The following is a 115,343-nucleotide window of genomic DNA, read 5'->3' on the forward strand; positions in this document are numbered from 1 at the left end:
CGACGTGTCGGAAAGCTATTCGGGCAGCATCAAGGCCGGTGACAAGGCCGTAGTTGCCATTCCCGATTTGGGCAACCAAGAGTTCCCAGCTACCGTGCGTGTAGTGAGCAGTTCCATCAACCCTACGAGCCGCACTTTCACCACGGAGCTGCGCCTCGATAGCAAGTCGAAGCTACAGCTGCGCCCTAACATGGTAGCTACTGTGCGCATCCTGAACTACAACCGCCCCAACGCCACGGTAATTCCAGTGGATTTGGTGCAACGTGACGAGCAAAATAGTTATGTATATGTGGTGGAGCAAAAGGGCAGCCAGCCAGTGGCTCGCAAGCGCGTCATCAAGACCGGTGCCACTTATAATGGCGAAGTAGAAGTAACCAGCGGCCTGAGCGCCAATGATAAAGTTATTTCAGCGGGCTATCAGAATATCAACGAAGGACAGGTTGTAAGCCTGTAAGAAGTTAGGAGTTAAGCCATGCAGGACATCGAAAAAGAATTCAAGCCCACCAGTTGGTCTATTGATAATAAGACCAGCATTTATATTATCACGCTGCTGCTGTGCGTGGCTGGGGTGTTTGCCTATATCAAGCTAGGCAAGGAGAAGTTTCCGGATATCGTGATTCCGCGCATTATTGTAGCTACGGTATATCCCGGCACTTCCCCCACCGACATCGAGAACCTGGTAACGCGCCAGCTCGAGAAGGAAATCAAGTCGGTGAATGGAGTGAAGAAAATCAACTCTACTTCCAACCAGGACTACGCCATCGTAGACGTGGAGTTCAGCTCCGACGTGGACGTGCAGTACGCCAAGCAGCTCATCAAGGACGCCGTCGATAAGGCGTCTTCGGAACTGCCCAGTGACCTGCCCACGCCCCCCACGGTGCAGGAGGTTAACCTCTCCGAACTACCCATCATGAACATCAACCTGGCAGGTAATCTGTCAGTGATTCAGTTGAAGAAGTTCGCCGATGACTTCCAGGACAAGATTGAGGCGCTGCCCGAAATCACTCGTGTAGACATCGTTGGTGCCTTGGAGCAGCAGGTAAACGTAGACGTAGACCTGAACAAGCTCCGCGCTTCACGTCTGGGCTTTACAGACATTCAGCGGGCTATTGCCGGCGAGAACATCACTATATCAGGTGGTTCTATCGATGTAGGTAACCAGAAACGCGCGGTGCGTGTGGCTGGCCAATATGTGCGTGCCGCCGACATTGCCGACATTCAGATCAAAAACCTGAATGGTGCCGCTGTTCGCCTTGGCGACATCGCAACGGTAGAAGATGCCTTCAAGGAGCGCGAAAGCTACGCTCGCCTCGATGGCAAGCCTGCTATTACCTTGAACGTGGTAAAGCGCCAAGGCGAAAACCTGATTGATGCGTCCGACAAGATCAAGCAGATCATCGACGACTCGAAGAAGACGCTGCCCAAGGAACTGGACATCACCGTAACCGGCGACACGTCCAACGACACCCGCGTAACCCTACACGACCTGATCAACACCATCATTATCGGCTTCCTTTTGGTAACGCTGATTCTGATGTTCTTCATGGGAACCACCAACGCCTTATTCGTAGGCTTGTCGGTGCCGCTTTCCATGTTCCTGGCCTTCGTGCTGCTGCCGACCTTCGACTTCTCGCTGAACATGATTGTGCTGTTCGCCTTCCTGCTCGCGCTGGGCATTGTGGTGGACGACGCGATTGTGGTTATTGAAAACACGCACCGCCTGCTGCACGAGCACCCCGAGATGACCACCAAGCAGGCGGCCAAATACGCGGCTGGGGAGGTATTCGTGCCTGTGCTGGCTGGTACGCTGACCACGGTAGCGCCCTTCGTGCCGCTGCTGTTCTGGCCGGGCATCGTGGGTAGCTTTATGTTTTACCTGCCCGTTACGCTTATTCTGACGCTGATGGCCTCTCTTATCGTGGCCTTCATCATGAACCCGGTGTTTGCCGTGTCGTTCATGAAGCGCGAAGACCATCACAATGCCGAGCGGCCGAAGTTGGATAAGAACTTCCTGATAGGAATGGGTGTGTTGCTGCTCATCGCGATGATTGGTTACCTGATGGGCTCGCCTTTCGTGGGCAACCTGGTGATCACTGTTATCGTGCTCTGCTTCCTGAACAAGTTCGTGTTCGTACACATGATTGCGGGCTTCCAGACCAAGATTCTGCCCCGCTTCCAGAATGGCTACGCGAGCATTGTAACGTGGGCACTTCGCCATCCAGCGCTGGTAATGGGTAGTATGGTGGTGCTGTTTGTAGGCTCGTTCTTCGCTGTTGCCGCCCGCCAGCCTAAAGTTGACTTCTTCCCTAAAGGTGATCCTAAGTTCGTGTACACCTACCTGAAAATGCCAGTAGGCACGCGGGTAGAAGTTACTGACTCAGTGGCCCGCGAGCTGGAGAAGCGTATCTACGGTGTCATCGGTCGCAATAACCCCGACGTGGAATCGGTTATCTCAAACGTCGCTATAGGTGCCGGTGACCCCGGCGAAGCTACGGCTACGGGCGTATCGCAGTCGCACTTGGCTAAAGTAGGCGTGGCGTTCAAGGAGCTAAGCGAGCGCACGGGTCCGGCCACCTCTACTTACATGGACAAGATCCGGGAAGTGGTAAAAGGCATTCCCGGCACCGAGATTTCAGTTGACCAAGAAGCCAGCGGTCCGCCCACGGGCAAACCGATTGCCATTGAAGTGTCCGGCGATGACTATCCGGAGCTTGCTAAGCTTTCCAAGAAGGTGATCAGCTACCTCGACTCAGCCAACATTGGCGGTATCGAAGATTTACGCTCCAACCTGGAAGACCGCAACCCTGAAATTGCTGTGAACATCGACCGGGTGCGGGCCAACCGCGAAGGCATCAGCACCGCCCAGATCGGTATGGAAGTGCGGACGGCCATCTACGGCTACGAAGCCAGCAAATTCAAAACCGCTGACGACGATTACCCGATTCAGGTGCGCTACGCCAAGCCTTACCGCGAAGATGTGAACGCCATCCTGAACTCGCCGCTCACGTTCCGCGATGCTACTGGTCAGATCCGTCAGGTGCCGATTTCGTCGGTGGCTGAGGTGAAGTACGGCACTACCTATGGTGGAATTAAGCGCAAAGACGTGAAGCGTGTAATCACTATTTCGTCGAACGTACTCAACGGCTTCACCGGCCCCGACGTGGTGCGCGAGATTGAGACGGCGCTGAAAGCTTTCCCAACTCCCGCCGGCTATACCATTAAGATGGGTGGTGCGCAGGAAGATCAAAAAGAGACCAGCGACTTCCTCGGCATAGCTGCGGTGGGTGCTTTGGCCCTGATCTTTATTATTCTGGTAACGCAGTTCAACTCGGTGAGCAAGCCGATCATTATCCTGACGGAGGTAATCTTCTCCATCATCGGAGTAATGCTGGGCCTGGCTATTACGGGTATGAATGTGAGTATTGTAATGACTGGTGTAGGAATTATTGCCTTGGCTGGTATCGTGGTGAAAAACGGTATTCTACTGGTCGAATTCACGGATATGCTTCGTTCTCAGGGCATGCCGCTACGCGAAGCCATCGTTTTGGCAGGCCGCACGCGTCTGAATCCGGTAGTGCTGACGGCTACTGCGGCTATTCTAGGACTTATCCCACTTGCAATTGGCTTGAATATTGATTTCTATGAGATGTTCAACTCATTTGAGCCACACTTCTTCATCGGAGGCGAGTCGGTGGTGTTCTGGGGACCACTAGCCTGGACCATAATTTTCGGTCTTAGCTTTGCAACCATTATCACCCTGGTGGTAGTCCCTGTGATGTATTTGATCAACGAACGACTCCGGGCTAAGATTACCGGAAACGACCCTGATGCCCCAGTAACGCCCCCCGCCGACGCGGAAGAAATTCGCGCCACTCGCCCACCTGTTTTAGCTGAAGCTTAAACTTTGAGACACGAGAACTGAGAAGTGAGACGTTAGAGCAGCCGCCCTGGTAAACTAAATCTCACTTCTCAGGTCTTACAGTCTTCTTTCTGTATACCTCCCCTTTTTATGATTTCCTCATCTACCTCTGTCCCTTCTACCATTGAGCAGCAAGTGCTGCGCATCATCAGCAAGCGTAAGGCTATTAAGCCCACGCGCCTGCGTATCGGCAGCAACCTGAGTCGTGAGCTTGGCTTCGACACGGTTGATGTAGTAGATATTATCCTTGAACTCGAGCGCAGCTTCAAAATCACTATTCCCGATGAAGTGCCCCTAAGCACCGTAGGCGATTTTGTAAGCTACGTAGCCTCCCACACGCCCGAAATTCGGCAGGTAGCGTAGGTTGATAGTTTTACTAATGGCATAAAAAAGCCCCCCAGCCTGAGCTGGGGGGCTTTTTTATGTGCTCTAACATTGACCGTCATGCAGAGCGGAGCGAAGCATCTCGCTTGCTGATGTGAGGTTAGTAATCAGACTAAACACGCGAGATGCTTCGCTTTGCTCTGCATGACGTGCTAGCGCACATTGCCGCCCGTATCGTTCGAGCTATCGTTGCGCGTGCGGCTGCCGTCGGTGTTGTAGGTATCATCGGCGTGAGGCCGCACATTGGTTTTTGGCTCGGTGTCGTTCGGACCCGTCAGGCTGGGATTGGGGTTGCTACTATCGGGCGAAGAAATGCCTGAATCAGTGTTCGATTGGTGGTGGCTGGAACCAGCCGCTGGATGGTTTAAATCAACGGTGCCCATACGCTTCGCCGACTCTGGCGCTTCCACACCGTGATCCAGAGTATGGTCGGGTGAGGTCTGGGGGGCATTTTGCGGCTTCGGGCCCGATTCGGCTGTGGTGCCATCCGTAGACGTCAGGGACACGGCAGCGCCGGAAGGGCTATCTACCGGACCGTTGGTACTGGCCATTGCGCCGCTGGTGTGGACCACCGTCGGCCGCGAGTGCTCCCACGCTACGAAGTGGTCCATTTCTTCTTTCAATTTGGTAGTAAACCAAGCCAGCAGGGCCACGTCATCGAGCAAGCCAATCACGGGTATAAAGTCCGGAATCAGGTCGATAGGGCTCAGGAAGTAGATGAGCACTGCCACCGCCGCCACGATAGTAGGTGTAGGTACGCCTGTGTACTCGCCCGATACGGAGGTACGCACCAACCGGAACAGCACCTGCAAGCTTTCCCAGGCCTCGTGAGCAAGCGTACCTAAGTCGTTTTTCTCGCTGGCTTTCTGGTAGGCATCATTCAGAAGCTGTTTGATGCGCAGGGGCTTTTTCAGGTATTCTTCGGCCTTGCCGAGGAAGGTTTTGAAGAGGGGAGAAGAGGCGATATTCTCGCCTTTGGGGTTCGGAGTATTCATAGGAAAGCGAAGTTGAGAGTAAACTGCTGCCAATCCGCATTGGGTTGGCGCTTGCCTGTTCTATACTGTAACTGCTCAAAATGGTTTTGGCTCAGCACCTCAACAGTAATCCACAAAAAAAGCCCCGTTCCGAAGAGCAGGGCTTAATGTCTGGAAAACGGTTGGCGGCCAGTTAATTGGTTTCAACGCGACCAGCGGCGTAGAAGTTTCGATTATAATAGCCTTGTTGTAAGGAACTTATAGTTACGCCTTTACTGGTAGCGGAGTGGGCAAATTTGCCATCTTTCAGATAAATACCAACGTGATAGATAGGCTGGCCGGGCCCGCGACGGAAGAATACCAAGTCACCTTCCTCCATCTCCGTCTTGCTGATGCGCTTCACGTTCTGAAACATGGAGCGCGAGCTGCGCTGAAGGGTAATGCCGTAAACTTCTTGAAAAACACGGCTTACAAAGCCGGAGCAATCGGTGCCGCGGCGGGTACTGCTGCCGTAGCGGTAAGGGGTACCGAGCCAATCGGTGACGGTGCGGAGCAGGGCTTTATTCTCGTCGAAATCAAGCTTCAGCCCGAGGGTCTGGGCGTAATAGTTATAAGCCAGCGAGTCGCGGGAATTAGCTGTGGTGTGGTCGTCGGCATAAGGAGCCGGCATATCCGGTGTCCAGGAGGGGAAAAGGGAGGCTTCGGCTATGACTGGGGCCGAAGCAGCACTGTTTTCAGCAGGTGTGCGGTCGTAGAAGAAGGAAAGCGTGAGTGAGGCAGCGGCGAGGCAATAGAGAAGGCTATGTTTCATTGTCCGTCGTAAGGGAGCAAAATCGATTTTCGGGCGTAGCCGCAAGCGGCCAAAAGGTGGGTCGTATGAGCAAAAAACCGGACTATTTATCCAAGAAAAAAAGTGATAAAAAAGCGGTGGTATGGGGGCTAAAACCGACCGTTTGTAGCGAGCCCCATAGGTTAAAGCTAAGCCATAAAAATTTGGGCATCCAAGTTTTACCCCTTAATTGGGCAAATAAACTTATTATAGTATAAATTTATAATAGTAAAATTATAGCTTAACCATGGCTATAACCTCAACGTTTGGCGTATACTACGCCGCCCAAATCATCCCCCATGAAGCCGCCCCGAATTATTGAGAATTCGCCCTTCGCTCGCATTGCCCGCATCGTTCTGCAATCGCGGAGTGTGGCTATGGTTTTGGGCAACAGTATTCACCTCAGTGGAGCTACCCGCGAGCAGTTTTTGCAGGATCCTTATTGGGTAGCGCACGAGATGTGCCACATCCGCCAGTTTCGGGAGCACGGCCCCGCCAAGTTCCTGTGGAAGTACCTGGTCGAATCGGCACGGGTAGGGTACTTCAACAATAAGTTTGAGGCCGAAGCCCGCCTTGCTGGTCGCCTCGATGCCCACCTTTACGCCGGCAACCGCCCCCTGCCCGACCCTGAGCAGATGCACAAAGGTGCCCGCGGATAGGCAGCCGCTTTATACTAGTGAGAGGGTGGGGGCTTTTTTCTGGATTTGGAGAGCCTCAGCGCCATGCAGCACTACTGCACGCTATAGTGCGGCAAGTCGGCCACCGTCCGCAACTAAGGTGGTGCCGTTGATAAAGCTGGAATCGGCGGCAGCCAGAAAGCAGATGGCGGCGGCCAGCTCTTCGGGGCTGCCTACCTGGCCGGTTATCTTCTCACGGCCGCTTTTCACGTTGGGGTTTTCCCAGAGCATAGGCGTATCGACGGCGCCGGGCGCCACGGCATTGATACGGGTTTGGGTATGCGCAATTTCCTGGCTGAGGCCGCGCACAAAGGCTTCCATAGCGCCCTTGCTGGTAGCGTAAGGCACCACGTTGGCCGTGGTTTGGTGGGCATGCACGGAGCTGACCGTCACAATGCTGCCGTGCTTCATATGTGGCAAGCAGAGCTGGCAGAGTCGAAACAGGGCCCGCATATTCACGTTCATGAGTGTATCCCACTCCTTGGGGGGCAAATCTACCAAGGGCACGTAGGTCATGGCGGCGGCATTGTTGATCAGCACATCTACTCGGTTCCAGCGCGCCAGGGTTTTGCGAACCGCAGCTTGCAGATGAGCATCTTTGCCCACGTCGGTCCGCACAAAAAGCGCCTCGCCCCCGTCCGCTTTTATTTGGCGTACCACCTCGCGGCCCTCCTCGGCATTGCGGCCCAGCACCGCCACGCAGCCGCCCTCACGCCCAAGCTGCACGGCCACCGCGCGTCCGATACCGGATGTGGCTCCCGTCACAATGCAAACTTTATTCTCGAACCGTTTTGACATATACGCTGAGCTGGGGGGCTTTTTTGACAGGAGAAAATAAAAAAGAGGTAGCTGCCTTTCGCGAAGGAAAAGCGACAACCTCTCCTAATTGTTCAGCTTAGATGCGCTCTAACTTACTGACGACTACGAAAGAAAGTTGGGAACGGGCCGCCGGAAAAAGTATGGCTTATTCGCAACCCGGCTCCAAGGAAATACGATATAGACCTAGTGTAACCTGCCGGTTACATGTAATTATTCGTTCTATTACCCTCACCACTACTATGGAAAACAAGCCAAATCAACCCAACCCCGGATCTACTCCTTCTTCTACTGGCGCAAACGCTGGTGCTTCTTCCCAGAAATCTACTTCGACTCCAGGCTCAGCTACCAAAGCATCGGGCGCTGCGGGCTCAGCCAGCACTGCAAGCGGCAGCTCGAATGAGCAAAATCGTCAGAACGACAGCAGCAATCAGGACCAAAACCGCGAGCAAGGCGGAGCCGGTGGCGCTGTAAAAAACTGGGTGGATCAGCTGGGCTTAAATGACACGCTCAACCAGCTTCCCCAGTCGGTAAAAGACCTCAGCAGCAAGGCTACCAGCCAGTTTGGCAAGCTGACTACTACCCAGCAAATTGTAGGTGGTGCGCTGCTTATTGGTGGCTTAAGCTGGCTGGCGTTGCGCTCTAAGAGCAGCGACAAAGGCTACAAGTCTTACAAAGGCAAGAGCGGCAAAAAAGACAAATCTGGTTACCGCGGCAACGTAAGTTCAGAGTCGGGTAAATACGGCTCTACTGGTAGCTATGGCTCCAGCAGCTACGGCGCAGGCGGCAGCTATGGCTCGGGCAGCAGCTACGGCTCCTCCGACTCCGACAAATCGAAGTCGGGTTACCGTCCGGCCCCAAGCAGCGGCAGCAGCTACCGTTCAGGCAGCAGCAGTGGCAGCGACTACGGCTCCTCTTCGGGCAGCCAGTCAGGCTACCGCGGTGGCATGGGCAGCAGCTCATCCAGTTCCTCCGACTACGATAGCAGCCTGTAAGCTGTAAGTAAAAAGCCCCTAGGGGACAAAAAAAGCCAGACGTTCTCACGTCTGGCTTTTTTTGTCCCCTAGGGGCTTTTTCAAAAAGTCTCGAAGCAACAAACCACTCGTTTTTCATTGAAAGGAAAGGCTGAAAAGGTTGATTAGTAGGTGATTAAAACAAATTAATCTCAACCATTCAGCTGTTGCGCGGTTGTAGAATCTCACCGCATTTAACTTCCCACATTCATCTATGAAAAAGAAACAGATCATCCTTCACGCAATTGCTCTCCTTGGTTTAGCTGGCGTTGCCTCGGCCCAAACGATGACTCCAGCTCCGGCGGCTACAGCCACCTCCACTGCTGCCTCCACTAATAAGGACCTGGCCGGCAGTGCGGCTCTCTCAACCGAGCATACGACTTTGTTAACGGCCCTAAAAGCGGCAGGCTTAGCCGAGCAGGCCAAAGCAAAGGGCCCATTTACCGTATTTGCCCCCGATAATGCAGCTTTCGCCAAGCTGCCAGCCGGTACGGTAGATAATCTGCTTAAGCCAGCCAATAAAAAGCAACTCAGCAAAATCCTGACGTATCATGTGGTGCCCGGCAACGTGATGGCGGCTGATCTGAAGGATGGCCAAACCATCAAAACGGTGCAGGGCGAGTCGCTGACCGTGAGCCTGGAGGGCGGCACCGTCACGATTCGCGATGCCAAAGGCGGTTCGGCTACAGTAACCACGCCCGATATCAAAGCCACCAACGGTACCGTACATTCCATCGATGCCGTCTTGATGCCCGCTAAGTAGGCGCTCTATATAGAAAGTAAAAGGGGTCTGCTTCATGGAAGCAGACCCCTTTTTAGTAATGCTGGCGCACGATTAGCCGTTGTGCAATCTGGGAGAAAGGCTTTGGAACGCCGGTTGGTTGTATTTTTACAATTCACTAGCCGAACGAATCTGCCGGTATTAGTGCTTATTCGTTTACGTTTTCGAATCCTTATGTCCGCTGCCGATTCTGCTACTGCCCTGCTTGCCCAACACGGACTGCGCCAAACGCCCGTGCGTCAGGCTGTGTTGCGGGCGTTCCTGGCAAAAACATACGCCCAGTCCAGCCATGATCTGGAGCAAAGCCTGGATTCCAACACCGATCGTATCACCTTATATAGAACCCTTAAAACCTTTGAGGAAAAAGGGCTGATTCATCGCGTTATCGACAACACCGATATTCTGCGCTATGCACTTTGCTCGCGCGAATGTGCCCGCCACGCGCACACCGATGATCATGTGCACTTTAAGTGCTCTGCCTGTCAGCATACCTATTGCCTCAACCAGGTAGCTATTCCGGCTGTAGCGCTGCCGGGGGGCTTTCAGGCAGCATCGCGGGAGTATCTGATGACGGGCGTTTGTCAGCAGTGTCAGCCAATGAGCGCTGCATCTGCTTGCTGATAAGTGAAAAAAGCCCCCCGCAGCCCAAATGCTATCTTGGTAAAAGCTTTCCTACAGCGTTTGTTATTTAACTCATCTGAGGTGATGCATCCCGCCGTATTACCTGATCAGTTTTACATAGTATCGCTATTTATAAGGTCAGCTTAACCCTCCCTGCATTTGCTATGCCCTATTTGCCTGTGCCGTTACCCGCCTTATCTGACCCAAGCGACCTGCTTCACACGCTTCTGGACATATCCCTTACGGCTGTCAATGTGCTTTCCCCGGTGTATAAAGCGGGCAGCAATGAAATAATAGATTTTACTATTGACTATATCAATCCGGCCGGACAGCGCATGGTGGGGCCGCTCGAACGGCCCTATGGTACCGTTGGGGAACGCTTCCCCGCTTCGCTACCTACTGGGGTTCTTGCTTTCTACCAACAGGTATTTGCAAGTGGCAAACCCGACCAGTATAAGTTGAACTACCAAGCCGACGGGCTTGATAACTACTTTCATCTGGCCGCCCAGCGCAGTGGTGAGCTGTTGGTAGTAAGCTTCACCGATACCGCCGATCAGGACCGGAGCACCGTAGAGCTTTCCCTACGCGCGAGTCAGCTAAGGGAGCGGGAAGGGCTGGCCCACGTCGAAATGCATCGCCAGCAACTGGACACGTTGTTTAGCCAAGCCCCGGCCTGTATTGCCCGACTCTCAGGTCCGACTCACATTTTTACCATCGCCAATCCGCTCTACCACCAACTTTTTGGTGGGCGACAACTGCTGGGTAAAACCATACGAGAGGCATTGCCAGAACTGGAAAGCGAGCCATTCTTTGGCTTTCTCGACGAAGTTTATCGTACCGGCGAGACTTTCTACGGTAGTGAAATACCTTTCTATTTCTCCCAATCTGCTAGCGAACAGGTTAATCCACGTTATTTCAACTTTATCAACCAAGCTACCCGCGATGCCACGGGTACCATTGATGGCATTCTGGTTTTTGCCTACGAGGTGAGCGAGCTGGTGCAGACGCGCCGGCAAATGGAACAGGATGAAGCGAAGTTGCAGGAGCTAAATCAGCAGCTGGCAGCTACAAATCTGGAGTTAGTGGCCGCTAAGCATCAATCGGAAGTTGCCCAAGCCGAAACCGATCTTGAGCGCCAGCAACTACACAATATTTTTATGCAGGCACCGGCCATGATCTGCATATTTGAGGGGCCTGAGCATCGGTTTCGGCTCGTTAATCCTCATTACCAGAAACTTGTTGGCGAGCGTCCATTGCTAGGGCGGGTTATCCGCGAGGCTATGCCAGAACTAGCCGGGCAAGCAATCTTTGGCTTGCTCGATAAGGTTTATCGTACCGGGGAAACATTCTACGCGCATGAAATGCTGGTACAGCTCGACCATGCCAACACGGGCACCTATGACCTGGGAGAGAATTACTACAACTTTATTTATCAGGCTACCCGCAATCTGGCTGGCCAGATCAATGGCATCCTTGTGTTTGCTTACGAGGTTACAGCGCAAGTAAAAGCCCGCCAACAGGTGGAACGGAGCCGCCAGCTAGTGCAGAATCTGAATGAGGAGCTAGCAGCTGCGAACGAAGAACTGCAGGCCGCAAATGAGGAATTCTTGACTAACAACGCCGAGCTATCCCGTACGCAACACCAGCTCGAACAGCTTAATACGGAGTTGGAAGGGCGGGTAAAAAGGCGCACAAACGAATTGCAGCGTGCCCAAGCCGAAACGGAACGGCAGCGTCTGCGCTTGGAGCGGCTGTTTATGCAGGCTCCCGCCGCTATTTGCATCCTCAGCGGCCCTGATCTGGTTTTTGAATTGGTTAACCCTAGTTACCAGCAGCTATTTCCTAACCGTCGGCTTTTAGGCCGGTCCATTTATGAAGCATTATCAGAAATAAAGAATAATCGGGTGGCCGAAACGTTTCGTCGCATATACGAATTGGGAGGCACACACGAGGAGCAAGCCTTGCTCATTCCTTTCGCACGGACTGATGATGGCATATTGGAGGACCGTTATTTCAACTTTATCCAACAAGCCCGCTACAATGAGCGCGGCGAGGTGGATGGCGTGCTGGTATTTGCCTTTGAGGTAACAGAGCAGGTGGAAGCCCGCAAAGCCAGTGAGGCCAGCACTGAGAAGCTGCGCCTCGTTACCGATTCTCTTCCTGTACTTATTGGCTATTTAGATCGGGAAGAGAAATACCAGTTTACCAATGAGGCTTATAAAGCCTGGTTTAATCAACCCCCCGAAGCTTTATTAGGCCGGGCCGTTCGCGATATAATAGGAGAAAATGCCTACAGAGGTGTAAAAGGATATATCGAGCGGGCACTGGCTGGGGAACGCCTGGATTTTGAGGCCAAAATGCCGTACCGGGAGAATTTTGTCAAGCATATTCGGACTAGCTACGTGCCTGATATTCAATCGGGTAAGGTGGTCGGATTCTACACCATGGTCACCGACATCACAGAGTCGGTGGAGGCGCGACAAGTGATAGAAGACGGCAGACAGCAGGCGCAGGCAATGGCGCAAGAATTGGCTACAACCAACTCGGAGCTGAGCAGCATCAACGACCAGCTCCGGCGCACAAACGTGGATCTGGACAACTTCATTTATACTGCCTCGCACGACCTGAAAGCTCCTATTACCAATATCGAGGGGCTGCTACATGCGCTGCAACAACAATTGCCCTCCAGCAGTCAGGAGGGCGACGTGAACTTTATTCTGTCGATGATGCATGGTGCAGTGGACCGTTTCAAAACCACCATCGACCACCTGACTGATGTTTCGAAGCTGCAAAAGGAGCACGACCAGCCCACTATAACCGTTAATTTATCTGAAGTTATTGAAGGTGTACGCCTCGATCTGATACCTCTGATGGAGCAAGCGCAGGCGCAGCTGGAAGTGGATGTGGAGACGTGCCCCACACTTTCCTTCTCAAAGAAAAATCTACGCTCGATAGTGTATAATCTGTTGAGTAATGCCTTTAAATACCGCCACCCCGACCGTCCGGCCCTCGTGCGGATTAACTGCCATACGGAGGCCGAGTATGATGTTTTAGAGGTGCAAGACAATGGTCTGGGCCTCGACCTGACGCGGGAGCGCCAACTGTTTACCATGTTTCAGCGCTACCACACCCACGTAGAGGGCTCAGGCATTGGGCTGTACATGGTCAAGAAAATAATTGAGAACGCGGGGGGCAAAATTGAGGTAGAAAGCCAGCTTGGCGTAGGCTCTACCTTCCGCGTTTACTTCCGGCTCTGATTTCCAGACTCGTTATAGCGCAACTAAAAAAGTGTTGTAAGAAAAAAGGCCCCAAAAGAGCATCTGCGACTTCTGGGGCCTTTTTCAATGAAGAGCCTCTTATTGGACTCGAACCAACGACCTGCTCATTACGAATGAGCTGCTCTACCAACTGAGCTAAAGAGGCGTCTGCTGAACACTAACTGCTCAGGCCAACAAAGATAGGCAGGCGCCGGAAACTAGTGCAAGGCTGGGGGCCTTTTTTCTAACCTTAACCGCTAACTAGAGCCAGGCAACGTGCCGTAGCGCTTATGCGTTTGGGAGAAAGCGTCCGGCCCAAATAGCCGGATTTAGCTTCAATTTGAACCACCTGCCAAATGAAATCTGCTACTGTATTGCGCGCCTTGGGTAATGGCTTCGCGGGCGCGGTTGTGCTAACCGCCGTACACGAAACCGTCCGTCATATTATACCCGAAACTGCTCCGCGCATGGATGTGCTGGGGATGCGCGGCCTGCGAAAGCTGCTAGGCAAAGCAAATGCCCCCCAGCCCGACCATGACACCTTATTTAACCTAACCATGGCTGGCGACTTGCTTTCCAACGGTCTGTACTACAGCTTGGTAGGTGCTGGCAAAAACGCCTGGCAACGCGGTATTGTGCTTGGCTTGACGGCTGGTATAGGTGGGGTAGTGCTTCCCGGCCCGATGGGCCTGGGCGAGGCTCCCAGCAACCGCACCCCGCAAACCAAGCTGATGACGGTAGCCTGGTACCTGATCGGAGGACTGGCCGCGGCGGGCGCGGCGCGAGCAACACGCAAGCGCCGAAAGTAGCCGTTGGGCCTAGCAATGCTCAGGGTAGTGCGTCCACGTAATCGGACGTGCTACCTTTGCCGCTGCTATGGTAAAACAGCTTCGCAAATTATTGGTCCAGGCTCTCGGCTTCGAGCGCTACATCCGCTTCGTGAGCCGCGTGTATCTGGGGTTGGTGAGCGCGGGCTGGGGCCGGGCGAAATATCCTGAGCTGTTTTTTCTGGAGAAGATTATTCGCCCTGGTTTCGTGTGCCTAGACATTGGCGCTAACCTGGGCTATTACTCCGTGGCGTTGTCGCGCTTGGTAGGAGCGGAGGGGCAGGTGTTAGCCGTAGAGCCCATCCCGGATTTTCAAAAAATCTGGCGAGATAATGTGCGCCTGAGTGGCCACAACAACCTGACGTTGCTGCCCTACGCACTTGGGGGGCAAAATACCACCGTGCAAATGGGTACGCCCGAGCGCGACGGTCTGCTTCACCACGGCATGACCAAGGTAGCAGCCTCCAACCCCAACGAAACCTACGCCCGCACCTACGAGGTGCCCATGCGCGTGCCCGACGAGCTACTAGCCGATTTGCCTCGCCTGGATTTTGTCAAATGCGACGTGGAAGGCTTCGAGCACGAAGTGTTTCGTCATCTACAAGCCACCTTGCGCCGCTTTAGGCCACTTATCCAAACAGAGTTGAATGGTCTGGAGAACCGGCAGGCGGTCGTTATTTTGCTGGCGGAGTTGGGCTATAAACCATTTATGCTTTCGCCGCGTTCTGAACTTGTACCCTGCTCGGCTGAACAACTTACCAGCGCCGTCACGGCCGATTTTTACTTTCAACCCGTTTCCCCGCCTTCCCGCCCATGACCAAGTTCCTCCTAACCCTGCTCATCATTTCGCTGCTCGTGCGCTTCGTGCTGCCCGTGGTGCTGCGTTTGGTGGTAGGAATGTTCATCAAAAAGCAAGTTCGTCGCTATGGTCAGCAGTTTGGCCAAGCGCCTCCTTTCGGACAAGATTCGCCCTTTGGCCCGCCGCCCGGCCCTGCTCCGGCTCCCGGCCAAGTGCGCGTAGAGTATGTGCCACCCCAGCCCAAAGCCCGCGCAGATACCAAGTTCAATGGCGGTGACTACGTGGAATACGAGGAAGTAAAATAAGCTCTCATCAGAAATGCCCCCCAAGCGCATGGTTTAGAAACCGGGCGGCTGGGGGGCATTTCTGTGCCCGCTAAAATCGTTAGGCTATAACAGCGTACTTCCTGGAATAAAATAAACGGCCTACCTTCGGCGTGCTTTACCGGGCCCTGGGGGGCTTTTTGGCCGTTAATCGACTCTTCTTTTTGCTGATGACTACTGTTTCTCCCGTTGCCGTGCCCTTGTGGCGGCGGATGTTGCCTCACCTGCTGGCCGTGTTGTTTTTCCTGGCGCTGGTTTTCGTTTACTTCTCGCCCTTAGTGCTGGATGATCAAACGCTTTCTCAGCACGACATCGTGCAGTTCAGAGGCGGCTCGCAGGAAGCGGCCACTTATCGGGCCGAAACCGGTGAGGAAGCCCTCTGGACCAACTCTATGTTCTCCGGGATGCCTACTTACCTCATCAGCACCCGCTTCCCCGGCGATTTATCGGTGTATATACACCAGATTTTTACCCTGAATATGCCGGCGGTGGTAGCCAACTTGTTTCTGGCGCTGCTTTGTGGCTATATCCTGTTTATAACGTTGGGAGTGCGGCCTTTAGTGGCGGTAGTGGGCGCTATTGCGTTGGGCTTTACCAGCTACAACCTCGTTATTCTGGCTGCTGGGCACAATACCAAGTCGTTGTCTATTGCGTACGCGCCGCTGGTGCTGGCGGGGCTGCTAGTCACATTTCGACGCAACCGCTGGCTCGGTGCGGCTTTGTTTGCCCTGGGCCTAACCATGAATGTGCGCTCCAATCACCTCCAAATCACGTATTATCTGCTGTTGCTGGTGTTGGTGTTCGGCATTGTTGAGCTGATTTATGCCTTCCGCGAAAAGCGCTTACCGGACTTCCTCGGTCGGACGGCGCTCTTAGGTGCCGCCGCCTTATTAGCCGTTGGGGTCAGCTTCGGGCGCCTCTACGTAACGGCCGAATACGGCAAATACTCCATCCGCGGCCGCTCCGAACTCACCACGCCTTCACCCGGCGCGCCAGCCGCGGCCGCTTCTGATGATGTTCCCGGCGGCTCCGGCCTCGACCGCGACTATGCTTTTAATTGGAGCTACGGGGTGGGCGAGACTATTACCTTGCTCATTCCCAATTACTTCGGCGGCGCCAGCCAAGGGGCGCTAAGCGAAAGCTCGGCTACCGGCAAAGCCCTCACCCAACTCGGTGTACCCCCCGTCCAACTCCGCGATTATTTAAGCCAACTTCCCCTTTATTGGGGCGACCAGCCCAGCACCAGCGGCCCCGTGTATGTGGGCGCGGTGGTCTGCCTGCTGTTTGTGCTGGGTCTGTTTGTGGCCGACCGTCGCCTACGCACCTGGCTATTGATCGGTACGATTTTGTCCATTGTGCTGGCCTGGGGCAAGAACTTCGAGACCTTCAACAACCTCATGTTCGACTACTTCCCCGGCTACAACAAGTTCCGGTCGGTGTCGATGGCATTGGTAATTGCCCAGCTCACCATGCCTTTGCTGGCCATATTGGCCTTGGCCCGCGTGCTGCGCGCTCACCGCACGGCTTCGGCGCCAGTAGCTGGCCACCCAGCTCTCACGCTTCCAGCCGCCGACTCCGCCGAAACCACCGGCCTCAAGCGCAAGCTGCTGTATGCCGTTGCTGGTACCGCTGGTTTGTGCATCCTGGCTTGGCTGCTCAGCTTAGGCGCTGATTATGCGTCTCCTATCGATGCGCAATTGCAGCAAAGCGGCTTTCCGCTCGATGCCATTCGCGAAGACCGCGCTAGCCTGCTCCGCGCCGATGTGCTACGCTCGTTGTTCTTTATTCTGGCTGCGGGGGGCGTTTTGTACTTCTTTTTGCAACGCAAGCTTTCCGCTACAGCCGCGGCCGCAGTTATGGCTGGGCTCACCCTCGTCGACCTGTGGGCGGTTGATAAGCGTTACCTCAACGACTCCAACTTTCAGCGTGAAACCGTGACGCAGCAGTTTGTGCCAACGCCTCAGGACCAGCAAATTCTGCAGGATAAGGACCTGAGCTACCGTGTACTGAATCTGAACAACCCATTCAACGAAGCCAACACTTCTTACTTTCACAAGAGCATCGGTGGCTATCACGGCGCTAAGCTGCGCCGCTACCAGGATCTGATTGAGCGCCAGATTTCGCAGAATAACACGCAGGTGCTCAATATGCTGAACACCCGTTACCTAATTACGCCCCCCAACCCGCAAGCCAATCAGCCCTCACAGGTACAGCGCAATCCGGCGGCGCTGGGCAATGCCTGGTTTGTCAGCGAAATTCAGAAAGTACAGAGCCCCGACCAGGAAATTGCGGCACTCAGCAACTTCAATCCGGCCACCACGGCCGTCGTGGATGCCTCCAAGTTTCCGCTCCCAAAAACCACCTACAACGCCGCTGGCTCCACCATCCGCCTCACCAACTATTCGCCGGATGCGCTAAAGTATCAGGCCAATGCTGCTCAGGACGGCTTCGTCGTGTTCTCCGAAATCTATTATAAGGACGGCTGGAACGCCTACATCGACGGCAAGCTGGTGCCGCACCTGCGGGCCAACTACGTGCTGCGCGCCCTGCCCGTGCCCGCCGGTCAGCATACCATTGAGTTCAAATTTGAGCCCCAGTCCTACACTATCGGCAACACCGTGTCGCTGGTGTCGTCCATCATCCTGATTCTGGGGTTGATAGGTGTGGCTTTTTATATCTGGAAAAAGCGGCCGGTGCTGGCTGATCAGGATTTGGTGACGGCGTAATACTTGCCAAAGAATCTCGCAGCTAAGCTCAGCTGGGTGTAATTGCCGCATGACAACACCAATTCCGCTGGTTCTGCAGGAGCTAAACGAGCCCGCCGCACACCGCTGTGGCATTCGCTTAATCTTGCTGCGCGATGATTTAACGCACGCCGAGCTGCCGGGAAATAAGTGGCGTAAGCTCAATTACAACTTGCTGGAAGCCCGCGCCCAGGGCCACCACACGTTGCTTACCTTCGGGGGGGCTTTTTCCAATCATCTGGCGGCCGTGGCGGCTGCGGGTCGGTTATATGGCTTCCGCACCATCGGCATAGTGCGGGGCGAGCCCACGATTCCTCTGAATCCGACGCTCGCCCAGGCCGCAGCCGATGGCATGAGCTTGCGCTACCTCGACCGTGACACGTACCGTCAGAAGCAGGAAGCGGCATTTCAGGCTGAGCTACTCCAGCAGACAGGTCCGGCTTATATACTGCCCGAGGGCGGCACGAATGAGCTGGCTCTGCGCGGTTGCGCTGAATTGGTGACGGAGCTGAGCGCCCAAACTTCCTTCGACACGCTGTGCGTAGCCTGTGGCACCGGCGGCACGCTGGGGGGCTTTTTAACAGCGCTGAAGCCCCAGCAGCAAGCCGTAGGTGTGGCCGCCCTCAAGAATGGCGGTTTTCTGCAAGATGATATCCACGCGTTAATAACGGCCGCCGGGCAAATAATCACGGCTCCATGGTCGGTCCAAACGCAGTATCATTTTGGGGGTTACGCCAGGTTTTCACCCGAGCTGATGACATTTATCCAGCAGTTTCAACAGCGCCACAAGGTATTGCTCGACCCAATCTACACGGGTAAGCTGCTGTACGGCATCCTGGATTTGCTGCGGCAAGATTATTTCGCGCCTGGTAGCACCGTAGTGGCCGTGCATACGGGCGGCCTGCAAGCCTGGGCTGGGTTTCGGGCCCGATTTGAAAGGCGCAGTGTATGGTGGCCGAAAGTTGTCCGGCCAGGGGGAGCAGCTTCCGGTGCGGTGAATTAAAAGCAAGCAAATATTTGTTGTAACTCAACAGTGCTACATAGAAGCTGGGAACGTATTCAGACCAGCTGTTATCCTTGTCTTCTGCCCACCGTTTTCCCTTCCTGAATGATTCGCTTGCTCCGCCGCTTATTACCGTTATTGTTTTTGGTGGGGTTAGGCTGGTTTTTGTGGGAAAAAGTGCAGCCCACGCTGGCCGAGCTGCAAAACCCGTTGCGGCCCACTCCCCAAATCACCGTGACTCATAACACGGTGCTAACCAAGGTAGAAAGCCTGGGCCGCATGGAGCTGGTGCGCTTTCGCTTCAAGGATGTGGTGGAATACCGCAAAAGCACTTATCGTTTCCTGCCTGATTCCAAAGTAGCTATTATCGTAGCTGGTGAGGCAGTTGGCTGCCTCGACATGACCAAAGTGCGCGCCCAGGATGTGGTGTTTGAGGGCGACTCCATTATAAGAGTGGCATTGCCCGCGCCTGAGCTGTGCACCTGGCGCGTCGACCATAGCCAAAGCAAAGTATACAGCACCGAAAACTCGTTTTTTCAGGATGCCGAGCTTATCGATGAAGGTTACCGCTACGCCGAGCGCAACGTGCGCCAAACTGCTTTGCAATCGGGTATTCTGCCCCAGACCACTCGGAATGCAGAGAAAATATTGCGGCCCATGCTCGAAACCATGACGGGCCGCCGCGTAATACTGACCCAGCAAATGGCCCCGCCGCAGCGGCCGGCCAAGAGGTGAAGTGGTAAAATGGTGAGTTCGAAGTTTTGTTTGGCTGCACCATTAACGCAGAGTGCGCCTTAAGTGCCTCAAAATCACCACTTAACCACTTCTCCTCTTTTCTGCATAACCCGACCCGCGTGCAGCCGCTCAGGCACCTGCTCCAGAATCAGCTGACGCAAATTGCTGAGCAGTTGGGTGCGCACGAAGCCATGATGCACTACTAGGCTTACTTCGCGCACCGGTTCCGGAGCCTCGAAGCGCTTTACCATGGGGTTCTCCTCGGCCTCTTCCAGCACCGACAGCTCGGGAACCAATGTATAGCCATTGTTGCGACGAACTAACTCTTTTAACGTCTCGATGGAGCCGCTTTCGTAGCTGTAAGTGTGCACGCCAGCCGGCGGCGCGCAGATAGTGAGTACCTGGTTGCGAAAGCAATGTCCTTGCTGCAGTAGCCACAAACCGGCCCCCGAAAGATCGGTGGGGCGCAGGGTGGCGTGCGCATACAGCGGGTGCGATGCCGATACATAACCCAAAAAAGGCTCTTCCAGCAGCGGCACTTCGCGGAGCTGCGCATCGTTGAGGGGCGTGATAAGCAGCCCTATGTCAAGCTGGTGCGCTTTGAGCTGGCGCACCAATTCTTCGGACTGTAGTTCCTCCACGCGTACCCGCAGCTGCGGATGGCGTTCAGCCAATGGCACCAAAAACAAGGGCACCAGGTAGGGAGCCAGCGTGGGAATAATGCCGAGCCGCACTTCGCCAATCAGCTCACCCTTTTCCACCTCTACCACTTCGCGCAGTAGCTGCACTTCGCGGAGCACCTGGCGCGCCTGCTGTATTACCTTAACGCCCACAGCAGTTGGCTCTAAGCGTTTTTTCTTGCGGTCAAACAGCATCACGCCCAGTTCCTCTTCCAGCTTTTGGAGCTGCATACTCAAGGCTGGCTGCGTTACATGGCAGTGGTGGGCGGCGCCCACAAACTGCCGGTGCGTGTCGAGCGCGATAAGATATTCAAGCTGTTGGAGATTCACGATGTAAAGCTAAACTATAAGCGTTGCTGATACTGTTATCAAAACAAATGATTTGATTTATACTTGCACTAACAGCATCTTTGGTGGAAATTATATAAGATTGTCTTCCAACGGTTCTCGTATAGGTAACCAATCACTTAATAAAAGCTTACTATGGACCAAGATCAGAATCCCACGTCTGGCAACGGTACGGGTACGGCCGTAACCGGCGCTGGCACTTCGCACGACACGCGTACGGCGGCCAGCGAAAACGCCCAGACCCTCACCACCCGTCAGGGGCATCCCCTCACGAACAACCAGAATACGCGCACTGTGGGCAGCCGCGGCCCCGCCACACTGGAGAACTATCAGTTCATCGAAAAAATCAGCCACTTCGACCGGGAGCGAGTTCCGGAGCGCGTGGTGCACGCCCGTGGCGCCGGTGCCCACGGCGTATTCGAAGCGTACGGCAAAGTAGGCGACGAGCCCATTGAGAAGTACACCCGCGCTAAGCTGTTCAATACCAAAGGCAAGGAGACGCCCGTATTCGTGCGCTTCTCCACGGTAGGTCACGGTGGTCACTCGCCCGAAACCCTGCGCGATCCGCGCGGCTTTGCGGTGAAGTTCTACACCGAAGACGGCAACTGGGACCTGGTAGGCAACAACCTGAAGGTGTTCTTTATCCGCGACGCGATGAAGTTTCCGGATCTGATTCACTCCCAGAAGCCTGATCCGGTGCACAACCGCCAGACCGGAGAGCGTATCTTCGACTTCATCAGCAACACACCGGAAGCCATGCACATGGTGAGCTTCCTGTTCTCGCCCTGGGGCATTCCGGCCAACTACCGGCAGATGCAGGGCTCAGGCGTAAACACCTACAAGTGGGTAAACCAAGCCGGTGAGGCTGTGCTGGTGAAGTACCACTGGGAGCCGCTACAAGGCATCAAGAACCTCACGCAGGCTGAAGCAGAGGCTATTCAGGCCAAAAACTTCAACCACGCTACCCAAGACCTGTTCGATAACATCAAGAAGGGCAACTTCCCGCAGTGGGAGCTGCGCGTGCAGATCATGAGCGACGACGAGCATCCGGAGCTAGACTTCGATCCGCTTGACGACACCAAGATCTGGCCCGAAGATCAGTTCCCGCATCTGCCCGTGGGCAAGATGACGCTCAACAAGAACCCTGATAACTATTTCGCGGAGGTGGAGCAGGTGGCCTTCGGTACGGGTGTGCTGGTAGATGGACTGGACTTCTCCGACGACAAAATGCTGCAGGGACGTACGTTCTCGTACTCCGATACGCAGCGTTACCGCGTGGGTACCAACTATTTGCAACTGCCCATCAACGCGCCCAAGAAGCACGTAGCTACCAACCAGCGCGATGGTCAGATGGCTTACCACGTCGATTCGGCGCCCGGCCAGAACCTGCACGTCAACTACGAGCCTTCCTCGCTCAATGGCCTGAAAGAAGCCCCCCGCTCAGCTCCCGACCATACTCCGGAGTACACGGGCCGTCTGATTCGTCAGACCATTGACCGCCAGAACAACTTCAAGCAAGCCGGTGAGCGGTACCGTCTGCACGAAGATTGGGAGCGCAATGATTTGATTAGCAACATGGTGGGCGCGCTAAGCGATGCCAATGAGGTCATTCAGAAAAAGATGATCGAGCTGTGCACCAACTGCGACCCGGATTGGGGGCAGCGTTTGGCCGAAGGGCTGAAGCAAACCGCCAGCGGTGCCCAAGGTGCTACGCAGGCAAACGAAAGCAAGAGTGCCGAAGCCGTAGAGCAAGCAGAGGCAATAGCCCACGACGCACGGCCGTATTAATAAAGAGTAAGCACAAAAAAGCCCCCCAGACCAAGTCTGGGGGGCTTTTTTACGTTGTAGCTAAAGGCAATTCTATTCGTCTTCGTCGTTGGTCTTTTCCTTGCCCAGATCATCCAGGGCCATCTTTATCAGATCAGACTCGTAGCCTTTGCTGGTCATGAAAAGCTGGAGCTTCTGGCGGCGTATGCGCGGGTTCTTTTCCTTTTCCTGGCGGTCCTTCTTTTCCAGTACGTCCACCAGATTTTGGTAGTACTCATCCCCATCTATCTCCTTCATGCCTTGCTTGATGCAGTACTCGGAGATGCCCTTGAACTTAAGGTCCTGCAAAATGCGGCGGCGGCCCCACTTTTTAAGTCGGTATTTGCCCCGCACGAAGCTTTTGGCGTAGCGCTCCTCATCGAGCAACTTCTCCCGGCTCAGCCGAATAATGATTTCACCAGCTTCATCCTCCGTCAGGCCGTAGCTGCGCAGCTTTTCCTCGGTTTCCTTGAATGTGCGCTCCTGATAGGTGCAGAAAGCGGCTATCTTCTGAAGCGCTTCGGGCGGCGTATAAAACTTCTTGGCGGGCTGCTGCATGCGTTACGAATGGGTAGTTGATAGCGTATAGAGGTTAACTTAAGCGAAGCGAAAAAGGGTCAACGAATAACCTCTTTACTGGCCAGCTTGGCGCCAAAACGCATATTATACAGCACAACGGAGCCCAGAATCACCGCGTAGGCTACGGCCTGAATAGTGGTAGCGGCCTCGTTGAAATACAGAAAAGCCAGCAGAAAGCTTACCACCGGATTCAGATACATCAGAATGCCCACCGTGCCCGAAGGCAGCGTATTCAAAGCATAGAGGTTTAGAAACAGCGGCAGCACCGTGAACACGGCACTCAGAATGGCCGTCATCAGGAGCAGATGTAGGTCGTGGAAGCCGGCCAGGGGAGATGCGCCCAGCAGGCTGGCCGTAGGTAGAATAAGCGCGGCCGCCAAGGACAGCTGAACGGTAAGCAGCACCAGCCTGTCGTAGCCCTGCAGGCGGCGCTGGGTGATAAGGTAGAGCGCGTACGTGGCCGCCACGACCAAGCTCATCAGCAACGTGCGCGCCGAGCCCGTGCCCAGCAACGCGCAGCTCAACGCACTCAGCCCGATGGCCAGCCACTGATTGCGCCGCAGCTTCTCGCGCAGCACCAGAAACCCCAGCAGCGCCGTCAGGATTGGGCAAATGAGGTAGGCAAACGAGCCCGCCTGCACGCTCACTTTATTGATGACGTAAATGAACAGCAGCCAGTTGGAGGTCAGCAAAATGCCCCCCAGCAAGGTGCTGCCGGCCACTCCGCGGCGCTCATTCACCGGCGCTGTGCGCCACTTTCGCCACGCCGCCCGCACCGCCGAGAAACGGAATAGCAGGTTAATAACCAGCAGAATAAGCAGGGAAATAAGCACCCGGAAGAACAGAATCTGGCCGCTGCTGTAGCTGGTGAGCATACGGAGCGGAATCGGGAAAAACCCCCAAATAAGAAAAGCCGCGAGGGCGGCCAGGTGATAGCGAGTGAGTTGCACGAGGAAGAAGCAAACGGTAAAGACCGCAAAGATACCACACGCCGTACCTTTGTGCTCCATGCTACTCTTCTCCGATTTGCCCGCTCTCATTGGCGGTACCTTGCTCCAAACGCCCCCCGAGGCCGCGCGCGTGCAGCACCTGCTGCTCGATAGCCGGCGCGTGGGACAGCCGGCCGGGTCGCTGTTCTTTGCTATTCGCGGGGCCCTGCACAACGGCCACCGCTACCTGTCCGACCTGTATCAGCGCGGCGTGCGCCTGTTTGTGGTCGATAGATTGGAAGAGATTCCGGGGGGCAAATTGGCCTTTCCCGAAGCCGGCTTTCTACTGGTAGAAAACAGTCTGGCGGCGTTGCAAGCGCTGGCCGCCTGGCACCGGCGGCAGTTCCATATTCCGGTGTTCGGCATCACGGGCTCCAACGGCAAAACCATTGTGAAAGAGTGGCTGGCTCAGCTACTTAGCTCCGACGAGCTGATCTGCAAAAGCCCGCGCAGCTACAACTCGCAGGTGGGCGTGCCGCTATCCGTGTGGGAGTTGAACGCCACGCACACGCTCGGCATTTTTGAGGCCGGCATTTCAGAGCGGGGCGAAATGGCACGGCTCGCCGCTATCATTCAGCCCACGCTCGGCATCTTCACCAACCTGGGCACGGCCCACGACGCAGGCTTTGCTTCAGCGGAAGAGAAGGTAGGCGAGAAAATGCAGCTTTTTGCGGCAGTAGATACGCTCTTTTACTGCCGCGACCACGAAGCCATTCACGCGGCGGCGCAGCAGATACTTGATCCGGCGCGCACCTTTACTTGGAGTCGGCAAGCGCAGCGGGGGGCAAATTTGAGCGTCACCGTTACGGAAGCCAGTGCCGAGCGCACGGTGGTGCAAGTGCATTTGGCTCGCCCCAGAGTGGAAGAGCACACGTTTACCTTGCCCTTCGCCGATGAGCCTTCGGTAGAAAACGCACTGCACTGCCTGGCCGTGCTGCTGTGGTACGCCGTGCCCACCGCCGAGATTCAGCGCCGCCTCGACCGCCTGCTGCCCGTGGCCATGCGCCTGGAGATGAAGCAGGCCCTCAACGACTGCTACGTGCTCGACGATACGTACAATAATGACCTCGCCGGCCTCACCCTGGCCCTCGATGCCCTGGCCCGCCAGCCGCGCCGTGGGCAACGCACCCTCATTCTCTCTGATGTGCTCGAATCGGGCTTGCCGGCGGCGGAGCTGTATGCGCGCATTGCGGCCCAGCTGCCCGCGCACGGCGTAGGACGCATTATCGGGGTTGGCGAGGCCATAAGTGCGCATCAGCAGCTGTTTGGCGAGGTGCGGGGGGCTTTTTTTGCCAGCACCGAAGCATTTCTGGCTGCTTTTCAGCCGGAGCAGTTTCGCCACGAAACGATTCTGGTGAAGGGTGCCCGGCGCTTTGAGTTTGAGCGGATTGTGGCCGCTTTTCAGCAAAAGATTCATGGTACCGTACTGGAAGTGAACCTGGATGCGCTGGTGCACAACCTCAACTATTACCGCGCGCGCCTCGCGCCCGGCACCCGCCTGATGGTGATGGTGAAAGCCTTTGCGTACGGCAGCGGCAGCTACGAAGTGGCCAACCTACTCCAGTTTCACCGCGCCGACTACCTGGCGGTGGCGTATGCGGATGAAGGCGTGGAGCTGCGCCAACACGGTATCAGTCTGCCGATTATGGTGATGAACCCGTCGCCCGACAGCTTCCAGAAGCTGCACCAGTATCATCTGGAGCCCGAAATCTACTCCTTCGAGCGCCTGCATGATTACCTGTTGGCAGCCCAAACTCAGCTTATGCCAGCCATTCACCTGAAGCTCGACACGGGCATGCGACGGCTAGGATTTGCGGAAGAGGACCTGGAAGAGCTGTGCAAGCTATTGCGCGAAAAAGCCCCCCAACTGCGCGTGGCCAGTATGCTGACCCACCTGGCCGGCGCCGATGAAGCGCAGCACAACGATTTTTCGCACCAGCAGCTAGCCGCATTCCAGCGAATGACTCCGCTTGTAGAGGCTGCCCTTGGCTATTCCGTCCTGAAGCATGCGCTGAATTCTGCTGGTATCATACGCTTTCCAGAGGCTCATCTGGACATGGTGCGGCTGGGCATTGGCTTGTATGGAGTAGAAGCTTCGGGCCAGGACTCAGCGGCTCTGCGCCCAGTCAGCGCCTTACGCACGGTTATCTCTCAGGTCAAAAAACTGCCTGCTGGTCAAACGGTTGGCTACGGCCGCCGGGGTGTCGCCACCAACTTTGAGCGGCGCACGGCCACCATAGCTATCGGGTACGCCGATGGCTACGACCGGCGCTTCGGTAATGGCGTGGGCGAAGTAGTGATACGCGGCCTGCGTGCTCCCATATTGGGCAACGTTTGTATGGATATGTCTATGGTCGATGTCACCCACATTCCCGACGCGCAGGCCGGCGACTCCGTAGTCGTGTTTGGTGAGCAAATACCGCTGGTGGAGCTGGCTTCCCGCATCGGCACCATCCCCTACGAGCTACTGACGAATGTGAGCGAGCGAGTAAAGCGCATATTCATAACTGAATAGTTATTCCTTGGCCATTCGCCTTGCGCCGCTATAGGTGTTCCTTGGTATAATTTAAGATTATGAGCAAGAAGCAATAATATTGTCTCCATACATATCTCAAAAAAGTAAAGGTTGTAATGTAATATTAATCGCTGTATAAGGTTTATTAGAAAGTGTTTTTAATGCGCTGACACAGATTTTTACGAACAAATAAGCTACGCAAGACGATTTCAGAATCTTGATTTGTGAATAAAATGGCATTAAGGCCAGAAAAAGTTTTTTTTCTGGCCTTAATGCCATTTTTGTGTACCTCTGGTGCATGTTTTGTATAGGCCGCATTTTCCGATCTGATGTGGTAATGCCTTGCGTCTTTGGCTTACCACAAGCATACCTACAGCTACCCTTATTTACTCCTCACTTCCTTTTGCATGAAGAAAATTCTCTACTCACCTTATTTTAGCTTCTGCCTGTTTATTGCGTTGCTTCTATCCGCTCCAGCCCGTGCAGCAGCTCCAGCATTAGATGGTCTGTGGAAGGGGCCCTTGCCTGTGCCTGGCGGCCAATTAGAGGTAGTATTCAGAGTGGTAGCTCTCACGGGAGGCTCTTTCTTTGCTACGCTCGATGTACCGCAGCAAAAGATTAGCCGCATGGCTGTCAGCGTGGAAGTAAGAGGCGATACCATCGTATTTATGGCTCCCGAAGCGGGCAGTCAGTTCATGGGCTTGGTATCGGCCGATGGTAAAGCATTGACTGGTACCTGGCAACAGCCTGGCTACCAGGTGGCCCTAACGCTTGGCTACACGTCGGCCCCGATAAGCACAGCTAAAAGCGCACGGCTCACACCTCCTTATCGCGAGGAGGAAGTAGCTGTGACTAACACCGAAGCCAATTTGACTTTGGGGGGAATGCTCACGGTGCCGGCTGGTGAAGGTCCATTTCCTGCGGTCGTATTGATCTCGGATATGGGAGCCCAAGATCGTGATGCCGCTGTAGGTGACTACCGCCCCATGGGAGTGTTGGCTGACTTCCTGACACGTCGTGGGATTGCCGTGCTTCGCTTCGATGACCGGGGCGTGGGCAAATCAGGCGGTGACTATAATGAGGCTACCCCTCCGGCTTTATTAACGGACTTACAGGCAGCTATGCAGGCGCTGCGAAGCCGCCCCGAGATTAATGCTGCCAAAGTGGGTGTTGTTGGACACGGCGAGGGAGGTAATCTAGCTTTGCTAGCCGCTGCCGAGGAAGAAGCTCCCAATTTCGTGGTTACGATGGCCGCCAGTGGATTATCGGGCCGCGACTTGGTACTGCAGCAGCAAGCCGATTTGCATCGCTCTTTGGGCGCCAGCCTGACACAAATGCAAATAGGGGTTATGCGCCGGCAGGCTATTCTTGATGTAATTCGTCAAACGCCTGATAATACCAAGGCTCAGCGCCTGGTGGCTATCATGCTAAGAGAAACGAATCCATCTATCGACATGGCTACGGCTAAAATTAGCGCTAGTTTGTTAACCACTGATCGGTATCGCTACTTCCTGGATTTTAACCCTGCCGATAAACTGCCTAGTGTGAAGTGCCCAGTATTACTGCTTTCTGGTACTGCCGACACGTATATTGAAGCTGACGTTAATCTTAATTCCTTGCAGAGAGGTCTGAAAAGTAGCTCCTCGGTGAATACCCGCAAATTGACTGGCGTAAACCACATGTTTCAGGCCGACCCGTCGGAGTGGACAGTGGTGAACGGCCAGCCACAGCCTACTTTTTCGGCCCAGGCGCAGGAGGCGATTCGGCAGTGGATTATAGTGCAGGCCACAGAGAAGTCCAAGTAAAAGAAAAACAAGGCGATAGTCTCGGTGAACCGTTGTGGGGTCGTGTTCGTAGAACAGGGCTCCACAACGGTTCATCTGCTATGAAAAAGACCCTGTTTACGATTCTTAGTGCCGCTGCCCTGCTGGCTAGCTGCGACAACCTGAAAAATCCGGCTACCAAAAACGAGCCCGAAGAAGCCACCGCTGATACAGCGGTAGTTTATCGTGAAGGCCAAGAAGGCCCCGCTGTCGCCGTTGCTGACGGTGATTTAATCGACACCGACGCGCTGAATTTGCCCGACGTCGATTTCCCTGAGGTGAATCTTCCGGACGTGTCTGTGCGCGGCAATGATCAGTATAGCGTGTATGGCATCGAGGAAACGGTGCTGTTTGATACCGACAAAGCCACGATTAAGCCAGGCGCAGCTAAAGCGCTGGAGCAGATCTCAGCGTCTATTGGTAAACGGTCGGCTGACAAGCAGCTTCGCATCATTGGTCATGCTGATTCGCGCGATACCAAGTCGTACAACAAAGAGTTGAGCGAGCAGCGCGCTGAAGCAGTGAAAAACTGGCTGGTTAACAATGGTAAAATCGAGGCTTCGCGCGTAGCTATTCAGCCCATGGGCGAGTCCAAACCTGTAGCATCGAATGCAACAGCTGCTGGCCGCCAGCAAAACCGACGCGTTGAAATAGCCGTGATCAACAAGTAAGTAGAGTTGCTGAGTTCAGGCTCATAAAAAAGCCCCCCAGACCTCGTCTGGGGGGCTTTTTTATGAGCCTGAACTTACTATCTAACGAAATATGGTTTACTTAATCATATCAACTTCGGCCTTGATCATGGCGTTGTAGCGCAAGCCGCCAGCGCCCGACATGGTCATCAGCGTCCAGCCTTTACCGAGCGTATAGCTCCAGGTGCGGCTTTCCTTAAATTCGAACGTGGGACGCATGATCTGTCCGTAGGGGGTGTAGTTATCGTCGAAGTTGGTGGTGTAGAACTTGTCACCGCTTACAATCCACTCCATGGCAACATAGAATCCTTCGTCCGGCGCGACGATGTTATACTGAGTTAAATCAACCGTAAACCACTGTCCGCCGCCCGGTGCCGATACCACCACGTTCTCAGTCAGCAAGTCGGAGTTTGGGGAACTGTAGTTGCCGTCGGGGGCGTAGATGCGCACCCGGAATGGTTCGCGCGGGAAGCCGTGCTCACCAATATAGAACGAAACGGAGCGCACGTTACCCAGCTTTTTGCCCTTTTCGTTTTTTACGAAAAACGCATACTGGCTGCCGGGCATGCCCTGAATCATGCCATCACCGGGTGTATTGGAGCGGGCGCCTAGCTTCAGGTCTTTCACCTTGCTGGCCTGTACTTTAACCTCAGCCAGCTCATACACTCGTTTGGAAACCTCAATTACCATATCGGCCTGGCTCGAGCCACGCTTCACCAGCACAGCCTTGCGCTCGTAACCCAAGGCCAGAACGATCAGAGAGTCCTGGGCATTTTTGGTAGGACCGGTCATCTGGAAGATGCCGATTTCGTTGGTAAGAGCACCGCTTTGCTCATCCTTCAAACCGATGGAAGAGAAGGGAATGGGCTCTTTCGTCTTCTTGTCGATGATACGACCGGATAGCCGAGTTTCCTGGGCCATGCTTAGTGCCGGAAGCAGCAAACAGAAGGTAAAGGTGAATAGTACGCGTTGGAACATAAAGGGAGGTTTACAGACCGGGAGACAAGTTTGTAAGAGAGATAGGGCTGTGAGAGGGACTTTATTAATGACGCTTTGTAAAAGCGCGTAAAGCGGTATTTCTAATAATTAAATACTGGCTTACAAGTAGAAACCGGCTTTAAAAACAGCTTGATAAGGAGGATAAAGCACCTAAGCTTTATTTATACATATCTACCTCGGCCTTAATCATGGCATTGTAGCGCATACCATTGTTAGCTAAGGTGATTAAGCTCCAGCCGCGTCCGATAGTATAATTCCAGGTGCGGCTTTCTTTGAATTCGAACGTCGGCCGCAGGATCTGACCGTAAGGCGTGTAGGTGTCCATGAAGTTGGTGGTGTAGAACTTATCACCCGTCACGATCCATTCCATGGCGACATAGAACCCTTCATCCGGCGCGACGATGTTGTACTGGGTCAAATCGACGGTGTACCAGGCGCCCCCTTTTATAGCCGATACCACCACGTTCTCAGTCAGCAAGTCGGAGTTTGGGGAACTGTAGTTGCCGTCGGGGGCATAAATGCGAATGCGGAACGGCTCGCGCGGAAAGCCATGCTCCCCAATAAAGAATGACACGGTACGTACCAAGCCTAGTTTCTTGCCTTTGTCATTCTTGACATAGAAGGCATATTGAGTACCAGGCATGCCCTGAATCATGCCATCGCCGGGCGTGTTGGAGCGCGCTCCCAATCCAATTGGCTTCACCTTGCTGGCCTCAACTTTGATTCCGCTCAGCAAGTATTCGCGTTTGGGGACTTCAAGGATAATTTCCTCTAAATTCTTATCGCTTTTTCTTACCAGAATGGCCGTACGCTTAAAGCCCAGCGCTATTACAATCAGCGAGTCCTTCTGATTTTTCTCTGGCATGGCTATCTGAAAATAGCCGTATTCGTTGGTCAAAGCACCTACCTGCTCTTCTTTCAACCCGATGGAAGCGTACTGGATAGGCTCCTGCGTTTCTTTATCAACTACCCGACCTGAAATTCGGTCGGCCTGCGCGAAGCTGAAATAAGGCAGCATCACAGCAAAGACGACTAAAGAAAGTACACGTTTAAACATAGTAGAAATGAGTAGTTGTACCCCAAAACTACAATGAATGTGCCAATGTGCTCCCTGTTTTCCTTGAATAGTTATACCTGTGCAATTTTCTGATGGAATAATTCTAAGCTGCTTCCAGGCCCATCTTATAAGTGGTTGAAGAAAACCATCTTTTGGCCGAAACCTAAATGGGGCGTACCTTTGTTTGAATCCTGTCTAAATAACCAATCCTGCCTGTGGCTATCCGTTTTACTACCGCTGCCCCTACGACCCAACGTAGTGTGAAAGACCTTCGTCTGGGTGAGAGCGGGACGATTTGCTGCCTGCAGGATCCCGAGATGGCGTTGAAACTATTAGAAATGGGCTGCATTCCGGGCACGCAAGTGCGCCTTAATAGCCGCGCTCCCTTGGGGTGCCCCATCACGCTGGTACTCGGCGACGAAGATTACACGCTTTCGCTGCGGGTAAGTGAGGCGGCTACTATTTTATTGAAAAACTAACCGGCGCGGATGGCTCGCCTGGCAACTATACCTACAGTGTCCGCTCCGGCGGCCGTCGCCTCAAGCGTTGATAGCATACCTACGCCTCACGCCCGTCGTGAATTGACGCGTATTGCCCTGGTGGGCAATCCTAACTCAGGCAAGTCCTCGCTGTTTAATCAGCTCACGGGCCTGAACCAAAAAGTAGGCAACTTTCCTGGTGTAACGGTTGACCGGAAGACCGGCATCAGCCAGCTTACGCCCCAGCACCGCGCCGAAATTATCGACTTGCCGGGTACGTATTCGCTGTACCCGAAAAGCCTGGACGAGAAGGTAATCACCGACTTGCTTTACGACCGTGAATCGGCTCAGTATCCTGATTTCGTGGTGGTCACAGTCGATGCCTCCAACCTGCGGCGTAATCTATTGCTGTTTACTCAGCTCGCCGATTTAGGCTTGCCTGCCGTGTTGGCTCTCAACATGATGGACGTAGCCGAGCAGCATGGCGTGCACATCGATATTGCTGAGCTACAGCAGGAGTTAGGTGTCCCCGTGATACCCATGAATGCGCGTAAGGGCATTGGCGTGGCTGCACTCAAGATTGTGATGGCGCAACATCTGGACGCGCCCACGGTAAGCTTCTATGAGCCCACCGAGGAACTGCTTCCCATGATCCGGCAGATTCGGTACTATTTTAATCTGCACAACGATTATCTGGCGCTGCACTATGCACACCAGTTCCGGCATATCAGCTTTTTAACGCCCGATCAGCGCCAGTATGTGCAGGAGCTGGTTGAGCAGTATGGCTTCGAGCCTACCGCTCGCCAGGCGCATGAAACCATTTCCCGCTACGCCCGCATCAATGAGATCCTGCTCAACGCGGTATCGGTGACGCGCACCGAGCGCAATGAGCCGTACAGCAACAAGCTAGACAAAGTCCTGACGCATCGGGTTTGGGGCTACCTGATTTTCTTCGGGGTGCTGTTTATGATGTTTCAGGCCGTATTTGCCTGGGCCAGCTATCCTATGGATCTGATTGATCAAGGCATTGCGCTGATCAACTCACTTATCCAAACCAACTTCAACGGGCCTCTTATTAATCTTCTCACTGAGGGGGTAATTGCAGGTCTGGGGGGCGTTTTGATCTTCATTCCGCAGATTGCCCTGCTGTTTGCTTTCATCGCGGTGCTGGAGGAAACAGGCTATATGGCCCGCGTTACGTTCATGATGGACCGCATCATGCGCAAGTTCGGACTGAACGGCAAGAGTGTCGTTCCGCTCATTTCGGGCGTTGCCTGCGCAGTGCCCGCTATTATGAGCGCCCGCACCATCGAGAACTGGAAGGACCGCATCATCACCATCTTCGTTACGCCGCTGATGAGCTGCTCGGCCCGGATTCCGGTGTACACGGTGCTTACGGCGTTGGTCGTGCCCGATGAGAAGGTGTTGGGCTTCTTCAACTTGCAGGGTGTAGTGCTCATGGGATTATACCTGCTGGGCTTTCTGTCGGCTATATTCTCGGCCTTAGCGCTGAAGCTGCTGCTTAAAACCCAGGAGCGGAGCTACTTTATTATGGAGTTTCCAGTGTATCGCTGGCCGCGCTGGAAGAATGTGGGCATTACTATAGTCGAGAAGGTAAAAACCTTCGTGTTTCAGGCCGGCAAGGTTATCGTAGCCATTTCAGTTATCCTCTGGGTATTAGCTTCGTATGGTCCGGGTGATGCCTTGGATAAAGCTGAGCAGCAGGCACGCGTTACAGCCGTTCAGCAGCAACTTACGCCGGAGGAAACAGATAATCGTATTGCGTCCGAGAAGCTCGAAAACTCTTATGCCGGATTGTTTGGCCGAACATTGGAGCCAGCTATTCGCCCGCTGGGTTTCGACTGGAAAATCGGTATTGCCCTCATCACGTCTTTTGCTGCCCGTGAGGTATTCGTGGGGACCATTTCTACGATTTACAGCGTAGGCCAAGACGCGGATATGCGCACGGTGCAACAGAAGCTGGCCGCTGAGAAAGACGAAAATGGCCAGCCATTTTTCACGCCGGCCCGCGCATTTTCTTTGCTGGTGTTCTATGTATTTGCCATGCAGTGCATGAGTACGCTGGCCGTTGTGTACCGCGAAACCAAAGGATGGAAATGGCCCCTGATGCAGCTGCTATACATGACAGGCCTGGCCTATGTGTCGTCGCTGATTGTGTATCAGGTATTCAAGTAGAATCAGAAGTAGAGTCAGATTTTACTATCTGTCACTTCCCAAGTAGAAAGACGGCTGGCTGCTTGTGAATCTCGGGTAGTTTGCCCTTCCAATCGGCTACGGTATGAGTTTGCACAAACTCGTTGGGCGCCGTAAGGCTGGCAGCAATACACAGGCGGGTACCAGGCTGCAAATGCGCCAGCAGATCATCCAGCAGCAGCATATTGCGGTAAGGTGTTTCGATAAAAAGCTGGGTTTGATGCTGCGTAATAGCTGTCCTTTCCAACTGCTTTAGCGCCGCGATTCGCTTGGCTTTTTCAATGGGCAAATAGCCGTGAAAAGCAAAGCTCTGCCCATTCATACCCGAAGCCATCAAAGCGAGAAGCAGGGACGAAGGTCCTACCAATGGCACCACTCGGATACTTAGCTGATGTGCCACCCGCGCCAACTCTGCGCCCGGATCGGCCACGCCCGGACAGCCGGCTTCTGAAAGTATGCCCGCATCCTGGCCGGCAGCTACAGGCTTCAAAGCCGCTCTGATTTCCGCTTCCGACGAGTCTTTATCAATCACCGTAAAGCGCAGATCTTCGATGACGTGCGCTGGGGCTACACTTTTCACAAAACGACGGGCAGTGCGGGCGTTTTCTACCAAAAAATAGGAAAGCGTAGCTACGTGCGTAGCAACCTGGGCTGGCAGCACCTGCGCGGCCGTATCATCGGCCAGAATGGTGGGAATAAGGTAGAGAACGCCGGACAAGAGATGCTAGATTAAGGTAGGGTGCAAGAGGCTCTTAACTTAACCCTGCATAAAGGCATTCACCAACTCAAACACCTTGTCCGGAGCTTCGGCGTGGAGCCAGTGGCCTACATCAGGGATGGTTTCAACCTGAGAATTGGGGAAAAGCGCCGGAATGACATGGAGCTTATCTTCCGTCGTGATATAGTCCGATTTGCCCCCCCGAACGAATAAGGCGGGTTTCAGGAAAGGCTGGGGGGCTTTTATCTCAGCGCCTACGTGTGCCATGTGCGAAGTGAGCGCATCCAGGTTGAGGCGCCAGGCAAACGAATGGTCTTCGCGGCGGTAAAGGTTTTTTAGCAGAAACTGCCGCACCGCATCTTGCTTAATATGCTGGGCCATCATCTCATCAGCCTGCTGCCGGTTCTCTACAAGGGGCAGGTCTACAGCGTGGAGGCCCGCCAAAATATTGTCTTGGTGGAGCATGTCCGAGAAGCTGGGCGCGATATCCAGAACTACCAAGCGGGCCAGCAAATCGGGGTAGTCGAGGGCGAAGCGCATGGCTACTTTGCCCCCCATGCTGTGGCCAAGCAAGGTAGGCGCATCCAACTGAAGCTGGACGAAAAGCTCCCGCACATCCTCACTCATCAACTCATAGGTGTGCTCTTCCGTGTGGGGGGACCGGCCATGATTGCGCAGATCTACGGCAATAACCCGGTGGTGCTCCGCCCAGCGCTTCGCCAGGGTGTGCCAATTGTCGAGGGTGCCAAAAAGGCCGTGCAGAATAACCAGCGGTGCGCCCTGGCCTTGTTCGCGGTAGTGTAATAGCATAGGGAGCGAGGTTCAAATCTTCAGATAAGCAAACGCGTTCGGGGCTGTTGCGTTGCAAATTCGGTAACTCAGGTCCAGCAAAACCAGCGCTGCCGGTGCTCCAGCGGCGTACTGCGCAGGAACTCCGTGAGGGGGGCGAGGTTGAGCAGCAAGGACGTAAGCGTGAGTACTTCGCCTGTCTGCAAGTGCAGGCGCAGAAAATCGTAGTTGCTCCAGAACAGCCGGTTCGACTTGCAGGTTACGCGCTCCACGCGCACCAGCTCGCTTTGCCGAAACGGAATACGCACCCGGCCCTCGTACACTTCCAGCTTGTTTTCCTTCGGGTCGAAAACCAGCGTTGTGTGCAGGTTGCGGGCGTAATACTGCGCATGCAATAGCAGCGCAGGCATCGAAAAGCCCAGCAGTACGGCCGCCAGGGCCAGCAGCAACACCGCTTCGTGGGGAGCCAGGTGAGTTGTGTAAAAGTAAAAGCCCAGATTAGGCAAGCCCACGCCCAAGCACAGCAACGGCCAGAACAGCAGGTAGAATTGCCGCAGAAAGGTAGGCCGGTAAACCTTGCTTTTCTGGGAGAAAAAGCTGGTGATAAAGCGCAGTCCGAAGACAATAGCAAACACGACCACCCCAATTTCCAGCAAGGGCCGTAGTATCTGGAATATCTTCACCGCTTACCGAACCTGAATCCAGGGCTCACCCGGCGTATGTGGCCGCAACGTGCCAAAGGGTTGCAGGTCAAGGCCGTACTGGGCAAAAATGCCCCCCACCGCCTCGCGTCCTTCCGGCGCTACGCAGACCAGCAAGCCGCCCGACGTTTGGGGGTCGCAGAGCCACTGCCGCTGCTCATCCGTGACCGGCCCAATTTTATGGCCGTAGCTGTCCCAGTTGCGTACGGTGCCGCCGGGCACTGCTTTTTGCTGACGATATTCTTCTGCTTCCTTCAGCAAAGGCACTTTCTCGAATTCAATTTCTGCCGTCACGTTGCTGCCCTCGCATACCTCCGCTAAGTGCCCAAGCAGACCAAAACCAGTCACGTCGGTCATGGCGTGCACGGCGGCAAGCTGCCCCAGCTCGTAGCCGATTTTGTTGAGCTGCATCATTTGCTGGGGGGCAATTTGCTCGTGCTCAGGCCGCAGAATGGCGCGTTTTTGTGCTGTCGTCATCATGCCCACGCCCAAAGGTTTGGTGAGATAAAGCTCGCAGCCAGCCGTAGCCGTATCGTTGCGCTTGAGGTTGGCAATATCGAGCATACCAGTCACGGCCAGACCGAAAATAGGCTCCGGCGAGTCGATGCTGTGGCCGCCCGCCAGCGGAATGCCCGCCTCGGCGCAAATGCTGCGGCTGCCTTCAATAACGCGGCGCGCCACCTCGGGGGGCAATTTGTCGATGGGCCAACCCAGCACGGCAATGGCCATCACCGGCCGCCCACCCATGGCATACACGTCGCTGATGGCGTTGGCCGAAGCAATGCGCCCAAAGTCGTAGGCGTCATCTACGATAGGCATGAAAAAGTCGGTGGTGCTGATAATGGCCTGACCGCCGCCGATATCAAACACGGCCGCGTCGTCGCGGGAGCTGTTGCCCACCAGCAGCTTATCGTTTTGGGGCTGAGGAATGCTGGTGTGCAGGATTTGGTCGAGCACTTTAGGCGCAATTTTGCACCCGCAGCCTGCCCCGTGGCTATACTGAGTAAGGCGAATCTGGTCGATTTCTTCGGAGATCATAAATTCAATGAGAAGGTTACCGTGGCGCTTCGCAGCTTGATGTGGGCCCTGGAATTAGGCCACGCCCCGGGAAGCAAAAAGAGACTGTGCGACTACTGTTTTGGCTGCGGCCCGCACCAGTTCCGCGTTCACTATCGGGTCACAGGTGTTGGAAGGAACGCGCACGATAGTGCTATTGATTTTGGTGTTTAACCCATGGCCGTAGGTTTTGTCATAATAATCGAGGGCGATATCCACCATTTTCTCCATGTCGCCCGCTTCAATGGCCGCCAAAGCTTCCTTCGTTGCCAAACCGCCCAAGCGCTTGCTAATGCGCTCAATAGCGTCGGCTAGCTCGGCGGGGTCCTCGCGACCGTACTCGGCCGCTAGCTTGCGGGTGCGCACCGCCCGCGGGATGTCGAGCACCACGAGCGGAGCAAGGCGCATCTGCTCGAAAAGTGGCTTCGGAATCGTCACGCGACCGATAGACAGGCTCTCGTCTTCAAACCACGGCACGGCATTGGGGGGCAAATTTGCCAACTCAAGAGCCAAGTCATTCTCAAATTGCTCCGCCGTAGGCTGAGGCGCCAAGCCAATGCTGCCAAACGACGAGCCTTTGTGGCTGGCTAAGCCTTCCAGATCAACAATAGGCTCACCCTGACGGGCTAGCTCGTGCAGCACGTCGGTTTTGCCGCTGCCCGTCAGGCCGCCAAGCACGAATAAGGGACGCGGCTGGGCAAATTGAGCAAGTGCCCAGCGGCGGTAATCTTTGTAGCCTTTGTCCAGCAGATGCACTTTAAAGCCGGCCAGCTCCAGCAGCCACAGCACGGCTCCGCTGCGCATGCCGCCCCGCCAGCAATGCAGGCGTACCTCCTTCTGGGGGGCAATTTTCTGCGCTAGCTTCACCATCTTGCTCATCTTCGGGCCAAAGAAATCCAGACCGATATGGATGGCTTTCTCCTGACTAACCTGCTTGTAAGCAGTGCCAATGCGGGCCCGTTCCTCGTCCGTAAACAGCGGCAAACTCACAGCTCCCGGAATGTGGCCGTGGGAATATTCTATCGGTGCCCGCACATCCAGAATGGGCACGTCGGGCGGGCCTTGCAGAAAATCGGAGAGAGAAAGACGAGGCATGTAGTAGAATTTGGTAGAAACGCTGCCTGATAAAGTAAGCCGAAAGCGCAAGGCCTAACGCCATAGCGGGCGCGATGCGTTCCTACAGCAATTGCCGGCGGTACAGCTGAATTGTGTTTTCCAACCCGAAATAGAGCGCATCACAGATGAGCGCGTGTCCGATGCTCACTTCTGCCAGGCCAGGTAAATTCTGCTTTAGGTAAGCTAGGTTGTCCATGTCCAGATCGTGGCCGGCATTTAAGCCGATACCGAGTTCCTGCGCCAGAATAGCCGCGGTACGATAAGGAGCAATAGCAGCGGCCGGATCAGCATGAAATTGTTGGGCGTACGCCTCTGTATATAACTCAATACGGTCGGTGCCGGTACCTACGGCCGCTTTCACCATGGCTGGATTGGGGTCGAGAAAAATCGAAACCCGGCACCCCAGCGCCTTCAGCTCCGTCACGACGCCCAGCAGATAAATCTGATGCTCAATAGTGTCCCAGCCCGCATTGGAGGTAATAGCATCGGGCGCATCGGGCACGAGCGTGACCTGCTCGGGGCGCACTTCCCGCACCAGATTGATAAAATCGGGTGTCGGATTGCCTTCCACGTTCAGCTCCGTGGTCACAATCCGCTTAAGATCGCGCACGTCCTGGTAGCGGATGTGGCGCTCATCGGGCCGCGGATGCACCGTAATACCCTGGGCTCCGAACCGCTCACAGTCGCGGGCCACTTGCAGCACATCGGGGCGGTTGTGGCCGCGGGCATTCCGCAGGGTAGCGATTTTGTTTATGTTTACGCTTAGTTTTGTCATCTCTTTAGAAAGCGAAAATTGGCTTTGATCTGAAGCCAGCGCACCGCGAAAGTACGCCGATTTTACGGGAGCTTTTTTGGTTCGTTGGCTCGCCGCCCGTTCGTCACAGGCGGCTTTTTTTACTTTACAATTCCTCTATTATGGCCCTGAAAGAAACCATCGACGCTGCTATCAAGCAAGCAATGCTTGCCAAAGATAAAGTACGCCTCACTGCGCTGCGCAGCATCAAATCGCAGATTTTGCTGGCCGAAACCGCCGAAGGCGCCCACGGCGCAGCCCTCACGCCCGAAGCCGAAATCAAGCTGCTCACCAAGCAGGCCAAGCAGCGCCGCGAAGCCGCCGAAATGTATCAGAAGCAGTTTCGCTCTGACCTCGAAGAAATTGAGCTGGCCGAGCTGGCTATCATCGAAGAATACCTGCCTCAGCAACTCTCCGAGGCTGATTTGGTTGAGCGCCTGGTCGAAATTATTCAGCGAGTAGGCGCTACCGGCCCTTCCGACCTAGGCAAAGTAATGGGGGTAGCAGCTCGCGAGTTAGGTGGCCAAGCAGACGGACGCATGATTTCGCAGGTTGTGGGCCACTTGCTGAATAATACAAACGTGTAATTTTTAAGGAGTTGGGAGCTAGAAGTTGCCTGAACCTATTTCGAGCTCCCAACTGCTGATTTTTTAGCCCCCTCCAAAATGTCTGGTTTCGACCTCTTTCTGCTTTTGGTAGTGGGCGTGGGCGCGGTGAAGGGGTTTCGGCGGGGCTTGGTGTTGGAAGTAGCGTCGTTGCTGGCCTTTGTGCTGGGCGTGGTGGGCGGGCTCAGCTTGCTCAATGATGCTATTCCGCTGGTTCGGCATTATGTAGGCGAGGCCTTCGGACTGCTCCCCATCGTGTCATTCCTGCTGGTGTGCGTGCTCATTGCCTGGGGAGTTCATCTGTTAGGCAGCTTCGTGAAGAGCGCCGTGCATCTGACGCCGCTGGGGCTGCTCGACAACCTGCTGGGCGGCGCGGCTGGGGCCTTAAAGTGGATACTGGGCTTAAGTCTGCTCCTGCACGGCTTGGGCCTGGCGGGTGTAAATCTGCTCACGCCCGCCCTGACCGGCGACTCGCAGGTGCTGCCCGTTGTGCGTCAGGCTACTCCGGTAGCCTTAGAAGTAGTAGGTTTCGTAATGCCATTCGCCAGTACGCTTCTAACCCGTTTGCGGGGGGTATTTTAGCGTTGAATACCTGAGCTATTACTGGGGCTGAGTTGTTGATCGTTTATAAGGTGAACAGCTGAGGCTTTAGTCTTGCAACCTTTCAATTCCTGAACAGCTCCGTTTCTTAGTTATTCAACCAGCTCATCAACCTGTGCGGCTTCTTCTGCTCGACAACTTCGATTCCTTTAGTTACAACCTGCTGGACTACTTTCAGCAGTTGGAGGTACAGGTGCAGGTTGTGCGCAATGATGTTCCCCTGACGGTCATCCAGGAACTCGACTTTGATGGAATCGTATTGTCGCCGGGGCCCGGCACACCGGCCAGAGCAGGAGTAATGCCCGACGTCATACAAGCGTATCATCAGCGGGTACCGATGCTGGGCGTGTGCTTAGGACATCAGGCGCTGGGCGATTTTTTTGGGGCAAAGCTCCAGCGTGCCGTGCGGCCCATGCATGGCAAAGTTTCAGAAATCGAAATTGCCCCCCAGGAGCCATTATTCGAAAATTTGCCCCCCAGGCTGCTGGTTACGCGCTATCACTCGTTAGTAATCAGCCACTTGCCCGAAGTGCTGGTGCCGCTGGCCTACACTACAGATGAATTTCAGGAAATAATGGCCTTGCGTCACCACTCATTGCCGCTCTACGGCGTACAGTTTCATCCCGAAGCGCTGCTGACAAGCCACGGCTTGGCGTTGCTCGGCAATTGGGTCAAGTGTTGTATCATTGCAAAGGACGCTCGGTCGGTAACCGCCGTGCCCGCGTCTGCCCGCTGAGAAGCCGAGATGATGGAATTGCAGATTAAGGAAAAGAAAGAATTTCAGTATGTGGAGGAAGGCACCGGCGAGGTGCTGCTGCTCCTGCACGGCTTGTTTGGCGCCCTGAGCAACTGGCAGGACGTCATAAGTGATTTCGCGCGCGACTACCGCGTTATCATTCCGATGCTGCCGATTTATGAGATGCCTCTCACCAAAGCCGGCGTGCCTGGCTTGGTAGGGTACGTAGAGGAATTCGTTGCCGAAATGGGTTTGCACCAGCCATTTACCTTGCTTGGCAACTCATTGGGCGGGCACGTGGCACTGGTTTATACGCTGCACAACCCGCAGCAGGTAGAGCGCCTAGTGCTCACGGGCAGCAGTGGTTTGTTTGAAGACTCGATGGGTAGCTCCTTTCCGAAGCGAGGCAACTACGGCTTCGTGCAGCAGCGGGTAGCCTACACATTTTACGACCCTACATTAGCTACCAAAGATTTAGTTGATGAAGTGTTTAACGTTACGAACTCGAACATCAAGGTTCTGCGGATCATCAACATAGCTCGCTCAGCTCAGCGCCATAATTTAGCGAAAGACCTAGGCCGTATTCAGGTACCCACGCTTTTAGTCTGGGGGCTGAACGACACCATTACCCCCCCGATAGTAGCGCACGAGTTTCACCGCCTCATCACCAACTCCGAGCTTCATTTTCTGGATCACTGTTGTCACGCGCCTATGATGGAGCGCCCTGCGGCTTTTAATGCCCGGCTCCGCCAGTTTCTGCATAGCACTAAGCGTCAGTCAGTCGTTAGTTCCGTATCATAGAAGGCAAATCGCATTTCTGTTTGCAACTCGGAGCTAACAAACCTAAACAAAGTTTGCTCCTTGGCGCTTGTTTGCCTTTTGGTTTGTAGCTTATCCACGTTTACTTCCGTTTCTCAGCCTACACATGCATTCTATGCTTGCCGAAGAATTGCTCAACCACATGATTCCGGCGCTACAGGTGACGGACTCGACCGGGAAGGCTGCCAAATGGCTGGAGGAGTTTCACGTGGGGCAGCTGCCCGTCGTCGATAACCGCCAGTACCGCGGTCTTATTACCGAATCTGATCTGCTGGACTACGACCAGACGGAGGAATTGCTCAGCCAACTGACGCTGGGCTACGCCGATGTGCACGTGCAGCACGATCAACATTTCTATAGCATCATGGAAATAGCTATCCAGAATAAAATTCAGCTAGTACCCGTCCTCGACGAGCAGCGCGAATACATGGGTGTAGTAACGGTAGGTGACACGCTGGCCGCACTTGGCCAAATGCCCATTGCCGTAGGGCAGGGGGGCATTTTGGTGCTTTCTATGGATGAGCGCGATTATTCCCTTACCCAAATCAGCCGGTACGTAGAGGAAAACAACGCCAAAATTCTGAGCGCCCACGTTGCGCAGGATGAAAGCGACCCATATAAAATTCGGCTGACGCTGAAGCTCAATACGCCTTCGCTCACCCGCATCGTGGCTACGCTGGAGCGGTTTGGGTACGTCATCACCGCGCAGTTTAGCGGCGCTACCGATGTAGGCGAAGGCGAGCAGGACCGCTTCGATGCTCTGCTGAAGTATTTGAGTTTGTAAGCCTAACCTCTTTCGGGTAAGAGAGTTGTATTCGCAAAGAATAATAGCTCAGCGGTACACTGCTGTAAGCTCTAAGCTATTCTTGGCGTTGCGGAACAAGAATTGCGTTTCGCCCGATTCTCCATTCTTAATGCTACTTACTTGAGCCTGCTCGCCTGTTTGCTTTCCTTACTGCTGGGCAGCAGCATTTTGCCCCCCAGGCCGGTTCCGGATTCTCTAAAACTCGCTCCAGCTGATAGCTTGATGCAGGCGCAGTGTCCGCAGTATGCCGTGGTGCGCGTGGGTACTATCTTGTTTGCGGGCAATGAGGTCACCAAGGAAGTAGTACTGCGCGCTGAGCTGGATTTACAAGAAGGAGATACCCTTGATGCTGCTACGTTGGCTGCTCGGCTGGAAAGTAACCGCTTGCGACTATTCAACCTGCGGCTGTTCCACAGCGTTATTCAGCAAACAGTTTGTCGCGACGGCGAAATTACTGTGCTGTTTGCGGTGCAAGAGCGATGGTACACCTTTCCTATTCCAACGCTTTCGTTTGCTGAGCGCAATTTTAACGCATGGCTTGACCGCCCCGACCGATGGCGCCGGGTTAACTATGGGCTATACATTGTGCGCAAGAACTTCCGGGGTCGTAATGAGGAAGTGCGCGCTAATGTGCAGTTAGGCTTCAACCGTCGCTACGAGTTGTTTTACGAAGCGCCTGGCTATGGTCCGCGTCGGCGCATCGGTTTTGGAGCGGGCATCTCATACGCCCGCAGCCGTGCTCTCGACTATGCCACCGTTCGCGACCGACTCGTCACGTTTCGCCCCGAAGATGGCTTACCGCTTATGCGCCAGTACGGCTCATTGGGGCTGCGCTGGCGCCAATCGGTGCAGCGTTTTTCTGCTTTCGATGTGGCTTATTATAAAGAGCAGGTTTCCGATTCGGTTGTCGAACTCAATCCTGTATATTTTCTGAATGGGTCGCGGCGGGAGTATCTGGAGCTTAAACTCACCAGCACCCTGAATCAACGGAATACATTTGCCTATCCCCTTACCGGCCGATTTGCTCAAGTAGCCTTGTCACATCGCATCTTCCTAACATCGGGCAACGCCGATTTTACCACCCTCGTAGGCCGGTATTCTCAATATTTCGCGCTGGGGGGCAATTTTTACTACAATTTCAATTTGCAGGGCCAACTGCGGCTTGCCCAGCGGATAAGCTACGCCGATAACCGAGCTCTTGGCTACGAGGCGCATGTGCGGGGTTATGATGCCTATGTTATAGACGGTCGTCATTATGGATTAGCACGGCAAAGTGTGTCTTACCGACTGTTCGATGCTGGTAAAATCAAGCTGCAAGGCATAACTAATTCCAAGATAAACAGCTTACCCTTGGTTATTTATTTGAATACCTTTACCGACGCCGGGTATGTGCTAGCCCGTACTACTTTCCCAGAAAACAGATTGCCCAACCAACTATTGGGGGCCGCCGGGGTCGGGCTGCATTTCGTCACCTACTACGATCGGGTGCTAACGGTGGAGTACACCCGCAATGGTCGAGGAGAAGGCGGGTTCTTCTTCCGCACCGATTTTCCTATCTAAACTCTACCCCGGCGGTTTACCGCAGGTTACTATTTTGTTATGAAAATCGCCATAATTGGTAAGCCTCTCGACGACTCTACCTTGCCTTTTGTTCAGGCTTTGCTAGATGATTTGGTATCCCGGCAAACCGAAATTCTCATTGCGGAGTCATTTCACTCGTCCCTCTCATCTCGACTTCGCTTGCCTGAAAAAATTACGATTTTTCAGCGCGGTGATTCTTTGCGAGGCGTACAATTCGTTCTTAGCATTGGTGGCGATGGCACTCTCCTCGACACTGTTACCTACGTTGGAAGCCTGCAAATCCCAATTTTAGGTATTAACACCGGTCGGCTTGGTTTTTTGGCTACCATCACGCCAGAGCGTATAGCTCAGGCTATTGATGCCTTATATAAAGGACATTTCGTAATTGAGGAACGAAGTTTGATCCGCGTAGAAACCGATCCGGATGTTTTTGGAAAGATCAACTTTGGTCTCAACGAATTCTCCATTCTCAAGCGTGACACGTCGTCAATGATTGTGGTGCATACTTATATCGACGGCGAATATTTGAATTCTTATTGGGCAGATGGCCTGATTGTAGCTACCCCTACTGGCTCTACAGGCTATTCTTTGAGCTGTGGAGGACCTGTTATGTTGCCACAAACCAACAACTTTATTATCGCGCCCGTATGCCCACACAATCTTAATGTGCGTCCTCTTATCGTGTCGGATCGTAGCGTTATTTCCTTTGAAATAGAAGGTAGAAGCAATAATTTCTTGCTGTCGCTCGACTCGCGCTCAGTTCCGGTAGAAGCTAATGTGCAGATTGCTGTAAGACGTGAAAACTTTGGGGCACGACTGGTCAAATTGAACCACGTTAATTTTCTGACCACCCTGCGTAGTAAGTTAAATTGGGGCCTAGATCGGCGTAACCCCGCCGGAGCCCCCGTATAAGTGAAAGGCTATTTGTAATATTTGTTTTTAAAGTTCCTTACAAACCCTACTTTTGTCGCTGACTGCTACCTGTGCCTATTGGCTACCTCGCTTTCTCAAAATCTGATATTACTAACCCTGGTTTGATTATGAAGCATTTCTTTACCCACACCTTAGCTGTGTTGCTCGTGCTTGCACTGGTAGCCAATGAGGCAAGCGCCCAGCAGTTTAACAGACGGAAACAGTATAATTCCGTAGGAGTAAGCCTGAACGCTATGAACTATTTCGGTGATATAGTACCGAAAGCCAGTGTTCCCAGCTTCCGTTTTGCTGCTACCCGGCCTAACATAGGCCTGACTTTCACACGCCGTTTTGCCCCCCGCATATCTGGTCGTGCTGGTTTATCTTATGGCCGTATCACCGGCGATGACACGAAAGCTGCTAACCAAAACGATTCGGATGCTAAGTATCGTTACAACCGTAACTTCGCTTTCCGCAACGACATAGTTGAATTGTCAGCTATCGGAGTTTTCGATTTGATTGAAAACCGTAATACCTACGTTAAGCGCCCTGATTTTGTGCCTTATGTGTTTGCTGGTGTTGCTGCTTTCTATCATAATCCCAAGGGTTTGGTAAAGGATAATGCAACGACTTTGACGCCTGGTGATTATGTAGAGCTTCAGCCCCTGAATACAGAAGGCCAGACAGAAGGCTACAGCAAAACCCAGATCTCTATTCCATTTGGCGGTGGTGTTCGTTACAAAATCAATAAGGACTTTGATATCGGCTTGGAAATAGGCTGGCGCAAGACGTTCACCGACTACCTCGATGATGTAAGCGGTAACTTTGCTGCCGACGCTGATCTGCGTAGCCCTGCCGCCGAGTACTTCGGTCGTGATATCACTCTGCGTACCGATGGTGAATTTGCTGGCTTCAATGATCCGGGAATTATGCGTGGCAAGAGCAATGAAGATGATTGGTACATCGTTACGGGTATCACGCTCAACTACATTCTTCAGCCACGCGTGAAGAGCCCTAAATTCCGATAGCCGATCATATCTGGCTGTCTATTCCACTCAAGAGTCAGTCTGATGCTGCATTTGATTCTCCGCATAACACTCCTTACTTGCTTTGTGCAAGTAGGGAGTGTTTTTTTTATTGCTTCCGCTAACGCTCAAAATACCAGCGAGTTAGGTATTGGTATTGGGGGGCTAAATTATAAAGGTGAACTCTCACCCAATTATCAATTCGAGAATAACAGACCAGCGCTGACTATTTTTTATCGAAAGGATATCTCAGTGCCAATTACGCTCCGGGGGGCTTTTACGGGCGGCATGATCCAAGCGAACGACGAAAATGTACAAGGCGTAAATGACGCGACGGCACCGTTAAATAGTTATCGTCAGGCTACAATGAAGGGCGGCTTGGCTGAGGTGTCGGGCGTACTGGAATACAACTTTTTCAATTATCATAACCGCAAGGATAAGATTCACTTCACGCCCTATGTGTTTATTGGAGTTGCAGGATTTTATGCCAACACAAAAACCACTTTTGAGGGACAAAACTTTAATATTCCTAACACCAGCGGAGGTATGTTAGGCGTTGCTATTCCAGTCGGTGCGGGAATAAAATATGCCTTATCACCTAGGTGGAACCTGGGGCTGGAAGCTGGAGCCCGCAAAACCTTTACGGATAAGTTAGATCATCTAAGCAACGAAAACGCATTCATAGCGAATAGAAATACCAAAGACTGGTATTTCTATAATGGTGTAAGCATATCATATACTTTCTATAAAATTTATTGCCCCGACTAAAGCGCAGAGGAGTAGCGCTCATACCGACGGAAGGCAAATGCAACCATTTGCGTAACTTGCAGCCTCTTTACGCAAAAAATAGCAATGGCCTCTCGGTCCGAAATTGACTCTCAGAATTTACCCGCCCACGTAGCCGTTATCATGGATGGTAATGGCCGCTGGGCTAAGCAAAAAGGTGGCCTACGCATTTTTGGTCACCAGAGCGCCATTACAGCTGTGCGGGATACCGTGGAGGCTGCCGCCGAACTGGGCATCGCGTACCTAACGCTTTACGCCTTTTCAACTGAGAACTGGGCTCGGCCAGCCTATGAGGTGACGGCTCTTATGCAGTTGCTGGTACATACCATTCGCCAAGAAACACCGACTTTACTTAAAAATGGTATTCGGCTCGAGTCTATTGGGCAGATTGATAGTTTGCCAGCATCCTGTCAGCGTGAACTAGCCGAAGCGAAGGAATTGACCCGCGCTGGCACCCGTATGACGCTTGTACTGGCTTTAAGCTATAGCGGGCGCTGGGACCTAACGCAGGCCATGCGCCGCATTAGCGAAGAGGTAGCCGCTGGCCGATTGGAGCCTGCCGCTGTAAATGAGGCCACCATAGCCCAATACCTTGCTACGGGGGGCATTCCTGACCCCGAATTGCTTATTCGGACTAGCGGAGAGCAGCGTATCAGTAACTTTTTGCTTTGGCAACTGGCTTATACTGAACTTTATATCACTGATTTGTTATGGCCTGACTTTCGGCGTGAACATTTTTATGATGCCATTCAGTCCTATCAACGGCGCGAGCGCCGTTTTGGCAAAACCAGTGAGCAACTAACCGTTTCGTAAGTTTTTAGAATGATTGCTTCTCTCAATAAATTTATCAGGCTGTTAGTGTTAGCCCTCACATTGTCGCTCGGATTAGTTGGCGTTGGACAATTGCGTGCCCAAACGCCTGCACCTGCATCAGCACCTGCCGAGCCTCAGCGTTACGAGCTGGGGGGCATTACTATTAGTGGAGCGCGCTATCTGGATGCAAATACGCTGATTGGAATAACAGGATTACGGGTAGGCGACCCGGTAACTATTCCAGGAGAGGAGATTGGTAAAGCCATTCGCCGCTTATGGGAGCAGGGCATTCTCGGTGATGTGAGCGTGTCTATTACCCGCATAGACGGACAGCGTATTTTCCTCGACTTTTTCCTGAGTGAGCGTCCTCGACTTTCTAAGTTCGATTTTGTAGGCATCAGCAAGAGCCAGGGTGATGAGCTACGCGACAAGATCAAGCTCATCCGGGGCAAGGTGGTTACGGACGCATTATTAAATAACACTCGCACTCAGGTCCGCAAATTCTACACGAATAAGGGTTTTCTGGATGCCAAAGTGAACATCACGCAGGTACCTGATTCGAGCTTGTCGAATAGTGTAGTACTGAAAATTAAAGTAGATAAAGGCGATAAAATCCGCATTCGTGACATTGCTTTCGAAGGTAACGAGGCGTTTTCTGATGGCAAGCTCCAAAAGAAGCTAAAGAAAACGAAGGCTAAGAAGTCATATAAGCTGCTGACGGCTGGTAAATTCCAGCGCGCTGAATATGAAGAGGATAAGCTGAAACTGTTGGAATTCTATAATGCTGAAGGCTACCGGGACGCTGTTATCGTTTCGGATACTTTAATTCGGCAGGAGGACGGTCTGGCCTTGCGGATTACTGTGGATGAAGGACCAAAGTATTACTTCCGCAATATCACTTGGAACGGTAACTATCTGTACGATGATAAGACGCTAGCCTCTGTTCTAGGTATCAAGAAGGGAAGCATTTACAATAAGGAAGAGCTTGAGAAGCGCATCAGCTATAACCCTACTGGGCAGGATGTGCAGTCGCTCTACATGAATGACGGTTACCTGTTTTTCAATATTGATGCGGTTGAAACCAAGATTGAAGGCGACTCTATTGACTTAGAGATGCGCATAAGTGAAGGTGTTCAGGCTCGTATTAAAGAAGTGAACATTGCTGGTAACACCAAAACCAGCGACCATGTATTGCGCCGTGAACTGCGTACGCTGCCGGGTGATAAATTCAATCGGGAGTTATTGATTCGTTCACAGCGGGAGATTTCTACACTTGGCTATTTTGACCCAGAAAAAGTCGGCATTAATCCTGTCCCTAATCCTGCTGAAGGCACCGTAGATATTAACTACACAGTAGTTGAGAAGCCTTCCGACCAAATTACGCTTTCGGGCGGTTGGGGTGGCTTTGCCGGCTTCATTGGTACAGTAGGCTTGGTTTTCAACAATTTTTCGCTTCGTAAAGCAGGGGATTTCAGCAACTGGAAGCCTGTGCCAGCCGGTGATGGACAGCGACTAGCGCTGAATATTCAGGCCAATGGATTACAGTACCAAGCTTATTCCTTTTCCTTCACGGAGCCTTGGCTGGGTGGCCGAAAGCGTAATTCGCTCACCTTTAGCTTGAATAAAAGCATTCAGCGTCTGGGTCAAGCGTTAGATGCCAGTTCAGATCGATTTATAAAAGTAAATAGTGCATCCATCGGCTTAGGACGGCAGTTACGCTTTCCTGATGATTACTTCACGCTGACTAACTCGCTCTCCATTAGCCAATATAAGCTGAATAATTACTCTGCTTTTGGCACTGAGTTTTTCCAGAACGGTACGGGTAATGCCAACAATATCACGCTGAATACCACCCTATCACGCAATAGCATCGACAATCCAACGTACACTCGTCGCGGTTCGTCGCTGTCACTAAGTCTCAACCTGACTCCTCCTTATTCGGTGTTCAAAGGAGCACACCCTTCCGTGAATGAATGGGTTGAGTTTCATAAGTGGATGTTTGATGCTTCGTGGTTTACGCCTATTGTAGGCAAGCTGGTATTAAACTCACGAGCGCACTTCGGCTATATTGGCTCCTACTCCGACCGACAGATAGGACCTTTCGAGCGTTTCAAGATGGGTGGTGCCGGATTGGGCTTCGGCGGAGCAGCCAACTTCTTAGTTGGTACCGAGTTTATTGGTTTGCGGGGCTATGGTGACCCCGGCGATGCCACCGCAATTCCCACGGCTCGGCAGTCATCCAGTGGGGGCGTGGCTTACAATAAATACGTAATGGAACTGCGTTATCCAGTGTCGCTTAATCCGGCGGCTACTGTATATGTCTTGAGCTTTGCGGAAGCAGGTAATTCTTTTGACCAGTACACCAACTACAATCCTTATAAGCTGTATCGTTCGGTAGGTGTTGGTGCCCGCATATTCATGTCGGCATTCGGTTTGCTCGGTTTCGACTACGGTCTGCCACTTGATACGGTGCCTGGCCAGACTAAAAAGGAAGGTATTTTCCACTTTATAATTGGTCAGCAGATTCGCTAATTCATTAGCCAGTTAGCTAGGTTCCTAAAGTCGTCGCCATGAAAAAGCTACTTTGTTCTTTTGTTCTTTCACTAGCAGTACTGCTAACGGCTTCTACAGCTCAGGCGCAAAAATTCGGGTATGTAGATTCTGAATTCGTGATGGGAAAATTGCCGGCCTATGCTGCTGCCCAGCAGGAGTTGAATACGCTGTCTGGCAACTGGCAGAAGGATATCGAGAATCAAAAGAAGGATCTTGATAAGCTATATCGCACTTATCAGGCGGAAGAGGTGTTACTAACAGAAGCCGCAAAAAAGAAGCGGCAAGATGAAATTCTGAAAAAGGAACAGGATATTAAAGCTTATCAAAATAAGATTTTTGGTTTTGAAGGGCAGCTGTTTAAAAAGCGTCAAGAATTAACCAAACCTGTTCAGGACCAAGTATTTGAAGCTATTGAACGGGTGGCTAAGAAAAAACAGTTGGCGATTGTATTTGATAAGGCTGGTGATTTAACCATGCTTTACACAAATCCAGTGCATGACTACACTGAATTCGTGTTGGAGGAGTTGGGTTTGGCATCTGAAGAGAAAAACCAACCTGGTACTAAGGGTTCAATCCAGACGGTAGAAACACCTGCTACGCCCACCGATGGAGTAGATGCTGAAGCTACCGACGTGCCGGCAACTACTCGTCCGGCTCCCCGCACCCGGCAACCGGCTCAGCCGGTAAAACGAAAAAATTAACTTTGACTTTCTAACTTGCAACTTCCCTTTTAATGACCACCATGAACAAAATCCGCTTTGCTTTGGCCGCGGCCGCCCTCATTTTCACTACTTCTACGGCTACCCTAGCGCAGCAGGCTTCGCTAAAGATCGGATACACTAGCGTGGACTATGTGCTCAGCCAGATGCCTGAAAGCAAGCAGATCGAGTCAGATCTGAAAGCATACAGCTCGCAGTTGGAAGCTCAGCTAAAGAGCAAGATTGCTGATTATCAGACGAAGGCTGAGGCTTATCAGAAAGGTGCCAGTGCTATGACTGATGTGGTACGCGCTGACAAGGAGAAGGAATTGACTGGCCTGCAGGGCTCTATTCAGGAGTTTCAGCGCAGCGCCGACAACTCACTCCAGCAGAAGCAGCAAACGTTGCTGAAGCCAGCTTTGGATAAGCTGCAAAAGACGATTGACGCGGTAGCTACTGAAAACGGCTACACATATGTACTGAATTCGGATGGTGCTAGCCCAGTGCTGTTGCACGGTCCGAAAGAAGGTGACATTTCCGACATGATCCTGAAGAAGATGGGCGTAACGCCTGGTGCAAACCAAGCCTCGGCACAAGCTGCTCCGGCTCCTGCAAAGGCAACGCCTGCTGCTCCGGCTACTACCCCAGCCAAAAAAGGCAAGAAGAAGTAAGGCTTCAACATCTTTTCATCTTGAAAGCCGGAACAACATGTTGTTCCGGCTTTCTTGTTTTTTGAAGCTTGCAATCACCAGTATTCTATCAGCTTATGCTTACTGAAAATTTGCCCCCCGATGATTTAACTGACGAAGAACTCAGCGAAGGCGGCGATGAACTCTATGAACACCACCGCATTCAGGTAGATCGGGGACAGGAAATGCTGCGCATAGACAAGTTCTTGCTGAATCGGCTTTCGCATACCTCCCGCACCAAGATTCAGAATGCTATTCTGGCTGAAGCGGTGCAAGTGAACGAAAAGGTCGTAAAGGCCAGCTATCGGATCAAGCCGCACGATGTTATTACTATCACGCTGCCGGAGCCTCCGCGCGAGTTCAAGGTGGTGCCCGAACCGATGGAACTGGATATTCCTTACGAGGACTCGGCGCTGCTAATTGTAAATAAGCCCGCCGGGTTGGTAGTGCATCCGGCTTTCGGTAACTGGCAGGGCACATTAGTAAACGGACTGGCGCACCACCTGCAAAACCTGCCTACAGGCCGCAACGGCGAGATACGTCCGGGCCTTGTGCATCGCATTGACAAAGACACATCGGGTTTGCTGGTAATAGGCAAATCGGAGTGGGCAATGACGCACCTCTCGCAGCAGTTCTTTCATCATACCATTGAACGCACATACCTGGCGCTGGTGTGGGGTGTTCCGAAGGAGATGGAAGGTACGATAAGGGGCCATGTAGGCCGCAGCGTAAAAGACCGCAAGGTACAGGCCGTATTTCCGGATGGTGAACAGGGAAAGCCTGCTGTTACGCATTATAAGGTGCTCAAAACCTTTCGGCACGTAGCCCTATTGCAATGCAATCTCGAAACCGGTCGAACGCACCAGATTCGGGTGCACATGAAGCACATTGGTCATCCGCTGTTCTCGGATGCCACTTACGGCGGCGATAAAATACTGTATGGACAGCGTACGGGCGCTTATAAAGCCTTTGTTGAGAAAGCCTTTGCCCTAATGCCCCGCCAAGCCCTACACGCCAAATCTTTGGGCTTCGAGCACCCAGATACGGGTCAGCACCTACACTTCGAGTCGGAGTTGCCGGCCGATTTTGCTGCGGTGCTGGATAAGTGGGAAAAGTTTGCTGCCGATGAGCAGGTCTAATCAAGCTGCTGCACTTCAACGATCAACAAAAAAGCCCCCCAGCATATGCTGGGGGGCTTTTTTGTTGATCGTTGAAACGAGTTACTTCTTACGCTTCGTGATTTCGCTGATAGCGGTGCTAGCCTGCGTGTCATTAGGATCAAGAGCGATTACTTCCTTCCAGTAGGGCAGTGAAGTGGCCTTCTCACCTTTCTGATAATAGTAGTAGCCCAGGTACTTGTTAGCCTCAACCAAGCCTTCCTTGTATTTGGTCGGGTCGTTTGCTTTGGCTACCTCAATAAACTTCTCATAGTGAGGCTTGGCAGTACCTTGCTTGGAATCTGGATCCAGACCAAAGTTAGCGCGAGCACGCATCAGATAGACAGGCACGTAGGTCGGGCGAGCCGTAGCTACAGCGCTATACAGCTTGTCAGCCTCAGCGAACTGCTTGTTCTGCTCATAAGCACGAGCCAGATAGATCTGGTCAGCTAGCTCAGGCTTATCACCTTGAGCGGCAATTTTAGCCTGATACGTAGCGATAGCCTTCGCGTAGTCCTTCTTCGCGATATAAGCCTGCGCTAAGTCATTCTGAAGGTCACCAGCTTTATCTGGGTTGGCTTGGATAGCCTTCTCGATAATGGCAACGCCTTCATCCGTACGGCCAGCACCCATCAGCATTTTGCCATAGTACACGTTATCCTCGGGGATAATCTTGTTGGCAGGAGCCATCTTCATGTACTTCTCCATCGCTGGCAAGGCTAGGTCGTTCTGCTTGTTCTCATAAAGAGAATAAGCCAGCAAACGATTCATTGTCAGGTTGTTCGGGTCCGTCTTCAATACGTTTTGTATCTCGGTCAGGGCCTCTGGGTATTTGCCAGTCAGGTACAGGAAAGAAGCGTACTTAGCGTTCGTGCTAGGTGTCTTCTCCGCTATCGACATGTACTTCTGGAAGGTAGAAAGCGCTAAGTCATATTGCTTAGCGAAGTAATACATTTCAGCTAGGTCGCGGTAAGCAGGAGCGAAGTTCGCATCGAGGCTGATTGCCTTCTCAAAAGAAGTACGGGCTTCGTTGAAGTTGCGTGAGCGCACATACAGCTGGCCCTTGCGGTAGTTAGCCATCACCGAGTTCGGATCTACGATCAATGCACGGTCGTAGCTACCCATTGCCTCACCGCCGCCATTCTCAGACTTCTGATAAATGTCGCCACGGGCAATCATAAGCCCCAAATCGTCCTTGCCTTTGTTGGCAGCCTGAGCAGCATTTACATAGGCTATGGCCTTGGCCGTATCCTTAACGTCAGATTCGGCATAAGCTTGGGCAATCATTTTCAGCGTATTGAATGCCTCCTTTTTCTTGGTGGCTTTCACAGCTTTATCAAACTGACTTGCCGCTTCTGCCTCATTCCCTTTTGCCAGCGCAGCACGACCAGCGGCTACCAACGACATCGGAGAATCGGCATTAGGGGTGATTTTGCTGAAGTAAAAAGCAGCTGAATCGGGCATTTCCCGCATTTGGTACAGGCGACCCAACTCATACATTGCTTCAGGCGATTGGCCTTGACGGGTCAGCGCCGCACGGGCTTCACTATAGCGCTCCAGTTCGAGTGACTTTTGGGCGGTCTGCGCACTCTGAGCGAAAGCGGCAGAGCCGGAAACCGACAAAGCAGCGAGGAACGAAAGCTTCCAGGGCTTGAAGTTCATGAGCAAAAGGGTTAGTGGAGAAGAGTGAGTAAAAGAGTTTAAAGTCTACTTGGTTGAAGTTGTCACGATACGCGTTTGGCCTGTGGCCGGCATCAGTCCCGACTTCAAAATAATCAATTGGCCTTTAGTGCCAGCTACAAAAGAAGCAAATCCGCTGCCGAGTCCCGTCCTTGCCTCTCGGTTGATAACAAACAGCTCGCGTCGCAAAGGATATGTTTTGAGCGCCAGATAAGCCTGGTATGGCTGTACGTAATCGTCAGGTGACTTAGGATTGTCGAGAGCACTGATGCCCACTACACGCACCTTTTGCAAAAAGCTCTGCACCGACGAGTCGTCACGGTCGCTTATCCAGTTGGCACCCACCACGCCGATTGCGTCGGGATGCGTAGCAACGTAATCGAGGAGTTCAGGGTTCGATTTTGCCGCGAACACCCGTTTCGTTAAAGGGGTTCCCTGAGTTATTGAGTCCTGAACATAGCGGGTGGTGCTGGAACGGTTCGCATCAAATACCACATTAATATCCCCTAGTCCTTTTTTGCCGCTCACCTGCGTCCATTTCAGGGTTTGACCCGTGAAAATAGCCCGAAGCTGGGTTAGTGTCAGCAGCGAGTCAGGGTTGCTTGGGTGCACAATAATAGCCAGGCCATCAGTAGCAATTTTGGTTACGCGAGGCGTAATGGTTTGCTGCTTAAATGTTGCTTTTTCAGCATCTGTCAGCGGCCGCGAAACAATTACGGCACGTACCTTATCCGCTAGCAAATCCTGCATGACGGCTTCTTCCGGCTTATAAACCGCCGTGACAGTAGCCGATTTATACAGTTTCTGAAACGTATCAACCTGTGAGCGCATGATAGGCTCAAACGTTTCATCTACACTGATATTGAGACGGCCACTGGTAGGTGTATCTCTATCAGCCGGATTGCCTTGATTACAACCTGTTGTGAGTAAGCCGGAGAGCAGAAGCAAGGTGCCGGCTGCTCGCCAATTAGCGCGCAGAAGTATCATTGGATTTCTTGAAATGTTGCTGATAGGTGCGGACAAATCTAATAATTCCGTAGAGGACAAAAATGCCCCCCAGGGTGCGTTGTACGGCCGGCGACAACGAAAATGCCTCAGGCGAGGCAAACCAAAGAAAGATGCCCAAGCTAATGTAAGCTAAGGCCATGAACAGAGAAAAGTAGCGCATTACATTATTAGCGCCGCGCTTTCCTAAGCGTTCATCTGTGGTTTCGCGATTCAACATAAGCGTGATCTAACGGGAAAAATTATTCAGTTAGTGCCTTAACGTATAAAAGTAGGTAGATTGTTCGCCTCTCAGCCCAAAATATATATCATCCTGGATATTTTAAGGCCAGATAGATATAGAAAATCCAGGAAGCACTGATTTGCCCCCTGGATTTGCTGCGTGTTAAAAAAGCTGCATTTCTTACTGATCTAAGCTTGCTCGTCGCTCAGGAACCTCTTTACTGATACTGGAAGGTAATAGGCATTGTGTAGCGCACGGGGACAGCATGATCGTTTTGGCGTCCGGGCGTCCAGGGGGGCATTTTACTTATTACGCGCACTGCCTCTTCGTCCGTCCCATAGCCTAAGCCTTTAATCACGGCTATATCTGAGATGGTGCCATCGGCATTTACTGTAAAGGAAATATACACACGACCGGAAACCGCAGCACTTGCCGCCTGACTCGGAAAGCGCAGATTGCGCTGCATATAGCGGCGCAACGCCTCCGGGCCACCTACAAAGTCGGGCATTACTTCTGCCGTTAGGAAGGGCTTAGTAACTGATCCAGCGGCAGTCTGGCCCGAATCAGTGCCTATACTTGGGATATCGGTTATGAGGCCAGTATTACTGCCAGAAATAGGCACCGGACCAACGATAGCTCCGGGAGGAGTAGTTTCACCAACAACCTCTTCCATCAGGATGGGATTCGTAACCAGCTCATCCGGTACCACTCTTGCGATTACATCAGCTGGATTAGCCTCCACGACTACTGCGCGTGTTGGGGGGGGCGTAACTACGGGAGCGATTGGTTGAGGTGGAGTGGGGGGCAAAATAACGCGCTCAAGCTCGATGATCCCGGGCTCGGTTGGAAGCGTAGCGTATGCAATAGCCGGAGCTAAGCGTTGCACCAGGATTGGAATGCTAAGCAGCGCTAAGCAAAGGGCCAATGTGGCAGCTAAGGCCGTCGCCAAGTGCCGATTGTATAGACGACGCAGTACATAGGCGCCATACGCTTGGTTGCGACCATCGAAGACGATATCGTCGAGGGTAGCAGTGAGGAGATTGAGGGTTTTCATGGGTTGTATAGGCTAAAAGGTGAAAGGAGGCTGCAACGCGCATTACCCAAGCCATATAATATCCACTTCCCATTACTGCCGCTCTGGCTTTCAAACCCTCAACGCTCTATATATTTCAACTAGTATGCATGCCGATCAATATATTTTCACAAATAAAAACCCCAAGCAACACAGCGGTTACTTGGGGTTTTAAGCTTCGGAAAGCAAGAAATTTACTTGATAGCGAAGGTTACCGGAACAGTAAATGATACACTTACTGCACGGCCATTCTGCTTACCAGGAGCGAACCTTGGCAGTGTTTTCACGGCGCGAACGGTTTCTTCGTCGCAGCCGGCTCCAATGCCTTTGGTGATTTTCACATCCGTTACCTCACCTTGTGGGTTTACGGTAAAGTTTACGAAAACCTTGCCCTCTACTTGGTTGCGCAGTGCCAATGCTGGATACTTAATGGCCTTTTGAATGGCACCAACAATAGCATCATTACCACCAGGAAATTGCGGCATTTGCTCTACGTAGGTATACACTTTCGTGTCTACTACTTCAGCTACTGCTGCATCTCCGTCGCCTTCCAGACCGCTTAGGTCCACCTCATCGGTGTTTCCTTTTACGGTTTCAGTGGCAACCACCTTATCCTTCAGCTCTTCCTGATCCGGAATTTCTTCCTCCTTTACTACTTCCTCATCCTTTTTGATGACGGGAGGAGTAAACTTAATTGTGGAGAGCTTTGGCGGTGGCGGTGGTGGCGCCTCTGGTGGCGGTGGTGGTGGTGGTGGCGGTACCGCTTTATCAAGCGGCGGCGCTTCCATTAGCTCATTCACCTTCAAGTTCTTCGCATCCTCAACTTCCCGACTGTTCTCAAACATGCGGGCAACAATGGGGAAGCTTACTAAAACTGCAAAGATTGCGATGCCAATGAGAAGGGCACGGGTTAGGTGCTTGCTATACAAGCGACGGAGCACAAACGCTCCGTAGGCCTTGTTGCGACCTTCAAAGACGATATCGTCGAAGGAAGCACGGGCCAATTGCGCATTATCCATCATAGCCCTGACTTCGTTATAAGTACAGTATCAGCTGGCGAAATATCCACCAGTGCGTATTTCTTCTGGTTCGTGATATTCATCTCGTCCAGAATATCAACCATGTTCTTGTATACTGATTTTCTGGCTGGTTTAATCAGCACTACAGTATTCGGATTGCGGCGCATCCGATCAAGTAACACCTTACGAACACCGGTAGCACCGTAGTTAGTGACCTGCAACTCAGGTTTTACGTCGTCAGCCAATAGGCCTTCGTAGTAATACACCTTGTTTGCTTCACCTAAGATTATAGTCATCGCGTTCGACGATTTAATCTCGGACGGTGGATCACCCTCTTTTGGTTTTACCGGCATCGTTACCTGCATTACGTTCGGCTTATTGAACGTAGTCGTGAGCATGAAGAAGGTAAGAAGAAGAAAGGCCAAGTCAACCATGGGTGTCATGTCGATTTTGGTCGACATTTTCTTAGCCCGTTTCTTCCCACCTCCGCCGGAGTCGGCTTGTTGTTGTATTTCTGCCATTTCGCTACGATCAGTTAGTTTCCGGCTACTGTTTTAGGCTTCATCTCCAAATCAGTAATCAGGTTGAAGCGATTGATGTCCTTATCCTGCATGTACTTGATAAGTTTGCGAACCGTCGGTACATCCGCGTTATTATCACCCTTGATGGCGATATAAACCGGCTTCTTGAAGAGCTGTTGGTTGGCAGCTCTTCCCTGTATCACCCAATCAATAATTTGATTGTTCGTAGAGTCAGTTGGGATACCGGGCTGCTTGACAGTCTTTATCTCTTCCTTACTACGGTCGAGCAAAGAGCCAAGCTGCTGGATTGGTACACCAAAACTGGTCATTTGGCCGAAGCGCTTCTTTTGCTGAGGAGTAAAGGAGACACCATATTTGGCACCTACTTTTTCCAGCATCAAGATTTTGGCAGGCTCGCTGTCCAGTGCGAAATAGGTTTTGCCGTCCTTATCTACCGAGAGGGTAATAAGGTTGGTTTCCGGCAACTTAAGATCTGAAGTAGAGGATGGTGTGTCCACCATCACTACTTCCTCGGGGGCAAACTTGGTGGTGAGCATAAAGAATGTCACCAGCAGGAATGCCAGGTCCACCATCGGGGTCATATCCAACGAGGGGGACGTTCTATGGGGCTTTACTTTAGGCATTTCTGGCTTAGTTAGTTTGAATTCAGAAACGTAGGAAGCCTAAGCTTTAGTGCGTTAACCGCAACTTATGCCGTGTAAGTTTCCTTTTCGCCGTGCTGAGCGGCAAACGTCTGAATAATGCTGAAGCCAGCCTCGTCGATGCTGTACGTCAACTCGTCAATTTTGCTCGTAAAGTAGTTGTAGGCAATAATAGCCAGCGCCGAGCCAAGGATACCCAAAGCCGTGTTGATCAAAGCTTCCGAAATACCGTTAGCAAGTGCAGTAGCATCAGGGTTACCGGCTTGTGCCAGAGCCGAGAAGGCTTTGATCATACCAGCTACCGTACCCAACAGACCTACCAGAGTAGCAACCGAGGCGATAGTAGAGATAATAACCAGGTTTTTCTCCAGCATAGGCAATTCCAAGGCAGTAGATTCTTCAATCTCTTTCTGGATTGACAGGATCTTCTGGTCTTTGTCCATGCCACGCTCACGCGACATTTCCTGGTACTTCAGCAAACCAGCTTTTACCACGTTAGCTACTGAACCTTTCTGCTGGTCGCAAACGGCCAATGCACCCGTGATGTCATTCACGTTCAGCTTTTGACGGATAGAGCGTACAAAGCTCTCGATGCTCTTCGTGCCACGGGCCTTACCGATGGTCAGGTAACGCTCGATGGAGAACGTAATAACGAGCAAGAACAAAGTGAGCAGGATGGGTACAATAAAGCCCCCCTTGTACACGATGCCAAGGTAGTTGCCCTCAAGTGGGTGGTTCTCGTTATTACCGCCTTGGAAGTTAGCACCGTTTCCGAATACGAACTGGTAGATGATGATCGATACTATAAGTGCCAACGGAATTACGATGGCGGCGAACGCTGATCCGCCTTTCGCGTCGTCCTTAGGAGCAGCGGTAGCGGCGGCAGGCCGCACGTTCTTGTTCATGGCATTCTTCTGTTCCATTGTGCCGGAGGATTAGGGGGTTGGTAGTGAAAGGTTGAGAGGTAAAGGAGAAAATGAATGGGGTATTTGGTGAAAAAAGAATAGCCTAAAGACGACGGCGGCCCCGCTCACCCTCATATTTGGCCCCCAATAATGGAGATAAAATATGGGTCTGCTCGTGCGCGGGGCCTAGTTTCTCAGAAGGTCTATGCTTGGCAAACCTAAATAAAAACGAGCGCGCCGCCAAATGAAATATGGGTTTAAACGGTTTAAAACGGTGTGCAACTTAAAAAAAAGCTATTTCCCACCGCTCTTGGAGGTAGTTGACGCAGGTAGTTTTTTGGCCCTTTCCCAGTACGTATCCATCTCTGCCAGGGTTAAATCGGTGAGTTGGTGTCCGTCGCGGGCGGCTTCTGTTTCAAGGTATTGAAAACGCTGAATAAACTTACGGTTGGTACGTTCTAAAGCCTCTTCAGGGTTAATTCCAGCGAAGCGGGCAAAGTTTACAAGCGAAAATAATAAGTCGCCAAACTCGCTCGCCGCACGCTCCGAATCAATAGAGTCAGCGTTCTGGGGGGCAAATTCGGCTCCGAACTCGCCTAATTCTTCCTGTACCTTCTCCCATACTTGAGCCGGCTCTTCCCAATCGAAGCCCGCCCCGCGTGCTTTTTCCTGGATGCGCATGGCTTTTACCAGCGCTGGCAATGATACGGGTACTCCACCCAGCACCGAGGTGTTTCCTTTTTCTTTCAGCTTTAATTGCTCCCAGTTGCGCTTCACCTCCTCCTCATCCGCCACTTGCGTGTCGCCATAAATGTGCGGATGACGAAAAATTAGTTTTTCGCATTGGGTATTCAAAACGTCGGCAATATCAAAACGGCCACTTTCGGAGGCGATTTTTGCATAGAAGGCCAAATGCAGAAATACATCGCCAAGTTCCTTTTGCACATCCGCTAAGTCATCGCGCAGGATGGCATCAGAGAGCTCATAAGTTTCTTCAATAGTGAGGTGCCGTAAGCTATGCATGGTTTGCTTACGGTCCCAGGGGCACTCAGCGCGTAGCCGTTCAAGCACGTCCAGTAGACGGCTAAAGGCAGCTAACTGCTCGGGACGACGTGAAGGAGAAGACATTTCCATTAAATCAAATATACGGTCTCTTTCTGCATAGAGTAGTGATGGCGCAGGCAAGAACGCTCGGTCATCAACGTTGAAAAAAGATTTAAGGACTAAAAATTGTCGTTGTCCTAAAACTACTTTCATAGAGAAAGCAGCGCGTTTGTCTACTTTTGCGACTTAAAATAATCATTGCTTGTGGCACTAATAAAATCAATTTCGGGTATTCGGGGCACTATCGGAGGCGCAGCAGGAGACGGGCTTACGCCTATCGATGTAGTAAAATACGCTGCCGCTTTCGGAACGTGGGTACTGGACACTACGCAGAACAACACCATCATTATTGGCCGCGATGCCCGCATTTCGGGCGAAATGGTGAGCAAGCTGGTAGCAGCCACTTTGCAGGGCTTAGGTATTCACGTAATAGATCTAGGCCTGAGTACAACGCCTACCGTAGAGCTGGCGGTACCCGCCAAAAAAGCCGGTGGCGGTATTATTCTGACTGCCTCCCACAACCCTAAGCAGTGGAACGCGCTGAAGCTGCTCAACGACAAAGGCGAGTTTATTTCTGAACAGGATGGTCAGCAAGTATTAGCCTTAGCCGATGCAGAGCAATTTAATTTTGCGCCGGTAAATAAGCTCGGGCAATACAGCACTGATTCCAGCTTTCTTAAAAAGCACGTAAAAGCCGTGCTGGCCTTGCCCCTGGTAGACGCAGAGGCTATCCGCGCCAAAAACTTTCGGGTGGTAATTGACTGCGTCAACTCCAGCGGCGGTTTGGCTGTGCCTATGTTGCTGGAGGCGCTGGGTGTTGAAAAAATTGAGAAGCTGCACTGTGAGCCTACCGGTGATTTCGCCCACAACCCCGAGCCATTGCCCGAAAACCTGCGCGATATTGCACGGGCGCTCGAAAAAGGCAGCTATGACCTTGGTATTGTGGTTGACCCCGATGTGGACCGCCTGGCGCTGGTAAGCGAAAACGGCGAAATGTTCGGCGAAGAGTACACCTTGGTAGCCGTGGCCGATTATGTGCTCAAGCAGAACGGTGGCGGTAACACCGTAAGTAACCTGAGCAGTACCCGCGCCCTGCGCGACGTGACGGAGCGCCTGGGGGGCAATTATGCCGCCGCTGCCGTAGGCGAGGTAAACGTGGTGAATATGATGAAGCAAACCAACGCCATTATTGGGGGCGAAGGCAACGGGGGTATCATTTTCCCTGAGTTGCACTACGGCCGCGACGCGTTGGTGGGCATTGCTTTATTCTTGACTCACCTGGCGAAATCTGGGTTGACGATGACGCGCTTGCGGGCGTCCTATCCGAATTATCACATCTCAAAAAACAAAATCGAGCTGACGCCCGACATCAACACCGACAAGATTCTGGAGCAGGTGCAGCAGCGCTACGCCAAGCAGCCCATCAATACCATCGACGGCGTCAAGATAGAGTTTGATAAAGAGTGGGTGCATCTGCGTAAATCCAATACGGAGCCCATTATCCGCATTTACGCGGAGTCTGAGTCGAATGCTACCGCCGACCATCTGGCCAACAAGATCATCGGAGACATCAAAGAGATTCTCTCAACGAAAGCATAAAAGTAGACATGAGTACGGAGAGGTGAGAAGTGAGACTCTCTGTACTTTATGGCTTTGTATGAGCCTCCGACGAGTCTCACTTCTCCCCTTTCCGCACTCACCTCTTAGCCCTCATGTCTCAGCAAGCCGTTTATTTCGATAATGCCGCTACCACGTCTCTCGACCCCGAGGTGCTGGAGGCTATGATGCCCTTTCTGCAAAACCATTTCGGCAACCCAAGCAGCATTCATGGTCATGGGCGACAGGTGCGGGCAGCTATCGAGAATGCGCGCAAAACCATTGCACATCTGATAAATGCGGCGCCGGCAGAGATTTCCTTCACCTCGGGTGGCACTGAGGCCGATAATTATGCTGCCTTCGGGAGTATTCGTACGCTGGGGCTGCGTCATGCAATTACTTCGCCCTTAGAGCACCATGCCGTGTTGCATACATTGCAGGCGCTGGAAAAAAGCGGTGATATACAGTTGAGCTACCTGCGCCACGATGAGCGCGGCCGGTTTGATATGGAGCATCTGGCTGAGCTTTTGGCCGCGCACCCGCGCTCCTTTGTGAGTCTGATGCACGCCAATAATGAGATAGGCAACATCAACGACGTCGAGGCTATTGCTGAGCTATGTCAGCAGCACGACGCGGTTTTTCATACGGATACGGTGCAGACCATGGGCCATTATCGCCATGACGTGCAGCAGCTAAAAACGCACTTCCTGGTCGGTTCGGCGCATAAGTTTCACGGCCCGAAAGGAGTCGGCTTCCTCTATACCCGTTCCGGTACGCAGGTTACGCCGCTTATTCATGGCGGCGCTCAGGAGCGCAACGTACGGGCTGGCACGGAGAACGTATATGGCATTGTGGGTCTGGCCAAGGCTATGGAAATTGCCTATCGGGACATGGCGGACCACCAGCGTCATATTCAGGGCTTGAAAGACTTATTCATAACCTCACTAAGAGCTGAAATTGAGGATGTGCAGTTCAATGGCACCTCCGCCGACGCCGATCAGAGCCTGTATACGGTATTGAATGTAAGCCTGCCGCCTTCGGACATCAACGAGATGCTGCTCTTCAATCTCGATATTAATCGGGTGTCGGTATCGGGAGGATCGGCATGTTCGAGCGGCGCCAACGCGGGTTCGCACGTATTAAGCGCGCTAAACTGTGACCCCAAGCGTGGGGCTATCCGCTTATCCATGAGTAAGTACAATACGGCAGAGGAAGTAAAATTTGCCGTGGAGCAATTAGCCAAGATGTACCGGAAAGTGCCGGCTTAAGTGTGGCGCGTTCTATATAAATAAAATAGCCCCCCAGGCCAGTCTGGGGGGCTATTTTGCTTCTGTAATAATAACTAAACGGTGCGTTAAAGCTATGTATTACAATGTTTTAATACGTGCCTTTAACGCCCCTGCATATGGCTGCCAGCTGCATTCAGTACCTATTTTGGCTGCCGTCCGTACTGCTTTCCACAGACTTGCTTTAACCTGACTTATGGCTGAGATAAATATTCAACGCAAAAAGAACTCGTTCAGCCCGTGGCTGCTGGTGTTGCTGGTGCTGGCGGCGTTGGCCGTAGGAGCTTACTTCCTGCTGCGCGCCGATTCGGAGCCCACCGCTACTGCTCCGCCTGCAACTGGCGCCGTTGCCCCAACAGATGCTGAGGCCGAGGCACAAGCGCGCGCTACGCCTCCGCCCGCCGATGGCGGCACGCAAGCCGTAACGGATATGGCCGCTGAAGAAACGCCGGCATCAGCCGAAGAGCTGGCTCGGTTTGCGGCTGATGAGGATGATACTCCCGATTACGCGCGTCGTGGCCTCCAACTGCTCACAGCTACCCTCGTTGACTTAACTGACCGCAACGACTTGCGCGACAGCAACATTACGGAGAAGCGCAACGACCTGACCAGTGCCACCAGCCGCTTGAGCGAGACCTCCCAGGCCGGTATACGGCCGGGTTTGGTGGCAGCGGCTGCTTTAATGCAGGCAATGCAGCAAAAAGCTTATCCCGCCCTGGCGCGCCCTGTTGCAGAACTGGTACAGCGCGCTGACGAGTTGCCCAATCAGATTACCGAGGCGGAAGTGCCCGCGGTACAGGAGTTTCTGGTGCGGGCCGCCGATGTGGTTGGCACATTAAGTAAGCCTGCTTCCTGATTTCATTTCCAGTGTAGTCCAACGGGTTTTCCCAGGATCACCGTTGTTTATCTATCTGACTTTCATTCGCTTAACCATGGAAACAACTTCTGCCCCAATTCCACCCGCTGAGGGTATGCACCTGCGGCGTCTGCGCGACTTAACTGAGTTTGAAGTAGCAGATAGCAGCCCCGATGTGCGCGGCTGGAGCGTGCGCGGCGCCGACGGACAGAAATTTGGCGAAGTAGCAGAGCTAATAGTTGAGGAAGATGCGTTGAAGGTGCGCTACCTCGATATTGAGCTGAGCAGCAATTTGCGCTTAAACAAAAACGAGCGCCATATTCTACTGCCCATTGGCGTGGCTGCCCTAGACGAAGAGGGTGATAACGTGTTTGTACCAGCCCTGACGATGGAATCGGTAATGGAGTACCCGCCTTATTCCGAGATTCAAATTAGCCGCGACTACGAAGAGGCCATGCTACGGGCCCTGAAGCTGCCTTTGCCTGAAGCCGGCTCTGCGGCTTTTTACAATCAGCCTTCCTACGATGAGCAGCGCTTCTACCAGAATCGGCGGCCTGCTGAGTTAAATGCCTTCCGTAAGCGCGACCAGCACGGAAACATTGTTTAGCTGACTCTGGGGGGCTTTTTTAGGTGGCGTAAGCGTTGATTAGCCAAAGGCCTTGTAAAGAGTCCAAAGGCTCCAGACGATAACCATCAGGCCCACACCCGCGAGCATCCAACGAACGGGCAGATTCCCGGCAAGGCGCGCCGCCAAAGGAGCCGCCGCAATACCTCCCACAATCAGCCCCAGTACTACCTGCCAGTGCGAAAAGCCAAGAGTAGTAAAAAAGGTAAGCGCACTGGCGAAGGTGACAAAGAACTCGGTGAGGCTGACGGAGCCAATGACATATTGGGGAGCGCGCCCTCGCATAAGCAGCGTGCTGGTAACCAAGGGGCCCCAGCCGCCACCGCCAAACGAGTCTAAAAAGCCCCCCGCGCCGGCCAGCCAGCCAATATGCTTTACGGGACGAGAAGGGCCCGGCTGCTGAAAAGCCTGTCGCAAAATGCGCAATCCAAGAAGTAATAGATACGCTGCTAACGTGGGCTTTACCCAAGCGGAGAAATGCTGACCAAAATAAGAAAGCAGCAAGGCCCCGCTTACGGCCCCCAGCACTCCCGGCACCAGCAACGCCTTGAACAGTCGCCGATTAACGTTGCCCCGCCGGTAATGACTGTAGCCGGAAGCGCCACTGGCAAACATCTCAGCCGTATGAATGCTCGCGCTCACCGTCGCCGGCGACATATTCAACGACATCAGGCTGATAGCCGTGACCACGCCATAGCCCATACCTAGTAGCCCATCAAGGAGCTGGGCCACGAACCCAATAGCCACAAATAGGTAGAACGTCTGGGCACTGCTCACCACTTCCCATATCTGCTCCCAGGAAATAGCTAGCGTCAACCCAATCATACTCAATAGTATCGCAAACGTCCTGTTGGTGCTTGATTAAGGCGCTAAAAACCTCTATGCCCGAATAATTACTGGCTATTCGGGCATAGAGGTTAGGTCTTTAAGCAGTAGAGTAGGTTAATTATGGCGAATCATTTCCGTCACAGCGTTTACCCAAAGCGGGTGGGTATTCAGGGACGGTACCAACTGCCAATGCTCGCCGCCAGCTTCCTCAAACAGCTCCTTAAATTCTTCCCCAACTTCGATAGTGGTTTCCAGACAGTCGGCCACGAATGCGGGACTAAAAGCCAGTACGTTCTTGAAGCCTTTGGCGGGCAGCGGTTTCAGAACCTCATCGGTGTAGGGCTGTAGCCACGGGTCGCGGAGGCGGCTTTGCAGGCGGCTCTGGAACGCCACAGTATATTGGTCAGGGCTTAATCCTAGGCCTTTTGCCACTAGGCGCGAGGTAGCGAAGCACTGGGCGCGGTAGCAGTAGCGGTTGTTTTTATTATACGTATTGCAGCATTTGCCCAGCTGGCAGTAGCCGTTGAAACTGCCTTTCAGCACGTGGCGCTCCGGAATTCCGTGGTAGCTGAACACGATATGGTCGTAGTCGCGCTTAGCCATTTCAGCCTTGCCTAAGGCCACAATGGTGTCGATAAAGCCTGGGTCATCGGCGAAGGAGCTGATGAAGCTGATGCTCGGCACTATCCACCACTTGCGCACAATATCCATCACCTTCTGCTGCACTGAGCCCGTACTGGCCGAAGCATACTGCGGAAACAGCGGCAGCACAATAATGCGGTCGACGGCCGCCTCGCGCAGCTCTTCCAGCGCCTTTTCGATGCTGGGGTTCTGGTAGCGCATCCCGAAGGCCACCACGTATTGTGAGCCCAGCTTCTCTTGCACCAGTTTCTGCAAATCGAGGCCGTGGAAGAGCAGGGGAGAGCCGCGCTCGGTCCAGAGCTGCTGGTATATTTTGGCCGATTTCGGGGCTCGCAACGGCACTACCAACCCCTGAAACAAGGGGTAGCGCACAGCGGCCGGCATATCTACTACGCGGCCATCAGTGAGAAATTCGTTGAGGTAACGGCGTACATCGCTGGTTTGGGGCGAGTCGGGCGTACCAAGATTGACGAGTAAAACGCCGATACGGCGCTGGGGGGCATTTTCAGGCATAAACAGTACAGAACGTCGGACGCAATACAAAGGTAGAACCCCAATGGTTTGCGCTAACTAGGAAGGCGTAAAGTAGGAACAGATAATCGGACTAAAAGTCTGGCAGCCTGATTCTGATACCTAACCTATTGGACACCACGGTTCACTCGTACGAAAGCCGTACCTTTGCAGCCTCATTTTCAGCAGCATCCTCGTGAATCCCGAACCTAAACCGCACCGCGCCGGCTTTGTAAGCATCATTGGCAAGCCCAATGTGGGCAAATCCACGCTTATGAATGTGCTCGTGGGCGAGCGGCTCAGCATTATTACCAGCAAAGCCCAGACGACGCGCCACCGCATCATGGGCATCCTGAACGGCGACGATTTTCAGCTCGTCTACTCCGATACGCCCGGCATTATTCAGCCCAAATACGAGCTGCACAACGCCATGATGAGCTTCGTGTATTCATCGCTGGAAGATGCCGACGTGATTCTGTTCGTCACGGATATCTATGAAAAGCATGACGAAGAGCCCGTAGTGGAGCGCCTGCGCCGGGCCGAAACGCCGGTAATCGTGTTGGTTAATAAGATTGACCAGGCCGAGCAGGTGGAAGTGGAAGCCAAACTTGCCTACTGGCGCGAGCAGCTGCCCAACGCCGCCGAAGTATTAGCTATATCAGCATTGAATGCTTTAGGCACCGAGCGTGTTCTGGAACTGGTATTGGAGCGTTTGCCTGAGCACCCGCCATATTACCCCAAAGACGAGCTAACCGATAAGCCGGAGCGCTTTTTTGCCGCCGAGATGATTCGGGAAAAAATCTTCAAGCTCTATAAAAAAGAAGTCCCTTACAGCTGCGAAGTGGGTGTAGAGGAGTTCAAAGAAGACGAGAAAATTATTCGCATCCGGGCCACGATTTATGTGGAGCGGGCGAGTCAGAAGGGAATTATTATTGGGCACAAAGGCGAAGCTTTAAAAAAAGTAGGCACCTGGGCGCGGGAAGAAATGGAGAAGTTCTTCGGCAAGCAGGTGTTCCTAGAAACCCACGTAAAAGTCAACGAAAACTGGCGCACCGACCCGAAAGCGTTGAGCCGGTTTGGCTATCAATAAATAAGTAAGAGGAAGCAGTTTCACACTGCTCACCTCTAAAATCAAGTCCGACCATCTTTCACTTAATATCCCCGGGCACTGCCAGACGTAGGTCGGACTGGCGGCTGGGGCATCGTATCATGAAGAATACCATCGCTATTGTGGGGCGGCCCAACGTGGGCAAATCCACACTTTTTAATCGCTTAGTTGGCCAGCGTAAGGCCATCATGGACAACGAAAGCGGCGTAACCCGCGACCGGCACTACGGCTACGGCGACTGGACCGGCAAGTACTACTCCGTTATCGACACGGGCGGCTACGTGCACGGCTCCGACGACGTATTTGAGGAAGAGATTCGCAAGCAGGTGAAGCTGGCCATTGACGAGGCCGACGTAATCCTGTTCATGGTAGATGTAGACGCTGGTTTGCACGGCCTAGATGAGGAGTTTGCCAACGTGATGCGTCGTTATCAGGGCAAAAAACCAATCTATCTGGTTGCTAACAAGGCAGATACCAACGCTCGGGCGCACGCGGCAGGTGAATTTTATTCCTTGGGCATTGGCGACGGCGACATCTTCACCATTTCCAGCCAAAACGGCTCCGGTACTGGTGATTTGCTCGATGCTATCGTAAGCCACTTCGACGATCCATGGGAAGAGGAGCCTGATGCTGGTCTGCCGAAAATTGCGGTTCTGGGGCGGCCCAACGTGGGCAAATCCAGCCTGTTCAACTTGCTGCTCGGTGAGGAGCGGACCATCGTGACCGATATTGCCGGTACTACCCGCGACGCTATTCAGACCCGCTACAATGCCTTCGGTAACGACTTTATTCTGGTAGATACGGCCGGTTTGCGCCGTAAAAATAAGGTACACGAAGACATTGAGTTCTATTCCGTATTGCGCTCTATTCGGGCCATGGAGGAGTCGGACGTGTGCATCGTGATGCTCGACGCCACCCGTGGCATTGAGGCGCAGGATGTGAACATCATCGGCTTGGCTGACCGCAACCGCAAGGGAATTGTGATTGTGGTAAACAAGTGGGACCTGATTGAGGATAAGCAGACGAATACCGTAAAGGAGTTTGAGGATCTGATTAAGGAGAAAATTGCTCCGATCAGCTATCCACCTATCATCTTTACGTCGGTGCTTACCAAGCAGCGCGTGCATAAGGCCATCGAAACGGCCGTGCAGGTGTATCATAACAAGACTAAGAAGGTGCCCACTTCCCAGCTGAATGAAGTGATGCTACGGGAGATTGAGGCCCACCAGCCGCCGTCGGTGAAGGGTAAAATGGTGCGTATCAAGTACGTGACTCAGTTGCCCACGCACAACCCGGTATTTGCCTTCTTCTGCAACCTGCCGCAGTACGTGAAGGACAGCTACAGCCGCTACCTCGAAAATCGTCTGCGCGAGCATTTCGACTTTACGGGTGTGCCAATCGGTATTATTTTCCGCAAGAAATAATCACCTATCCAACCAGATCAGTTATATTCTAAGGTTAAATGGTAAGCAATTATCAATTTTATTGAGTTGGCTGATCACACGAAAAAAGCCCCCAGAGTATATCTGGGGGCTTTTTTTATGTGGTGTAATGATTAAAAGTACCATCGTCTATGAATAATTAATTAAATTCTTGGTCCCGTTGGGTTACCTATTGCTGGTTGAGGTATAAAGCTGTGAATCTCCTAATAAGCCGCTTGCGGAAGGAAGTGAGATTCACCCAAAATTGATTTTTCAACCCCCCCTCTCTAATTTATCCTGATCATGAAAAAAGTATTGTTCCTCGCCCTTGCTGCTGCTTCGTTCACTTTCGCTTCTTGCGACACGAAGACTGAAAACGCTACTGAGAATGCTGCTGAGAACGTAGAAGAGTCTGGCGAAATGAAGGCTGACGCTATGGAAGAGGCTGCTGACTCGACCCGCGACGCTGCTGAGAACTCGGCTGATGCTATGGAAGATGCTGCTGACGCAACGCCTTCTACTACTACTCCTGCTGCTACCACTACTCACTAGTTCGAGTAGCGCACAAGCGCAAAAAAAGCCCCCCAGACTTGTTCTGGGGGGCTTTTTTATTGGTTATACTTTTTCAATTGAGCCGGCGCTGCAACATGCTGTCTACTACTTCAAAAAGGCGGCGCGGCTCATAGGTGCGCCACGGCAGCTCATCAAGCTGGCCGCCGAAGTTTACGTAGTTGTCGATGTTGTACTGGCGCATCTCGCGCAGCACGTGTTCCTGAAAGTTGACGCCGGCAATCCAGCCATCTTCTACATCCTCAAACCATTCCTCGTAGTAAGAGTCGTCGGAGCCGTGGAAATTGAACACGTTTTCCCCGATGAGGATGAACTTGCGGATACCCTCGTGCACCATCAGATCAATGATGTTGCGCTTGAGCTGCATCACATCGTTCTCAATGGCGTCATTCCACTCACCAATAAACTCGATAACCGCAATACCCTGCTCATAATCTACGAAGAGGATTTTGAGGAATAAGGTGTCCGACTCCAGGCTATCCCATTGAGGGTGAATGTAATAGCCATAAATCGTATTGGTGAAGGAATCAAGGCTGTTTTCGGCCTCGAACAGGGGCGAGCGGGGGTCTTCGGAGGCCGAATACTGCTCAATCCAATTATAATGCGGCTCGATGGTATGCACGGGAAGGCGGCTGTTTTTTGATAGAAACGTGCCACCGGACGTTCTGTTCCATACACCGCTCAAAAATATTGGCCAGGTATAAAGCAGAGCTCAGCGCTACTAACTCCCGTTATTGATTGGCATGAGCCGCCAGCGCTGCCCGTACCGAACCGTGCTGTTGCAGAAGCGCCGCAGCTTCAGGCTGTTCGATGCCAAGCTCATCCATAAGCATGCGCTCACCGCGGTCTACCAACTTATAGTTGCTGAGCTGCATATCCACCATTTTATTGCCTTTCACTTTGCCCAGCCGAATCATGGTAGCAGTGGTGAGCATGTTGAGCACCAGCTTCTGCGCCGTACCCGCTTTCAGGCGCGTGCTACCGGTCACGAACTCCGGCCCCGTCACGACTTCCACTGGAAACTCGGCAGCGGCGGCTACCAAAGAGCCCGCATTGCAGACAATACAACCCGTGGCAATACCCTGACGCCGGGCCTGCTCCAAGCCTCCTATAACATAGGGTGTGCGGCCCGAGGCAGCAATGCCTACCAGCATATCGTTCTGGTTGATACTGTGCTTCTGCAAGTCCTTCCAGGCTTGCTCAGGGTCATCTTCGGCATTTTCTACCGCTTGGCGAATAGCCGTGTCGCCACCGGCAATGATGCCGATAACCAACCCCTGCGGTACCCCGAAAGTAGGCGGGCACTCAGACGCATCCAGAATACCCAGCCGCCCACTCGTGCCCGCACCGATATAAAATAAACGCCCCCCACGCTGCATACAAGCCACAGTAGCATCTACCAACGCCTCAATCTGGGGCAACGACTTAGCGACGGCCTGTGGCACGGTCTGGTCGACGCTGTTCATGCCAGCTAGCAAATCGTGCGTGGAAAGGGTTTCAAGGTTGTTGAAAAGGGAGGCGCTTTCGGTGGAGTTCATGGCAGAGGGCAGAATAGGTGGGTGGAATGACGGCGCTTACGGTTACCGGCCAGTCTGGTTGGCAGTGACGAGGTTGGGGGGCATTTTTAGGCGCCCAATCACCTGGAATTTATCAAAAACATGGGCCGTATGAGGAGCGTCGCGGTGCAGCTCGTCAGTTAAGTCTTGGCCGGCCCAGTGGCCGTAGTGGTTGCCGCGCGTCCAGAGCCGGGACCGACCAACATCGTAAATCAACCCCTCATAACAAACCCATATTTCGTCCCGGTCTTGACCATTACGCAGCGCTAGCTGAGCTTTTGTGTACTCTGGTAAGCTGTCATGTTGGGTTGTTGAGGGCAAAATAGGATGCATGCAGAGCAATAGGGAGGTATAATATTAATCAAGCGGTGACAATACCCCAATAGGATTAGCCTAATAGCGCTTGCGTCAGAATCCAGCGGTTGGGCAAGTCGCCTTGCGCGGCGTACACGTAGTCTTCGTAGCTGCACGGCACCACTCGCTTAATGGCACTATCGGCCAGACTTTCCACTTCCAGCCACCACTTTTCGGTGCGTTTGGCTTTGTAGAAAACCAGCTTGGCCGGTGTGCCGGGCAGCCCCACGGCGTAGCGCTTGAAGCGGGTGCTTTGGAAATCAGTTTCGCCGCGCCGATGATAAAATCCTTCCACAAAATACCACAGCATGGTGGCCAGGGTGGCGGCGCCCAGGCCGTGGGGGTCGTGGTCGGGGCGGTAGCCGTAGAGGCCGAAGCTGCTGAGTTGGTCGTTGTGGCCGGCGTACCAGGCAAGCTGTGCTGCTTCCTCGCTGGTCAAGCCGAAAGGGTTGGCCGGCGAATAAGCCGGCGCATCCTGCCAGCGCAACGCGGCTACATCAAAGCTCACAAAATCGGCCTGCCGCAGTAACGGCTCGGCCTGGCGCACATCCGTACGCACAGCGCCCAACCGCAACGTTTCGAAATGCAGCTTTTCCAGCGCCGCCAATACTTCCGGCGTCGCCAGATATTGCTGGTGCGCCAGCTGGGCGAAGTTGAACAGAAAGCTAGGCTCGTGCATGAGCATACGCCGCAGATGCGAGTCCTCCGCGGCGGCCGAGTCGTGCTCGGCCATGTCCACGCGGGCATCCACGGTGGCAAAGCTGACGGCCCTATCGAGGGTTTCGTAAGCCAGAAATTGCCCGTAATCCAGATCGTGGCTGCCGCCCAACAGGATGGGCACCGTGTTGTGTTCGAGCAGCGTGGCCACTATCTCGCACAGGCGTCGGTAGGTATCTTCGAGGGTAAGGCCGGGGCGCAGGTTGCCCAGGTCGGTGAGGCGAAGCGGAGCCGCGCCCTTCTGCAACTGGTAGAAACGTTGGCGCACGGCGTTGGCTCCGTGCCTGGCAGGAGCGCCGGCCGTACTGCCCCGCCACTCGTTCAGGCCGATAATGGCCATGTCAGCATCCCGCCAATCCGGAAACGTATCCAGAAAGCAGGTGAGATGTGCCCCGAGCGTGGTAGGGGCAATGAGCGGGGGTACTAGCTCCTCAGGGAGCGGATCAAAGAAGATAGCCAGATTCATCGGGCAAAAGCAAGGCAGGCCGGCGAAATTACGCAAATCGTGTCAGCCATCCACCACATTTGCCCCCCAGCGTTTCAATCACACTACAGTAGTTGGCTTTCCGCGAAAAAATCCAGTTATTTAACCAGTATTTCCCACCCTTTCGCTCTTATTAAATGGAAGTTCGTCGCGCGTTTGATATTCTGCCTCACCAGCTTGCGAAATATCCGAAATCTGATTGCCTGGCCGCCAAAGTCAATGGCGAATGGCAAAAGATGAGCACCCAGCAAGTAAGTGAAGCGGCCAATCAGGTAAGCCTGGGGCTGCAGCAGCTGGGAATCGGAAAAGATGACAAGGTTGCCATCATCTCCATGAACCGTCCGGAATGGATGCTGGCCGACTTTGGTATTTCCCAAATTGGGGCCGTGAGTGTGCCCATGTACCCCAGCATTACCGTTGAAGATTATAAGTACATCTTCACCGATGCCGGCGTAAAGGCCGTGTTTGTGTCCGATAAAGGTCTGTACGCCAAGGTGAAAGAGGCCACAGCTGCCTTGCCTGGAGTACAGCACATTTTCACCTTCGACAAAGTAGAAGGTGCCCGGCATTTCGATGAGCTGCTGGCTATGGGTAAGAAGGGCAACCCCGCCGATCTGGAGCCGCTGAAAGCCGCCGTGCAGCCCGACGACCTGATGACCATCATCTACACCTCAGGCACTACCGGCAACCCGAAAGGGGTGATGCTCAGCCACGACAACCTGCTCAGCAACTGCCGCAATTCGCAGCCCTCGGTGCCCGTTACCAAGGATGATACAGCCCTGAGCTTCCTGCCGCTCTGCCACATTTTTGAGCGTATGGTGACGTATCTGTACATGATCAACGGCGTGAGCATTTACTACGCCGAGAGTATGGAAGTCATTGCCGACAACCTGCGCGAGGTAAAGCCGCAGATTTTTACCACCGTGCCGCGCCTGCTGGAGAAGGTATATGATAAGATAGTTGCCAAGGGCCACGATCTGGAAGGCGTGAAGAAAAATCTGTTCTTCTGGGCCCTTGATCTGGGCTTGAAGTTCGACACCCAGAAAAATCAGGGCTTCTTCTACAACACCCAGCTAGCACTGGCTAATAAGCTCATCTTCAACAAGTGGCGCGAGGCGCTGGGGGGCAATTTGAAGTGCATCGTGTCGGGCGGTGGGGCGTTGCAACCGCGGCTGGCCCGCGTGTTCTGGGCAGCGGGCATTCCGGTGATGGAAGGCTACGGCCTCACCGAAACCTCCCCCGTAATTGCCGTGAGCGGCTTCGAGCGGGAGAATAACTTCATCGGCGCCGTAGGCCCCGTGATTGACAATACGGAAGTGAAAATTGCTGCTGACGGTGAAATCCTTACCAAGTCGGCTTCGGTGATGAAAGGCTACTACAACAAGCCCGAATTAACTAAAGAAGTAATCGACGAAGACGGCTGGTTTCATACCGGCGACATTGGCGAGTTTGTGAATGGTCGTTTCCTCAAGATAACGGACCGCAAAAAGGAGATGTTCAAGACCTCGGGGGGCAAATATATTGCCCCTCAGGTCATCGAAAACAAGCTGAAAGAGTCGCCGCTGATTGAGCAGGCCATGGTCGTGGGCGCCGACCAGAAGTTTCCGTCGGCGCTGGTGGTGCCCTCGTTTGATGAGCTCAAGAACTGGTGTAAGCGCCACGATGTCCCCTTTACCTCTAACCAAGAGATTGTGAAGGACCCTAAAATCGTGGATATGTATGACGACCTAGTGAAGGGCTATAACAAAGGATTCGCGCAGTGGGAGCAGGTCAAAAAAATCTGTCTCATGGATCATCTCTGGACCGTGGAAACCGGCGAGATGACGCCCACGATGAAGGTGAAGCGCAAAGCCATTACCGAGAATAATCGGGATTTGATTGAGAGCTTATATCATCAGAACGCGCTTCGCTAACCGAAACGGCCCCGCTAATAAAATAGCGGGGCCGTTTTGCTTGGGCGCATTACTGAACACAACGGGGCACAACTTTTTTATCGCAAAGTAGTATGCAAGCCTAACATATTCTTTGTATGTTTACCGGACATCCTCTCCCCGATGAAACCCGAAGAAACCGTCGATTATAACGTTAAAGTCTGCTGGCATGCCATTTCGCGCATGTATAATACGCAGGCTGCCAAGCACGACATCACGACCAGCATCGGTTTCGTGCTCCTGAATATTGATCAGGAAAATGGCACTCCCGCCACCAAAATTGCCCCCCTGCTGGGGTTGGAGACGCGCAGCCTCACGCGTATTCTGCGCAGCATGGAAGAGCGTGGCCTCATCTACAAGCAAGCCGACACTCAGGACAAGCGCTCCGTGCGCATCTTCCTGACTGAAGAAGGCCTGCGCGGCAAGGAGATTTCGCGCCAGACGGTGCGCCACTTCAATCAGAAGGTGCGGGAGAAAATTCCGCAGGCGCAGCTGGACACGCTTTTCAAGGTGATAGGCCAGATCAACGCCATGATTGAAAGCAAATCCCTGTTCGACGACTTCACACCTAAGCCGCTTCGCCCCGAAACTACCTCCGCCTAGGGGGCTTTTTTGGGGCGTTTTGCCTTCTACCTATTCTATTTTTTGCCAACAGATTACCTGTTTCAGCTTTATGAATCGAACTATCAAGAAAGTGGCCGTGCTCGGCTCCGGCGTGATGGGCTCGCGCATTGCCTGCCATTTCGCCAACATCGGTGCTCAGGTATTGCTGCTCGACATCGTGCCCCGCGAGCTAACGCCCGAGGAGCAAGCCAAGGGTTTGACACTGGAAAACCCCGCCGTGCGCAACCGCATTGTGAATGCCTCGTTGCAGGCGGCGGTGGCTTCCAACCCGTCGCCCTTGTACCGCAAGCAGGACGCCTCGCGCATCAAGACCGGTAACTTCGATGATAACCTGAAGGATATTGCCACTTGCGACTGGACTATTGAGGTAGTAGTGGAGCGGCTTGATATCAAGCAGAGCCTCTACGAAAAGGTAGAAAAAGTGCGTAAGCCCGGCACGCTTATCACGTCGAACACGTCGGGTATTCCCATTCATCTGCTGGCCGAAGGTCGCTCCGATGATTTTCAGAAGCACTTCTGCGGCACGCACTTCTTCAACCCACCCCGCTACCTGAAGCTACTCGAGATAATTCCGACGTCGGCCACCGACCCGGCCGTGGTTGACTTTCTGGTGCACTACGGCGACCTGTACCTGGGCAAAACCACGGTACTAGCCAAAGACACGCCTGCCTTCATTGCCAACCGCGTGGGCGTGTTCGCCATCATGGATGTGCTGCAAATCATGCAGCAGCTGGGCCTGACGGTGGAGGAAGTCGATAAGCTTACTGGTCCGGTTATCGGCCACGCCAAGTCGGCTACGTTCCGCACTTCCGATGTGGTAGGGCTTGATACGCTGATTAACGTAGCCAACGGCCTCGCCCAAGGCCTGCCGAATGACGAAGCCAAAGCCGTATTCGAGTTGCCCGACTTCCTGAAGCAGATGGGCGAGAAGAAATGGCTCGGCGACAAGACCGGTCAGGGCTTCTACAAGAAAGTAAAAGGCGCGGGGGGCAAATCTGAGATTCAGGCTCTCGACCTGAACACCATGGAGTACCAGCCCAGCCAGAAGGTGAAGTTCGCCACGCTGGAGCTGACCAAAACCATCGAGCAGTTAGCTCCTCGCTTCAAGGTGCTAGCCAGCGGCAAAGACAAAGCGGGCGAGTTTTATCGCAAGATGTTCGCGGGCCTGTTTGCCTACGTCACCAACCGCATTCCCGAAATCACCGATTCGCTGTACAAGATTGACGACGCGCTCCGGGCTGGCTTCGGCTGGGACATGGGTCCGTTTGAAACCTGGGATGCGCTAGGTGTGCAGCAGGGCCTGGAGTTGATGCAGGCTGAAAGCAAGCAGCCCGCCGCCTGGGTGCAGGAGATGCTGGCCGCTGGCCATACTTCCTTCTACAAAGTTTCTGAAGCCGGCGCCAAGCAGTACTACGACCTCGAAAGCAAGAGCTACCAGCCCATTCCGGGCGTCGAGAACTTCATTATTCTCGACAACCTGCGGGCAACGGGCAAAGTGCTCTGGAAAAACGCCGGTGCTAGCGTCCACGACCTCGGCGACGGGGTGCTAGGCGTTGAGTTTCATTCCAAGATGAACACCCTCGGCTCCGATGTTATTCAGGGCCTGATGAAAGGGGTGGATATGGCCGAAGCTGGCTACCGCGCCTTGGTAGTAGGCAACGACGCGCCTAACTTCTCGGCGGGGGCCAATTTGGCCCTGCTCTACATGTATGCCATCGAGCAGGAGTTCGACGAGGTGAACCTGATGATCAAGCAGTTCCAGAACGCCATGATGCGGATGCGCTATTCTAGCATTCCCGTCGTGACGGCGCCGCACGGCTTGTCGTTGGGCGGCGGCTGCGAAATCTGCCTGCATGCCGATAAGGTGGTAGCTTCCGCTGAGACGTACATGGGCTTGGTAGAATTCGGGGTAGGTGTGATTCCGGCCGGTGGCGGCACTAAAGAAATGACTCTGCGCACCGCAGCCAAATACGAGGAAGGCGAGCCGGAATTTAATTTGCTGCGCAACACGTTTGTAACGGTAAGCACGGCCAAAGTATCTACCTCTGCTGCCGAAGCATTCGACCTGGGTTTCCTGCGTCGTGGCGACGAAATTGTGGTAAACAGCCAGCGGCTTATTGCCCAAGCAAAAGCCGAGGCGCTTGATTTGGCTGATGCTGGTTATACCATGCCCGTTCAGAAAACCAACATCAAGGTACACGGTAAAGGCGCGCTGGGCATGTTTATGAGTGGTGTATATGCCATGAAGGAAGGCAACTACATCTCGGAGCACGACGTGAAAATTGCCAATAAGCTGGCATACATCATGTGCGGCGGCGACTTGTCGCAGCCCACGGAAGTCAGTGAGCAGTACCTGCTGGATCTGGAGCGTGAAGCTTTTCTGTCGCTGACTGGCGAGCGGAAAACGCTGGAGCGTATTCAGAGCATCCTCACTACTGGCAAGCCTTTGAGAAACTAGCGCCGGAAGCTGGTTTCAACTCTATCACTTTCCTCAAGACTTACACTAATGACTGCATATATCGTAGCTGGTTACCGTACGGCCGTGGGAAAAGCCCCCCGCGGCGGCTTCCGCTTCACCCGTACCGATGACCTCGCCGCTGAAGTTATCAAACACCTGATGGCCTCCGTGCCCGCGCTTGATCCCACTCGCGTCGATGACGTGATTGTGGGCAACGCGGTACCTGAAGCCGAGCAAGGCCTGCAAATCGGCCGGATGATTTCGCTGTTGGCTTTGCCCATAAACGTACCGGGGTTGGTAGTGAACCGCTATTGCGGCTCAGGCATCGAGACCATTGCCATGGCCGCCAGTAAAATCACCGCCGGCATGGCCGACTGCATCATCGCCGGTGGCGCTGAGAATATGTCGCAGGTACCGACCGTGGGCTGGAAAACAGTGCCTAACTACAACTTGGTAAAGAAAAACCCGGACTACTATCTGGGTATGGGCCTCACGGCTGAAGCGGTAGCGAAAGACTACAGCATCAGCCGGGAAGACCAGGATATGTTTGCTTACAATTCCCATCAGAAGGCCATCAAAGCCATTAAGGAGGGCAAATTCAAAAAGCAAATCGTGCCCATCACGGTCGAAGAGACTTATCTCGATCAAGCTTCAGGCAAGAAGAAAACGCGCTCTTACGTAGTAGACACCGACGAAGGCCCTCGGGCCGATACCTCGGTGGAAGCACTGGCCCGTCTTCGTCCAGTATTCGCGGCGGGTGGCAGCGTTACAGCCGGCAACTCATCCCAAACTTCCGATGGCGCTGCTTTCGTTATCGTCATGTCGGAGCGCATGGTGAAGGAGTTGAACTTGGAGCCGATTGCCCGCATGATCACGTACGCCGCCGAAGGCGTTGACCCGCGCATCATGGGTATGGGCCCCATCAAGGCCGTGCCAAAAGCGCTTAAGCAAGCCGGCATGAAGCTCGATGACATAGATCTGATTGAGCTGAACGAGGCCTTCGCTTCTCAGTCTATCGCGGTGGTTCGGGAACTTGGTATCGATGAAAACAAGCTGAACGTGAACGGTGGAGCTATTGCTTTGGGTCACCCGCTGGGCTGCTCTGGCGCCAAGCTCAGCATTCAGCTTTTCGACGAACTGCGCGAGCGGGGCAAGAAGTACGGCATGGTGACTGCATGCGTAGGCGGTGGTCAAGGCGTAGCTGGTATTTACGAGCTGCTGAAGTAGCCCAGAATCAGAACTTGACAGGAAGATATCCTGTTTCTATAAGTGGAAGGAAAGCCCCAAACCGAACGGGGTTTTCTTTCCGCTAAGTACTCGGCAAGCCTAACATATTTTTGTATATTTCGGTAGTGAAATCAAAGGGATGTGTTGCCCCTAATGCTCGGCAAGCCTAATAGTTTCATTGCTGTTTACCCTCATTGAATTAACCTCAACTCTCAACCTCACATAGTCATGGAAGTATCAAACAAACTCAGAAAAGGCGGTGAATTCATCATCAAAGAGACGGATGCGCAAGATGTGTTTACGCCCGCTGAATTCACCGAGGAGCAAAATATGATGTACCAGACCTGTCTGGACTTCGTGACTAGTGAAGTGTACCCGCTGCTGGACCGCCTCGACAACCACGAGGAAGGCCTGATGGCTGGATTGATGAAGAAAGCCGGTGAGCTAGGCTTGTTCGGCGTGTCGATGCCCGCCGAGTACGGCGGCTACGACATGGACTTTAATACGGCTCTGCGCGTGACGGAAGGCGTGGGTGGGGGGCATTCTTTCCCGGTAGCCTTTGCGGCGCACACGGGCATTGCTATGCTGCCTATTCTGTACTTCGGCAACGAGGAGCAGAAAACGAAGTATTTGCCCAAACTGACGAGCGGCGAGTGGGCTGGTGCCTACTGCCTCACCGAGCCTGGCTCGGGCTCTGATGCGCTGGGGGCCAAAACTAAGGCCATCCTGACTGAAGACGGCCAGAGCTACGTGCTGAATGGTCAGAAGATGTGGATTACCAATGCTGGTTTTGCGGAGGTATTCATCGTTTTCGCCCAGGTTGACGGCGACAAATTCACCGGCTTCATCATCGAGCGCAACACACCCGGGCTGACGTTCGGACCGGAGGAGCACAAGATGGGTATTCGCGGCTCGTCCACTCGCCAGGTATTCCTGTCGGACGTAACGGTGCCAAAGGAGAACGTGCTGGGTGAGGTTGGCAAAGGCCACCTAATTGCCTTCAATATCCTGAACATTGGCCGTATTAAGCTGGCTGCTGCCTGCTTGGGCGCCAGCAAAATGGCGCTTAACCTGAGCATTAAGTATGCTAATGAGCGGGTGCAGTTTAAGCTGCCCATCTCTAAATTCGGCGCTATTCGCCACAAGCTGGCCCAGCAGGCTATCCGCGTGTACGCTGCCGAATCGGCTATCTACCGCGCCGGCATGGACATCTACCGTATGGAGCAGGAGCTGCTAAGCCAGGGCAAATCAACGAACGAAGCGCTGCTAGGTGCCGCTCGTGAATTTGCCGTGGAGTGCGCGATGCTAAAGGTAGAAGGCTCGGAAGTGCTGGATTATGTGTGCGACGAGGGCGTACAGATCTTCGGTGGCTACGGCTTCTCAGCCGACTATCCCATGGACCGCGCTTACCGCGACTCCCGCATCAACCGCATTTTTGAGGGCACCAACGAAATCAACCGCATGCTGGCCGTTGATATGATCCTGAAAAAGGGGCTGAAAGGTGAGCTCGACTTGATGGGCCCCGCTCAAGCGGTGCAGCAGGAACTGCTGGCCATCCCGGACTTCGCCGAAGCTGACGATTCGCTGTTTGGCGCCGAGAAGAAGATCATTGCCAACCTCAAGAAAGCAATCCTGATGGTAGCCGGTACGGCCGTTCAGAAGTACATGAACTCCCTGGCCAAAGAGCAGGAAGTGCTGATGAACATCGCCGACATGTCGATCAAGGTGTACACGGCCGAGAGCACGCTGCTACGGGTTGAGAAGGAAATCAGTCTGAGCAACGAAGCTGCTCTGGCCAACCAGATCGATATTGCCCGTGTGTATCTGGCCGACACGATTGACTCCGTAACCAAAGCGGCAAAAGATGCTATTGCCGCCATGACCGAAGGCGACGAGCAGCGCCTGCTGGCTACCGGCCTCAAGCGCTTCACTAAAGCGGAGCTATTCAATACCAAAGAAGCCCGCCGTCGCATCGCCGCCGCGATGATTGAGGCAAACGAGTACGTGTACTAGTTGACAGAGATTGTTAAGCATAAAAAAGCCCCCCAGATACATTCTGGGGGGCTTTTTTATTCAATATATCTGTATCTACTTCACCGCGATTTTATTGAGTTGCAGGGCGGCTGATTTCTTGCTGGGCCGGCTCACCCCTACGATAGTTTTGGGGTCGAGCCAAGCCGTAAAATCTTTTACATAAGCCAGCTGCTGATCATTCGCTACGTTGAGGCCCAAGCCTTTAGCTGGCTGCACTACGCCGGTTTGCGCGTTCACCCGGCGCAGGTACAGGTCCGATTTGCCTTTCAGTTTTTCCTGCGTTAGGATATGAATCTCGGGGCCAAAAACGCCCACGCGGTAGCCGATACCAGCAAAGGCTTCGGCAGGCGAGGCCACCTGCTTTTTATCGATGATGCTGTGCCACTCCGGTAGCTGAAACTCATTGTAGCCAAACAGGTGTAGCTCGCGGGCATGAACCGGCGAAGCGTCGCCGCCCTCCTCATACTTTTTCTCCGCCACGATTATCATCTGCTTTTCCTCCGTGAATAGCAAGTCGGTCAGGTACACGTCTTCCAGGCGCTTGGCCGTGGATTGCGTCGCCTTGTTGACTTCGGCCAGGTATTCGGGCTTGAAGCGAAACTCGGGGACAAATTTCATCGTGCCCTCGCCCTTGAAATCGAACTTTACTACTTTCAGGCTGTAGTAAAGGCCCGTCAGGCGCTCGGTGCAAATAGCGGCGGCGTAAAGTGTAGTGTCTGGCCGAAGGGCAAATTTGGCGTCGAATACCATTACGGCCTTGCCCTCAAAGGAGCCGCCTAATGCCACCGACATAACTTTGATGTCCGCGTTATCATTGCGGTAACGACGCACGGTGAGCTTCTTCATATCGTCGCTCAGCAGCGTTACATACTGCGTGCCCTCGTTGTCGATGTGAATAGTAGTCGAGAAAAAGCCCCCCAGATCCTGAAAATTGTAGACACGGTCCTTCAGCTTGGTTAGCTTCTCATTGTACACGCTGGCGCTGATAGACCGAATCTGCTGGTCGCGGGTGACGTATTGCCACGCCACGATTTTGGTCCCATCAAGGGAGAATGCGGCGCCGGGTCTACGGTTGCGGGCAGCAGTTTCGGTAAGCTTTTTCTGGGGGGCAATTTTGCCGGTGGCCAGCTCAAAGGCTTGCCCTGCTAAGCTTTGAGTTGCCCCATCCTTGCGGTAGATAAGCACCGTGATTTGCTGGCTGCTCTGCCCAAAACCATCAATGCTCTCTTCGGCAGTGAGCGGCAGCGGCGTTGACCATAAGCGCTTTAGCTCTTTGTCATAACGCTCCACGGCGTATTCGGTAGCCGTGCGGTGTGCCAGAATAACAAAGCTGCCATCAGCCATAGGAAGCGTCTTTTTGGCTACCCTTTGGTTATAGCGGTCGTCCGATTTTTCTGGTAAATAGCTAAAAGCAACTGATTTAACTCGTTGCCCTAGCGCCGGTACAGTCAAGCTCAGACTAAGAACACAGATAAGGCAGTAGGTATGAAGAAATGCAAATCGCACGTTGAAAGGCAGTTAAGTTGGAAAAATGATAGTTATCAGAAAAAAATAGGATCAAAGGTATCCAACTCCAGCCGCATCTCGTATATGGCGCCGCTACCAGTCGGGTAACCTACACAGTAGGTAATCATTTCTTGATGAAGCCTTAATATTCTGGTGTTCAGTATCAGGATTCGAGTATGCTTACTTTGTGGATGGAATGTATGTAAATATGAAATTACCGATAAGCGCTTCCTGCTAGCTGCCTTAAAAACGGTGGACAAAAGCATTAATAAAAATTAAAAAACGCTTTTGAGCCTCCTAAATCACGTTTGCTACTATTCCCCATTTGTTTCCTTGCCTCTTTGCCAACTTTGGCTTTAACTTTGTGCGCCTCTACGGCAGTCGTTTATTAGATTACCTTCATTATGAAAGCATTACTAAAGTTTTTATTACTGTTTAGTCTCATCATTATTGGTAAGTTGGTGAAAGAGCCCATTACCGGAGATATTGCTGCTAAGGATGCTGCTGCTAACGAACTGCCTGTGCATATGATCTCTTTCTTCTCGCGTCAGGCTACCCTGCAAGGTGGTGCTGCCCAGGAAGATGGCAAGCAGTGGTGGTTGCAAGAACCAGCACAGGTAAGCAATAATTAAGGTAATTATTTGATAAGCAACTCATTAGTTGCTTTTTTTATGCTTCTTAGCTAAAAGTGCTTTAACTAATCCGGCTCCAGTTTACTGCCGTTGCGGGCAACGACTCAATATGTCGGCGGATGTTGAGGTTTTGGGGCCGGCTCAGACTGGGGTCTTCGCTGAGGAGTTGCTGGGCTGCTGCCCGCGATTCGCTCAGAATGCGGCCATCTTTCGCTAAATCAGCGATAAGCAGATCGAGCACGCCACTCTGTTGGGTGCCCATCAGGTCGCCAGGGCCGCGCAGCTTCAAGTCAATATCAGCGATTTCGAAGCCGTTGTTGGTGCGCACCATCGTTTCGAGGCGAGTGCGCGAGTCTTTGCTGAGCTTATAGCCCGACATCAATATGCAGTAGCTCTGGTCAGCGCCGCGGCCTACCCGACCCCGCAGCTGGTGCAGTTGCGATAAGCCAAACCGCTCAGAGCTTTCAATCACCATCACGGAGGCGTTTGGCACGTTTACGCCCACCTCAATAACGGTGGTCGCCACCATGATCTGCGTTTCCTTTTTAATAAAGCGCTGCATTTCGAAGTCTTTCTCTTCAGCCCGCATGCGGCCGTGCACAATGCTGATTTGAAACTCAGGGAAGGCACGCGCTACACTTTCGTAGCCGTCCGTAAGATCTTTATAGTCCAGCGTCTCCGATTCCTCAATCAGCGGATACACGATATATACCTGCCGGCCCAGGTTAATCTGGTCGCGCAAAAATTGAAACACCTTCAACCGATTAGCATCATAGCGATGCACCGTCACGATGGGCTTGCGACCGGCGGGCAACTCATCAATCACCGATACATCGAGGTCACCATAAAGCGTCATGGCCAGCGTACGCGGAATAGGTGTGGCCGTCATCACCAGCACGTGCGGAATAACGTGCGGGTTCTTTTGCCATAGCTTCGAGCGCTGGGCCACACCGAAGCGGTGCTGCTCATCCATAATGGTCAGACCTAGGTTACGGAACTGCACGACGTCTTCCAGCAAGGCATGAGTGCCCACTAACATGTGCATCTGGCCTGCCCGCAATGCTTCATGCAGTACCCGTCGCTCAGCAGTACGCGTGCTGCCCGTAAGCTTGCCAATGCTTATACCCAACTGGTCGGCGTAAGCCTTAAGGCCCACATAGTGCTGGTCGGCCAGAATTTCAGTGGGCGCCATCAGGCAGCTTTGGGCGCCGTTGTCGGCGGCCATGAGCATGGCTATGAAGGCCACGATGGTTTTGCCCGAGCCCACGTCGCCCTGCAAGAGGCGGTTCATCTGCTTGCCGGCGCAAAAATCCTTGTAGATGTCGTGAATAACACGTTTCTGGGCACCAGTGAGGTCGAAGGGTAGATGGTTCTTATAGAAATCAACCAACGACGGCACTTCTCGAAAAATCTGGCCCGCTAGCTCTACTTTGCGTTGGTCGCGCTGGCGTAGCAGCTTGAGCTGAACGTAGAACAACTCCTCAAACTTGAGCCTAAACCGTGCTGCCTGCAACAACTCAGGGCTCTGCGGGAAGTGAATTTGCTGCAACGCATCTGCCTTCCCCATAAGCGCATAGTGCTGAATCAGGGCCGGCGATAAGGACTCCGAAATGTGCGGGGGGGCAATTTTGAGCAAGTCGGCCACGATGCGGGCCAGTGCCTTGCTATCAATGCGATGGTAATTCTTGAGCTTTTCGGTGGTATTGTAAACGGGCTGCAAAAAGCTCTGACCCGGCTTTGCTTCCGTGACTTCCTCCAGTTCTGGGTGGGCCATTTGCGGCTTGCCATTGAACATCGTCGGCTTACCGAAAACAATGTATTCCTGATGATTCTTGACGACGTTTTGTAGGTATTTTACGCCCTTAAACCATACCAGCTCCAACTCGCCACTCTCGTCGGCAATTTTGGCTACCAAGCGCTGCTTAGGGCCTTCGCCTAACACTTCACGGTTGCGCAATACACCCTTCACCTGCACATAAGGCAGGTCATCGTGCAGATCGACGATGTTATAGAATTGAGTGCGGTCGAGGTAGCGGAAAGGGTAGCGCTGAATGAGGTCGCCGTAGGTAAAGAGGTTCAACTCCTTTTGCAGAAGTTGAGCCCGCTGGGTACCTACCCCCCGCAAATATTCTATTTTGGTGTTGAAGAAATTGCTCATTCATGGGAATGAGCAATGCCGAGGTAAGATGACTGCGTCCTTGGTCCCTGCATTGCTCACTAAGCAAAACGTTATTGATATTTTAAGGTATTAAGCATCTGAACGATATCCTTCTTGACATAGTCAATGATCGGGGCAAGTGAATCATTGGCCGTCGCGATGGGAAAGTAAAGCGCTCCGCGGAAAAAATGCTTGGTGCTATCAGTGGTGTAAAACTGAAACTGGCTGGGCACGTCACCAGCTAGCTCAAATACGGCCACCTTCATTCCGCTCGGCGTTCGCATGATGCTCTCGTCGATGGCCGATGCCTTTATTTGGTGCTTGCTGGTGAGCTTACGCGCATCCTCCATCATCTTATTAAACAGCTTCGGATTCTGCTGCACATTGGTGTAAGTGATCTGCACGTTAGCGCCCAGTTTTGGATAATAAATGTTAATCCAGTTGGGCTGCGCCAGATATGACGAGTCGCGTAGTACGCGGGCGTGCTGCGAGTATTCGAAAGTGTAGGGGCGGCCCGCCGGGAGCTGCTGGTAGCTATGGGGCGGCAAATCAATACGATTATACCCCTTAGGCTTAGGCGTATAGTCGCCCCCGGAAGAGGTGCAGGAAGTAAATATGGCCCCCACAAAAAGCAGAACCGCACTCAAACCGTGGTAAAGTCGAAAAACAGGCATTTGAAACAATGCAAAGATGATAATCAAAGGTAGGCGGAAATGAAGATGTTGTCTTAATCTACCGGTCCGATCCGGAAGCCTAGAAACGCAAAAGCCCCGGCACGAAGCCGGGGCTTTCGGGTAGTATCACCCGCTGGGGGCATTTTTAAAATGGTAACTGGTCTAATTCTGGCTCCTGACGGAAGGATTGCGGCTCAGGAGCTGGTGTGACTTGGTTTGCGGCTCCATCGGTGTGGGGCTTACCACCCAGCATGGTCATCTCATCAGCCACGATTTCCGTGATGTAACGGGTCTGATTGTCTTTGTCCTGATACTGGCGCGTCCGAATGCGACCTTCGATATATACCTGGTGGCCTTTGCGCAGATACTTCTCGGCCACCTCCGCCAGGCCGCGCCAAGCAGTGATGTTATGCCACTCAGTACGCTCAATACGGGCCCCGCTTTTATCCTTGTGATACTCATTGGTGGCCAGTGTAAAATTGGCCACGCTTACGCCGCCTTCCAAGTGGCGCACTTCCGGGTCTTTACCCAGATTTCCAACTAAGATTACTTTGTTCACTCCTGCTGACATAGCTTGATTAATAAGGGGTTACGAAGCAAAATAAGCTGCTTCCTATTCCTTTAAAGATACAAAAAAGACATGGGGCGTCCAAGCCAAAATGGGCTTAAAAACCGGGTCTTCCCAAGTAATTACTGATCAAAACGGCCTTGGGTAACTGCTCTATTTCTGGGCTAGTGAAAGCGGCCAGACCTGTAGCCGTCAGGGCGGAAACAGGGAGTGGCGCTTCCAGCCAAACAGGGTGAAAACGCGCTTCCACTTTCTGATGACTCAGCACATGCCGGGCCGCGTAAGCCGGTTCCGATACGCTGCTGGTGTCCAATTTGCCCCCCAGAGCTTCCACCGCATCGAGCAGGTCGGTGGGGGGCAAATCGGGGCTGTCAGTTTCAGTTAGAGCAAAGTCATATAAGCCTTGCCAGATGTCCTTATCCGTGCGCTTACGCAGGTAGATCGTATCATCGTAGCGCAAGACCATGTAGTGAAAATAGCGCGTGCGTGCTGCTTTAGCCTTACTTTTTACGGGCAGCTCCTGCACCATACCATGCTGAAAAGCAAAGCATTGACCTTGCAGGGGGCAAAAAAGACAGTCAGGCTTTACTGGCGTGCACTGAATAGCGCCAAACTCCATGATGGCCTGGTTGAACTCGGCCGGTGAGGCCGCCGGAATCAGCGTATCAGCCAGCTGCTGAAACACTTTGCGGCTGGCTGGCGCAGCAATATCCGCGCTGATGCCAAACACGCGAGCCAAGACCCGGTACACGTTGCCATCAAGCACGGCCACCTGCTCATCGTAGGCAAAAGAGGCAATGGCGGCAGCAGTGTACTGGCCTACACCTTTGAGTTGGAGCAAGCCCGCATACGAGCCTGGAAATTGACCCCCAAACTCGCTTGTGACTTGTTTGGCAGTATGATGCATGTTGCGGGCCCTAGAGTAGTAGCCCAACCCTTGCCAGTGACGCATTACCTCGTCTTCGGGAGCCGCCGCCAACTGCTGCACAGTAGGATAAGTGGTCACGAAATCAAGGTAGTAGGGGAGACCTTGCTTCACTCGTGTTTGCTGCAAAATGACTTCTGAGAGCCAGATAGCGTACGGGTCGCGGGTATGACGCCAGGGCAAGTCGCGGCGGTGACGCGGGTACCAGTTGAGGAGAGCAGAGGCAAAGAAAGGGTGGGCGAGAGCAGAAGAGTGGGAAGTCAATATATTGAGAATAAATAATTTAGGAAAGAAAGACGGAGCTGTGTGGAATCAGTAAATAATGTTGCAAAACCAAAAAAGCAAACTACCTTTGTGGCCCCAATTCATAAGCGAACAGCTTACCGGGCAAGGGCTTACGTGTTGAATCGGGATATTTTGCCCAGCATATTTTTTCTCTCCATAGTACATTTCATTTACCAGCGTGACTAAAGCAGAAGTAATCGCCGAGATTGCCGACAAGACCGGCATCGAAAAAGGAGACGTGTCAGCTACCGTCGAAGCCTTCTTCAAAGTAGTAAAGGATTCGATGGCCGACGGCAACAATATCTACGTACGCGGCTTTGGCAGCTTCGTAAACAAGAAGCGGGCAAAGAAAGTGGCTCGCAACATCTCTAAAAATACGTCGATCATCATCGACGAGCACTTTATCCCGAGCTTCAAGCCGTCGAAAACATTCATCGGCAAAATCAAAAACAGCAAGAAAATTAAGGAAACCGCTCAGGCTTAATCCTTCTTTTTCTTCCATTTACTTTTTTGCCGGCTAGCCGTCGGGCGCTCCGTAACCGGGAGCCCGGCGGCCTGCTTTTTCTGCATGGCGTCACGTTCCCGCTCACATCAGTTAATCATACTAGTCATTGCCCTTGTGCTGGTGGCTGGGTTGTTTCTGTTGCCCAAGGTAACGGTGAAGCCTAAAGAAGGGAAAGGCGAGATGAGTCAGGATGCGGCCCGTACGGCCAACCGCGACGGTGGCGGCCCCGCTACTAATGGCTCAAAGGCTATCGCTTCCTCGGGCGACCAGGAGCAAACCGCTGGACCCGCGGGCGCTACGCCTGAGCAGCCGCATCAGCAGGCTACTGCTGAGCAAAGCCGCGAGATAAAAGATTTGGCTGCCCGCTTCAATAAAGAACGCGACCCGCAGGCCCGCCTGCGCGTAGCCTCCGACTTGGCTGCTAAGTATAAGGCCATCGCTAAGTTTGATAGCGCCGGCTATTACTACGAGCAGGTCGCAATTGCCCGCCCCGGTGAGCAAGCCTGGAAACGGGCTGCTGATGAGTACTTCGAGGCTTTTGGCTTCGCAGCTACAGAGGAGCGGGCCAAAACGCTCAGCACCAAAACGCGGGAGCTGTACGAAAAGGTGTTGAAAAACAACCCTGATAACCTCGACGCTAAAACCAACCTCGGTATGGCCTACATGGCCAGCGACAACCCCGTACAGGGCGTTACGTTACTGCGCGAGGTGTTGGCTGCCAATCCACGCAACGAGAAGGCGCTCTATAACCTGGGCATCCTCTCTATCCAAAGCAATCAGTACGACAAAGCCGTAGAGCGTTTTCAGGAGCTTGTAAAAGTGAATCCGGAGAATGTGAACGGCCAGTTTTATTTAGGCGTTTCTTTGGCCCAAACGGGTGCTAAAGAGGAAGCCCGAGCGGCTTTCACTAAAGCGAAAAGCTTAAGCAGCGACCCAAGTCTGGCGGCCTCCGTCGATGAGGAGCTGAGCAAGTTGGAATAAAATAGCAGATTTGTGACTCCGAAGCCTACTGCTTACGAAGCAGAAGCGGCGGATGAAAAATCAGCTAACGAAGAATAAAGTCATTCAACCATTTAAACCACAACCACATGCCCTGCGGTAAAAAGAGAAAGCGTCATAAGATTGCCACCCACAAGCGCAAGAAGCGTCTGCGCAAGAACCGTCACAAGAAGAAGTAAGCCCCGCGGGGTTAGCTGGCGGACGGTTGAGGCTTCAACCAAAGTCCGTTTATCTCTCATTTAGTATCCTTGAGAGTGGCTGGTTTGATGCTTTCCCCGTGGCTCGGAAGGGAAGTTGGTGCCTTGGTGCACTGGCTTCCCTTTGTGGGTTTCGGGGGGCAAATTCGGGCACTTTTGGGGAGATTAGTTAAGCTACCGAGACATTGAGTAACGAATTAATCATTAATTCTGCTCAGGATGGCGAACGAATTGCCCTGCTCCAGGACAAGCGGCTCATCGAATACCATTTCGACCGCAACGACACCAACTACTCCGTTGGTGACATCTTCCTGGGTACGGTCAAGAAAGTGATGCCCGGTCTGAACGCCGCGTTCATTGACATCGGGTATCAGAAAGACGCTTTTCTGCACTACGGCGATTTAGGCGAGAATTTCCTGTCGCTGAATAAGTGGGTGAAAGGCGTACAATCGCAGAAAATTACCGTCGGGCCTCTGAAAACCTTTCAGTTTGAGGAGCCGCTCGACAAAGTCGGCAAGATCGACAACGTGCTCAAAAAGGGCCAGCAGCTGCTGGTTCAGATTGTAAAAGAGCCCATATCGACCAAAGGTCCGCGCCTGTCCACCGATATTTCGATGGCGGGCCGCTACCTTGTATTGGTACCTTTTTCCAATACCATCAGCGTTTCCAAGAAGATTGTCAGCCGCACGGAGCGCGACCGCCTCAAGCGTCTCATCGCCTCCATTAAGCCCGACAATTTCGGTGTCATCATCCGCACAGTAGCCGAAGGTCGCGAGGTGGCCGAGCTGGACAAGGATATGCAGAGCATGACAGCTAATTGGGAGCAGCTCTTCCAGACCCTGCGCACCGCAAAGGAGCGCGATAAGGTTTTGGGCGAGCTGGGCCGCACTAGCTCCATGCTGCGCGACATGCTCAACGAGTCATTCGATGCCATCACCGTCGACTCAGCGCCGATGTACGAGGAGATGCGGGCTTACCTGGAGAAGATTGCTCCTGATAAGCTGGGCTTGCTGAAGCACTACACCGGTAAGGTGAAGATGTTTGAGCAGTTCAACATCGAGAAGCAGCTCAAAACCCTGTTTGGTAAAACCGTAACGGTGCCCGGCGGCGGCTACCTCGTTATTGAGCACACCGAAGCCCTGCACGTTATCGACGTAAACTCGGGCAACAAGAGCAACCAGGAAAGCGACCAGGAGGCAAATGCCCTGCACGTAAACTTGTCGGCGGCCCGCGAAGTGGCCCGCCAGCTGCGTTTGCGCGATATGGGGGGCATTATTGTCGTCGATTTCATTGATATGAAATCGGCGGAGAGCCGCAAGAAGGTGGAGGATGCGGTGAAGGACATTATGAAGCACGATAAAGCGCGCTTCACGATTTTGCCTATCACCAAGTTTGGGCTGCTGCAAATCACGCGGCAGCGCGTGCGGCCCGCTGAAAACATCATCACCGGCGAACTGTGCCCCACCTGCGGCGGCACCGGCAAGATTTCGGCTTCTATCCTCGTCACCGATGAGATTGAAAACAGCATCGAAGACTTGCTCGTGACTCAAAACCAGTCGGGCATTACGCTGCAAGTGCACCCTTTCCTGTACGCGTACTATACTAAAGGCTTGGTTTCCAAGCAGATGAAGTGGTACTTGAAATATTATAAGTGGGTAAAAGTGACCAAGGACACCAGCCTTGGCCTCACGGATTACCGCATCGAGGACGAACGGGGCGAAGACATCGAGCTGCACTCACCAGCAGCGGCCATGGCCCGCCTCCAGGACCGCGAAATAGAGATTATCGATTAAGGACAAACGGTTTTTTCTGCGAAAAGCCCCTGACCAAGAAGAAAGCCCGCTTCGCTCTGGATGAGCAAGGCGGGCTTTTTCGTGCAAGGAATCGGCGCTTGATCGTTTTTAACAGAAAAAGCCCCCCAGCAATATCTTCATCCCAAAAGATGTTGCTGGGGGGCTTTTTTCGGCTCGATTAGAACTTGATACCTAAGTCAAGCGCTACTTCCCCGTTTTTGATAGTAACATCGTTGTCAAAATAGCGGTCTATGTTAGCAAGACCATGATGATACGAGAGGCCAGCAAATACCTTCGTGCTCTGGCCCACTTGATATTCCGCTCCGAAGCCGCCAAGTAAAGCTGCATCAGGAATAATAAAGTGCTTGCGGGACCTTTCATTCCCTTGGTAGAACTTGTCGCCGTCGATGCGAGCCGCTACTACGCCACCAATTTTGCCCCCCAGTTGAAAGTAGAGCTTTGTATCAGTGGTAATATCGTTGGTGAACAACTTTACCGTTAGCGGTATTTCCAGGTATTGCAGGCTAATCTTCTGCTCATTGTTTAAGTCGAATCCGCTGTAGGAAATGGTGCCACCCTTACTGGTAAGCTGTAAGCCCGTACCAAAGGCGTAGTTTTGGCCAAAGAAGTAATCCACTACCAAACCGCCTCCAATACCTAGCTTACTTTTCTCTGACTTAAAATTACTTACACCCGGTGAATCTGCCCGCAAATAGGCGATGGAAGGGGAAAGCTTGATACCGATTTCGACTTGGGCAGAGGCTGTGCCAGCGGTAGCACCGAGCAGGAGCAGGGCTAAAAGTATTTTTTTCATAATTAAACGGATAAAACGACACCTGAAACACGAAAGCTGACTGGCTGGCGTTTCGTTTTGGCTATTTTCGTCCCAAAGATAGAACCGTGTATCACAAATCTGCCCCTCTGCGTACCTGTTTTGCCATTTGGTTGGGTACTCTATTGCTCCTGACTGGCTGCAAAAAGGCCAATACCTGCGAAATAAATCCGGAAGTAGCCAAGATAGAGGCTCCCGTACAAGTCGAGCGGCTGGAGCAATCATTCTTCGCAATCAAAAATGAAGCAGAGGCCCGGCAGTTTCTGGCTCGCAACCCGCTGCTGGCCAACCAGTTTCTGCAGCGTCGGCAGTATCCCTCCGATGCGGCTCTGGCTGCTACACTTACGCGCTTAGCTACCAATCCGGGTTTGCAGAAGCTAGGCCGCGAAACGCAGGCTGAATTCTCTAGCACCGACACCCTACAGGCGGAGCTAAAGCAGATGATGCAGCACGTGCGCTACTATTTTCCGAATTTCCGGGTGCCGCCTGTAAAGACGTTTGTAAGCGGCCTGAGCCAGGATTTATTCGTAAATGACAGCCTGATGGTGCTCAGCCTCGACTTCTTCGTCGGGCCCAAAGCCAGCTACCGCCCCAACGTACCCGGCTACATCCTGCGGCGCTATACACCTGCTCATTTATTACCAACCGTAGCGCAGGCCATTTCCAGCAAATACAACCAGCCATTGCCTGCTAACCAGCAAACCATGCTGGGCGAGATGATACAACTGGGTAAGTCGCTGTACTTCAGCGAAAAAGTGCTGCCCTGCACTCCCGATTCGGTGCTCATTGGCTACACCGCCGATGAATTGGCTGGCTTGGAGTTCAATGAGAGTAAGGTGTGGGCTCACTTTATTGAAAAAAAACTGCTCTATAATAACAGCCCTTTTACTATTCAAAAATACGTGAGTGAGCGCCCCAACGTGCCCGAAATAGCAAAAACGGCCCCCGGTCGTATTGGCGCTTGGGTAGGCTGGCAGATTGTGCGCAAATACATGGAAACGCACCCAAACGTGACGCTAGCTCAACTCATGGCCAAGAAAGATCCGCAGGCTATACTCAATGAGTCGCGTTATCGGCCAAAGCGGAAGTAGATTAAAACAGAAGCTATTTTATTTCATACGAAGAGAGTAAGAAGCTAGAATTTAGTTGCCGAAGTGCATATCGCGGTTTTCAGCCAGTATCACACCAACCCCGATTGTCCGGCTACCAGCCGGCACTACACGCTGCTGGCGCATTTAGCCCGCACGCACCGCGTATCACTAATAACGACGCGCACGTGGGAGCCACAGCGCCTTACCCAACAGTTTCCGTGGGTGCCGGATGGGGTAGAAATGCGAGCCGCAGACGTTCCCTATCATAATAAGATGGGTGTCGGGCGGCGGGCATTAGCTTTTGGGCAATATGCCGCCTACGCCCTGCGCGAAGGCCTGCGCTTGGACAAGCCCGATGTTATCTGGGGAATATCAACGCCGCTGACGGCTGCCTGGGCCGCCGCGCGAGTAGCGCGACTACGTCGGGTGCCGTGGGTATTTGAAGTGCAGGACTTGTGGCCTTCTTTCCCGATTGCCATGGGCGCCGTGCCGAATAAGATAGCGCAAAGACGGCTATTTGCTTTAGAGAAAGGGCTTTATACCAGTGCCAGCCACATTCTGCCATTATCCCCGGATATGTCAGGCTATATAGAGGCGTTGGGAATTAACACAGCTAAAATAACCACTGTCCTTAACGGTACCGACTTTCACTTAGCTGCGGCAGCCACCGACGCGGCCGTTGCTAATCTGCGGCGCGAACAAGACCTGATAGGCCGCCGGGTGGTGCTCTATGCCGGCACTTTCGGGCGGGCCAATGATATCCCGACGTTGGTTGCCGCGGCCGAAAAAATGGCCCCCAGCCACCCGGATATTACCTGGCTATTTATGGGGCACGGCTTTCACGAGCCTCTGATTCAGGCAGCGGCAGCCCGATGCCCTAGTATTCGCTTAATTGCCCCCCAACCCCGCCATGCCGTGTTTACGTGGTTTAAGTTGGCTGAAGTGTCGATAGTTTCCTTCTTGGATTTGCCCGTATTGGATGCGAATTCGCCCGCTAAATTCTATGACAGCCTTGCCGTAGGTACCCCCGTAGTTGTCACGAACAATGGCTGGACAAGAAAGTGGGTCGAAGACTATGCGTGTGGCTGGTACACGCCCGCCGGCGACGCAACCATGCTGGCTTCATGTCTGAGTGAGCTGTTAGCTAAGCCTGCAATTCTGAGACAAGCCGGAGAAAGAGGTAGAACCGCTGCCTTACTACATTTTGATAGAAAGGTGATGGCCGCTGATGTACAGAAAGTGTTGGAAAATGCGAGATCTAATACTAACTAGGACTACTTATGTACTATGTTGTGCCCGCAGCGTCGTTATCTGTGATACTGGGGGGTAATTTTGGCTCAGTTAACGAACCGGGGCCATCAGGAGCAGACAAGCCAAAATGCTCTGCATAATACTTGCAGAAATCGGTGAGGGGACAAACAGCGCATTTGGGCTGGCGAGCTACGCAAATGTAGCGGCCATGCAGAATCAGCCAGTGGTGAGCCTTCGGAATCAGCGTTTCGGGAGTATAGCGCACCAAATCCTTCTCTACTGCCAGCGGCGTAGTAGATGAGCGATTGACCAACCCCAACCGATGCGACACCCGGAATACATGGGTATCCACTGCCATGGCCGGCTGATTATAAATGACGGAAACCACAACATTGGCCGTTTTGCGGCCAACGCCCGGCAAGCGCTGCAACTCCTCAATGGTGCTTGGTACTTCGCCGCCAAATTCATCCATCAGCATTTTTCCCAAGCCAGCTAAGTGCTTCGCCTTGTTATTCGGGTAGGAAACGCTGCGGATAAACGGGTAGACCTCCTCGGCTGTTGCCGCGCCTAAGTGGGCCGGTGTCGGGAAATGCCGCAGCAACTCGGGCATCACCAGGTTTACGCGCTTGTCGGTGCACTGGGCGCTGAGTACTACCGCCACAATCAGCTCGTACGGATTGGAATACTGTAGTTCCGTTTGCGGCTCCGGGAAGTGCGTGGTGAAATAGTCCAGAAAGCGACGAAACCGTTCAGCCTTGCGCATAAAAAAGAGGGAATGAGTAATAAAGCAGCAAAATACGCTACTCTCGTTACTCATTCCCTCCTTTTCTCTTCTACGACGGCGTCAGAAAGTTGCGCGAATATTGTAGAATGGCTTGGGTCGTTGCGGGCTGGGGACCGCGTTGCAAGCTGGTGAGGCAGCGCTGAGCCAGCAGCAAATCGGCACAGCGGGCGGCCAGCTCAGCATCGTGCGCCAAGGCTTGCTCTACTTCCTGGCGTTCCTTATCCGGCAACTCGTTGTACACGTACCGGATCAGCTTCTCGTGGGTAAATGTTTTGATCATAGAAAACGGGTTGTGCGGCCATTTTTTTCCGCAGGTTGATAAGCGCGTAGCGCATCCTCCCCAGAGCGGTATTAATGCTGACCCCCGTTGCATCGGCGATTTCCTGAAAGCTCATATCGCCATAATGACGCATCACAAGCACTTCCTTCTGCGCCGCGGGCAGGTCCTGAATTAATTCGCGCAACCGGGCATGGGTCTCTTCGCGGGTGATGGTCGCTTCCGCGCCCTCTTCCGCTAAAGCCAACGAATTAAAGGCGTGGCTTGTTGTATCAAGACTCAATAAAGGCTTACGTTTTTCGCGGCGGAAGCAGTCAATGGCCAAATTATGGGCAATGCGGCAAATCCAGGAAGAAAATTTTCCTTCCTCGTTATAGCGTCCACCCTTCATGGTGTGGATGGCTTTTATAAAGGTGTCTTGGAGTAAGTCTTCAGCAACGGCTTCATCGCGCACGATGAGCATGATAGTAGTGAAGACGCGGGCTTTGTGCCGCTCCAGCAAGAGAGCGAATGCATCTTCTTTGCCGGCAATGTAGAGCGAAATCAACGCGGAATCACTCGGCTGCATGGTTTCCATAAAGGCTACGGGTTAAGAGAACGTAGAGCTTTAAGTCAAATAGTGCAGGTTGCCGGTGAAAGAGAAAATTCTTATAAAAAGATAACTGGGTGAGTCAAATGTATAAAACTAGTTGACCAAATACAACGTGATAAACAATCTGTTAAAATATTTTTTCTGAGCGCCTCGAAACAAATTATTAAATATTGTAAATCAAGTATTTATTATTTCTAACTCTTCAAAACAAATGAAAGTAACTACTACAAACGCCCTAAATACAGGCTGTAAGTAGGTTTACTGATGAGCAATAATAACACCGTAATGCTGCCGCCAACCAGATTGAGCAAACAAAACCCGATTATTCTGCCGTTAAAATATGCGCTTGGCCAACTGAATTATGGTAGCCGGATTCCTCTAAAATACTAATACGAGTTTGTTTCACCACCCGGATTAAGTACAATAGCGCGCAGCCAGACGAAAAAAGCCCCCCAAGGTTTGAATACCAGCAGTTCTGTTGCTCACCATGCACCCACTGTGTGAAAACCAATTCTGAACGCCCTTTGTACTTAGGGCCAACTCACTAATAAAGCCGAGGTCGGTGCGTGGTAACCCTGCTTTCCAGCGGGGTTGCGCTACCTTTAAGTCCGATTTCGACCTGCGTTTCTCTTATGTCCGTTCTTTCCTCTGCCGGGCCCCACGATCCATACGCCGCCCTGCGGCTGCCCGAGTTTCGGCGCCTGCTGTCAGCTCGCGTGTGCATGACCGTCGCTACCCAAATTCAGGGCGTGGTGGTGAGCTGGCAAATGTTTCAGCTCACGAATGATCCTCTGGCGTTAGGCCTGATTGGCTTGGCCGAAGCAATCCCTAGTATTGTGGTGTCGCTGTACGCCGGGCACGTGGCAGACTCGGTGCGGCGCAAGAATATTATTGTGGCTGCCGTCACGGTATTGCTTTTCTGCTCCGTGACGCTGTTTATGCTCACCCGGCCAATTGGGTCGTGGCTGCTGGCAAAGGATCAGTTTTATACGCTGCCGCTGTACGCTGTCATATTCGTGAGTGGCATTGCACGCGGCTTTCTGGGGCCAGCGCTTTTTTCCTTTATGCCCCAGCTTATCCCCGACCGCGAGCGGCTATCAAATGCCATTACCTGGAACAGCACCACGTATCAGGCGGCCGCCGTGCTGGGTCCAGCCATTGGGGGGCTTTTATTTGCCAAGGCTGGTATCAATACCGCTTACGGCGTTGATGCGGTGCTGATGGCGATGGCCCTGCTGTTGTACGGTAGCATTGCGGGCCGCGCCCTGCCCGCGATAGAAGGTGAGCGCTTGGATTTAAAGGAAAGTATTCTCTCAGGCGTGCAGTTTATTTTTAGCAACCAGCTGGTGCTGGCGGCATTATCGCTCGATCTGTTTGCGGTGCTCTTTGGCGGAGCCGTAGCTCTGTTGCCCATTTTCGCCGATACCATTCTGCGTACGGGCCCCGAAGGACTAGGCTACTTGCGCGCCGCCCCGGCTGTGGGCTCGGTGCTGATGGCCGTGCTGATGACGTATTTCCCCTTAAGGCGCCGGGCCGGGCGCAAGCTGTTGTGGGCCGTGGGGGGCTTTGGCGTCGCGACCATCTGCTTCGCGCTATCGCGCAACTTTTGGCTGTCGTTGGTATTGCTGTTTCTTACCGGGGCGTTCGACTCCGTCTCAGTTATCGTGCGCTCTACGCTGCTGCATACCTTCACACCAGAGCATATGAAAGGCCGCGTTTCGGCCGTGAACAACATTTTCATCGGTTCTTCCAACGAAATCGGTTCCTTTGAGTCGGGAGCGGCAGCCCGACTTATGGGCGTTGTCCCGTCGGTGATATTTGGTGGTGTGATGACGCTGTTGGTGGTGGGAATCACAGCTATTAAAGCGGATAAATTGCGTCGTCTTGATTTAACACCCGAGGCAGAGCCTGTTGCAGCAGCCTAATAATTCTTTTAGGGTCATTAGCGCACTCTAGAATTCGGATTCAGGTACTTATCCAGTAAAAAATAGGAACATAAGACTGGGTATCAGCAGGTAAAGCTGTATTGTTGCACCCATATTACTTACCTGAGCACGTAAATAGATTCGCCATATTCTTCGCGTTACCAAACATTAAGCGAAACAGATAATGGGCTATGGTTGAAGAGTTTACCTTGTGTTTGGGCTGTTTAGAAGAGTTAGTATATAAGGTGAATTCAGGAGTTGTGGTTGTCATTTCCACCTCGATATGTCTATCGCTACCGAACCTGCCTCTGATTTAGAGCTTCGCTTGGCAGAGCTGCAGCGCACGGATGCGGAGGCGTTTATGGAAACGTTATTCAGAGCCTTCTACCGGTCGCTGGCGAATGTCGTTTTCCGAATAGTGCAGGACCGCGCCGTCGCTGAGGATTTGGTGCAAGACGTGCTCTTGAACGTGTGGAAAAACCGCGACACTCTTCATATTACCTCCACCTACCAGGCTTACTTATATCGGGCGGCTATGAATGCCGCTCTGCGCCACGCTGCCCGTCAGAAGCGCCAAATAGCGTGGGACGAAGCCAGCCTGCCCGACCCCGGCCGCAATACCACCGATGAACAAGTGCACGGCCAGGAAGCCGAAGCTGCCGTAGCCGCCGCTCTCGATTCTCTGCCGCCCCAATGCCGCGCCGTGTTCTTACTGAGCAGGCAGGAAGGCATGAGCTACCAGCAGATTGCCGATGCCTTGGAAGTAGCCCCCAAAACGGTGGAAAACCAGATGGGTAAAGCCCTGCGGCTGCTTCGAAAAGGCCTTCAAGGTCTGTTGCACAGCTTTTTGTGTTGGTAAAAGCTACGGCAAAAAAATATTTTCACCTGACGTAGGGGTAATGGCGGGGATGTGAGTCTTACTACTGAAAGCCTTCCATCTCCCAACCTATTGTCAGCTATGAAAAAGCTACTGCTCTTATTGGCATTACCAGCCGTCCTGCTTACTACCACCGCCTGCGACCGCGAAGGCGACCTGCTAGGCCCGAGCGTGCGCGGTACCGGCCCGACCCAAACAGAAACCCGAACCATCAATAGCTTCAGCCGCCTCGAGCTTAAGATCGATGCCGACGTAATTCTGACCCAGGGCAGCCCCCAGGAAGTGCGAATAGAAGCCCAGCGCAACATTCTCGACGTACTTGAAACGGAGCTGGCCGGTGACAAGCTGGAGATAGAGTATGGACGCTACAATGTGCGCGGCCATAATCCTGTCCAAATCTATATAACGGTGCCTGCGCTGACCGAAGTGGAAGTGTCAGGGTCAGGGAAAGTGAGCAGCACAACGCCCTGGACAGCTACCAGCTTCCGCGTGGGCGTGTCAGGTTCGGGTGAGGCTAGCTTAATTTTCAATAAAGCTGATGCTTTACGGACGAGCATATCAGGCTCGGGCGCGGCAAAACTGAGCGGCTTGGCGCCCAGCCACAACGTTAACATCAGCGGATCGGGTCGGGTAGATGCCTACGGCCTGGATACGCAGGACAGTTACGTAGCCATTGCCGGATCGGGGAGAAGCTACGTGCGCGCCTCACGAACGCTTAATGCCGACATTACAGGCAGTGGCTCGGTTTACTACCGTGGCAACCCCGCCGTAAGCAGCCGAATTACGGGTTCAGGCAAGGTGCTATCCGATAATTAGGTTGCCTTGCATTGCTTCGGGGGAATTGCTAAACTGCCTTCCGCAGCCCTGAAAACACCGAATTTAGCAGGCTCAGTTGCCGCTCCTGTTCATGCCCGACTTGTATTCCGACACAGATGCCCCCTGGGATCTGCTGGCCAAACACTTGGCTGGCGAGGCCTCTGCGTCGGAACAACAGGAGCTGCATGCTTGGGTAACGGCTATGCCAGAGCGTTTGCCGCTGCTTACCGCCGCCATCCGGGCGTGGGAGCGAGGCGGAACTGCCACTGAAGAATTTGTGGAAGCTGATGTGGAACCAGCCTGGCAGCGCTTCCGGGTAGCCGCTGACCTAGCTCCAGCGGCCCCGGTTCAGGCAGCAATACCGGCGGGGAAAGTGGTGCCGATGTGGGCTGCCGCGCGGCCGTGGCTACGGGTGGCGGCAGCGGTACTGCTGCTAGTGGGCGTATGGAGTCTGTTGCGTGTTTTTTTGCCCCCCAGCCAGCAGGAAATGGTAACCGTGACGGCTGGTGCCCAGCGCCAACAAACCACATTGCCCGATGGCAGCCAGGTGTGGGTGAATCGTCATTCTACGCTAAGCTACGCTGCCAACTTCAACCAAACGGCTCGGGTAGTACAGCTACAGGGGGAGGCGTTTTTTGAAGTGAAAAAAGACCACGGCCGCCCATTCACGGTGCTTGCTAATGAAACCCGTACGCAGGTATTAGGTACGTCCTTCAACGTGCGAGCCTACGGCGCTGAAGACTCAGTAGAAGTGGCCGTAGTGACAGGACGAGTGGCTTTCAGCCCGGTGCGTCGCTTGCCAACTGGCTCTGATTCGGTGCTGCTGACGGCAGGATTGCGCGGGGTGATTCATCGGGTAGCGCCCACGGCGGCGGTGCAGAAACCCATTGTGGATCCCAACTTCCGCGCCTGGCAGCGCCAGGAATTAGTATTTGACAATCAGTCGTTGGAACAACTCGCTCAAACGCTGACCCGCTACTACGACCAACCCGTAACGCTGGCCAATCCGGCTCTTGGTCGCTGCCGTTTCACGGGGACGTTCGCCCAGGCCAGTTTACCTCAGGTGCTGCGCGTGGTGAGTTTATCGGCCAACTTAACGGTAAGCCAATCAGGCGCCGGCTATATACTCGACGGGCCGGGCTGCCGCTAGCAGCTCGGAATTTCTTTCGCCTTTTAAACCACAATAGCTATGCGAAACCGCATATGCCTAGCCCTGGCCTTGTTTTTTGCCCTAGGCGGGCTACCTACTCAGGCCCAAAATAGCTCAGCTTCAGTGCTGGAGCGCAAAGTGACAGTGACCTTCAATCAGGCGCCGCTCGAATCGGTGCTGCGTACGCTGCGGCGCCAATATGGCGTGCGTATATCCTACAGCAATACGGCGCTTGATTTAAGCCAACCCGTGACGCTCAGTGTGCAAAATCAGTCGCTACGCTTCGTGCTGAACATTGTACTAGCTGGTAAAAACATCGGCTACGAGCTGGTAGGCGACCAAGTGGTGCTGCACTCCATAACTCCGTCTAAGCCTGGAGTTGATTCAGGAGCAAATGCAGCAAGCAAGGGCACCGCCACAAAGGCAACGGCCACTACTAGCTCAACCCCAAGCAAGCCGCAGTCGAGTAAACCGCTGCCAAGTAAGAAAAAAGCCCCCCAGGCTTCGACTGCCGTAGCTGCGAATGATACCGCAAAGTCGGGGACTCAATCGGTGCAAACCGCCGCGCCAGCTACCAGCGCAAGTGTTGCCTCGGTTCCATCCGGCTCAGTGGATACACTCACCGCTACCGCCTCGACAGATTCTACAGCGCAGCTGGCTACCCCAGAGGTTGCAGCAGAAAAAACGCGGCGGCCTACGGTTACCAAGCAGGTACAGGTTTCTTTTCTGGGACCTTTGGGGTCGAATGGCTTGCGTAGCGGCCAAACGGTGAATAGAGTGTCGTTGAACGTGCTGGGGGGCTATTCGGCGGGAGTGAATGGGGTAGAAGCCGCGGGCCTGTTCAACGTGGACCGCGACTCGGTGCGAGGTGTGCAGGTTGCTGGTCTGGCCAACGTGGTGGGGCGCAACCTGACTGGCTTTCAGGGGGCAGGGTTGCTGAATGTACTGGGCGGCGCGGGTACAGGGTGGCAGGCAGCGGGCTTGTTCAACGTAGCTACTCGTCCCGTAAGCGGGGCCCAAACGGCTGGTCTGTTCAATTATGTTGGCCCTTCCAAAAAAGCCCCCCAGGTAGCTACTGATGAGAATAATGACGCGAAAATGCTCCCCGGTCGACCAACGTTTCAGGCCGCTGGCTTATTCAACGTAGCACTGGGAGAAGTGCGGGGTGCGCAGGCTGCTGGCTTGTTTAATGTCGGCGGTATGGTGCGGGGCGTGCAACTAGCGGGGCTGCTTAATGTTGCTGACTCGGTAGCGGGCGTGAGCATTGCGCCGCTCAACTTTGTGCGCCGCGGCTACCACCGTGTGGAAGTAATTAATACAGAATCGTGGCCCGTAAGCGCAAGTCTGAAGCTGGGCGGTTCCCCTAGCTTCTACACCTTTTTCACCGGCGCCTACGATGGCTTCGGCAGCCGCGACCGACGCTGGGGCCTTGGCTATGGTGTGGGCACCGAAGTATTTGCCCAGCGCCGCGTCAGCTTAAGTATTGATGCGGTAGCTATGCACGTAAACGAGGAAAGCCGCGGCTGGACCGAAGACCTGAATCTGCACAACCAGCTGCGCCTGATGGTAGGTTTCGCACCCCTGAAAGCAGGTGGCCGGCTGCGCATTGTGGCTGGGCCCACGGTGAGCGTACTCGTCACCCAGCGCTACGATACGGAGCGTGCTCAAGTGTACTCCAGCCTTCTGCAAAACCGCAGCCTCTGGCTCGACGAGGGCGACACGAATACCCGTGTTCTGGGCTGGATTGGCTACAGCGTTGGGGTGCGCTTATAAGCTTTCTATAGCGAAACCCGCTCAACCCGTTCTTCGCGCTAAGAACGAGTTGAGCGGGTTTCGCTATAGAAAGCCCAAACGGTTACCGGCTGGCCTGGCTCTTGGTTTGCTTAGAGAAGCTGGGCTTCAGGCGTTTGAAAAAAGCAGTGTGCGCCGCTAGCTTTTTAGCATCGGGCTGCCCGCTACGCTCCATTACCCACTCACGGATGGTATTCAACGCCTTAGGTGAGAAAGCTGGCTGTTGCTCACCATTGACTATGGGCCACTCTTTAGGGTCGGGCTGAAAGGAATGATTGACGCCGGCCAGCTTATGCACGGTTACATCGCGGTTGCTGTTAAGGCCTTTCGACAGGATAGTAAGATTGGTGCGGGCCGCTACCTGCAGGTCGTCTATGCCGTTGAGGGCCAGCACCGGGCACCGTACGTCAGACAATTTGTGGGTAGGGTCGAAATCCATGAAATAGCGCGACCAAGGCGTGGTGAGCTGAATGGAACGCGCTTTGGCCATTACTGGGTCGATATGGGTGTTGTTGAGCCGCAGAATACCGGCCAGTTTAGCGCGGGCCTGGGTGTCATCCGGGGTCTGACGTATGACATCAACCATGCGGTTGTGCAGATCGACGGCCGCTTGCACCTGCTGTGCATCTGACCCGATAAGTCGCATAATCTCTACCTGCTGCCGCAGAAGCACATCGCGGCCGGTTAAGCCGTAGCCCGCTAACGATACCACGAAGTCCGGGGCCTTAGTATGCAGATCGGCGGCGGCGAGCAAGGCTACGTTGGCCCCTTCGCCGTGGCCTAGCAGGCCCACGTGCTGCGGATCGATGAGGTCACGGGAGCGGAGGAAAGTCAGGGCTGCTTGCGCATCGCCTACCAAATCGACGGTGGTAGCCGTGCGGTAGTCACCGCCCGATTTGCCCACGCCCCGGTCATCAAAACGCAGCACCGCGATGCCGCGCCGGGTCAGATAGTCGGCCAGCTGCCCGAACATGCGGTATTCCTGCTGCCCGGCGTCACGATCCTGCGGGCCTGTATCGGATAGCAGAGCTACAGCCGGGAACGGTCCCGGGCCGGCCGGTACAGTCAGGGTGCCCGCCAATTTGAGCTTGGCGGCGGCATTCATAAACGTCACATCCTCTTCGCGGTAGGGCGGAGTCAGGCGCGCTTTTTTCGCTACCGGCGGGGTAGAAACTACCAGCCGCTTTAGCACAAGCGGAGCAGTAAGGCCCGGCTGCTTCCAGGTTCCGGTGAGAGTAGCGCCGCCCTGACCTACTTTACCCACAAAACTGCTGCCGGCCTGCTCCATGCGCAGCGTCAGATCGTTGCCTTTCAGCTCAACTTCCACCGGCATGCGGTTTACTCGTTGCTTCGGCACGTCAAGCGCCGCATAGTAAGAGCCGTTGGTGAGCGGCATGATGGTGATAATCAGCTCCAAACTGCCCCCCGGCACCTTCAGCAAGCCTTTCCACTGGCCTTTTAAAGGGGCAGGATCAGCAGCTACGGTAATGGTAGGCAGCCAAAGCATAAGACAGGCTAACAGAGAAATGAGTAAAGATTTCTTCATAAAGTTACAATATTTGCATCATTGAAACCTGTGAGTGAGAACATGGGCGTATCTTCTTAATCGTGGATAATTGTGATTAAGAAAGCTTGGTAAGCTATTTTGGGTTAATTTAATACAAATATTTGCACCAACACAATTCATGTGCCGTTCAGATAGAATGTGCTTTGTATTAGAAAAATATAAGAATGTGGTTAACGGACGTTTATAAGGCCTGCTGATACCTCAATAGTCAATTCACCGCTTACTTAGCTCGTTGCACAATCCAGTCGCCCATTGCTTGCAGGGCCGTGGGGGAAAAGGTCTCCGCAATGCCCTCATACTCAGTTACGGCACCAGTGGAGGCTGTCTGAAAAAGGTGATTCAGGCCGGAAAGCTCCCGCACGGTTACGTCGCGGTTGCCTCCGGTTTTCAAAGCTTTTTCGATGGATTTCAGATTGAGCTCGGCGGCTACCAGCAGGTCTTTGGAGCCATTGAGGGCCAGCACCGGGCACTTAATAGTGCGCAGGTTTTTGGGCGGATTATCCTCCAGCATAAAGCGGTAAGCGGGAGTCGTCATCATGGCGGCTTTATCCTCCGCTAGCTTTTGCATCTGGGCGGCCTGCTCAGGAGGCAGCGGAATGGGCGGAATCATGGCCGGAATGAGGCGGGCCCGCGCGTGCTTATTGTCGCTGATCTGCTGCACGATATTGAGCAGGGCCCGCTGGCGCTGCTCTACGCCAGCCAGAATCTTGGCGTCGTGCGTTTTTAGCCGAGATATATCCAGCGTCTGCCGCACAATTACTTCTGGTCCCAGCACACCGGGCGTAGCCAGCAATACCAAAAAGCTGGGGGTTTGCGCTTTATTGGCGGCGGCAATGGCAGCCGTACCGCCTTCGCTGTGGCCCACCAGACCAAGGCTTTTGCTATTTATCTCGCGACGGGTACGCAGAAAGTCCAGGGCGGCCTGAGCATCGGTAGCGTAGTCGGCGGCCGTGGCCGTGGCCGAATTGCCCCCCGACTGTCCCACACCCCGGTCGTCGAAGCGCAGTACGGCAATGCCGCGGCGGGTGAGGTAGTCGGCAATTACCCAGAAAGGGCGGTGACCAAATACGGCCTGGTCGCGGTTTTGGGCGCCGGAGCCCGAAAGCAGCACCACGGCCGGAAATGGCCCCGCGCCCTGGGGCACCGTGAGAGTACCCGCGAACTGAATACCGGCGGCCTTATTGGCAAAGCGTACTTCTTCCTCGCGGTAAGGAAACGGCGCTGTGGGCTCCTGGGGGCGCTTGGCGTTTTTGCTGCCCACAGCCGATTTGGTGGACACCGTGGTCGGGGCAGCGGCTGCCGCCGCGGCTACTACTGCGGTGCTTGTGCGCTGCAACAACAGGGGCAGTCTGGCGCCGTTCTGCCGCCACTTACCAGTTATCAGGCCGCCGTTGGGCGCTATGCGGCCCGCAAACGAAGCCCGAATGGCACTGGCCTGTAAGTGCAGGCTGTCGCCGCGCACCTCTACACGCTCCACGGCGATATCGTGAGCATTTTGGGTGGGTATGTCGAGGCTGGCGGTGCGCTTTCCGTTTATATCAGTTATATCAATCTGAAGTTGGAGCAGCTTACCGCTCGGTATTTTCAGGGTGCCGCTCCATTTGCCCCCCAGGGTTGGGAGGGGCGCGGCGCTGAGCAGGGAGGCACTACAAACAAGTGCCAGTTGGAGGAAAAGCAGAAGCGGAGTGGTAAAACGCATATATGGCGGGATAGGAATAGCTACGGTGGGTGCAAAACGCCGGCCAGGGATGAGAATAGTATAACGTTCCGCAAATTTTGCTACTTCACACACCTGTTCTTCATCGCTGCCCGAGGCGCACTTTGCGTAAGTAAAGCGCGGCCGGCTGGGGGGCATTTCTAAGGTTGAACGACAGACTTTACGATTTAGCGCCCCGCGCCAAGCCTTTTGGTTACCTGTTTCGGTAGTATCTTATCGTGCAGCAATTCTCGTTTTTGCCCTTCAGCATGCTCACATCCCACTATATGCGAATTGGTTTTACTCTTCTGCTTCTGTCGTGGCTGGCGCTAAGTGGCTACGCCCAAACAACGGCGCCACCCGCCGCCCAATGGACGACCGAGCTGCGCGCATTTGCCCGCCAGGATAGCCTCAAAAAGCCCCCCATAGCGTCCATTCTGTTTTACGGCAGCTCCTCCATCCGCATGTGGGAAACGCTGGACACCGATTTTCCCAATCAGCCAGTGCTGAATCGTGGCTTCGGCGGCTCGCGCTTCCCCGATGCCATTCAGCTGTTTGATCAGCTGGTCTTGCGCTACCGGCCTCGGCAAGTGGTGATCTACGAAGGCGACAACGACATTGCCGCCGGCGCTACGCCCCAGGAAGTGTACGCGTCGTTCCGGACGTTTGAGAAGCTGATGCGCCGGAAGCTGCCCAAGTCACAGCTGGTTTTTCTGGCCATCAAGCCCAGTCTGGCGCGCTGGGAGCTTTACCCCAAAATGCAGGAGGCAAACAACCTCATCCGTCAATACATGGAGAAGCGCCCCAAACGGCTGCGTTTCGTGGATGTAGGCACGCCCATGCTCGGCCCCGATGGCAAGCCCCGACTCGAGCTGTTCCTGGAAGATGGCCTGCACATGACCCGCGCCGGCTATGAAATCTGGACGGAGGCAGTACGGCCGGTTTTAGCTAAGTAAGGAGGCGTTCCCAAAAATATTGAACGTCATGCAGAGCAGAGCGAAGCATCTCGCGTGCTGATGTTGCCAAGCTAAACAATTAAACACGCGAGATGCTTCGCTCTGCTCTGCATGACCGCCTAGTGACTGCCTGAGCACAGCAAGGAGCAAAAACACTTTCCTCAGCCGCCGCTGGGGGGCTTTTTTACGTCGGTGGCAGGCAGCTTTTCGTGTTGGGGGGCAAATGTGCCAGCCGCGTGCAGGCGGCTTCGGCGCGAACTACCTTTTGCTCATCGGTGGAAGCGGCCGCTACCCACGCCACCCAGGCTTGCTGGTGGGCGACGGTCAGGCGCTCGTAGGCTTCCAGCGCACCGGGCACCTCCGCCAGACACTCCCGAAAGTCATCGGCGGATACAGTGAGCGGCGCCTCTTGATCGGGGCAGAAGAGCACCAGCCGCACCACGTCGCCGGCCTGCTTGCCCAACTGCTTGCGAATAGCGGCCTTCACCGGCAGAAACAGCCGACCCTGACCCATGGACATCAAGTGAGTGTCGGTTAACTCAAACGCATCGATGTGCCCGCTCACCGGCAGCGTGCTGAAGTAGCCCTTGGAACCCGCAAACGACGCTGGCGCCGGTACGGGTGCATACGTCCAGCCACCTTTGCCGGAAAATTTCTCCAGCGTCACGTCTGCATTTATGACTTCAATGGGCATGGGTTGGGTATAAAACAGATAAAATATTCTAGGATTGAGCTACCTCATATGGTATAAGTATATAGCAAAAATTATCATTCTACCTAATTCATTCTTGTTCAACTTGTCATATTTCTTATTGTAATCGGTTCTCATTTGTTCGAGATTGAAGTCTTCAAAGGCTGAGTATTCCGACTTCGATTTGCGAAAATATTTAGACTTTGATGTTTGAGATATTTCTGAATACAAGTCGATTTTCAATTGTCTGATATAGTCAACACGCTCTTGACTGTATTCTCCTGCTTTATAATATTTAAGCCGTCTTTTAATCTTAGTTTCTGCTTCCTTTTTCCCGCAGAATTCAAACTCGTATGCCAAATCTGTAAAGCAGATGAAGTCATAGGTCATTCCTGTATTATCAGTCATTTTTAATTCGATAATATTGAAAATGAGTTTGATAGGATATGTCTCCAGTGCTGGCGCGAGTTTAGCGCAGCGTAACTCGTGACCAACCATGATGTGGAGGCTGTGCCTCCACTGCCGCGTTAGCGGCAAACTCGCGCGAGATTAAGTTACCGGGACGTTCTAATGCGAGACACAGCCTCGCCCGAATAAGTGTCACGAGTTACGGTGCGCTAAACTCGCGCCAGTTGGGGTACTTTAATTATTACCTGTAATTATTTTCCATGAGTTATTCTTACTATTTTACTATTTTACTATTTCTTGCGTCCACGATGATTAAAAATGTCCCGCCGACAGAATTCTCCAAAAGCGTTCCGCTAATTACCCAGTACTTGTCAATAAAGTATATTTCGTAGGGTCTCTGCCGGGTTATGTTGTCTTTCCCGTAAATGCTGAATAAAATAGGCTCTGCTATACTTATTGCAGTTACGCTATCCTTTATAATGGCATTTTCGTTGTCAATAATGTTATGCTGTATTTTGCCTCCCAGCGCGAATTTCAATTCTTTCTCGGCGTAAGCCCTGCCTAAAACCGTCCTGTCATTTAATTGCTGACTACATGCCGGCTGTGTTAACATGAGAAGCATAAAAAAGTAAATAGCTCTTGCAGTCGTCATTTCCAGTAATTGAGTCGTCATCGCATTGGTGCTAACACCTATATCGCCGCTACTCAGCAGTAGCCTTATTAGTGGCAATATATCTTTGATACGCAAGGTAATAGGGCAGAGCATAACGCCACTAAACCGGCTGCCATCGGTTGCGCAAAACAATTAGGTAGTTACCAACCCAACCACCCCCGCCGTACCTTTGCGAATTCAAAACGCTGTGGGCGAAACCTTCCACCCGCTGCCGGCTGTTACGTTACCTATGCCCAAAACTGCTTCCCTCCAGGTGTCGGCCCCCGCGGACGACCCGATTGACGCGCTTGATCCGCGCGAGTTTATTCTGATTAAAAATGCTCGGGTTCATAATCTCAAAAACCTCAGCGTAGCCCTGCCGCGCAACAAGTTTATTGTCGTTACGGGGCTGTCGGGGTCGGGCAAGTCGAGCCTGGCGTTTGATACGTTGTACGCTGAAGGCCAGCGTATGTACGTGGAGAGCTTGAGCAGCTACGCCCGCCAGTTTCTGGGCCGCATGGACAAGCCCGACGTCGATTATATCCGGGGCATTTCGCCGGCTATTGCCATCGAGCAGAAGGTTTCTATTAAGAACAACCGCTCCACCGTCGGCACCAGCACCGAGATTTATGATTACCTCAAGCTGCTGTTTGCCCGCGTGGGTCGCACGTTTTCGCCCGTCAGCGGCGAGCAGGTGCGCAAGGACAACGTGGCCGACGTGGTCGATTTTCTGTTCACGTTGCCCGATGGCGCGCGCGTGATGCTGCTGGCTCCGCTGACTCCTTCCGAGGAAGGCCGGAAGATGAGCAAGGAGCTGGATTTGCTGCTGCAAAAAGGCTACTCGCGGGTAGTGACGGAAGACGGCGAAGTGTCATTCATCGAAGACCTGATTGGGGAAGGCAAGCCGGAAGTGAAGGGTGCGGTGCACATCATGATTGACCGCGCCGTTATCCGGCCCGGCGACGAAGATTTGCAGTTCCGCCTCTCCGATTCGGTGCAAACCGCCTTTTTCGAGGGCCACGGCACTTGCCTGGTGCGCCTCGACGACGAAACCCGCACCTTCTCCGACCGCTTCGAGCTGGACGGTATGAGCTTCGAGGAGCCGAGCGTCAACTTCTTCAGCTTCAACAATCCCTACGGCGCCTGCCAGACCTGCGAAGGCTTCGGCTCGGTGCTGGGTATTGATGAAGACCTCGTTATTCCCGACCAAAACCTAACCGTGTTTGAGGGCGCCATTGCCCCCTGGCGCACCGATAAGCAGAGTGAGTGGCTGAAGCCTTTGCTGAAAAACGGCATCCGCTTCGACTTCCCCATTCACCGTCCCTACAACGAATTGACCGAAGCCGAGCGCCGCTTGCTTTGGGACGGCAATAAGTACTTTGAGGGCCTCGACGCGTACTTCCGCTGGGTGAGCACCCAGACTCACAAAATCCAGTACCGCGTGCTGCAAAGCCGCTACCGGGGCCGCACCACCTGCCCCGATTGCCGCGGAACACGCCTGCGCAAAGACGCCCAATACGTCAAGATCGACGGCCAGAGCATTACCGACGTAGTGCTGCTGCCGGTGAGCAAGGCCCTGGAGTTTTTCAACAACCTAACCCTAACCGAGCACGACGCCAAAGTGGCCGAGCGCCTCGTAACAGAGGTAACCAACCGCCTGGGTTACCTGCACCGCGTCGGCCTGGGCTACCTCACGCTCAATCGCCTGAGCAGCACGCTCTCGGGGGGCGAATCGCAGCGGATTTCGCTGGCGACGTCGCTCGGTTCGGCGCTGGTGGGCTCCATGTATATTCTGGATGAGCCCAGCATCGGCCTGCACCCCAAGGACGCGGAGCAGCTTATTGGCGTGCTGCGCTCCTTGCAGAAACTCGGCAACACCGTGATTGTGGTGGAGCACGAGGAAATGATGATGGAGCAAGCCGACCAGATTATCGACATCGGCCCCGAAGCCGGTTCGGGCGGCGGCAACCTTATGTTCCAGGGCACTTACCCCGAGATTCTAAAAAATACCAGTACCTATACCGGCCAGTATCTGGGGGGCAAAATGGAGGTGAAAGTGCCTAGCTCGCGCCGCCCTTGGCGCAATGCCTTGGAAATAACCGGCGCCCGCGAAAACAACCTCAAAAACGTCAACGTGAAGTTTCCCCTGAACGTGATGACGGTGGTAACGGGCGTATCGGGCTCGGGCAAATCGACGCTGGTAAAGCGCATTTTGGCCCCCGCGCTCATGAAGCAGCTCGGTGGCGGAGCCGGTGAGGCTACCGGCCGGTTCGACCGCCTCATGGGCGTGAATGGCCAGGTGACACACGTAGAATTTGTCGATCAGAACCCAATCGGCAAGTCCTCGCGCTCCAACCCTGTAACGTACGTGAAGGCCTACGACGCCATCCGAACCTTGTTTTCAGAGCAGCCTTTGGCCAAAGCGCGCGGCTTGAAGCCTTCGCACTTTAGCTTCAACATCGAAGGCGGACGCTGCGAAGTGTGCCAAGGCGAAGGGCAGGTGAAAATTGAGATGCAGTTTATGGCTGACATCTACCTGACCTGCGAAAGCTGCAACGGCCACAAGTTCAAGCAGGATATTCTGGACGTGAAATTCCAGGAAAAAGGTATCGACGACGTGCTCGACATGACCGTAGCCGACGCCGTGGAGTTCTTCAAAGGCCAGCCCAAAGTAGCCGAACGCCTCAGGCCCCTCGACGACGTAGGACTAGGTTATATCCGCCTGGGCCAGTCGGCCAACACGCTTTCGGGCGGCGAAGCCCAGCGTGTGAAGCTGGCTTCCTTCCTGACCAAAGGCGCCACCTTGCAGCAGGATAAGATCCTCTTCATCTTCGACGAGCCCAGCACCGGCCTTCACTTCCACGACATCAACAAGCTGCTCAAAGCCCTGAACGCCCTGATCGAGCAAGGCAATTCAGTCCTCATCATCGAGCACAACGTCGACATCATCAAGTGCGCCGACTGGATTATCGATCTTGGCCCGGAAGGTGGCCTTAATGGGGGGCATTTATTGTTCGAAGGCACGCCCGAGGATATGGTAAAGCTCAAAGACACCAACCACACAGCCCGCTTCCTAGCCGATAAAGTTTAAATTCACCACACAATTAAGTTTGCCGTAAAACGAAGGAGCCGCTACCTAGCGGCTCCTTTTTTATTGTAGCTATGATCTTAAGTGTCGAAGAAAAATTCCGAGTAGGCGAGCCAGAGCCGGGCGAGAAAAACCGCCTGATAAGCAGTGCAGCCGCCAATAACGAGTTTCAGGTTCTATTTGAAGACGATGGCACCACCGGCTACTTCTACGCTTTGCAGAATGGGAGTGAGTTGGGGCTACTGGATGCGCTTCACATCTACAACGTGGCCGATATCGAAGATCGGGACGTGCCTATTACTGCCCAGATCTTCTGGGATGAAGGCCAAAACACGGCTGTGCTGCTCATCAACGGCAAAAGCCACGCGCTGTATGATTTCCAGCGCCAGGCTGGGTTCTGCCGCAACGCTTTTCCGCCCGCCCAAAATGGGCAGTTAGGCTCGCGGGAGCTAACGGATGAACTGGTGGATAAATACTTTGCCGCTTGAGCAGCTCTGAGATTCTCTGGGGGGCAAATTTGGGTTCCAGCACGATGTAGAGACGCAATATTTTGCGACTCTTCGTTGCTGATGTTGTTAGACATGGAAGGTTGCTCGTTCAGTACCAAGTCGTTCAACAAGGAGACGCAAAATGGTGCGTCTCTACATCCTTTGCTAAACAGCTACCCCGCTGCGTGAAATGCCCATTTCCAGGCCGCGCAATTCGGCTAGGCCGCGCAGGCGGCCGATGGCAGAGTAGCCGGGGTTGGTTTTTTTGTGCAGGTCGTCGAGCATCTGGTGGCCGTGGTCGGGGCGCATGGGCAGGCTTACCTGCCGCTGGCGCATGACGGCAATCAGCTCGCGCATCACGGCGTACATATCTACGTCGCCTTCCAGGTGGTTGGCTTCGTAAAAATTGCCCCCCACATCGCGCTGAGTGCTGCGCAGGTGGATGAAATGAATCCGGTCGGCGAACTGGCGCACCATCTGGGGCAGGTCGTTATCGGGGCGCACGCCGAAGGAGCCGGTGCAGAAACACAGGCCGTTGTGCAGAGAAGGCACGGCGGCGGCTAGAGCCTCCACGTCGGCGGCGGTGCTTACCACACGCGGCAACCCCAGAATAGGGTAGGGCGGGTCGTCGGGGTGAATGGCCAGGTTTACGCCAACTTCTTCGGCCACGGGCACTATAGCTTGCAAAAACAGAATCAGGTGCTGCCGCAGCCGCGCCGCGTCGATGCCATCATAAACATCCAGCGCCTGCTGAAACTGCGTGAGCGTAAAGCTTTCTTCGCTGCCCGGTAAACCGGCAATAATGTTGCGTTCTAGCTGATGCCGCTCCGCCTCGCTCATAGCCGCGAGGCGTGCTTCGGCTCTGGCCAACTCTTCCGCCGTGTACTCCTGCGCGGCGCCGTGCCGCTTCAGTAGCAGCGCGTCAAAGGATACAAACGCATCTTTTTCGAAGCGCAGAGCCTTGGAGCCATCTTCTACTTCGTAGGCCAGATCCGTGCGCGTCCAGTCGAGCACGGGCATGAAGTTGTACGTAACGGTGCGGATGCCGCAGGCCGCCAAGTTGCGCAGGCTCTGCTGGTAATTGGCAATGTAGTGCTCGAAATTACCCGTACGGGTTTTGATCTGCTCGTGCACGGGCACACTTTCTACCACGCTCCATACCAAGCCGGCTGCGGCTACTTCAGCCTGCCGCTGCTTGATGTCAGCCACCGGCCACACCTCGCCATTGGGAATATAATGTAGGGCCGACACCACATCAGTAGCGCCCGCCTGTCGGATATCGGAAAGGCTGACCGGGTCGTTGGGGCCGTACCAGCGCCAACTTTGAATAATGGGCATATAAAAAGTAGCTGCTATTTGAACTTTGTGCGGAGCGGGGCATTCTTGCTCTCGCCCGGTTAGAGCGTAAACACTTTGCCCCCCACCATCACTTCCTGGGTTTTCTCATCAAATGTAGCCTTCATGCCGGTGCGCGCGGCGGCCGTGGTCATGATGTTGGCAATAGAATGGCTGTAGCCGGCCTCAACCGGCGCGTGCGGGGCTTTGCGGCTGCGCACGCACTCCATCCAGTTGCGCACGTGGTTCGAGGTCAGCGTATCGCCCCCGGTATTGGCCGATGCTACTACCGCTTCGGCATTGGACAAGCTCATTTCCGGCAGCAGATTGGCTTGTAGCTGCATGGCCTCGGCGAATTTCTTGGTGAGGCCGCCGCGGGGCGAGACTTGATTGGTAATCAGGTTGAGCTCGCCGCCATTGGAGTAATAAATCTCGGCTGGGCGCTCATCGCCGTTGTGCATGCGGGCGCCAAATGTTACCTGGAAGCCGGTGGCTGGGTCATTCAAAGGCCCATAGTCGAACACGGCGGTCATCGTGTCCCAGTTGCGGCGGCCGTCTTTCCACATATAAATGCCGCCATTGGCCACCACGCTGCGCGGATGCGGCAGACCCGTAAACCAATGCACAGTGTCGATCTGGTGGCTCATCCACTGGCCAGGTAAGCCCGAAGAGTAAGGCCAGAAAAGCCGGTATTCCAGGTATTTGCGCGGGTCGAAGGCTTCGGCGGGCCGGTTCATCAGAAACCGCTTCCAATCAACGTCCGATTCTTTGAGCTGGGCTACCAACGCTGGCCGGCGCCAGCGGCCGGGCTGGTTCACGTTCCAGGTAAGCTCCACCATCGTGATAGGCCCAAACTTGCCCGACTTGATAAAGGCCTCGGCCGCGTGATAATTGGTGCCGCTGCGGCGTTGGGAACCAATCTGGATAATACGGTCGGAGGCTTTGATGGCTTTCAGGGCGGCCCGATTATCAGCCATGGTTTCG

General features: G+C 53.5%; 105 protein-coding genes and 1 tRNA gene (2 of these 106 cut by a window edge). 60 read left to right on the forward strand and 46 right to left on the reverse strand.

The features are described 5' to 3' along the window. The 3 genes from IEW06_RS07075 to IEW06_RS07085 all read left to right on the forward strand — a co-directional run. Positions 1-454, forward strand: the 3' end of a protein-coding gene (locus IEW06_RS07075) for an efflux RND transporter periplasmic adaptor subunit (RefSeq protein WP_187733298.1). It extends 674 nt beyond the left edge of the window; 454 of the gene's 1,128 nt are visible here — the last part of the coding sequence; its start codon lies beyond the left edge, outside the window; it ends in the stop codon at positions 452-454. An 18-nt stretch (positions 455-472) separates the two neighbouring features. Continuing rightward, complete coding sequence (locus tag IEW06_RS07080; protein WP_188547814.1) at positions 473-3,901, forward strand: efflux RND transporter permease subunit; 3,429 nt, start codon at positions 473-475, stop codon at positions 3,899-3,901. 108 nt (positions 3,902-4,009) lie between these two features. Continuing rightward, a complete protein-coding gene (locus IEW06_RS07085; protein ID WP_187733297.1) occupies positions 4,010-4,282 on the forward strand; it encodes an acyl carrier protein in 273 nt (90 codons plus the stop codon). Between the two features lie 173 nt (positions 4,283-4,455). On the opposite strand, the gene IEW06_RS20985 is transcribed toward IEW06_RS07085, so the two are convergent. Together IEW06_RS20985 and IEW06_RS07095 are read right to left on the reverse strand one after the other, a co-directional pair. Further along, positions 4,456-5,298, reverse strand: a complete 843-nt coding sequence (locus IEW06_RS20985) for a DUF1232 domain-containing protein (RefSeq protein ID WP_373285342.1) — start codon at positions 5,296-5,298, stop codon at positions 4,456-4,458. A 172-nt stretch (positions 5,299-5,470) separates the two neighbouring features. Next, the gene (locus tag IEW06_RS07095) at positions 5,471-6,088 is read right to left on the reverse strand and encodes a C40 family peptidase (RefSeq protein ID WP_187733295.1); all 618 of its coding nucleotides are present in this window, start codon (positions 6,086-6,088) and stop codon (positions 5,471-5,473) included. 317 nt (positions 6,089-6,405) lie between these two features. Between IEW06_RS07095 and IEW06_RS07100 the strand changes: the two genes are divergently transcribed. Further along, positions 6,406-6,765 carry a hypothetical protein gene (locus IEW06_RS07100; RefSeq protein ID WP_187733294.1) on the forward strand — a complete coding sequence of 120 codons (360 nt, stop codon included), beginning with the start codon at positions 6,406-6,408 and terminating at the stop codon, positions 6,763-6,765. An 81-nt stretch (positions 6,766-6,846) separates the two neighbouring features. Here the strand turns inward: IEW06_RS07100 and IEW06_RS07105 are convergent, their stop codons facing one another. Next, positions 6,847-7,581: an SDR family NAD(P)-dependent oxidoreductase gene (locus IEW06_RS07105; RefSeq protein ID WP_188547816.1), complete on the reverse strand. Its 735-nt coding sequence runs from the start codon at positions 7,579-7,581 to the stop codon at positions 6,847-6,849. A 260-nt stretch (positions 7,582-7,841) separates the two neighbouring features. Between IEW06_RS07105 and IEW06_RS07110 the strand changes: the two genes are divergently transcribed. The 4 genes from IEW06_RS07110 to IEW06_RS07125 all read left to right on the forward strand — a co-directional run bounded on the left by IEW06_RS07110 (position 7,842) and on the right by IEW06_RS07125 (position 13,271). Next, positions 7,842-8,594, forward strand: coding sequence for a hypothetical protein (locus IEW06_RS07110; protein ID WP_187733293.1), 753 nt, complete (start codon positions 7,842-7,844; stop codon positions 8,592-8,594). A 232-nt stretch (positions 8,595-8,826) separates the two neighbouring features. After that, complete coding sequence (locus IEW06_RS07115) at positions 8,827-9,375, forward strand: fasciclin domain-containing protein (RefSeq protein WP_187733292.1); 549 nt, start codon at positions 8,827-8,829, stop codon at positions 9,373-9,375. Positions 9,376-9,567: 192 nt separating this feature from the next. Then, positions 9,568-10,014, forward strand: coding sequence for a Fur family transcriptional regulator (locus IEW06_RS07120; RefSeq protein ID WP_187733291.1), 447 nt, complete (start codon positions 9,568-9,570; stop codon positions 10,012-10,014). Positions 10,015-10,178: 164 nt separating this feature from the next. Continuing rightward, positions 10,179-13,271 (forward strand): PAS domain-containing protein, encoded by a 3,093-nt coding sequence (locus tag IEW06_RS07125; protein ID WP_223284742.1) that lies wholly within the window; start codon positions 10,179-10,181, stop codon positions 13,269-13,271. A 93-nt stretch (positions 13,272-13,364) separates the two neighbouring features. Here the strand turns inward: IEW06_RS07125 and IEW06_RS07130 are convergent. Next, positions 13,365-13,437: transfer RNA gene (locus tag IEW06_RS07130), tRNA-Thr, on the reverse strand. Between the two features lie 190 nt (positions 13,438-13,627). On the opposite strand from IEW06_RS07130, the gene IEW06_RS07135 reads away from it, so the two are divergent. The 6 genes from IEW06_RS07135 (at position 13,628) to IEW06_RS07160 (ending at position 19,702) form a co-directional block, all read left to right on the forward strand. After that, positions 13,628-14,080 carry a hypothetical protein gene (locus IEW06_RS07135; RefSeq protein WP_187733290.1) on the forward strand — a complete coding sequence of 151 codons (453 nt, stop codon included), beginning with the start codon at positions 13,628-13,630 and terminating at the stop codon, positions 14,078-14,080. A 67-nt stretch (positions 14,081-14,147) separates the two neighbouring features. Then, a complete protein-coding gene (locus tag IEW06_RS07140; protein WP_187733289.1) occupies positions 14,148-14,915 on the forward strand; it encodes an FkbM family methyltransferase in 768 nt (255 codons plus the stop codon). Further along, entirely contained in the window at positions 14,912-15,202 is a 291-nt protein-coding gene (locus IEW06_RS07145; RefSeq protein WP_187733288.1) for a DUF4834 family protein, read from the forward strand. The genes IEW06_RS07140 and IEW06_RS07145 overlap by 4 nt, the downstream gene beginning before the upstream one ends. A gap of 188 nt (positions 15,203-15,390) precedes the next feature. Further along, positions 15,391-17,946, forward strand: a complete 2,556-nt coding sequence (locus IEW06_RS07150) for a YfhO family protein (RefSeq protein WP_187733287.1) — start codon at positions 15,391-15,393, stop codon at positions 17,944-17,946. 49 nt (positions 17,947-17,995) lie between these two features. Further along, positions 17,996-18,967 (forward strand): 1-aminocyclopropane-1-carboxylate deaminase/D-cysteine desulfhydrase, encoded by a 972-nt coding sequence (locus IEW06_RS07155; RefSeq protein ID WP_188547818.1) that lies wholly within the window; start codon positions 17,996-17,998, stop codon positions 18,965-18,967. Between the two features lie 105 nt (positions 18,968-19,072). Next, the gene (locus IEW06_RS07160) at positions 19,073-19,702 is read left to right on the forward strand and encodes a DUF4230 domain-containing protein (RefSeq protein WP_187733286.1); all 630 of its coding nucleotides are present in this window, start codon (positions 19,073-19,075) and stop codon (positions 19,700-19,702) included. 74 nt (positions 19,703-19,776) lie between these two features. Here IEW06_RS07160 and IEW06_RS07165 read toward each other — a convergent pair whose 3' ends face one another. Continuing rightward, positions 19,777-20,712, reverse strand: a complete 936-nt coding sequence (locus IEW06_RS07165; protein ID WP_187733285.1) for a hydrogen peroxide-inducible genes activator — start codon at positions 20,710-20,712, stop codon at positions 19,777-19,779. Positions 20,713-20,865: 153 nt separating this feature from the next. Between IEW06_RS07165 and IEW06_RS07170 the strand changes: the two genes are divergently transcribed. After that, positions 20,866-22,518: a catalase gene (locus IEW06_RS07170; protein ID WP_188547820.1), complete on the forward strand. Its 1,653-nt coding sequence runs from the start codon at positions 20,866-20,868 to the stop codon at positions 22,516-22,518. Between the two features lie 72 nt (positions 22,519-22,590). On the opposite strand, the gene IEW06_RS07175 is transcribed toward IEW06_RS07170, so the two are convergent. Continuing rightward, complete coding sequence (locus IEW06_RS07175) at positions 22,591-23,094, reverse strand: regulatory protein RecX (RefSeq protein WP_187733284.1); 504 nt, start codon at positions 23,092-23,094, stop codon at positions 22,591-22,593. A gap of 59 nt (positions 23,095-23,153) precedes the next feature. Next, positions 23,154-24,065: an EamA family transporter gene (locus IEW06_RS07180; RefSeq protein WP_188547822.1), complete on the reverse strand. Its 912-nt coding sequence runs from the start codon at positions 24,063-24,065 to the stop codon at positions 23,154-23,156. 58 nt (positions 24,066-24,123) lie between these two features. Between IEW06_RS07180 and IEW06_RS07185 the strand changes: the two genes are divergently transcribed. The 3 genes from IEW06_RS07185 to IEW06_RS07195 all read left to right on the forward strand — a co-directional run bounded on the left by IEW06_RS07185 (position 24,124) and on the right by IEW06_RS07195 (position 29,113). Further along, positions 24,124-26,619: a bifunctional UDP-N-acetylmuramoyl-tripeptide:D-alanyl-D-alanine ligase/alanine racemase gene (locus IEW06_RS07185; RefSeq protein ID WP_188547824.1), complete on the forward strand. Its 2,496-nt coding sequence runs from the start codon at positions 24,124-24,126 to the stop codon at positions 26,617-26,619. 407 nt (positions 26,620-27,026) lie between these two features. After that, the gene (locus tag IEW06_RS07190) at positions 27,027-28,424 is read left to right on the forward strand and encodes an alpha/beta hydrolase family protein (RefSeq protein ID WP_188547826.1); all 1,398 of its coding nucleotides are present in this window, start codon (positions 27,027-27,029) and stop codon (positions 28,422-28,424) included. Positions 28,425-28,504: 80 nt separating this feature from the next. Then, a complete protein-coding gene (locus tag IEW06_RS07195) occupies positions 28,505-29,113 on the forward strand; it encodes an OmpA family protein (RefSeq protein ID WP_187733279.1) in 609 nt (202 codons plus the stop codon). Positions 29,114-29,209: 96 nt separating this feature from the next. Here the strand turns inward: IEW06_RS07195 and IEW06_RS07200 are convergent, their stop codons facing one another. Further along, positions 29,210-30,109 carry a carboxypeptidase-like regulatory domain-containing protein gene (locus IEW06_RS07200; protein WP_188547828.1) on the reverse strand — a complete coding sequence of 300 codons (900 nt, stop codon included), beginning with the start codon at positions 30,107-30,109 and terminating at the stop codon, positions 29,210-29,212. A gap of 178 nt (positions 30,110-30,287) precedes the next feature. Next, positions 30,288-31,187 carry a carboxypeptidase-like regulatory domain-containing protein gene (locus tag IEW06_RS07205; protein WP_187733276.1) on the reverse strand — a complete coding sequence of 300 codons (900 nt, stop codon included), beginning with the start codon at positions 31,185-31,187 and terminating at the stop codon, positions 30,288-30,290. A 215-nt stretch (positions 31,188-31,402) separates the two neighbouring features. On the opposite strand from IEW06_RS07205, the gene IEW06_RS07210 reads away from it, so the two are divergent. Together IEW06_RS07210 and feoB are read left to right on the forward strand one after the other, a co-directional pair. Then, positions 31,403-31,666 (forward strand): FeoA family protein, encoded by a 264-nt coding sequence (locus IEW06_RS07210; RefSeq protein ID WP_223284739.1) that lies wholly within the window; start codon positions 31,403-31,405, stop codon positions 31,664-31,666. A gap of 9 nt (positions 31,667-31,675) precedes the next feature. Beyond that, positions 31,676-33,862, forward strand: a complete 2,187-nt coding sequence (feoB, locus tag IEW06_RS07215; protein WP_187733275.1) for a ferrous iron transport protein B — start codon at positions 31,676-31,678, stop codon at positions 33,860-33,862. Positions 33,863-33,893: 31 nt separating this feature from the next. On the opposite strand, the gene IEW06_RS07220 is transcribed toward feoB, so the two are convergent. The 6 genes from IEW06_RS07220 to IEW06_RS07245 all read right to left on the reverse strand — a co-directional run bounded on the left by IEW06_RS07220 (position 33,894) and on the right by IEW06_RS07245 (position 39,035). Then, positions 33,894-34,598 carry an SAM-dependent methyltransferase gene (locus IEW06_RS07220; RefSeq protein ID WP_187733274.1) on the reverse strand — a complete coding sequence of 235 codons (705 nt, stop codon included), beginning with the start codon at positions 34,596-34,598 and terminating at the stop codon, positions 33,894-33,896. Between the two features lie 39 nt (positions 34,599-34,637). Further along, positions 34,638-35,408 (reverse strand): alpha/beta fold hydrolase, encoded by a 771-nt coding sequence (locus IEW06_RS07225; protein WP_188547831.1) that lies wholly within the window; start codon positions 35,406-35,408, stop codon positions 34,638-34,640. A gap of 68 nt (positions 35,409-35,476) precedes the next feature. Further along, entirely contained in the window at positions 35,477-36,070 is a 594-nt protein-coding gene (locus tag IEW06_RS07230) for a PH domain-containing protein (RefSeq protein WP_188547833.1), read from the reverse strand. Between the two features lie 3 nt (positions 36,071-36,073). After that, positions 36,074-37,126, reverse strand: coding sequence for a selenide, water dikinase SelD (selD, locus tag IEW06_RS07235; protein WP_188547835.1), 1,053 nt, complete (start codon positions 37,124-37,126; stop codon positions 36,074-36,076). A 54-nt stretch (positions 37,127-37,180) separates the two neighbouring features. Continuing rightward, entirely contained in the window at positions 37,181-38,239 is a 1,059-nt protein-coding gene (mnmH, locus tag IEW06_RS07240) for a tRNA 2-selenouridine(34) synthase MnmH (protein WP_187733273.1), read from the reverse strand. 82 nt (positions 38,240-38,321) lie between these two features. After that, positions 38,322-39,035, reverse strand: coding sequence for a pyridoxine 5'-phosphate synthase (locus IEW06_RS07245; RefSeq protein ID WP_187733272.1), 714 nt, complete (start codon positions 39,033-39,035; stop codon positions 38,322-38,324). Positions 39,036-39,175: 140 nt separating this feature from the next. On the opposite strand from IEW06_RS07245, the gene IEW06_RS07250 reads away from it, so the two are divergent. The 14 genes from IEW06_RS07250 to IEW06_RS07315 all read left to right on the forward strand — a co-directional run bounded on the left by IEW06_RS07250 (position 39,176) and on the right by IEW06_RS07315 (position 52,814). After that, entirely contained in the window at positions 39,176-39,640 is a 465-nt protein-coding gene (locus IEW06_RS07250) for a GatB/YqeY domain-containing protein (RefSeq protein ID WP_187733271.1), read from the forward strand. Positions 39,641-39,718: 78 nt separating this feature from the next. Further along, positions 39,719-40,240, forward strand: a complete 522-nt coding sequence (locus tag IEW06_RS07255; protein ID WP_187733270.1) for a CvpA family protein — start codon at positions 39,719-39,721, stop codon at positions 40,238-40,240. Between the two features lie 133 nt (positions 40,241-40,373). Then, positions 40,374-40,994, forward strand: a complete 621-nt coding sequence (locus IEW06_RS07260; protein WP_187733269.1) for an anthranilate synthase component II — start codon at positions 40,374-40,376, stop codon at positions 40,992-40,994. A gap of 12 nt (positions 40,995-41,006) precedes the next feature. Continuing rightward, positions 41,007-41,795: an alpha/beta fold hydrolase gene (locus IEW06_RS07265; protein ID WP_187734189.1), complete on the forward strand. Its 789-nt coding sequence runs from the start codon at positions 41,007-41,009 to the stop codon at positions 41,793-41,795. A gap of 124 nt (positions 41,796-41,919) precedes the next feature. After that, positions 41,920-42,597 (forward strand): CBS domain-containing protein, encoded by a 678-nt coding sequence (locus tag IEW06_RS07270; RefSeq protein WP_187733268.1) that lies wholly within the window; start codon positions 41,920-41,922, stop codon positions 42,595-42,597. A 159-nt stretch (positions 42,598-42,756) separates the two neighbouring features. After that, the gene (locus IEW06_RS07275) at positions 42,757-44,178 is read left to right on the forward strand and encodes a BamA/TamA family outer membrane protein (protein WP_188547837.1); all 1,422 of its coding nucleotides are present in this window, start codon (positions 42,757-42,759) and stop codon (positions 44,176-44,178) included. Positions 44,179-44,217: 39 nt separating this feature from the next. Then, the gene (locus IEW06_RS07280) at positions 44,218-45,111 is read left to right on the forward strand and encodes an NAD kinase (RefSeq protein ID WP_187733266.1); all 894 of its coding nucleotides are present in this window, start codon (positions 44,218-44,220) and stop codon (positions 45,109-45,111) included. A 128-nt stretch (positions 45,112-45,239) separates the two neighbouring features. Then, positions 45,240-46,139: a DUF6089 family protein gene (locus IEW06_RS07285; RefSeq protein WP_187733265.1), complete on the forward strand. Its 900-nt coding sequence runs from the start codon at positions 45,240-45,242 to the stop codon at positions 46,137-46,139. A gap of 84 nt (positions 46,140-46,223) precedes the next feature. After that, entirely contained in the window at positions 46,224-46,904 is a 681-nt protein-coding gene (porG, locus tag IEW06_RS07290; RefSeq protein ID WP_188547839.1) for a type IX secretion system protein PorG, read from the forward strand. Between the two features lie 84 nt (positions 46,905-46,988). Then, entirely contained in the window at positions 46,989-47,735 is a 747-nt protein-coding gene (gene uppS, locus IEW06_RS07295; RefSeq protein WP_187733264.1) for an undecaprenyl pyrophosphate synthase, read from the forward strand. Between the two features lie 9 nt (positions 47,736-47,744). Then, positions 47,745-50,267: an outer membrane protein assembly factor BamA gene (gene bamA, locus IEW06_RS07300; protein WP_188547841.1), complete on the forward strand. Its 2,523-nt coding sequence runs from the start codon at positions 47,745-47,747 to the stop codon at positions 50,265-50,267. A gap of 38 nt (positions 50,268-50,305) precedes the next feature. Further along, the gene (locus IEW06_RS07305; protein ID WP_187733263.1) at positions 50,306-50,989 is read left to right on the forward strand and encodes an OmpH/Skp family outer membrane protein; all 684 of its coding nucleotides are present in this window, start codon (positions 50,306-50,308) and stop codon (positions 50,987-50,989) included. A gap of 41 nt (positions 50,990-51,030) precedes the next feature. Next, positions 51,031-51,657 (forward strand): OmpH/Skp family outer membrane protein, encoded by a 627-nt coding sequence (locus IEW06_RS07310; RefSeq protein WP_229743065.1) that lies wholly within the window; start codon positions 51,031-51,033, stop codon positions 51,655-51,657. 95 nt (positions 51,658-51,752) lie between these two features. After that, positions 51,753-52,814 carry an RluA family pseudouridine synthase gene (locus IEW06_RS07315; RefSeq protein ID WP_188547843.1) on the forward strand — a complete coding sequence of 354 codons (1,062 nt, stop codon included), beginning with the start codon at positions 51,753-51,755 and terminating at the stop codon, positions 52,812-52,814. A gap of 81 nt (positions 52,815-52,895) precedes the next feature. On the opposite strand, the gene IEW06_RS07320 is transcribed toward IEW06_RS07315, so the two are convergent. The 9 genes from IEW06_RS07320 to mazG all read right to left on the reverse strand — a co-directional run bounded on the left by IEW06_RS07320 (position 52,896) and on the right by mazG (position 61,047). Beyond that, positions 52,896-54,494 (reverse strand): tetratricopeptide repeat protein, encoded by a 1,599-nt coding sequence (locus tag IEW06_RS07320; protein ID WP_187733260.1) that lies wholly within the window; start codon positions 54,492-54,494, stop codon positions 52,896-52,898. A 45-nt stretch (positions 54,495-54,539) separates the two neighbouring features. Beyond that, a complete protein-coding gene (locus tag IEW06_RS07325; RefSeq protein ID WP_187733259.1) occupies positions 54,540-55,499 on the reverse strand; it encodes a PstS family phosphate ABC transporter substrate-binding protein in 960 nt (319 codons plus the stop codon). Further along, a complete protein-coding gene (locus IEW06_RS07330; protein ID WP_187312035.1) occupies positions 55,480-55,737 on the reverse strand; it encodes a hypothetical protein in 258 nt (85 codons plus the stop codon). Before IEW06_RS07330 ends, IEW06_RS07325 begins: the two co-directional genes overlap by 20 nt. Before the next feature lie 220 nt (positions 55,738-55,957). Next, on the reverse strand, positions 55,958-56,794 hold the full coding sequence (locus tag IEW06_RS07335) for an energy transducer TonB (protein WP_187733258.1): 837 nt from the start codon (positions 56,792-56,794) through the stop codon (positions 55,958-55,960). 212 nt (positions 56,795-57,006) lie between these two features. Beyond that, complete coding sequence (locus IEW06_RS07340) at positions 57,007-57,834, reverse strand: energy transducer TonB (protein ID WP_223284738.1); 828 nt, start codon at positions 57,832-57,834, stop codon at positions 57,007-57,009. Next, a complete protein-coding gene (locus tag IEW06_RS07345; RefSeq protein WP_187733257.1) occupies positions 57,831-58,352 on the reverse strand; it encodes an ExbD/TolR family protein in 522 nt (173 codons plus the stop codon). Before IEW06_RS07345 ends, IEW06_RS07340 begins: the two co-directional genes overlap by 4 nt. Before the next feature lie 14 nt (positions 58,353-58,366). Then, positions 58,367-58,996: an ExbD/TolR family protein gene (locus IEW06_RS07350; RefSeq protein WP_187733256.1), complete on the reverse strand. Its 630-nt coding sequence runs from the start codon at positions 58,994-58,996 to the stop codon at positions 58,367-58,369. Between the two features lie 65 nt (positions 58,997-59,061). Next, positions 59,062-59,937: a MotA/TolQ/ExbB proton channel family protein gene (locus IEW06_RS07355; protein WP_223284737.1), complete on the reverse strand. Its 876-nt coding sequence runs from the start codon at positions 59,935-59,937 to the stop codon at positions 59,062-59,064. A 276-nt stretch (positions 59,938-60,213) separates the two neighbouring features. Then, positions 60,214-61,047: a nucleoside triphosphate pyrophosphohydrolase gene (gene mazG / locus IEW06_RS07360; protein WP_373285345.1), complete on the reverse strand. Its 834-nt coding sequence runs from the start codon at positions 61,045-61,047 to the stop codon at positions 60,214-60,216. Positions 61,048-61,227: 180 nt separating this feature from the next. Between mazG and glmM the strand changes: the two genes are divergently transcribed. The 4 genes from glmM to IEW06_RS07380 all read left to right on the forward strand — a co-directional run bounded on the left by glmM (position 61,228) and on the right by IEW06_RS07380 (position 65,368). Further along, a complete protein-coding gene (gene glmM / locus IEW06_RS07365; RefSeq protein WP_188547845.1) occupies positions 61,228-62,622 on the forward strand; it encodes a phosphoglucosamine mutase in 1,395 nt (464 codons plus the stop codon). A gap of 113 nt (positions 62,623-62,735) precedes the next feature. Next, entirely contained in the window at positions 62,736-63,887 is a 1,152-nt protein-coding gene (locus tag IEW06_RS07370) for a cysteine desulfurase family protein (protein ID WP_187733255.1), read from the forward strand. Between the two features lie 214 nt (positions 63,888-64,101). After that, on the forward strand, positions 64,102-64,761 hold the full coding sequence (locus tag IEW06_RS07375; protein WP_187733254.1) for a hypothetical protein: 660 nt from the start codon (positions 64,102-64,104) through the stop codon (positions 64,759-64,761). 76 nt (positions 64,762-64,837) lie between these two features. Continuing rightward, on the forward strand, positions 64,838-65,368 hold the full coding sequence (locus IEW06_RS07380) for a PRC-barrel domain-containing protein (protein WP_187733253.1): 531 nt from the start codon (positions 64,838-64,840) through the stop codon (positions 65,366-65,368). A 39-nt stretch (positions 65,369-65,407) separates the two neighbouring features. Here the strand turns inward: IEW06_RS07380 and IEW06_RS07385 are convergent, their stop codons facing one another. Together IEW06_RS07385 and hemH are read right to left on the reverse strand one after the other, a co-directional pair. After that, the gene (locus IEW06_RS07385; protein ID WP_187733252.1) at positions 65,408-66,211 is read right to left on the reverse strand and encodes a sulfite exporter TauE/SafE family protein; all 804 of its coding nucleotides are present in this window, start codon (positions 66,209-66,211) and stop codon (positions 65,408-65,410) included. 117 nt (positions 66,212-66,328) lie between these two features. Next, complete coding sequence (hemH, locus tag IEW06_RS07390; RefSeq protein WP_188547847.1) at positions 66,329-67,369, reverse strand: ferrochelatase; 1,041 nt, start codon at positions 67,367-67,369, stop codon at positions 66,329-66,331. Between the two features lie 193 nt (positions 67,370-67,562). On the opposite strand from hemH, the gene era reads away from it, so the two are divergent. From era to IEW06_RS07405, 3 genes are all read left to right on the forward strand, one after another. Continuing rightward, the gene (gene era / locus IEW06_RS07395; protein ID WP_187733251.1) at positions 67,563-68,456 is read left to right on the forward strand and encodes a GTPase Era; all 894 of its coding nucleotides are present in this window, start codon (positions 67,563-67,565) and stop codon (positions 68,454-68,456) included. Between the two features lie 119 nt (positions 68,457-68,575). After that, positions 68,576-69,898: a ribosome biogenesis GTPase Der gene (gene der, locus IEW06_RS07400; RefSeq protein WP_187733250.1), complete on the forward strand. Its 1,323-nt coding sequence runs from the start codon at positions 68,576-68,578 to the stop codon at positions 69,896-69,898. A gap of 300 nt (positions 69,899-70,198) precedes the next feature. Beyond that, a complete protein-coding gene (locus IEW06_RS07405; protein ID WP_187733249.1) occupies positions 70,199-70,447 on the forward strand; it encodes a hypothetical protein in 249 nt (82 codons plus the stop codon). Positions 70,448-70,520: 73 nt separating this feature from the next. On the opposite strand, the gene IEW06_RS07410 is transcribed toward IEW06_RS07405, so the two are convergent. The 4 genes from IEW06_RS07410 to IEW06_RS07425 all read right to left on the reverse strand — a co-directional run bounded on the left by IEW06_RS07410 (position 70,521) and on the right by IEW06_RS07425 (position 73,558). Next, a complete protein-coding gene (locus tag IEW06_RS07410; RefSeq protein ID WP_187312022.1) occupies positions 70,521-71,087 on the reverse strand; it encodes a hypothetical protein in 567 nt (188 codons plus the stop codon). Positions 71,088-71,196: 109 nt separating this feature from the next. Further along, positions 71,197-72,003, reverse strand: coding sequence for an N-acetylmuramic acid 6-phosphate etherase (gene murQ / locus IEW06_RS07415; protein ID WP_187733248.1), 807 nt, complete (start codon positions 72,001-72,003; stop codon positions 71,197-71,199). 42 nt (positions 72,004-72,045) lie between these two features. Continuing rightward, a complete protein-coding gene (locus tag IEW06_RS07420) occupies positions 72,046-72,354 on the reverse strand; it encodes a cytochrome b5 domain-containing protein (RefSeq protein ID WP_187733247.1) in 309 nt (102 codons plus the stop codon). Between the two features lie 55 nt (positions 72,355-72,409). Further along, entirely contained in the window at positions 72,410-73,558 is a 1,149-nt protein-coding gene (locus tag IEW06_RS07425; RefSeq protein WP_187733246.1) for a formimidoylglutamase, read from the reverse strand. Between the two features lie 155 nt (positions 73,559-73,713). Between IEW06_RS07425 and IEW06_RS07430 the strand changes: the two genes are divergently transcribed. The 5 genes from IEW06_RS07430 to IEW06_RS07450 all read left to right on the forward strand — a co-directional run bounded on the left by IEW06_RS07430 (position 73,714) and on the right by IEW06_RS07450 (position 81,829). Beyond that, positions 73,714-75,489, forward strand: a complete 1,776-nt coding sequence (locus IEW06_RS07430) for an AMP-dependent synthetase/ligase (RefSeq protein WP_188547850.1) — start codon at positions 73,714-73,716, stop codon at positions 75,487-75,489. A gap of 141 nt (positions 75,490-75,630) precedes the next feature. Next, the gene (locus IEW06_RS07435) at positions 75,631-76,110 is read left to right on the forward strand and encodes a MarR family winged helix-turn-helix transcriptional regulator (protein WP_188547851.1); all 480 of its coding nucleotides are present in this window, start codon (positions 75,631-75,633) and stop codon (positions 76,108-76,110) included. 70 nt (positions 76,111-76,180) lie between these two features. Beyond that, complete coding sequence (locus IEW06_RS07440; protein ID WP_188547853.1) at positions 76,181-78,589, forward strand: 3-hydroxyacyl-CoA dehydrogenase/enoyl-CoA hydratase family protein; 2,409 nt, start codon at positions 76,181-76,183, stop codon at positions 78,587-78,589. Between the two features lie 48 nt (positions 78,590-78,637). Continuing rightward, positions 78,638-79,816: a thiolase family protein gene (locus IEW06_RS07445; protein WP_187733242.1), complete on the forward strand. Its 1,179-nt coding sequence runs from the start codon at positions 78,638-78,640 to the stop codon at positions 79,814-79,816. 228 nt (positions 79,817-80,044) lie between these two features. Then, positions 80,045-81,829, forward strand: a complete 1,785-nt coding sequence (locus IEW06_RS07450) for an acyl-CoA dehydrogenase FadE (protein ID WP_188547855.1) — start codon at positions 80,045-80,047, stop codon at positions 81,827-81,829. Positions 81,830-81,904: 75 nt separating this feature from the next. Here IEW06_RS07450 and IEW06_RS07455 read toward each other — a convergent pair whose 3' ends face one another. Further along, positions 81,905-83,194, reverse strand: coding sequence for a hypothetical protein (locus IEW06_RS07455; protein WP_187733241.1), 1,290 nt, complete (start codon positions 83,192-83,194; stop codon positions 81,905-81,907). Positions 83,195-83,760: 566 nt separating this feature from the next. Here IEW06_RS07455 and IEW06_RS07460 point away from each other — a divergent pair. Continuing rightward, positions 83,761-83,988 carry a hypothetical protein gene (locus IEW06_RS07460; RefSeq protein ID WP_187733240.1) on the forward strand — a complete coding sequence of 76 codons (228 nt, stop codon included), beginning with the start codon at positions 83,761-83,763 and terminating at the stop codon, positions 83,986-83,988. A gap of 61 nt (positions 83,989-84,049) precedes the next feature. Here IEW06_RS07460 and recG read toward each other — a convergent pair whose 3' ends face one another. From recG to mutY, 4 genes are all read right to left on the reverse strand, one after another. After that, a complete protein-coding gene (recG, locus tag IEW06_RS07465; RefSeq protein ID WP_188547857.1) occupies positions 84,050-86,146 on the reverse strand; it encodes an ATP-dependent DNA helicase RecG in 2,097 nt (698 codons plus the stop codon). A gap of 71 nt (positions 86,147-86,217) precedes the next feature. Beyond that, on the reverse strand, positions 86,218-86,820 hold the full coding sequence (gene gldD, locus IEW06_RS07470) for a gliding motility lipoprotein GldD (protein WP_187734184.1): 603 nt from the start codon (positions 86,818-86,820) through the stop codon (positions 86,218-86,220). A 145-nt stretch (positions 86,821-86,965) separates the two neighbouring features. Then, positions 86,966-87,391, reverse strand: a complete 426-nt coding sequence (locus IEW06_RS07475; RefSeq protein ID WP_187733239.1) for a single-stranded DNA-binding protein — start codon at positions 87,389-87,391, stop codon at positions 86,966-86,968. Between the two features lie 94 nt (positions 87,392-87,485). Further along, entirely contained in the window at positions 87,486-88,577 is a 1,092-nt protein-coding gene (gene mutY, locus IEW06_RS07480) for an A/G-specific adenine glycosylase (RefSeq protein WP_229743066.1), read from the reverse strand. A gap of 199 nt (positions 88,578-88,776) precedes the next feature. Between mutY and IEW06_RS07485 the strand changes: the two genes are divergently transcribed. The 3 genes from IEW06_RS07485 (at position 88,777) to IEW06_RS07495 (ending at position 92,092) form a co-directional block, all read left to right on the forward strand. Beyond that, positions 88,777-89,082 carry an HU family DNA-binding protein gene (locus IEW06_RS07485; RefSeq protein WP_084443967.1) on the forward strand — a complete coding sequence of 102 codons (306 nt, stop codon included), beginning with the start codon at positions 88,777-88,779 and terminating at the stop codon, positions 89,080-89,082. A gap of 84 nt (positions 89,083-89,166) precedes the next feature. Beyond that, positions 89,167-90,084 carry a tetratricopeptide repeat protein gene (locus IEW06_RS07490; RefSeq protein ID WP_187733238.1) on the forward strand — a complete coding sequence of 306 codons (918 nt, stop codon included), beginning with the start codon at positions 89,167-89,169 and terminating at the stop codon, positions 90,082-90,084. A 400-nt stretch (positions 90,085-90,484) separates the two neighbouring features. Then, positions 90,485-92,092: an Rne/Rng family ribonuclease gene (locus tag IEW06_RS07495; RefSeq protein ID WP_188547859.1), complete on the forward strand. Its 1,608-nt coding sequence runs from the start codon at positions 90,485-90,487 to the stop codon at positions 92,090-92,092. A 178-nt stretch (positions 92,093-92,270) separates the two neighbouring features. Here the strand turns inward: IEW06_RS07495 and IEW06_RS07500 are convergent, their stop codons facing one another. Further along, positions 92,271-92,906 (reverse strand): porin family protein, encoded by a 636-nt coding sequence (locus IEW06_RS07500; RefSeq protein WP_187733236.1) that lies wholly within the window; start codon positions 92,904-92,906, stop codon positions 92,271-92,273. 107 nt (positions 92,907-93,013) lie between these two features. Between IEW06_RS07500 and gldB the strand changes: the two genes are divergently transcribed. After that, positions 93,014-94,015 carry a gliding motility lipoprotein GldB gene (gldB, locus tag IEW06_RS07505; RefSeq protein WP_444542856.1) on the forward strand — a complete coding sequence of 334 codons (1,002 nt, stop codon included), beginning with the start codon at positions 93,014-93,016 and terminating at the stop codon, positions 94,013-94,015. A 63-nt stretch (positions 94,016-94,078) separates the two neighbouring features. Then, entirely contained in the window at positions 94,079-95,287 is a 1,209-nt protein-coding gene (locus tag IEW06_RS07510; RefSeq protein ID WP_187733234.1) for a glycosyltransferase family 4 protein, read from the forward strand. Positions 95,288-95,300: 13 nt separating this feature from the next. Here the strand turns inward: IEW06_RS07510 and nth are convergent, their stop codons facing one another. The 3 genes from nth to IEW06_RS07525 form a co-directional block, all read right to left on the reverse strand. Next, the gene (gene nth, locus IEW06_RS07515; RefSeq protein WP_187733233.1) at positions 95,301-96,029 is read right to left on the reverse strand and encodes an endonuclease III; all 729 of its coding nucleotides are present in this window, start codon (positions 96,027-96,029) and stop codon (positions 95,301-95,303) included. 70 nt (positions 96,030-96,099) lie between these two features. After that, on the reverse strand, positions 96,100-96,330 hold the full coding sequence (locus IEW06_RS07520; protein WP_223284735.1) for an anti-sigma factor: 231 nt from the start codon (positions 96,328-96,330) through the stop codon (positions 96,100-96,102). Next, on the reverse strand, positions 96,269-96,904 hold the full coding sequence (locus tag IEW06_RS07525) for an RNA polymerase sigma factor (protein WP_187312003.1): 636 nt from the start codon (positions 96,902-96,904) through the stop codon (positions 96,269-96,271). The genes IEW06_RS07520 and IEW06_RS07525 overlap by 62 nt, the downstream gene beginning before the upstream one ends. A gap of 647 nt (positions 96,905-97,551) precedes the next feature. On the opposite strand from IEW06_RS07525, the gene IEW06_RS07530 reads away from it, so the two are divergent. From IEW06_RS07530 to IEW06_RS07550, 5 genes are all read left to right on the forward strand, one after another. Then, entirely contained in the window at positions 97,552-98,844 is a 1,293-nt protein-coding gene (locus tag IEW06_RS07530) for an MFS transporter (RefSeq protein WP_188547861.1), read from the forward strand. Positions 98,845-99,127: 283 nt separating this feature from the next. Further along, entirely contained in the window at positions 99,128-99,703 is a 576-nt protein-coding gene (locus IEW06_RS07535; protein WP_187733232.1) for an RNA polymerase sigma-70 factor, read from the forward strand. A gap of 99 nt (positions 99,704-99,802) precedes the next feature. Then, positions 99,803-100,537: a head GIN domain-containing protein gene (locus IEW06_RS07540; RefSeq protein WP_187733231.1), complete on the forward strand. Its 735-nt coding sequence runs from the start codon at positions 99,803-99,805 to the stop codon at positions 100,535-100,537. A gap of 91 nt (positions 100,538-100,628) precedes the next feature. After that, entirely contained in the window at positions 100,629-101,687 is a 1,059-nt protein-coding gene (locus tag IEW06_RS07545; protein WP_187733230.1) for a FecR family protein, read from the forward strand. A gap of 39 nt (positions 101,688-101,726) precedes the next feature. Then, on the forward strand, positions 101,727-103,460 hold the full coding sequence (locus IEW06_RS07550) for a DUF4974 domain-containing protein (RefSeq protein WP_187733229.1): 1,734 nt from the start codon (positions 101,727-101,729) through the stop codon (positions 103,458-103,460). An 82-nt stretch (positions 103,461-103,542) separates the two neighbouring features. Here the strand turns inward: IEW06_RS07550 and IEW06_RS07555 are convergent, their stop codons facing one another. Together IEW06_RS07555 and IEW06_RS07560 are read right to left on the reverse strand one after the other, a co-directional pair. Then, on the reverse strand, positions 103,543-104,985 hold the full coding sequence (locus IEW06_RS07555; protein ID WP_187733228.1) for an alpha/beta hydrolase family protein: 1,443 nt from the start codon (positions 104,983-104,985) through the stop codon (positions 103,543-103,545). Between the two features lie 280 nt (positions 104,986-105,265). Continuing rightward, positions 105,266-106,744: an alpha/beta hydrolase family protein gene (locus IEW06_RS07560; protein WP_188547863.1), complete on the reverse strand. Its 1,479-nt coding sequence runs from the start codon at positions 106,742-106,744 to the stop codon at positions 105,266-105,268. Positions 106,745-107,010: 266 nt separating this feature from the next. Between IEW06_RS07560 and IEW06_RS07565 the strand changes: the two genes are divergently transcribed. After that, a complete protein-coding gene (locus tag IEW06_RS07565) occupies positions 107,011-107,697 on the forward strand; it encodes an SGNH/GDSL hydrolase family protein (RefSeq protein ID WP_187733226.1) in 687 nt (228 codons plus the stop codon). A 184-nt stretch (positions 107,698-107,881) separates the two neighbouring features. Here IEW06_RS07565 and IEW06_RS07570 read toward each other — a convergent pair whose 3' ends face one another. The 3 genes from IEW06_RS07570 to IEW06_RS07580 all read right to left on the reverse strand — a co-directional run bounded on the left by IEW06_RS07570 (position 107,882) and on the right by IEW06_RS07580 (position 109,544). Beyond that, on the reverse strand, positions 107,882-108,391 hold the full coding sequence (locus IEW06_RS07570; RefSeq protein WP_187733225.1) for a DUF1905 domain-containing protein: 510 nt from the start codon (positions 108,389-108,391) through the stop codon (positions 107,882-107,884). Positions 108,392-108,430: 39 nt separating this feature from the next. Beyond that, a complete protein-coding gene (locus IEW06_RS07575; RefSeq protein ID WP_187733224.1) occupies positions 108,431-108,886 on the reverse strand; it encodes a hypothetical protein in 456 nt (151 codons plus the stop codon). A gap of 184 nt (positions 108,887-109,070) precedes the next feature. Continuing rightward, the gene (locus IEW06_RS07580; protein WP_187733223.1) at positions 109,071-109,544 is read right to left on the reverse strand and encodes an NTF2 fold immunity protein; all 474 of its coding nucleotides are present in this window, start codon (positions 109,542-109,544) and stop codon (positions 109,071-109,073) included. A gap of 154 nt (positions 109,545-109,698) precedes the next feature. Between IEW06_RS07580 and uvrA the strand changes: the two genes are divergently transcribed. Next, the gene (gene uvrA, locus IEW06_RS07585; protein ID WP_188547865.1) at positions 109,699-112,539 is read left to right on the forward strand and encodes an excinuclease ABC subunit UvrA; all 2,841 of its coding nucleotides are present in this window, start codon (positions 109,699-109,701) and stop codon (positions 112,537-112,539) included. 71 nt (positions 112,540-112,610) lie between these two features. After that, positions 112,611-113,024, forward strand: coding sequence for a DUF2251 domain-containing protein (locus IEW06_RS07590; RefSeq protein WP_187733222.1), 414 nt, complete (start codon positions 112,611-112,613; stop codon positions 113,022-113,024). A 165-nt stretch (positions 113,025-113,189) separates the two neighbouring features. Here IEW06_RS07590 and uxuA read toward each other — a convergent pair whose 3' ends face one another. Both uxuA and IEW06_RS07600 read right to left on the reverse strand, forming a co-directional pair. Further along, on the reverse strand, positions 113,190-114,362 hold the full coding sequence (uxuA, locus tag IEW06_RS07595) for a mannonate dehydratase (protein WP_187733221.1): 1,173 nt from the start codon (positions 114,360-114,362) through the stop codon (positions 113,190-113,192). Between the two features lie 59 nt (positions 114,363-114,421). Next, positions 114,422-115,343: the 3' portion of a Gfo/Idh/MocA family protein gene (locus IEW06_RS07600; RefSeq protein WP_187733220.1), read on the reverse strand. The gene runs 434 nt beyond the window's last position; the window shows 922 of its 1,356 coding nt (coding positions 435-1,356); its start codon lies beyond the right edge, outside the window — the gene reads right to left on this strand; it ends in the stop codon at positions 114,422-114,424.

Source organism: Hymenobacter qilianensis, from assembly GCF_014638675.1.
Lineage (GTDB): Bacteria > Bacteroidota > Bacteroidia > Cytophagales > Hymenobacteraceae > Hymenobacter > Hymenobacter qilianensis.

What these genes read in the sequence shown, in the direction of transcription:
- IEW06_RS07305 (WP_187733263.1), top strand. Translation starts at nt 50,306, where the DNA reads ATGAAAAAGCTACTTTGTTCTTTTGTTCTTTCACTAGCAGTACTGCTA.
- IEW06_RS07460 (WP_187733240.1), top strand. Translation starts at nt 83,761, where the DNA reads ATGAAAGCATTACTAAAGTTTTTATTACTGTTTAGTCTCATCATTATT.
- mazG (WP_373285345.1), bottom strand. Translation starts at nt 61,047, where the DNA reads ATGTCTTCTCCTTCACGTCGTCCCGAGCAGTTAGCTGCCTTTAGCCGT.
- IEW06_RS07355 (WP_223284737.1), bottom strand. Translation starts at nt 59,937, where the DNA reads ATGGAACAGAAGAATGCCATGAACAAGAACGTGCGGCCTGCCGCCGCT.
- recG (WP_188547857.1), bottom strand. Translation starts at nt 86,146, where the DNA reads ATGAGCAATTTCTTCAACACCAAAATAGAATATTTGCGGGGGGTAGGT.
- IEW06_RS07225 (WP_188547831.1), bottom strand. Translation starts at nt 35,408, where the DNA reads ATGCTATTACACTACCGCGAACAAGGCCAGGGCGCACCGCTGGTTATT.
- IEW06_RS07100 (WP_187733294.1), top strand. Translation starts at nt 6,406, where the DNA reads ATGAAGCCGCCCCGAATTATTGAGAATTCGCCCTTCGCTCGCATTGCC.
- IEW06_RS07285 (WP_187733265.1), top strand. Translation starts at nt 45,240, where the DNA reads ATGAAGCATTTCTTTACCCACACCTTAGCTGTGTTGCTCGTGCTTGCA.
- IEW06_RS07145 (WP_187733288.1), top strand. Translation starts at nt 14,912, where the DNA reads ATGACCAAGTTCCTCCTAACCCTGCTCATCATTTCGCTGCTCGTGCGC.
- IEW06_RS07135 (WP_187733290.1), top strand. Translation starts at nt 13,628, where the DNA reads ATGAAATCTGCTACTGTATTGCGCGCCTTGGGTAATGGCTTCGCGGGC.
- IEW06_RS07475 (WP_187733239.1), bottom strand. Translation starts at nt 87,391, where the DNA reads ATGTCAGCAGGAGTGAACAAAGTAATCTTAGTTGGAAATCTGGGTAAA.
- IEW06_RS07450 (WP_188547855.1), top strand. Translation starts at nt 80,045, where the DNA reads ATGGAAGTATCAAACAAACTCAGAAAAGGCGGTGAATTCATCATCAAA.
- IEW06_RS07245 (WP_187733272.1), bottom strand. Translation starts at nt 39,035, where the DNA reads ATGACAAAACTAAGCGTAAACATAAACAAAATCGCTACCCTGCGGAAT.
- IEW06_RS07310 (WP_229743065.1), top strand. Translation starts at nt 51,031, where the DNA reads ATGAACAAAATCCGCTTTGCTTTGGCCGCGGCCGCCCTCATTTTCACT.
- IEW06_RS07340 (WP_223284738.1), bottom strand. Translation starts at nt 57,834, where the DNA reads ATGATGGATAATGCGCAATTGGCCCGTGCTTCCTTCGACGATATCGTC.
- IEW06_RS07155 (WP_188547818.1), top strand. Translation starts at nt 17,996, where the DNA reads ATGACAACACCAATTCCGCTGGTTCTGCAGGAGCTAAACGAGCCCGCC.
- IEW06_RS07085 (WP_187733297.1), top strand. Translation starts at nt 4,010, where the DNA reads ATGATTTCCTCATCTACCTCTGTCCCTTCTACCATTGAGCAGCAAGTG.
- selD (WP_188547835.1), bottom strand. Translation starts at nt 37,126, where the DNA reads ATGATCTCCGAAGAAATCGACCAGATTCGCCTTACTCAGTATAGCCAC.
- IEW06_RS07115 (WP_187733292.1), top strand. Translation starts at nt 8,827, where the DNA reads ATGAAAAAGAAACAGATCATCCTTCACGCAATTGCTCTCCTTGGTTTA.
- IEW06_RS07335 (WP_187733258.1), bottom strand. Translation starts at nt 56,794, where the DNA reads ATGAAAACCCTCAATCTCCTCACTGCTACCCTCGACGATATCGTCTTC.
- hemH (WP_188547847.1), bottom strand. Translation starts at nt 67,369, where the DNA reads ATGCCTGAAAATGCCCCCCAGCGCCGTATCGGCGTTTTACTCGTCAAT.
- IEW06_RS07150 (WP_187733287.1), top strand. Translation starts at nt 15,391, where the DNA reads ATGACTACTGTTTCTCCCGTTGCCGTGCCCTTGTGGCGGCGGATGTTG.
- IEW06_RS07590 (WP_187733222.1), top strand. Translation starts at nt 112,611, where the DNA reads ATGATCTTAAGTGTCGAAGAAAAATTCCGAGTAGGCGAGCCAGAGCCG.
- IEW06_RS07195 (WP_187733279.1), top strand. Translation starts at nt 28,505, where the DNA reads ATGAAAAAGACCCTGTTTACGATTCTTAGTGCCGCTGCCCTGCTGGCT.
- IEW06_RS07120 (WP_187733291.1), top strand. Translation starts at nt 9,568, where the DNA reads ATGTCCGCTGCCGATTCTGCTACTGCCCTGCTTGCCCAACACGGACTG.
- IEW06_RS07125 (WP_223284742.1), top strand. Translation starts at nt 10,179, where the DNA reads ATGCCCTATTTGCCTGTGCCGTTACCCGCCTTATCTGACCCAAGCGAC.
- der (WP_187733250.1), top strand. Translation starts at nt 68,576, where the DNA reads ATGAAGAATACCATCGCTATTGTGGGGCGGCCCAACGTGGGCAAATCC.
- IEW06_RS07380 (WP_187733253.1), top strand. Translation starts at nt 64,838, where the DNA reads ATGGAAACAACTTCTGCCCCAATTCCACCCGCTGAGGGTATGCACCTG.
- IEW06_RS07270 (WP_187733268.1), top strand. Translation starts at nt 41,920, where the DNA reads ATGCATTCTATGCTTGCCGAAGAATTGCTCAACCACATGATTCCGGCG.
- IEW06_RS07455 (WP_187733241.1), bottom strand. Translation starts at nt 83,194, where the DNA reads ATGGCTGATGGCAGCTTTGTTATTCTGGCACACCGCACGGCTACCGAA.
- IEW06_RS07095 (WP_187733295.1), bottom strand. Translation starts at nt 6,088, where the DNA reads ATGAAACATAGCCTTCTCTATTGCCTCGCCGCTGCCTCACTCACGCTT.
- IEW06_RS07190 (WP_188547826.1), top strand. Translation starts at nt 27,027, where the DNA reads ATGAAGAAAATTCTCTACTCACCTTATTTTAGCTTCTGCCTGTTTATT.
- IEW06_RS07315 (WP_188547843.1), top strand. Translation starts at nt 51,753, where the DNA reads ATGCTTACTGAAAATTTGCCCCCCGATGATTTAACTGACGAAGAACTC.
- IEW06_RS07320 (WP_187733260.1), bottom strand. Translation starts at nt 54,494, where the DNA reads ATGAACTTCAAGCCCTGGAAGCTTTCGTTCCTCGCTGCTTTGTCGGTT.
- IEW06_RS07205 (WP_187733276.1), bottom strand. Translation starts at nt 31,187, where the DNA reads ATGTTTAAACGTGTACTTTCTTTAGTCGTCTTTGCTGTGATGCTGCCT.
- IEW06_RS07200 (WP_188547828.1), bottom strand. Translation starts at nt 30,109, where the DNA reads ATGTTCCAACGCGTACTATTCACCTTTACCTTCTGTTTGCTGCTTCCG.
- feoB (WP_187733275.1), top strand. Translation starts at nt 31,676, where the DNA reads ATGGCTCGCCTGGCAACTATACCTACAGTGTCCGCTCCGGCGGCCGTC.
- IEW06_RS07345 (WP_187733257.1), bottom strand. Translation starts at nt 58,352, where the DNA reads ATGGCAGAAATACAACAACAAGCCGACTCCGGCGGAGGTGGGAAGAAA.
- IEW06_RS07445 (WP_187733242.1), top strand. Translation starts at nt 78,638, where the DNA reads ATGACTGCATATATCGTAGCTGGTTACCGTACGGCCGTGGGAAAAGCC.
- IEW06_RS07565 (WP_187733226.1), top strand. Translation starts at nt 107,011, where the DNA reads ATGCTCACATCCCACTATATGCGAATTGGTTTTACTCTTCTGCTTCTG.
- IEW06_RS07555 (WP_187733228.1), bottom strand. Translation starts at nt 104,985, where the DNA reads ATGCTTTGGCTGCCTACCATTACCGTAGCTGCTGATCCTGCCCCTTTA.
- IEW06_RS07160 (WP_187733286.1), top strand. Translation starts at nt 19,073, where the DNA reads ATGATTCGCTTGCTCCGCCGCTTATTACCGTTATTGTTTTTGGTGGGG.
- IEW06_RS07325 (WP_187733259.1), bottom strand. Translation starts at nt 55,499, where the DNA reads ATGATACTTCTGCGCGCTAATTGGCGAGCAGCCGGCACCTTGCTTCTG.
- IEW06_RS07405 (WP_187733249.1), top strand. Translation starts at nt 70,199, where the DNA reads ATGAAAAAAGTATTGTTCCTCGCCCTTGCTGCTGCTTCGTTCACTTTC.
- bamA (WP_188547841.1), top strand. Translation starts at nt 47,745, where the DNA reads ATGATTGCTTCTCTCAATAAATTTATCAGGCTGTTAGTGTTAGCCCTC.
- IEW06_RS07525 (WP_187312003.1), bottom strand. Translation starts at nt 96,904, where the DNA reads ATGGAAACCATGCAGCCGAGTGATTCCGCGTTGATTTCGCTCTACATT.
- IEW06_RS07110 (WP_187733293.1), top strand. Translation starts at nt 7,842, where the DNA reads ATGGAAAACAAGCCAAATCAACCCAACCCCGGATCTACTCCTTCTTCT.
- IEW06_RS07170 (WP_188547820.1), top strand. Translation starts at nt 20,866, where the DNA reads ATGGACCAAGATCAGAATCCCACGTCTGGCAACGGTACGGGTACGGCC.
- IEW06_RS07140 (WP_187733289.1), top strand. Translation starts at nt 14,148, where the DNA reads ATGGTAAAACAGCTTCGCAAATTATTGGTCCAGGCTCTCGGCTTCGAG.
- IEW06_RS07350 (WP_187733256.1), bottom strand. Translation starts at nt 58,996, where the DNA reads ATGCCTAAAGTAAAGCCCCATAGAACGTCCCCCTCGTTGGATATGACC.
- murQ (WP_187733248.1), bottom strand. Translation starts at nt 72,003, where the DNA reads ATGAACTCCACCGAAAGCGCCTCCCTTTTCAACAACCTTGAAACCCTT.
- IEW06_RS07420 (WP_187733247.1), bottom strand. Translation starts at nt 72,354, where the DNA reads ATGCATCCTATTTTGCCCTCAACAACCCAACATGACAGCTTACCAGAG.
- uxuA (WP_187733221.1), bottom strand. Translation starts at nt 114,362, where the DNA reads ATGCCCATTATTCAAAGTTGGCGCTGGTACGGCCCCAACGACCCGGTC.
- IEW06_RS07250 (WP_187733271.1), top strand. Translation starts at nt 39,176, where the DNA reads ATGGCCCTGAAAGAAACCATCGACGCTGCTATCAAGCAAGCAATGCTT.
- IEW06_RS07430 (WP_188547850.1), top strand. Translation starts at nt 73,714, where the DNA reads ATGGAAGTTCGTCGCGCGTTTGATATTCTGCCTCACCAGCTTGCGAAA.
- IEW06_RS07500 (WP_187733236.1), bottom strand. Translation starts at nt 92,906, where the DNA reads ATGAAAAAAATACTTTTAGCCCTGCTCCTGCTCGGTGCTACCGCTGGC.
- gldD (WP_187734184.1), bottom strand. Translation starts at nt 86,820, where the DNA reads ATGCCTGTTTTTCGACTTTACCACGGTTTGAGTGCGGTTCTGCTTTTT.
- uppS (WP_187733264.1), top strand. Translation starts at nt 46,989, where the DNA reads ATGGCCTCTCGGTCCGAAATTGACTCTCAGAATTTACCCGCCCACGTA.
- IEW06_RS07490 (WP_187733238.1), top strand. Translation starts at nt 89,167, where the DNA reads ATGGCGTCACGTTCCCGCTCACATCAGTTAATCATACTAGTCATTGCC.
- IEW06_RS07385 (WP_187733252.1), bottom strand. Translation starts at nt 66,211, where the DNA reads ATGATTGGGTTGACGCTAGCTATTTCCTGGGAGCAGATATGGGAAGTG.
- IEW06_RS07570 (WP_187733225.1), bottom strand. Translation starts at nt 108,391, where the DNA reads ATGCCCATTGAAGTCATAAATGCAGACGTGACGCTGGAGAAATTTTCC.
- IEW06_RS07185 (WP_188547824.1), top strand. Translation starts at nt 24,124, where the DNA reads ATGCTACTCTTCTCCGATTTGCCCGCTCTCATTGGCGGTACCTTGCTC.
- IEW06_RS07550 (WP_187733229.1), top strand. Translation starts at nt 101,727, where the DNA reads ATGCGAAACCGCATATGCCTAGCCCTGGCCTTGTTTTTTGCCCTAGGC.
- IEW06_RS20985 (WP_373285342.1), bottom strand. Translation starts at nt 5,298, where the DNA reads ATGAATACTCCGAACCCCAAAGGCGAGAATATCGCCTCTTCTCCCCTC.
- IEW06_RS07575 (WP_187733224.1), bottom strand. Translation starts at nt 108,886, where the DNA reads ATGGTTGGTCACGAGTTACGCTGCGCTAAACTCGCGCCAGCACTGGAG.
- IEW06_RS07280 (WP_187733266.1), top strand. Translation starts at nt 44,218, where the DNA reads ATGAAAATCGCCATAATTGGTAAGCCTCTCGACGACTCTACCTTGCCT.
- IEW06_RS07370 (WP_187733255.1), top strand. Translation starts at nt 62,736, where the DNA reads ATGTCTCAGCAAGCCGTTTATTTCGATAATGCCGCTACCACGTCTCTC.
- IEW06_RS07105 (WP_188547816.1), bottom strand. Translation starts at nt 7,581, where the DNA reads ATGTCAAAACGGTTCGAGAATAAAGTTTGCATTGTGACGGGAGCCACA.
- nth (WP_187733233.1), bottom strand. Translation starts at nt 96,029, where the DNA reads ATGCGCAAGGCTGAACGGTTTCGTCGCTTTCTGGACTATTTCACCACG.
- IEW06_RS07375 (WP_187733254.1), top strand. Translation starts at nt 64,102, where the DNA reads ATGGCTGAGATAAATATTCAACGCAAAAAGAACTCGTTCAGCCCGTGG.
- IEW06_RS07265 (WP_187734189.1), top strand. Translation starts at nt 41,007, where the DNA reads ATGGAATTGCAGATTAAGGAAAAGAAAGAATTTCAGTATGTGGAGGAA.
- IEW06_RS07520 (WP_223284735.1), bottom strand. Translation starts at nt 96,330, where the DNA reads ATGATCAAAACATTTACCCACGAGAAGCTGATCCGGTACGTGTACAAC.
- IEW06_RS07330 (WP_187312035.1), bottom strand. Translation starts at nt 55,737, where the DNA reads ATGTTGAATCGCGAAACCACAGATGAACGCTTAGGAAAGCGCGGCGCT.
- IEW06_RS07440 (WP_188547853.1), top strand. Translation starts at nt 76,181, where the DNA reads ATGAATCGAACTATCAAGAAAGTGGCCGTGCTCGGCTCCGGCGTGATG.
- IEW06_RS07540 (WP_187733231.1), top strand. Translation starts at nt 99,803, where the DNA reads ATGAAAAAGCTACTGCTCTTATTGGCATTACCAGCCGTCCTGCTTACT.
- IEW06_RS07255 (WP_187733270.1), top strand. Translation starts at nt 39,719, where the DNA reads ATGTCTGGTTTCGACCTCTTTCTGCTTTTGGTAGTGGGCGTGGGCGCG.
- IEW06_RS07530 (WP_188547861.1), top strand. Translation starts at nt 97,552, where the DNA reads ATGTCCGTTCTTTCCTCTGCCGGGCCCCACGATCCATACGCCGCCCTG.
- IEW06_RS07435 (WP_188547851.1), top strand. Translation starts at nt 75,631, where the DNA reads ATGAAACCCGAAGAAACCGTCGATTATAACGTTAAAGTCTGCTGGCAT.
- uvrA (WP_188547865.1), top strand. Translation starts at nt 109,699, where the DNA reads ATGCCCAAAACTGCTTCCCTCCAGGTGTCGGCCCCCGCGGACGACCCG.
- IEW06_RS07080 (WP_188547814.1), top strand. Translation starts at nt 473, where the DNA reads ATGCAGGACATCGAAAAAGAATTCAAGCCCACCAGTTGGTCTATTGAT.
- IEW06_RS07175 (WP_187733284.1), bottom strand. Translation starts at nt 23,094, where the DNA reads ATGCAGCAGCCCGCCAAGAAGTTTTATACGCCGCCCGAAGCGCTTCAG.
- IEW06_RS07545 (WP_187733230.1), top strand. Translation starts at nt 100,629, where the DNA reads ATGCCCGACTTGTATTCCGACACAGATGCCCCCTGGGATCTGCTGGCC.
- mnmH (WP_187733273.1), bottom strand. Translation starts at nt 38,239, where the DNA reads ATGCCTCGTCTTTCTCTCTCCGATTTTCTGCAAGGCCCGCCCGACGTG.
- IEW06_RS07560 (WP_188547863.1), bottom strand. Translation starts at nt 106,744, where the DNA reads ATGCGTTTTACCACTCCGCTTCTGCTTTTCCTCCAACTGGCACTTGTT.
- IEW06_RS07425 (WP_187733246.1), bottom strand. Translation starts at nt 73,558, where the DNA reads ATGAATCTGGCTATCTTCTTTGATCCGCTCCCTGAGGAGCTAGTACCC.
- IEW06_RS07535 (WP_187733232.1), top strand. Translation starts at nt 99,128, where the DNA reads ATGTCTATCGCTACCGAACCTGCCTCTGATTTAGAGCTTCGCTTGGCA.